Source organism: Enterococcus caccae ATCC BAA-1240, assembly GCF_000407145.1.
Taxonomy (GTDB): Bacteria; Bacillota; Bacilli; order Lactobacillales; family Enterococcaceae; genus Enterococcus_L; species Enterococcus_L caccae.
Window position 1 is genome coordinate 115,343 of record NZ_KE136475.1, and the last position, 115,343, is coordinate 230,685.

93 protein-coding genes and 1 pseudogene (2 of these 94 running past the window's edge) are annotated in these 115,343 nt (G+C 36.0%); 65 read left to right on the forward strand and 29 right to left on the reverse strand.

What is annotated here, in order from left to right:
* From I580_RS13380 to I580_RS16825, 3 genes and pseudogenes are all read left to right on the forward strand, one after another.
* A pseudogene (locus I580_RS13380) lies at positions 1–214 on the forward strand (recombinase family protein); it begins 347 nt to the left of the window's first position.
* A gap of 226 nt (positions 215–440) precedes the next feature.
* On the forward strand, positions 441–1,040 hold the full coding sequence (locus I580_RS16525) for a membrane lipoprotein lipid attachment site-containing protein (RefSeq protein ID WP_010772047.1): 600 nt from the start codon (positions 441–443) through the stop codon (positions 1,038–1,040).
* A gap of 151 nt (positions 1,041–1,191) precedes the next feature.
* The gene (locus tag I580_RS16825; protein WP_010772048.1) at positions 1,192–1,347 is read left to right on the forward strand and encodes a putative holin-like toxin; all 156 of its coding nucleotides are present in this window, start codon (positions 1,192–1,194) and stop codon (positions 1,345–1,347) included.
* A gap of 500 nt (positions 1,348–1,847) precedes the next feature.
* On the opposite strand, the gene I580_RS13390 is transcribed toward I580_RS16825, so the two are convergent.
* On the reverse strand, positions 1,848–2,045 hold the full coding sequence (locus tag I580_RS13390) for a helix-turn-helix transcriptional regulator (RefSeq protein ID WP_010772049.1): 198 nt from the start codon (positions 2,043–2,045) through the stop codon (positions 1,848–1,850).
* 818 nt (positions 2,046–2,863) lie between these two features.
* On the opposite strand from I580_RS13390, the gene I580_RS13395 reads away from it, so the two are divergent.
* From I580_RS13395 to I580_RS13490, 20 genes are all read left to right on the forward strand, one after another.
* Complete coding sequence (locus tag I580_RS13395) at positions 2,864–3,661, forward strand: TIGR00282 family metallophosphoesterase (protein WP_010772050.1); 798 nt, start codon at positions 2,864–2,866, stop codon at positions 3,659–3,661.
* A 175-nt stretch (positions 3,662–3,836) separates the two neighbouring features.
* Positions 3,837–5,342 carry a helix-turn-helix domain-containing protein gene (locus I580_RS13400; RefSeq protein WP_010772051.1) on the forward strand — a complete coding sequence of 502 codons (1,506 nt, stop codon included), beginning with the start codon at positions 3,837–3,839 and terminating at the stop codon, positions 5,340–5,342.
* 292 nt (positions 5,343–5,634) lie between these two features.
* Entirely contained in the window at positions 5,635–8,040 is a 2,406-nt protein-coding gene (locus I580_RS13405) for a MucBP domain-containing protein (protein ID WP_010772052.1), read from the forward strand.
* Between the two features lie 13 nt (positions 8,041–8,053).
* Positions 8,054–8,329, forward strand: coding sequence for a hypothetical protein (locus tag I580_RS13410; RefSeq protein ID WP_143141691.1), 276 nt, complete (start codon positions 8,054–8,056; stop codon positions 8,327–8,329).
* Complete coding sequence (locus tag I580_RS13415; protein ID WP_010772053.1) at positions 8,330–8,914, forward strand: WxL domain-containing protein; 585 nt, start codon at positions 8,330–8,332, stop codon at positions 8,912–8,914.
* Positions 8,915–8,999: 85 nt separating this feature from the next.
* On the forward strand, positions 9,000–10,064 hold the full coding sequence (locus I580_RS13420) for a WxLIP family cell surface protein (protein WP_010772054.1): 1,065 nt from the start codon (positions 9,000–9,002) through the stop codon (positions 10,062–10,064).
* A 207-nt stretch (positions 10,065–10,271) separates the two neighbouring features.
* The gene (locus tag I580_RS13425; RefSeq protein WP_010772055.1) at positions 10,272–10,640 is read left to right on the forward strand and encodes a YlbF/YmcA family competence regulator; all 369 of its coding nucleotides are present in this window, start codon (positions 10,272–10,274) and stop codon (positions 10,638–10,640) included.
* Positions 10,641–10,642: 2 nt separating this feature from the next.
* The gene (gene mutS / locus I580_RS13430; protein ID WP_010772056.1) at positions 10,643–13,210 is read left to right on the forward strand and encodes a DNA mismatch repair protein MutS; all 2,568 of its coding nucleotides are present in this window, start codon (positions 10,643–10,645) and stop codon (positions 13,208–13,210) included.
* Between the two features lie 39 nt (positions 13,211–13,249).
* Positions 13,250–15,331 (forward strand): DNA mismatch repair endonuclease MutL, encoded by a 2,082-nt coding sequence (gene mutL, locus I580_RS13435; RefSeq protein ID WP_010772057.1) that lies wholly within the window; start codon positions 13,250–13,252, stop codon positions 15,329–15,331.
* Between the two features lie 26 nt (positions 15,332–15,357).
* Positions 15,358–15,912 (forward strand): Maf family protein, encoded by a 555-nt coding sequence (locus tag I580_RS13440; protein WP_010772058.1) that lies wholly within the window; start codon positions 15,358–15,360, stop codon positions 15,910–15,912.
* A gap of 30 nt (positions 15,913–15,942) precedes the next feature.
* A complete protein-coding gene (locus tag I580_RS13445; protein WP_010772059.1) occupies positions 15,943–16,440 on the forward strand; it encodes an acyl-CoA thioesterase in 498 nt (165 codons plus the stop codon).
* Between the two features lie 97 nt (positions 16,441–16,537).
* Positions 16,538–16,975, forward strand: a complete 438-nt coding sequence (gene msrB, locus I580_RS13450) for a peptide-methionine (R)-S-oxide reductase MsrB (protein ID WP_010772060.1) — start codon at positions 16,538–16,540, stop codon at positions 16,973–16,975.
* 186 nt (positions 16,976–17,161) lie between these two features.
* On the forward strand, positions 17,162–18,835 hold the full coding sequence (locus I580_RS13455; protein WP_010772061.1) for a peptide ABC transporter substrate-binding protein: 1,674 nt from the start codon (positions 17,162–17,164) through the stop codon (positions 18,833–18,835).
* A gap of 157 nt (positions 18,836–18,992) precedes the next feature.
* On the forward strand, positions 18,993–19,604 hold the full coding sequence (gene ruvA / locus I580_RS13460; protein ID WP_010772062.1) for a Holliday junction branch migration protein RuvA: 612 nt from the start codon (positions 18,993–18,995) through the stop codon (positions 19,602–19,604).
* A 12-nt stretch (positions 19,605–19,616) separates the two neighbouring features.
* The gene (gene ruvB, locus I580_RS13465) at positions 19,617–20,627 is read left to right on the forward strand and encodes a Holliday junction branch migration DNA helicase RuvB (protein WP_010772063.1); all 1,011 of its coding nucleotides are present in this window, start codon (positions 19,617–19,619) and stop codon (positions 20,625–20,627) included.
* A gap of 305 nt (positions 20,628–20,932) precedes the next feature.
* Positions 20,933–21,991 (forward strand): TIGR04086 family membrane protein, encoded by a 1,059-nt coding sequence (locus I580_RS13470; RefSeq protein WP_010772064.1) that lies wholly within the window; start codon positions 20,933–20,935, stop codon positions 21,989–21,991.
* A 164-nt stretch (positions 21,992–22,155) separates the two neighbouring features.
* Positions 22,156–24,681 (forward strand): leucine-rich repeat domain-containing protein, encoded by a 2,526-nt coding sequence (locus I580_RS16530; RefSeq protein ID WP_010772065.1) that lies wholly within the window; start codon positions 22,156–22,158, stop codon positions 24,679–24,681.
* 86 nt (positions 24,682–24,767) lie between these two features.
* On the forward strand, positions 24,768–25,343 hold the full coding sequence (locus I580_RS13480; protein ID WP_010772066.1) for a TetR/AcrR family transcriptional regulator: 576 nt from the start codon (positions 24,768–24,770) through the stop codon (positions 25,341–25,343).
* Between the two features lie 108 nt (positions 25,344–25,451).
* A complete protein-coding gene (locus I580_RS13485) occupies positions 25,452–27,146 on the forward strand; it encodes an oleate hydratase (RefSeq protein ID WP_010772067.1) in 1,695 nt (564 codons plus the stop codon).
* Positions 27,147–27,569: 423 nt separating this feature from the next.
* Entirely contained in the window at positions 27,570–27,791 is a 222-nt protein-coding gene (locus I580_RS13490) for a hypothetical protein (RefSeq protein ID WP_010772068.1), read from the forward strand.
* Between the two features lie 60 nt (positions 27,792–27,851).
* Here I580_RS13490 and I580_RS13495 read toward each other — a convergent pair whose 3' ends face one another.
* Positions 27,852–28,589 (reverse strand): class A sortase, encoded by a 738-nt coding sequence (locus I580_RS13495; RefSeq protein ID WP_010772069.1) that lies wholly within the window; start codon positions 28,587–28,589, stop codon positions 27,852–27,854.
* A 1,598-nt stretch (positions 28,590–30,187) separates the two neighbouring features.
* On the opposite strand from I580_RS13495, the gene I580_RS13500 reads away from it, so the two are divergent.
* Positions 30,188–31,093 (forward strand): ATP-binding cassette domain-containing protein, encoded by a 906-nt coding sequence (locus tag I580_RS13500; RefSeq protein WP_010772070.1) that lies wholly within the window; start codon positions 30,188–30,190, stop codon positions 31,091–31,093.
* Positions 31,094–32,826: 1,733 nt separating this feature from the next.
* Positions 32,827–33,609, forward strand: a complete 783-nt coding sequence (locus I580_RS13510; RefSeq protein ID WP_034860317.1) for a hypothetical protein — start codon at positions 32,827–32,829, stop codon at positions 33,607–33,609.
* 61 nt (positions 33,610–33,670) lie between these two features.
* Here I580_RS13510 and I580_RS13515 read toward each other — a convergent pair whose 3' ends face one another.
* A complete protein-coding gene (locus I580_RS13515; protein ID WP_010772073.1) occupies positions 33,671–34,438 on the reverse strand; it encodes a MurR/RpiR family transcriptional regulator in 768 nt (255 codons plus the stop codon).
* A 199-nt stretch (positions 34,439–34,637) separates the two neighbouring features.
* On the opposite strand from I580_RS13515, the gene I580_RS13520 reads away from it, so the two are divergent.
* From I580_RS13520 to I580_RS13530, 3 genes are read left to right on the forward strand one after another with little or no spacing between them, the layout of a single operon-like run.
* The gene (locus I580_RS13520; RefSeq protein WP_010772074.1) at positions 34,638–36,020 is read left to right on the forward strand and encodes a glycoside hydrolase family 1 protein; all 1,383 of its coding nucleotides are present in this window, start codon (positions 34,638–34,640) and stop codon (positions 36,018–36,020) included.
* A 23-nt stretch (positions 36,021–36,043) separates the two neighbouring features.
* Positions 36,044–37,369, forward strand: a complete 1,326-nt coding sequence (locus I580_RS13525) for a PTS sugar transporter subunit IIC (protein ID WP_034860318.1) — start codon at positions 36,044–36,046, stop codon at positions 37,367–37,369.
* A gap of 23 nt (positions 37,370–37,392) precedes the next feature.
* Positions 37,393–37,635 (forward strand): hypothetical protein, encoded by a 243-nt coding sequence (locus tag I580_RS13530; RefSeq protein WP_010772076.1) that lies wholly within the window; start codon positions 37,393–37,395, stop codon positions 37,633–37,635.
* Between the two features lie 211 nt (positions 37,636–37,846).
* Here the strand turns inward: I580_RS13530 and I580_RS13535 are convergent, their stop codons facing one another.
* The 6 genes from I580_RS13535 to I580_RS13560 form a co-directional block, all read right to left on the reverse strand.
* Positions 37,847–38,245, reverse strand: coding sequence for a DUF1622 domain-containing protein (locus I580_RS13535; protein WP_010772077.1), 399 nt, complete (start codon positions 38,243–38,245; stop codon positions 37,847–37,849).
* A gap of 41 nt (positions 38,246–38,286) precedes the next feature.
* A complete protein-coding gene (locus I580_RS13540) occupies positions 38,287–39,021 on the reverse strand; it encodes a class I SAM-dependent methyltransferase (protein WP_010772078.1) in 735 nt (244 codons plus the stop codon).
* Positions 39,022–39,116: 95 nt separating this feature from the next.
* Positions 39,117–39,500 carry an ACT domain-containing protein gene (locus I580_RS13545; protein ID WP_010772079.1) on the reverse strand — a complete coding sequence of 128 codons (384 nt, stop codon included), beginning with the start codon at positions 39,498–39,500 and terminating at the stop codon, positions 39,117–39,119.
* Complete coding sequence (locus tag I580_RS13550) at positions 39,491–39,991, reverse strand: GNAT family N-acetyltransferase (protein ID WP_010772080.1); 501 nt, start codon at positions 39,989–39,991, stop codon at positions 39,491–39,493. The genes I580_RS13545 and I580_RS13550 overlap by 10 nt, the downstream gene beginning before the upstream one ends.
* Positions 39,992–40,098: 107 nt before the next feature.
* Positions 40,099–40,575: a GNAT family N-acetyltransferase gene (locus I580_RS13555; RefSeq protein WP_010772081.1), complete on the reverse strand. Its 477-nt coding sequence runs from the start codon at positions 40,573–40,575 to the stop codon at positions 40,099–40,101.
* 105 nt (positions 40,576–40,680) lie between these two features.
* On the reverse strand, positions 40,681–41,046 hold the full coding sequence (locus I580_RS13560) for a hypothetical protein (RefSeq protein WP_010772082.1): 366 nt from the start codon (positions 41,044–41,046) through the stop codon (positions 40,681–40,683).
* 241 nt (positions 41,047–41,287) lie between these two features.
* Between I580_RS13560 and I580_RS13565 the strand changes: the two genes are divergently transcribed.
* The 3 genes from I580_RS13565 to I580_RS13575 all read left to right on the forward strand — a co-directional run bounded on the left by I580_RS13565 (position 41,288) and on the right by I580_RS13575 (position 43,623).
* Entirely contained in the window at positions 41,288–42,052 is a 765-nt protein-coding gene (locus tag I580_RS13565; protein WP_010772083.1) for a C39 family peptidase, read from the forward strand.
* A 158-nt stretch (positions 42,053–42,210) separates the two neighbouring features.
* Positions 42,211–42,909: a glucosamine-6-phosphate deaminase gene (locus I580_RS13570; RefSeq protein WP_010772084.1), complete on the forward strand. Its 699-nt coding sequence runs from the start codon at positions 42,211–42,213 to the stop codon at positions 42,907–42,909.
* 153 nt (positions 42,910–43,062) lie between these two features.
* Entirely contained in the window at positions 43,063–43,623 is a 561-nt protein-coding gene (locus tag I580_RS13575; RefSeq protein ID WP_010772085.1) for a DNA-3-methyladenine glycosylase I, read from the forward strand.
* A gap of 38 nt (positions 43,624–43,661) precedes the next feature.
* On the opposite strand, the gene I580_RS13580 is transcribed toward I580_RS13575, so the two are convergent.
* Positions 43,662–44,234 carry a DUF4865 family protein gene (locus I580_RS13580; protein WP_010772086.1) on the reverse strand — a complete coding sequence of 191 codons (573 nt, stop codon included), beginning with the start codon at positions 44,232–44,234 and terminating at the stop codon, positions 43,662–43,664.
* 115 nt (positions 44,235–44,349) lie between these two features.
* Between I580_RS13580 and I580_RS13585 the strand changes: the two genes are divergently transcribed.
* Together I580_RS13585 and I580_RS13590 are read left to right on the forward strand one after the other, a co-directional pair.
* Positions 44,350–45,108: a LysR family transcriptional regulator gene (locus I580_RS13585; protein ID WP_143141694.1), complete on the forward strand. Its 759-nt coding sequence runs from the start codon at positions 44,350–44,352 to the stop codon at positions 45,106–45,108.
* A gap of 34 nt (positions 45,109–45,142) precedes the next feature.
* Positions 45,143–45,898, forward strand: a complete 756-nt coding sequence (locus I580_RS13590) for a MurR/RpiR family transcriptional regulator (RefSeq protein ID WP_010772088.1) — start codon at positions 45,143–45,145, stop codon at positions 45,896–45,898.
* 266 nt (positions 45,899–46,164) lie between these two features.
* Here I580_RS13590 and I580_RS13595 read toward each other — a convergent pair whose 3' ends face one another.
* Positions 46,165–47,625, reverse strand: a complete 1,461-nt coding sequence (locus I580_RS13595; protein ID WP_010772089.1) for an AcpB/EbpR/MafR family transcriptional regulator — start codon at positions 47,623–47,625, stop codon at positions 46,165–46,167.
* Positions 47,626–48,015: 390 nt separating this feature from the next.
* On the opposite strand from I580_RS13595, the gene I580_RS13600 reads away from it, so the two are divergent.
* Positions 48,016–49,494 carry a lytic polysaccharide monooxygenase gene (locus I580_RS13600; RefSeq protein WP_010772090.1) on the forward strand — a complete coding sequence of 493 codons (1,479 nt, stop codon included), beginning with the start codon at positions 48,016–48,018 and terminating at the stop codon, positions 49,492–49,494.
* Between the two features lie 198 nt (positions 49,495–49,692).
* Here I580_RS13600 and I580_RS13605 read toward each other — a convergent pair whose 3' ends face one another.
* On the reverse strand, positions 49,693–50,043 hold the full coding sequence (locus tag I580_RS13605; protein WP_010772091.1) for a DUF4260 domain-containing protein: 351 nt from the start codon (positions 50,041–50,043) through the stop codon (positions 49,693–49,695).
* 2 nt (positions 50,044–50,045) lie between these two features.
* A complete protein-coding gene (locus tag I580_RS13610) occupies positions 50,046–50,468 on the reverse strand; it encodes a MerR family transcriptional regulator (protein ID WP_010772092.1) in 423 nt (140 codons plus the stop codon).
* A gap of 141 nt (positions 50,469–50,609) precedes the next feature.
* On the opposite strand from I580_RS13610, the gene I580_RS13615 reads away from it, so the two are divergent.
* Positions 50,610–51,230: a GyrI-like domain-containing protein gene (locus tag I580_RS13615; protein WP_010772093.1), complete on the forward strand. Its 621-nt coding sequence runs from the start codon at positions 50,610–50,612 to the stop codon at positions 51,228–51,230.
* Between the two features lie 78 nt (positions 51,231–51,308).
* On the opposite strand, the gene I580_RS13620 is transcribed toward I580_RS13615, so the two are convergent.
* The 3 genes from I580_RS13620 to I580_RS13630 form a co-directional block, all read right to left on the reverse strand.
* On the reverse strand, positions 51,309–52,982 hold the full coding sequence (locus tag I580_RS13620) for an alpha-glucosidase (protein ID WP_010772094.1): 1,674 nt from the start codon (positions 52,980–52,982) through the stop codon (positions 51,309–51,311).
* A gap of 67 nt (positions 52,983–53,049) precedes the next feature.
* Positions 53,050–54,702 (reverse strand): glycoside hydrolase family 13 protein, encoded by a 1,653-nt coding sequence (locus tag I580_RS13625; protein WP_034860295.1) that lies wholly within the window; start codon positions 54,700–54,702, stop codon positions 53,050–53,052.
* Complete coding sequence (locus tag I580_RS13630; protein WP_010772096.1) at positions 54,623–56,488, reverse strand: glycoside hydrolase family 13 protein; 1,866 nt, start codon at positions 56,486–56,488, stop codon at positions 54,623–54,625. The genes I580_RS13625 and I580_RS13630 overlap by 80 nt, the downstream gene beginning before the upstream one ends.
* A 373-nt stretch (positions 56,489–56,861) precedes the next feature.
* Between I580_RS13630 and I580_RS13635 the strand changes: the two genes are divergently transcribed.
* From I580_RS13635 to I580_RS13645, 3 genes are all read left to right on the forward strand, one after another.
* Positions 56,862–58,097 carry an extracellular solute-binding protein gene (locus tag I580_RS13635; protein ID WP_010772097.1) on the forward strand — a complete coding sequence of 412 codons (1,236 nt, stop codon included), beginning with the start codon at positions 56,862–56,864 and terminating at the stop codon, positions 58,095–58,097.
* A gap of 112 nt (positions 58,098–58,209) precedes the next feature.
* The gene (locus tag I580_RS13640) at positions 58,210–59,565 is read left to right on the forward strand and encodes a carbohydrate ABC transporter permease (protein ID WP_010772098.1); all 1,356 of its coding nucleotides are present in this window, start codon (positions 58,210–58,212) and stop codon (positions 59,563–59,565) included.
* A gap of 8 nt (positions 59,566–59,573) precedes the next feature.
* Complete coding sequence (locus I580_RS13645) at positions 59,574–60,413, forward strand: sugar ABC transporter permease (protein ID WP_010772099.1); 840 nt, start codon at positions 59,574–59,576, stop codon at positions 60,411–60,413.
* Positions 60,414–60,446: 33 nt separating this feature from the next.
* Here the strand turns inward: I580_RS13645 and I580_RS13650 are convergent, their stop codons facing one another.
* Together I580_RS13650 and I580_RS13655 are read right to left on the reverse strand one after the other, a co-directional pair.
* On the reverse strand, positions 60,447–61,082 hold the full coding sequence (locus tag I580_RS13650; protein ID WP_010772100.1) for an NAD(P)H-binding protein: 636 nt from the start codon (positions 61,080–61,082) through the stop codon (positions 60,447–60,449).
* Between the two features lie 581 nt (positions 61,083–61,663).
* Complete coding sequence (locus I580_RS13655) at positions 61,664–62,512, reverse strand: helix-turn-helix domain-containing protein (protein ID WP_010772101.1); 849 nt, start codon at positions 62,510–62,512, stop codon at positions 61,664–61,666.
* 328 nt (positions 62,513–62,840) lie between these two features.
* Between I580_RS13655 and wgkB the strand changes: the two genes are divergently transcribed.
* From wgkB to wgkD, 3 genes are read left to right on the forward strand one after another with little or no spacing between them, the layout of a single operon-like run.
* Positions 62,841–63,956, forward strand: coding sequence for a radical SAM/SPASM peptide maturase WgkB (gene wgkB / locus I580_RS13660; protein WP_010772102.1), 1,116 nt, complete (start codon positions 62,841–62,843; stop codon positions 63,954–63,956).
* The gene (wgkC, locus tag I580_RS13665; protein ID WP_034860296.1) at positions 63,950–64,282 is read left to right on the forward strand and encodes a PqqD family peptide maturation chaperone WgkC; all 333 of its coding nucleotides are present in this window, start codon (positions 63,950–63,952) and stop codon (positions 64,280–64,282) included. The genes wgkB and wgkC overlap by 7 nt, the downstream gene beginning before the upstream one ends.
* 1 nt (position 64,283) lies before the next feature.
* Positions 64,284–65,585, forward strand: a complete 1,302-nt coding sequence (gene wgkD / locus I580_RS13670; protein WP_010772104.1) for a tryglysin-associated MATE efflux transporter WgkD — start codon at positions 64,284–64,286, stop codon at positions 65,583–65,585.
* 280 nt (positions 65,586–65,865) lie between these two features.
* Here wgkD and I580_RS13675 read toward each other — a convergent pair whose 3' ends face one another.
* Positions 65,866–66,687: an endonuclease/exonuclease/phosphatase family protein gene (locus tag I580_RS13675; protein ID WP_010772105.1), complete on the reverse strand. Its 822-nt coding sequence runs from the start codon at positions 66,685–66,687 to the stop codon at positions 65,866–65,868.
* Between the two features lie 85 nt (positions 66,688–66,772).
* A complete protein-coding gene (locus I580_RS13680; protein WP_010772106.1) occupies positions 66,773–68,950 on the reverse strand; it encodes a PTS transporter subunit IIBC in 2,178 nt (725 codons plus the stop codon).
* Positions 68,951–69,193: 243 nt separating this feature from the next.
* Here I580_RS13680 and I580_RS13685 point away from each other — a divergent pair, with 243 nt between their 5' ends.
* From I580_RS13685 to I580_RS13700, 4 genes are all read left to right on the forward strand, one after another.
* Positions 69,194–71,473, forward strand: coding sequence for a glycoside hydrolase family 65 protein (locus I580_RS13685; RefSeq protein WP_010772107.1), 2,280 nt, complete (start codon positions 69,194–69,196; stop codon positions 71,471–71,473).
* Positions 71,466–72,140 (forward strand): beta-phosphoglucomutase, encoded by a 675-nt coding sequence (gene pgmB, locus I580_RS13690; RefSeq protein ID WP_010772108.1) that lies wholly within the window; start codon positions 71,466–71,468, stop codon positions 72,138–72,140. The genes I580_RS13685 and pgmB overlap by 8 nt, the downstream gene beginning before the upstream one ends.
* A gap of 134 nt (positions 72,141–72,274) precedes the next feature.
* On the forward strand, positions 72,275–73,285 hold the full coding sequence (locus I580_RS13695; protein WP_010772109.1) for a LacI family DNA-binding transcriptional regulator: 1,011 nt from the start codon (positions 72,275–72,277) through the stop codon (positions 73,283–73,285).
* A 202-nt stretch (positions 73,286–73,487) separates the two neighbouring features.
* Positions 73,488–75,953, forward strand: coding sequence for a heavy metal translocating P-type ATPase (locus I580_RS13700; RefSeq protein ID WP_010772110.1), 2,466 nt, complete (start codon positions 73,488–73,490; stop codon positions 75,951–75,953).
* Between the two features lie 108 nt (positions 75,954–76,061).
* Here I580_RS13700 and I580_RS13705 read toward each other — a convergent pair whose 3' ends face one another.
* The 3 genes from I580_RS13705 to I580_RS13715 all read right to left on the reverse strand — a co-directional run bounded on the left by I580_RS13705 (position 76,062) and on the right by I580_RS13715 (position 78,248).
* Positions 76,062–76,733: an NAD(P)H-dependent oxidoreductase gene (locus I580_RS13705; RefSeq protein WP_010772111.1), complete on the reverse strand. Its 672-nt coding sequence runs from the start codon at positions 76,731–76,733 to the stop codon at positions 76,062–76,064.
* 104 nt (positions 76,734–76,837) lie between these two features.
* The gene (locus I580_RS13710; RefSeq protein WP_010772112.1) at positions 76,838–77,197 is read right to left on the reverse strand and encodes a winged helix-turn-helix transcriptional regulator; all 360 of its coding nucleotides are present in this window, start codon (positions 77,195–77,197) and stop codon (positions 76,838–76,840) included.
* A 43-nt stretch (positions 77,198–77,240) separates the two neighbouring features.
* Complete coding sequence (locus I580_RS13715; RefSeq protein ID WP_010772113.1) at positions 77,241–78,248, reverse strand: serine hydrolase domain-containing protein; 1,008 nt, start codon at positions 78,246–78,248, stop codon at positions 77,241–77,243.
* 305 nt (positions 78,249–78,553) lie between these two features.
* Between I580_RS13715 and I580_RS13720 the strand changes: the two genes are divergently transcribed.
* Together I580_RS13720 and I580_RS13725 are read left to right on the forward strand one after the other, a co-directional pair.
* Positions 78,554–79,747, forward strand: a complete 1,194-nt coding sequence (locus I580_RS13720; RefSeq protein ID WP_010772114.1) for a multidrug effflux MFS transporter — start codon at positions 78,554–78,556, stop codon at positions 79,745–79,747.
* Between the two features lie 312 nt (positions 79,748–80,059).
* The gene (locus tag I580_RS13725) at positions 80,060–80,968 is read left to right on the forward strand and encodes an AEC family transporter (RefSeq protein WP_010772115.1); all 909 of its coding nucleotides are present in this window, start codon (positions 80,060–80,062) and stop codon (positions 80,966–80,968) included.
* Positions 80,969–81,145: 177 nt separating this feature from the next.
* Here I580_RS13725 and I580_RS13730 read toward each other — a convergent pair whose 3' ends face one another.
* A complete protein-coding gene (locus I580_RS13730) occupies positions 81,146–82,663 on the reverse strand; it encodes a UDP-N-acetylmuramoyl-L-alanyl-D-glutamate--L-lysine ligase (protein WP_010772116.1) in 1,518 nt (505 codons plus the stop codon).
* A 457-nt stretch (positions 82,664–83,120) separates the two neighbouring features.
* Here I580_RS13730 and I580_RS13735 point away from each other — a divergent pair, with 457 nt between their 5' ends.
* The 5 genes from I580_RS13735 (at position 83,121) to I580_RS13755 (ending at position 88,231) form a co-directional block, all read left to right on the forward strand.
* A complete protein-coding gene (locus I580_RS13735; protein WP_010772117.1) occupies positions 83,121–84,770 on the forward strand; it encodes a putative polysaccharide biosynthesis protein in 1,650 nt (549 codons plus the stop codon).
* A gap of 247 nt (positions 84,771–85,017) precedes the next feature.
* On the forward strand, positions 85,018–85,740 hold the full coding sequence (locus I580_RS13740; protein ID WP_010772118.1) for a pseudouridine synthase: 723 nt from the start codon (positions 85,018–85,020) through the stop codon (positions 85,738–85,740).
* 135 nt (positions 85,741–85,875) lie between these two features.
* Entirely contained in the window at positions 85,876–86,763 is an 888-nt protein-coding gene (locus I580_RS13745) for an ABC transporter ATP-binding protein (protein ID WP_010772119.1), read from the forward strand.
* The gene (locus I580_RS13750) at positions 86,760–87,581 is read left to right on the forward strand and encodes an ABC transporter permease subunit (RefSeq protein WP_010772120.1); all 822 of its coding nucleotides are present in this window, start codon (positions 86,760–86,762) and stop codon (positions 87,579–87,581) included. Before I580_RS13745 ends, I580_RS13750 begins: the two co-directional genes overlap by 4 nt.
* Positions 87,581–88,231, forward strand: a complete 651-nt coding sequence (locus tag I580_RS13755) for a TetR/AcrR family transcriptional regulator (RefSeq protein WP_010772121.1) — start codon at positions 87,581–87,583, stop codon at positions 88,229–88,231. The genes I580_RS13750 and I580_RS13755 overlap by 1 nt, the downstream gene beginning before the upstream one ends.
* A gap of 3 nt (positions 88,232–88,234) precedes the next feature.
* Here I580_RS13755 and I580_RS13760 read toward each other — a convergent pair whose 3' ends face one another.
* Positions 88,235–89,086 (reverse strand): NAD(P)H-hydrate dehydratase, encoded by an 852-nt coding sequence (locus I580_RS13760; protein ID WP_010772122.1) that lies wholly within the window; start codon positions 89,084–89,086, stop codon positions 88,235–88,237.
* A 151-nt stretch (positions 89,087–89,237) separates the two neighbouring features.
* Here I580_RS13760 and pepV point away from each other — a divergent pair, with 151 nt between their 5' ends.
* A complete protein-coding gene (pepV, locus tag I580_RS13765) occupies positions 89,238–90,653 on the forward strand; it encodes a dipeptidase PepV (protein WP_010772123.1) in 1,416 nt (471 codons plus the stop codon).
* A 406-nt stretch (positions 90,654–91,059) separates the two neighbouring features.
* Complete coding sequence (locus tag I580_RS13770) at positions 91,060–95,280, forward strand: WxL domain-containing protein (protein WP_010772124.1); 4,221 nt, start codon at positions 91,060–91,062, stop codon at positions 95,278–95,280.
* A 304-nt stretch (positions 95,281–95,584) separates the two neighbouring features.
* Here I580_RS13770 and I580_RS13775 read toward each other — a convergent pair whose 3' ends face one another.
* Complete coding sequence (locus tag I580_RS13775) at positions 95,585–97,093, reverse strand: helix-turn-helix domain-containing protein (RefSeq protein ID WP_010772125.1); 1,509 nt, start codon at positions 97,091–97,093, stop codon at positions 95,585–95,587.
* Positions 97,094–97,402: 309 nt separating this feature from the next.
* On the opposite strand from I580_RS13775, the gene I580_RS13780 reads away from it, so the two are divergent.
* The 8 genes from I580_RS13780 (at position 97,403) to I580_RS13815 (ending at position 107,188) form a co-directional block, all read left to right on the forward strand.
* Positions 97,403–100,546 carry a hypothetical protein gene (locus I580_RS13780; RefSeq protein WP_010772126.1) on the forward strand — a complete coding sequence of 1,048 codons (3,144 nt, stop codon included), beginning with the start codon at positions 97,403–97,405 and terminating at the stop codon, positions 100,544–100,546.
* A 108-nt stretch (positions 100,547–100,654) separates the two neighbouring features.
* Positions 100,655–101,335: a WxL domain-containing protein gene (locus I580_RS13785; protein ID WP_010772127.1), complete on the forward strand. Its 681-nt coding sequence runs from the start codon at positions 100,655–100,657 to the stop codon at positions 101,333–101,335.
* A gap of 25 nt (positions 101,336–101,360) precedes the next feature.
* A complete protein-coding gene (locus I580_RS13790; protein WP_010772128.1) occupies positions 101,361–102,029 on the forward strand; it encodes a WxL domain-containing protein in 669 nt (222 codons plus the stop codon).
* Positions 102,030–102,054: 25 nt separating this feature from the next.
* Entirely contained in the window at positions 102,055–102,765 is a 711-nt protein-coding gene (locus I580_RS13795) for a WxL domain-containing protein (RefSeq protein WP_010772129.1), read from the forward strand.
* A 187-nt stretch (positions 102,766–102,952) separates the two neighbouring features.
* Positions 102,953–104,029 (forward strand): WxLIP family cell surface protein, encoded by a 1,077-nt coding sequence (locus I580_RS13800; protein WP_010772130.1) that lies wholly within the window; start codon positions 102,953–102,955, stop codon positions 104,027–104,029.
* A gap of 21 nt (positions 104,030–104,050) precedes the next feature.
* Positions 104,051–104,392 (forward strand): EF2685/EF0750 family sortase-dependent surface protein, encoded by a 342-nt coding sequence (locus I580_RS13805; protein ID WP_010772131.1) that lies wholly within the window; start codon positions 104,051–104,053, stop codon positions 104,390–104,392.
* A gap of 323 nt (positions 104,393–104,715) precedes the next feature.
* Positions 104,716–105,669: an ABC transporter ATP-binding protein gene (locus I580_RS13810; RefSeq protein WP_010772132.1), complete on the forward strand. Its 954-nt coding sequence runs from the start codon at positions 104,716–104,718 to the stop codon at positions 105,667–105,669.
* A gap of 1 nt (position 105,670) precedes the next feature.
* A complete protein-coding gene (locus tag I580_RS13815) occupies positions 105,671–107,188 on the forward strand; it encodes an ABC transporter permease/substrate-binding protein (RefSeq protein WP_010772133.1) in 1,518 nt (505 codons plus the stop codon).
* Positions 107,189–107,256: 68 nt separating this feature from the next.
* On the opposite strand, the gene I580_RS13820 is transcribed toward I580_RS13815, so the two are convergent.
* A complete protein-coding gene (locus I580_RS13820; protein ID WP_010772134.1) occupies positions 107,257–107,541 on the reverse strand; it encodes a hypothetical protein in 285 nt (94 codons plus the stop codon).
* A gap of 1,337 nt (positions 107,542–108,878) precedes the next feature.
* On the opposite strand from I580_RS13820, the gene I580_RS13825 reads away from it, so the two are divergent.
* Positions 108,879–109,829, forward strand: a complete 951-nt coding sequence (locus I580_RS13825) for a hypothetical protein (protein WP_034860297.1) — start codon at positions 108,879–108,881, stop codon at positions 109,827–109,829.
* Positions 109,830–110,012: 183 nt separating this feature from the next.
* On the opposite strand, the gene I580_RS13835 is transcribed toward I580_RS13825, so the two are convergent.
* Positions 110,013–110,996 (reverse strand): LacI family DNA-binding transcriptional regulator, encoded by a 984-nt coding sequence (locus tag I580_RS13835; RefSeq protein WP_010772136.1) that lies wholly within the window; start codon positions 110,994–110,996, stop codon positions 110,013–110,015.
* 13 nt (positions 110,997–111,009) lie between these two features.
* Positions 111,010–112,491, reverse strand: a complete 1,482-nt coding sequence (locus I580_RS13840) for a sucrose-6-phosphate hydrolase (protein ID WP_010772137.1) — start codon at positions 112,489–112,491, stop codon at positions 111,010–111,012.
* 248 nt (positions 112,492–112,739) lie between these two features.
* On the opposite strand from I580_RS13840, the gene I580_RS13845 reads away from it, so the two are divergent.
* Both I580_RS13845 and I580_RS13850 read left to right on the forward strand, forming a co-directional pair.
* Entirely contained in the window at positions 112,740–114,701 is a 1,962-nt protein-coding gene (locus I580_RS13845; protein WP_010772138.1) for a sucrose-specific PTS transporter subunit IIBC, read from the forward strand.
* A protein-coding gene (locus tag I580_RS13850) for a glycoside hydrolase family 13 protein (protein WP_010772139.1) crosses the window boundary here: on the forward strand, positions 114,691–115,343 show its 5' end (the start). It continues 961 nt past the right edge of the window; the window shows 653 of its 1,614 coding nt (coding positions 1–653); its start codon is at positions 114,691–114,693; the stop codon falls past the right edge of the window. Before I580_RS13845 ends, I580_RS13850 begins: the two co-directional genes overlap by 11 nt.

Genomic DNA, 115,343 nt, shown 5'->3' on the forward strand with positions numbered 1-115,343 from the left:
GGGATTTAATAGTTGAACGTACTAGAGAAGGTCTTAAAAGTGCAAGAGCAAGAGGACGTGTTGGTGGTCGTCCTAAAGTGTTAGAGAAAAAAATTCAGCAAGCTATTAGTCTATAGATATAAAACAGTATTCAGGAAAAGAAATATATGAAATGACAGGGATTTCTTCTTCAACGTTTTATAGATACCTCGAAAAAAGAAATTACAATGACTAGAGAATCATTCTAATTTAATGTGGATGTCTATATATTGTAGATTAGACGACTAGTTTTAACAAAAAAATAACACGGAATAAGGACAGAATTGAAAGCCTAACTAAAGTAGATCAACATCTTTTTAAAAGTGAAATTGAAGAACATAAGGAAGAAAACAAGCTTCTACAGTCAGAACTAGAAGTTTTTATATAGTAATATCAAAAATAATCAGTAAGGGTGAAGAAATATGAAAAAATTTTTTTTAGTTTTAGTTTCAGCTGTACTATTAGCAAGCTGTGCTAGTAATCAATCAACCAGGTCTGTAGATTCAACTAATCATTCGGTTACTAATAACACCACTCATAAAAAAGAAGAAACCTCATTATCAAGTTCGAAAAAAAAAGAATCAATAGAAACTACTCAAAGTTCACTAGCAACTACAAATTCTGCGGAAGCCAAATATCCTAAAATTACAAAGATGTTGCTTAATGGAAAATCTTGGTATGAAGGAAATTCTACTGGTGTAGAGAACCAACCAAGACAAGGTTTTACTGAAGATAAGCTTCATGATCTGTTCGGGAATAAATTGGAGTATGAAATTATTATTGATGATAATGAACAAACATATAGAGTTCTTGATTATAGAAAAAATGAACTTGTCGATATTAAACTTAAAACAAAAATTAAAGTGAACAAGCCAACGGTTGATGGCACCTATAGAGACGTATTCTACTATTTATATTATAAATATGACGGAACATTGATGATTGCACGAGAAGGAGCTCCGTCAGAAGACAGTGATTTAACAAGTTATCCTTTAGAGGAAATAAATATTTGGGAAAATTAGAGTGAATGAAAAATTGATTTATTCCCAAAAGTGACAGTTATAATATAATCAAACATTTATCAAAAATGATTAGAATAAAATGGATTAAACTGTCTCGAGTTAATCAATGTAGAAAAGTTATGAAGGTGACACTCTTTAGGAGGAGGTGCATATGATTGTATGTACTGAATCTAACGAAAGGAGAAGTCTTTTGGCTGCATTAGAAACAATTCAATTGATTCTAAGCTTTGGTATGTTTACCATTGCGTTCGTTAAATTGATTGTAGATATGCTTAAGAACGACAAAAAAATAACCGTCAAAATATAGTGACTCCAAAAAGTCTAACTTTGTGGGGTCACTACATTTCATACCTTATACACCTTTTACAAGAAAAAAGAACTACAAGTCATCGCTGAAATTACGTTTAACTACGCATACTCAGCCAATCATAGAAGATTATTTACCTGTGATCTCGAATGCCAGTAGGTTAAAATCAGGACAAGAATTTTTGAAAGAACTTGCTGTGTCGCATGATCAAAACGGGATATTCAGAGAATTCTATACAGAGATTTCCGATCAGAGATAATGGAAGTTTTGAAGTTTTCAGAAATAAGCTAAAATCCATAAAAAACATTGCGTGAAAATAATTAGGCTAACGATCGATTATCGTATTGAGTACTTGAAGGTGCTCGTGAATAAATCCGATTAGCAATTATCCAAGATAGCGTAGACATTTGAAGTTAGATCAGATTCTAGTTGAGATTGAATCTGATCTTTTTTGAATGTTCTGTCAATTTAACTTAAAAAAGTTTTTAAAACTTAGCAATCTAAGAAAAAATATCTGTAACTTCTTTATTGAGTGAGCGAGCAATGTTAAAAGCTAACGAGTCAGAAGGTTTATATTTCCCTTTTTCAATACTTTGGATCGTTTGAATCGATACATCGACTTGGTTAGCAAGATCTTCTTGTGTCATGTTGGTATTACTACGTATTTCTTGTAAATTGTTTTTGATTGGTTTTTTCATAGTTGATCGCCTCTTTCTTGATTGATTATAGTAGTAAGGAAATAACGCACGAATCATTGATTAGCACATTTAGTTCAAAAAAGCATATACTAATTCGATCTTAGTGTGTTATATTTAATACGTAGTGGCGAACTACAGATAAATGAGAGCGTCTTTTTATCTAGGGCTTCTAGCATGAATAACTTCCCCAAGTTTTATGATTGCTAGGAGTTTTTTTAGATAAGAAATAAAAAAAACAACATATGTTGGTCTAATTCCTTCTAACTTTAAATTGTAGTAGAGTAACAAATACACTCACAATCATAATAATATCAGATATTAAACTCTTTATAAACTTATTATTGAACTAATTGTTTAAAAAATGTAATAATGTGAATTTTGTCTTGAAATAAGCATTTTATGCTGAAATAACATTTGGAAGGATAGAATTTAAAAGAAATTTTAACAGATATAGCTCTTTCTCTGTATTCTAGAATCGAGAATGAGAAACAGGAACACGAAATAACAAATTTTAAAAATAATTAACACTTCATCACTTTATGTTGGATGAAGTTTTTTTCTTACCCTATTAGATGTAGAACAACAGGTATTTAAAATGGATGTTCTTAGTGTGCTCAAAACCTATAAGATAAGCGCGAAAAATAGGGAGAATTGACTATTATATTGAGCGTTCTACTTATCGTTACAAGAAATAACTAAGTATAATTAAAAGGTTGTTTCTATTAAATAGATCAACAGTGACAAAATTCTCCCCCCTTCCCTTCCAACCTGAAAACCTCTATAATAAAAACAGAAATCAAAAGAGAAGAGGAAAATTTTTGCGTATATTATTTATAGGAGACGTAGTAGGATCATTAGGTCGTGATACAGTCACCACGTACTTACCCAAATTAAAGAAAAAGTATCGCCCTCAGGTAACGATTCTTAATGGCGAAAATGCAGCAGCAGGTAGAGGGATCACGGGCAAGATTTATAAGAAGTTTTTACAAGACGGGGTAGATGTCGTTACATTAGGCAATCATACTTGGGATAATAAAGACATCTTTGAGTTTATCGATGACGCCAAAAAAATGATCCGACCAGCTAATTTTCCACAAGGCACTCCAGGTCAAGGGATGGTTTTTGTGAAAGTCAATCAGTTGGAATTAGCTGTGATCAATATACAGGCTCGTGTTTTTATGGCAGATATTGATGATCCATTTCGTAAAGTAGAAGAATTGATTGCTGAAGCACGCAAGCGGACATCGCTTATTTTTGTTGATTTTCATGGAGAAACAACGAGTGAGAAACAAGCGATGGGTTGGTTTTTAGATGGAAAAGTTAGTGCGGTCGTAGGAACACATACGCATGTTCAAACCAATGATGCCCGGATTTTGCCGGCAGGGACAGCCTTTTTAAGTGATGTTGGTATGACGGGACCGTATGATGGTATCTTAGGGATGAAGCGGGGACCCATCATCGAGAAATTTGTCACTGCTTTGCCAAAACGTTTTGAGGTTGTCGAAGAAGGCCGAAGTTTGCTATCTGCTTGTGTTATCGATATTGATGATCAAACAGGGCAAGCCAAAAAAATAGAACCGATCCAAATTAGTGAAGATCGCCCGTTTGAAGAATAAACAATGGAATGTTACAATAAAAAAGAGCCAGTAGCTAGCTTCAAGTATAAAGAGGAGCAGTATCTGACTCTTTTTATTTTTATCGGAAGTGAGCTTGAGCGTTTGTGAACAGGAGAGCAATTAATTGTTCTATAATAGTAACTGAATCAAAACAGCAGATTATAAGGAGGCGTCTATGCGAAATTCTTTTATGGGAAAAATAGAGCGAGTAAAGTTTGAATTGTTTAAATCGATTGTTTTCTCAAAAAATGGGTTGAGCTTTAACGAATTGATGCAAAAGCATGGACTTACGAAAAGTACATTAAGCAGATATATTAATGATTTGGTGCAAGAAGTAGAAATGACATTTGGGGAGAAAGTACACTTAATTCAAAATACTCAGACTGGAACCTATCAGATTCAAACGACGGAAACCTATAGTATTGGTTACTTGATTGATTACAGTCATTTGTTTTACGTTCAAAAAAGTGGTGTTTTTTTCATTCTGGATACGCTATTAAAAAATCATTACAGTTCAATTGACGCAATGGCACTTGATTTACATATGAGCAGTTCGTCAGTGTATAAACAAGTACGAGCACTTAAAGAGATGCTAGTGCCTTTTGGTGGTAAAATTTCATTTGATCAGCTTGCAAGTCCTCTAACAGGTAACGAAGTGGGGATTCGTCTGTTTGCTTTTTATTCTTATTGGTCTGTTTTTAAATCAACAGAATACGATAATAGAAGTTATCCTGAATCATGGTGGGAAGTCAAAGAGCTGGAAGAATATTTTGATCATATGGCTTCATTATCAGAATCGCAACGGGCAAAATTACGTTTTATTCAGTTGATTACGTTGAAAAGAGCGCTTTGGCAAAAAAATTATATAGAGATTTCTGATAGCTTTTTAGCAGATACAGCCTACTTTGATACTAAAGATACGGAATTACTGCCTTTGTTAAGACAACGCTTATCAAACACACTATACCGGAAAGAACGTGCTTTGTTACTATATGCAACACGAGGACTAGTGTATAATTTAGATTCATTAGAAACAAAAAAGAAAATTGTTCAAGATTACAAACAATCATCTCTGGAAATTGCAGCATACACAACTAAGCTGATGGCAGAGGTTCAAAAGGAATTTGATATAGATTATACTGAAGAGGGGTATACAAACTTTTACTTTTATCTGATCATCTTATTGATTTATATCAAGCATATCAATATTGATATCTCTGGCTACTATAAAAACGAACTTTCATTTCATTCAATGATCGACTATGATGAAGCGAATGTGAAAATCTTCCGAAAAATCACCAAGATCATTGAACAACAAGAATTTTATCCCAAAATAAATAAGAAGTCGTTGAAAGGTGTTATGTCGATTCTTTCTTTAACGATTTATTCAGGGATTTATTTAAACAAAAAAGCAGGAAGTATGTCGATTTGTGTCATTTTTAATAATAATTTGATTTTAGCAGAGGGGATCAAAAAAATTATTTTAGATGTTTATAATCAAGAGCGAATCATCTTTACTAATGATGTATCGAATGCTAATTTAGTTATCTCGGACTCTTATGAAGCAGTCAATTCAGACGCTGCACATTTTTATTTCGATGAACAGTTGAATCCTGAACAGTGGGGAAAAATGATTGATGCAATCAATGATATTTTTTATAAAACAATTTTTTTAGCTTGATAGAAAAGTAAAAACAGTCATGTTCAACTATGAAAATATTGATCATATCACTAAACTATAACTTAATTTTATCTTTTATAAGGTTGAGGCAAAACAATTACTTGTTTTGTTTCAACCTTTTTTCATGGTGTTAGAGCGTTTTTTAAATAAAAAAATGTTGTTTTTTTAAATTTGAAACAGATTGTTTCAGAAATATATAATTATTTTCTGAAAAAAATTGTATTATTTCATAGTAGTAAAAAGTTGCTTGTACAAGTCTCGATTGATGAAACGAGCAGATAGGAGACCTCAGATGAAAAAGAACCATGTTACTTTACTCATTTTGTTTTTCTGTCTTTTACATATGATCGGTTCAATAGACGAAGTTTTTGCTGAGGATGTTTTACCACCTACCAGCTACCCACTCGGGGTTTCAACGAAAACGAACTTAACTGCTGGAGGTACCTTATATTTTAATACCGATCAATTACAGGAAAAGCAACTTGTTGGTCAGTTTTTAGCAAAAAACATAACGTCTAATGGCTCTTCAGGTTTGTCAAAAGGCGGTTTTCAAAATTATCAAAATTCAAATCGCCAGTGGGATTTAGAACAAATCGATCCCGCTGTAGTTTCTGAAACAATTACAGGGAGTGATATCATCCGTTGGTACGCAAATTCGACAAGTTTTAAGTATCTGGATGGTGAAGACCTTCATTACTATTTAGGCAATTTGCCAACGGAAAAAGAAATGAATGAGGCCTTGCAGCATTATCCTGCGTTGAAGGAGAAATTTTCTGAAAGGCGTAACAATGACTCACTCACTTCGTTTCCTTCCTTTGTCGATAATGGTATTACTGATTTTTCTCAGGTGACAGGAAATATTCAATCGATCAGTGATTATTACGCAACATTGACGGGTAGCGATCAAACTGTAGTGTATAATTCAGCAGTTCAAACAGCGGAAATCAACACAGAACACAAAGTAGTAAACCCAAATGACTGGGGTGGACAATCTTCGATCCAGATCAATATTGCATTGAAAAAAAACGTTACGGAGCAGGCCGTTGTCATTATCGATGTTGATGGACAAATCGATCATTTTAAAAATGCTCAGGATATTTCGATCAATTATACCAACTATGATCCAGATACGATGTTGCCGCCATATGTATTTATTAATTACAAACACTTTCCATCATTTAACTTTAGTGGTAGTACATTTTTCCATGCTACGGCATATCCTAGCTTGCCTGGAGATGAAGAGTATCGTTTTGAAGGAAATCAAGGAGTCTTTTTTGAAGGAAAGTATGCAAGCAAAGCAGTTCCGTTAATAAAATCTGATAGTCATACCATTTCTGATGAGTTAAAGGACAAAACCTACAAAACAGCAACACATCTTGTGCATAACTTTAATGATGAGGAAAACGAGATTCAATTTAGAAGTAACGCTTCATTATTCATTGGTACAGTTTTAGCACCACGAACTTCTGTGACATTAGATGATACACAAGGACGAGTGTTAGGTAGTGTGATTTCTGGTTATGATATTCATACAAACATGCCAATTAGCATGGAAGAAAGTACAGCAATGTTTGACTATGATGATTTCCCGGGATTAGGGGATATAACAGGTGGTGAAGAAGTAGAGGAGCCGAGTAAAGTCGGAGCAAAGTTTGATTACGCTGGACTTGAAAAGAGAGAACTATATACGATCACTCAAAAAATTCCTGCCTATTCTTCACGTTTTCCGATCCAAAATTTGAAAATTACAGATACATTAGCTGAAACTATAGCCGTTGCTGTAGAAGATGTAGTAATTAAGGATGAAACAGGGAGTGCTGCTGATGAATATTTTGCTATTAGCCAACATGCAGAGAATGAACTAACAGTTGAAGCAAAACCAGAAAGTTTAATAACTGAATCGTTTTATGGGAAAGTCTATACGATTGCACTAAATGGCAATGTAAAGCTAAGTCAAGAAGCGCTAATAGATCCTAACATTAATCAAATCCAAATTCCAAATACAGCAGTTACAACAGTCAACGATGAAACAAAGATAAGTAATGAAGCATTGCTGACAGTTGATTTTGTTCAAGGAAAACCAGTCGTTGTAAACTATCTAAACGAAGACGGACAAGAGATTGCACCACCAGAAATTTTATCAGGAAAAGTTGGACAAAACTACTTGGCTAATGCCAAATCAATTTCAGGCTATACGCTAACAGCAGTGTCGGGAAATGAATCAGGAATTTTTTCGAATGAAGAACAAACGGTGACCTATATGTACCAAGGGTATTTAGCTTTTTCGGCTGTTCCTACGCAAATTAGTTTTGGTACACACCCTTTATCTAACAAAGAGGAAGAATATAAAATTGAGTCGAAAGATCAAGATATTGTTGTAAAAGATACACGTACTTTAGGCTCTAATTGGCAATTACGTGCAACACTCAGTCGGCCCTTAACAGGAAATAAGACCCATCATGTACTTAGCGATGCCTTATTTTATGTCAAAGATGGTCGCTCAGTACCACTTCGAGTGAATTCATCTGCTATCATCGAATCGGCAGTAACGACGACTCATGATGACTATAATGTAACCCACGATTGGACAACTTTCGATGATGGGTTAAATGTGGTTGTAAAATCTGGGGATGCTTTAGCTGATCAGTATTCAGGTGAAATCAGCTGGGAATTATACGATGTTGTATCTAATGATTGAAAGGTGCAAAACCGTGAAAAATAAAAAAAGAAAATGGCTCCAAATCGTCATAATCATCACTTGTCTTGTTTATTTCTTTGAGATGAAGTCAAGTTATGCTGCAGAAGATAGCAAGGCAACAGTTGGTTTTTACGAAATAGAAAAAAAAGAGCAACATGAAACGAAGACTTTGCCAGATACAGGAGAGGCTTCAACAAGCAAGGTTTTATCACTAAGAGGAATATCCATTCTGTTATTTATAACTGGAATGATATCATATAGAATTTTAAAGAACGAGGAGAGAATGTAAATGAAAGCAAACAAAATTTTAGTAGGAATTGCGGCACTATCAATGATTTTTAGTACAAGTATGGTCGGGCATGCAGAAGAAGTAGAGAACCATGAGTCAACAAGTGACATCGGCTTTACTACACCTACAGAAGGTGCATTAACATTAGTGAATGTTGCTGATTTTGATTTTGGTTCTAATCCAATTTCCGCTAAAGACGAAGTCTATAAAAATCAAACAGAAACAACGACAACTGTTCAAGATATCCGCGGAACAGAAGCTGGTTGGACAGTTCAAGTAGCACAAAATGGTCAATTCAAAGCAGACAAAAAAGAATTAACAAGCGCTCAAATGACATTGAAGACACCAACGATTTCAGACCAATCAACAGGTTCAGCAACTGTCAAAACAGACGTTGTTTTAAATACAGATGGGTCAAGCACAACTATTTTAGATGCAGGTACAGGTTTTGGTAATGGCGTGACAATTGAAAGTTTTGCTAAAGAGGCAGCAACATTATCTGTTCCAGGCGAAACAGCAAAAGTTGCAAAACAATACGAAACAACATTGACTTGGATCTTATTAGATCAACCAGCAAATAGTTAATAGTAAATAGGAGATGGAGCGGTAGTGAAATAAGAATTTTTACCGCTCCGTAAACATACATAGCAAAAAAAATGGAGGGATCAACATGTTGAAACGAACACTTAAAGTTATAGTGCCAATGGTGTTTTTTGTATTTGGATGTCTGGTGGCAACGTCAAATAGTTGGGCACAAGATGCGGACTATGAAGTCAAGGCCATTCCATCAATCAAACAAGTAGATAAAACAAAAACATATTTTGACTTACGATTGAATCCAGAAGAAAAGCACACGGTACAGGTCAAAGTAACTAATCGATCTAATCAAGAACGAACGATCAACACGAAAATCAAAACCGCAACGACTAATACCAATGGAGTAGTAGAATATATCAATAGCGATCAAAACCAATCAGTCGACTTACCCCATGATATAAGTCAGCTAATCAAAACCGATACACCAAAAATCACCCTAGCTCCTCATGAATCAAAAAACGTAGAGTACAATATTATAATGCCAAAAACTGATTTTTCTGGTATCCTGTCGGGTGGAATTACTTTTACAAGTGAAAACGCAGAAAAAAATAAAGAATCCTCAGCCGATGTGGCGGTAAAAAACCAGTTTGGTTATGTAATTGCACTAGTGTTGCATGGAGAAAAAGAAGTCAAACCTGACTTGGACTTAAGCAAAGTCAGCTTAGGACAAGTCAATAACAGAAATACAGTTTTTGCTCATTTAGTAAATTCAAAAGCAGCGTACCTAAACCGATTGAATGTTAATGTCAAAATCAGAAAGAAAAATACGGATACAGTTCTTTACGAAACCCAAAAAAGTGAGTTGCAGATGGCACCCAACTCCGTGCTAAACTATCCTGTAAGCTTACAGGAAACGAAATTTAAGCCAGGCAACTATCTTTTAACTGTTCATGCAGAATCTAAAGGTCAAGTCTGGGATTTTGAAAAAGAGTTTGAAATCAAAGCTAAAGAAGCCGAAAAACTGAATAATCAGGCCTATATCCATAAAGATAAGCAACATTATCTACTTTATATCGTTCTATTTTTACTATTCTTATTGCTAGTTCTTGTAGTATATCTCTACAAAAAAAGACAACAAAAAATCAACGCATTAGAAAAACAAGTAGCAGAATTAACGAAAAATGAAGAGCAAGGCTAAGCTTACAGTACAAGCTAGCTTTTAGAAAAAAGAGGGACCCTAGAAAAAAGGGCCCTCTTTTTTCCTATAATTTCTAATTTTTTACGTATATTATAGTAGAAGAACAACTGTTTTATTTTCCACGAACTGTTGATTTTGCTGGAATTATGTTAAAATAAGTAGACTCAAATTCCAACAAAATCTAACCTAGAATAAAGGTGTGAAATCATGGAGCCATCCATTACAGATAAAAAAACCAACGAAGAATTAACAAAATTATTAGCGCTGATCGGGGAAGATGAATTGATTCAGCGTTATAAAGAACTAGAAGCAAAAGTCCAAAAAAATGAAAAGCTCGCTGATTTAGTGGAGCGAATTAAAGCAGCCCAAAAAGATGCCGTTCAATTTGCACATTATGATAAACCAGAAGCTGAAAAAGCTGCAATCAAGCGAGCAGATGAGCTAACAAAAGAATTTGATGAACATCCTTTAGTTGTAGCCTACAGAGAACAACTCAGGGAAGCCAATGATTTGCTGCAACATGTCACGGACATGATCCAATATCGAATCAACGAAGAACTAGAGAAGGAAGGGTAATAATGCCTCAAAAAACCAAAAACACACCAATGATGGAACAATACTTAGCAATTAAGGACCAATATCAAGATGCTTTTCTGTTTTACAGATTAGGGGACTTTTATGAAATGTTTTATGAAGATGCAGTCAACGCATCACAGTTGTTAGAGTTAACATTAACTAGTCGTAATCGCAATGCAGATGATCCGATCCCAATGTGTGGAATTCCTCATCATGCGGCTCAAGGCTATATTGATACTTTGATCGAAAAAGGTTATAAAGTAGCAATTTGTGAACAAGTAGAAGATCCAAAAACAACCAAAGGAATGGTTAAACGAGAAGTTGTTCAACTGATTACACCAGGAACGGTCATGACTAGTAAAGGCTTAGACGCGAAAGACAATAACTATTTGACTGCTATCGTCGAAGAAAACGGCAGTTTTGGCTTAGCGTACGTTGATTTAAGTACAGGAGAGTTAAAGACTGCTGTATTAAGCGACGAAGATGGTGTGATCAATGAAGCATCAGCATTGCAAACAAAAGAAATCGTGCTAGGCAGTACCCTATCAGAAACGTTACAGCAAACGTTGAAAAGTCGCTTGAACATTATTTTTTCCGAACAAAATCAAGCAGAAGAAAATGCTGAATTTAGCTTTTTAACTAGTGAACTGACTCATCCGCTAGAAGTCGAAGTAACTGGGAAATTATTGACATACCTAACGGTGACTCAAAAACGTGGCTTAGCTCATATTCAAAAAGCTGTGGAATATCAACCAGACCATTTCTTAAAAATGGATCATTATTCTAAATTCAACTTAGAATTGACCCAATCAATCCGGACAGGCTTGAAAAAAGGAACATTATTATGGTTGTTAGATGAAACAAAAACTGCAATGGGTGGCCGTTTGTTAAAACAATGGTTAGATCGACCTTTAATCCAAGAAAAACAAATCCAAAGCCGGCAAGAAATGGTTCAATCGTTATTGAATGCTTATTTTGAACGGGTCGATCTACAAGCAACACTAACGAAAGTCTATGATTTAGAACGCTTAGCAGGTCGTGTAGCTTTCGGTAATGTGAATGGTCGTGACTTGATTCAACTAAAGACATCATTAGAACAAGTGCCTTTGGTTCGTGAGCTGATCGTCGGTATTAACCAAGGTGAGTGGAACGATTTATTATTAGATTTAAATCCAGCTGAGGATGTTGTTGAGCTGATCAATCAAGCAATCAATGAAGAAGCACCTCTTGCAATTACAGAAGGAAACATCATTAAAGACAATTACAATGAGAAATTAGATGAATACCGCAATGCGATGCGTAACGGGAAACAATGGTTAGCAGAATTAGAAGCAAAAGAACGGCAAGAAACAGGGATCAAAACCCTAAAAGTCGGTTTTAACCGAGTATTTGGGTACTACATTGAAGTGACAAAATCTAACTTAGCCAACCTAGCAGAAGGCAAATATGAACGCAAACAAACCTTAGCGAATGCCGAACGGTTTATCACGCCAGAACTAAAAGAGATGGAAACGTTGATTCTAGAAGCAGAAGAAAAATCTGTAGACTTAGAATATCAATTGTTTCTAGAAGTGCGTGAGCAAGTCAAAGCCAATATCGAGCGATTACAAAAATTAGCGAAAACAATCAGTGCAGTTGACGTTTTACAAGCGTTTGCCACAGTGAGTGAACGATATCAATATGTTCGGCCAACTCTGAAAAGCAATAGTAAAGAGCTACACATCGTTGAAGGACGTCATCCTGTTGTGGAAAAGGTTTTAGGACATCAAGAGTACATTCCCAACAGTGTGCATATGAGTAAAGAAGACATCATTCTCCTAATCACAGGGCCGAATATGTCGGGGAAAAGTACGTACATGCGCCAATTAGCATTAACTGTCGTGATGGCTCAAATCGGTTGTTTCGTGCCAGCAGAATCGGCTGAGCTTCCGATTTTTGACCAAATATTTACAAGAATCGGTGCGTCAGATGATTTGATCGCAGGCCAAAGTACGTTTATGGTAGAAATGATGGAAGCTAATCAAGCCTTACGTCATGCTACACCGAATAGTTTGATTTTATTCGATGAATTAGGCCGAGGAACCGCTACTTATGATGGAATGGCATTAGCTCAAGCAATCATCGAGTATATCCATCGCGAAGTCAAGGCCAAAACTTTATTCTCCACGCATTACCATGAATTAACGGTACTGGATGAAAACTTATCTGGATTGAAAAACATTCATGTTGGTGCAGTCGAAAAAAATGGCGAAGTTGTTTTTTTGCATAAAATGATGGAAGGTCCAGCTGATAAGAGTTATGGGATTCACGTTGCTAAAATCGCTGGCTTGCCAAGTGTATTACTAGAGCGTGCAGCAACGATTCTTTCTGCATTAGAATCAGAAGAACAACCATTAAAACAAGTTGAATACAAAGACGAAATCAAAGAAGATACAGAACAATTGTCGCTATTTAAAGAAGTATCCACTGATGAACTAGGTGTGATCGATACTTTGAAGAAAATCAATCTATTAGAAATGACCCCAATGGATGCGTTGAATAAATTACATGAACTACAAAAAAGAATCTAAACTTTAGAGTGGAAAAACGGAACAAGGAGATGATCCTAAATGGGAAAAATCCAAGAACTATCGGAACAGCTTGCCAATCAAATTGCTGCTGGTGAAGTAGTAGAGCGCCCTGCATCAGTTGTAAAAGAGCTTGTTGAAAATGCAATCGATGCAGGAAGTACACAAATCGATATTTTTATTGAGGAAGCAGGTCTGAAGACGATCCAAGTGATTGATAATGGTGAAGGAATCGCAAAAGAGGACATCTTAAACGCATTTAAACGACACGCAACGAGTAAAATTCATACGCGTGACGATTTATTTCGGATTCGTAGTTTAGGTTTTCGCGGTGAAGCCCTGCCCAGTATTGCTTCTGTATCAGAAATCATGGTTGAAACGGCCGTTGTCGCCGAAGAAGAAGGCAGCCTCGTTAAAATGAAAGGTGGAGCAATCGAAGAGCACCGCCCTGCCGCCTTAAGAAAAGGTACGAAAATCACTGTTTCAAACCTATTTTTCAATACGCCTGCGCGCCTAAAATATGTAAAGACGATCCAAACAGAATTAGCCAATGTGGGCGATATCGTCAATCGTTTAGCATTAAGCCATCCCAAGGTTGCATTTCGTTTGGTCCATGATGGAAATAAGATGATGAATACAGCTGGAAATGGTGATTTGAAGCAAACGATTGCGGGCATCTACGGCATCGGGACAGCGAAAAAAATGCTGAAAATCGAATCAGAAGATTTAGACTTTAAATTAACGGGTTATGTGTCATTACCAGAAGTGACTAGAGCGAGTCGCAATTACTTATCAACGATCATCAATGGTCGCTATATCAAAAATTTTGCGCTGAATAAAGCAATTGTGGATGGTTACGGTTCTAAACTGATGGTAGGCCGTTTCCCACTTGCAGTGTTAGAGATTGAGATGGATCCGCTGTTAGTCGATGTCAATGTTCATCCAACCAAGCAAGAAGTACGCTTAAGTAAAGAAAAAGAGTTGATGACCTTGATCAGTGATGCGATTCGCGAAGTGTTGAGTCATGAGCAACTGATTCCAAATGCGGCAGATAATTTGCGGTTTAAAAAGAAAGTTGAACAGCAACCTAAAGTCGAACAGATGGAGATTCCATTAACTGAACAAGAAGAAACTGCCAAACCTATTCGTAAACCTGGCAGTTTAGGCTATGACTCAACGAGTGGGAATTTCTTTGTTAAAGAGACAACAGCGGAATTTTCGACTCAAAAACCCGTAGATAACTGGTCACAAGCACCTGAATCACAGACAAAAGAAGACCTTGATAGAGAAGCCTTACTGGCGCATGCTTTTAGTTCGCCAGAAGAAGAATCTTCAGTTTCTGATAATGAGCAAGCAGAGACAACGCCTAAATTAGCGGAAGTTTTTACACCGAACAAAGAAGCTGAGTCTGTGGATGAACAAGTCTATGAAGAAGAGTTGAGTCATCATCCTGAGTTTGATTTTTCGGCAACGGGTTCGAAACATGAGTTAAATAAAGCTTTGGATAAGCTATCTGACGAACGGCCGAAAGAGCGTTTTCCAGAATTAGACTATTTTGGTCAGATGCATGGGACATATCTGTTTGCTCAAAGTAAAGAGGGGCTTTATATTATCGATCAACATGCTGCTCAAGAGCGAATCAAATATGAATATTTTAGAGAAAAAATAGGCGAAGTAACAAATGATTTACAAGAGTTGCTTGTCCCTATCGTAATAGATTATCCAAATAGTGATGCACTGAAAATCAAAGAACATAAAGAGACTTTGGCAGAAGTTGGAATCCATTTAGAAGATTTCGGGCAAAATAGCTTTATCATTCGGTCTCATCCAACATGGTATCCACAAGGGGAAGAAGAGTCCATCATTCGAGAAATGATTGATATGTTTTTAACTACAGGATCGGTTAGCGTGAAGAAATTCCGTGAAGCTACAGCTATCATGATGAGCTGTAAACGATCGATCAAAGCAAATCATTATTTGGATGAACAACAAGCTCGTGTTCTATTAAAAGATTTAGAAACGTGTGAAAATCCTTTTAATTGTCCACACGGACGTCCAGTTTTGATTCACTTTACCAATTCAGATATGGAAAAAATGTTTAAACGAATCCAAGATCCGCACTAAAAAATAGGGAAGAAGGTTTTATCCTAATGGCAGTTATCCTTGCCTCTCAATCACCGCGTAGACGTGAACTGCTAAGTCGGATCATATCTGACTTTGAAGTAGTCCCGGCTGATATTGATGAAGACGTAAAAAGTTATTTTACCCCAATGGATTATGTTTTAACGATGGCAGCGCAAAAAGCAATGCACATTGCAAAACAATATCCAAATGATCTTGTGATCGGTTCCGACACAATTGTCACGATCGATAATGAAATATTAGGCAAACCCACTTCCAGAGAAGACGGATTTCGAATGTTGAGACAACTGAGTGGTAGAACGCATAAAGTATACACCAGTGTAGTGTTGATGAAAGATGATCAGGAATCTTCAGCAACGGTTCCTGCTACAGTTGAATTTTATGATTTGACGGACGAAGAAATCAATCGTTACTTAGATACAAAAGAGTATGAAGATAAAGCAGGAGCTTACGGAATTCAAGAACAAGGAGCGTTACTTGTAAAGAGTATCCAAGGAGATTATTATTCGATTATGGGGCTTCCAATCGCTACTTTGTATCGTATGCTGCCGTCTTTTGAGTAGAGCTAGAACACGGAAAGAAGGAAAGAACCAATGAAATGTTCACAAACCAGGGCGATCCAAACACATATGATCACCTATCCTCATTTAAATTTTCATAAAACCTTATTTGGTGGTCAATTAATGGCATGGCTGGATGAAACTGCTGGTATTGCAGCTGTTCGAGTATCAAGAGCTGCGATCGTAACGGCTTCTGTGGATCACTTAGACTTTCTGGCGCCTTTGAAAGCTAGCCACTCTGTCTGTATCGATGCCTATGTATCTGGTGTCGGCACACGATCAATGGAGATATTTGCCAAAGTGATTGGTGAAGACTTATTTACTGGTGAACGCTATCTGGCTGGTACTTGTTTTATGACATTTGTCGTGCCTAAAGGAGCGAGTTTACCTGAACGTATCGAACCTGAGACAAAAGAAGAACAATTTATCTGCCAAGGCTATAAGGCAAGAAAACAAGCCAGACAAGCAAAACGACAAGAAAGTATCGATTTAGCTAAAAATGTCGATTTGGATATCCCTTGGAACGAATGAAAAGACTGAAACACTCACTTTCTAAACAGAAAAGGAGTGTTTTTTTCTCAACAATGCTATGATAAGACTAACAAAAAAAGTAAGGGTGTGATTTGTCATGGAAAAGCCATCAAAAAAAGAGTTGAAAGAAAAGTTATCTGACATTGAATATGCAGTAACCCAAGAAAATGCAACTGAACGACCTTTTACTGGTAAGTATGACGATTTTTATCAAGAAGGTATTTATGTGGATATCGTCAGTGGTGAACCACTCTTTAGTTCAAAAGATAAATACGATGCAGGATGTGGTTGGCCATCATTTACGAAACCAATTGAAAAACAAGACATCGTAGAAAATAGTGATTTTTCTTTAGGAATGCGAAGAGTCGAAGTTCGGAGCAAAGAAGCAGATTCTCACTTAGGACACGTTTTTACCGATGGACCGCAAGAGATGGGCGGTTTACGTTATTGTATTAATGCAGCAGCTTTACGCTTTATTCCGGTGGCAGAGTTGGAAAAAGAAGGATATGGGGAATATAAATCCTTATTTGAATAATGATTAGACCTATTTCGACAGGTGAAATCTGTTGAGATAGGTTTTTTATTGTGATCTTAAAAATTAAACCAAACGTTATTTTTAGATTGTCAAAAAAACTTGCTTTTTACATGTGCATCTAGTATTATAAAAATATTCAAAAATTAAAATTTGGAAAGAAAATTATTGTTTATTGAGGAGAAAGAAATGAAAAATAAAAGTGTGAAGAAATTAATCAGTGTCATGATGCTATCTACTTTAGTATTAGCAGCCTGCGGAGGCGGTGGTAAGACTGATTCTACAGATAGCAGTAACGACAGCAAAAAAGCGAGTGGGGAACAGCTTTTTCGATTAGTCGTCCAACAAGAGATGCCGACAGCAGATTTATCATTAGGAACAAATACGATCAGTTTTTCAGCCTTTAATAATATTTATGAAGGACTATATCGACTAGACGAGAAAAGTAAACCACACGCTGCAGGTGCAGCGGATATGGCGAAAAAGAGTGAGGATGGTTTGACGTATACATTTAAGCTAAGAGAAGATGCTAAATGGTCAAACGGCGATCCTGTTGTAGCGGCAGATTATGTTTATGGTTGGCAACGGACTGCAGATCCTAAAACAGCAGCTGAATATGCCTATATGTTTGAATTGGTGAAAAACGGAGCAGATGTTTCGAATGGGAAAAAACCACTTGATGAATTAGGGATCAAAGCAATCAGTGATTACGAATTGGAAGTAACATTGGAGAAAGAAACACCTTATTTTGATTACCTATTAGCGTTTCCATCATTTTTCCCTCAAAATAAGAAAATCGTAGATGAGAAGGGCAAAGATTATGCGACAACAAGTGAAGCTTCTGTCTACAATGGTCCGTTTACATTGACTGATTTTGATGGTGCAGGAACGGATACTGAATGGTCGTATACAAAAAATGACCAATATTGGGATAAAGAGGCTGTTCAGTTAGATAAGATTGAAGTAAAAGTAGTCAAAGAAGCACCAACATCGTTGAATCTTTTCCAAGATGGACAAGTAGATGATGTCATTTTAAGTGGTGAGCTAGCAAAACAAATGGCAGATGATCCAGAACTTGTAATCGAAAAAGATGCGCGTACTTCTTATCTTGAGTTCAACCAACGAGATGAGAAATCACCGTATCATAATGCAAATTTAAGAAAAGCTATTTCTTATTCCATTGATCGTGATGCTGTTGTTGAACGTATCTTAGGAGACGGGTCAGTGGCATCTACAGGACTTGTTCCAGAAGGTATGTCTTATTCACCAAAAGACAACAAAGACTTTGCAGATGAGAATAAAGAGTTATTGAAATATGACAAAGAAAAAGCTAAAAAATATTGGGAAGCAGCCAAAAAAGAATTAGGAATCAGTACATTCAAATTCGACATTGTGGGAGATGATACAGATTCTACGAAAAAAATCTTAGAATATATCCAAGGCGCAGTCAAAGAAACATTAGATGGTGTGGACGTTACAGTGACAAACGTACCGTTTGCTGTCCGTCTAGACCGTGGTAAAAATGGTGACTTTGAAGTACTCATGGGCGGTTGGGGAGCTGACTATGCAGACCCAAGTAGTTTCACTGATTTATTCCTAACAGGTGGTTCTTATAATAGAGGGCGCTACTCAAATGAAAAATATGATGCATTAGTCAAAGCGTCAGGTAGCAAAGATGCTTCTGATCCAGAAAAACGCTGGACAGATATGGTAGATGCTGAAAAACTACTGATGGATGATATGGGTGTTGCGCCTGTGTATCAAAAAGCAGAAGCACACATGCGTAGTAAAAAAGTCAAAGGGGTCATCGCTCATGGAGCTGGTGCACGATATGACTATAAATGGACGTATATTACTGAATAATAAAAACGGCCAGTACGAATGTAATCTAAATTCGTATTGGCTTTTTTTATTTAAAATGAGTATTCTTTATCAAGCTACTGATTTTCTTAAATTTGTGCTAAAATAGAAACGTATGTGCGTGTAATGAAAAAGCGACGCTAGCAAGAAAGGTGAAATTATGTACGAGTATATCATTGGTAAAGTTACATTTATCAGCCCTTATTATATTGTAGTAGAAACAAATGGCATTGGGTATCAAATATCAGTAGGTAATCCCTATCGTTATTCAGGTAAAACCGATCAACAAATCAAAATCTATGTTCATCAAGTTATTCGTGAAGATGCTCATTCGTTATATGGATTTGGTGATTTAGATGAAAAACAGCTATTCTTAAAATTAATCAGTGTTTCTGGAATCGGTCCTAAAAGTGGTCTAGCGATCATGGCATCAGAAGATCACGGTGGTTTGATCAATGCGATTGAAAGTGAAGATGCAGCTTATTTAACTAAATTCCCTGGTGTGGGTAAAAAAACAGCACAGCAAATGGTTCTTGATTTAAAAGGAAAATTAGGTGAGCTTGAAACATCCGAAGTAGCGGTTGAAGCAATGGCGAAAACACCATCAAACCAAGCCGCAAATCAATCACTAACGGAGGCCTTAGAAGCATTGAGTGCGTTAGGTTACAGTGATAAGGAGATCAAACGTATCACGCCGAAACTAGAAGAATTAGGCGGCCAGCAAACAGATGAATATTTACGTAATGCATTGAAATTCATGATGAAACGCTAAGGAGGAAAGACTATGACAGAAGAGGAAAGACTGCTTTCCGCTAAAACAAGTGAAGGGGAAGAGTCATTGGACAAATCGCTACGTCCCCAATTTCTTGAACAATATATCGGGCAAGATAAAGTCAAACAGGAGTTAACGATCTATATCGAAGCTGCCCGTAATCGGGAAGAAGCGTTAGACCACACTCTTTTGTATGGTCCTCCTGGGCTGGGTAAGACGACGATGGCAATGGTGATTGCTAATGAAATGCATGTCAATATCCGTACCACTAGTGGACCTGCAATCGAGCGTGCAGGTGATTTGGTTGCTATTTTAAACGAACTAGAGCCAGGAGATGTTTTATTTATCGATGAAATTCATCGCTTGCCTCGTGTAGTAGAAGAAATGCTCTACTCTGCAATGGAGGATTTTTACGTAGATATTATGGTGGGACAAGGAACAACGGCTCACCCAGTTCATTTTCCCTTACCGCCATTCACGCTGATTGGTGCAACGACTAGAGCTGGGATGTTATCTGCGCCACTTCGGGACCGTTTTGGGATTATTTCTCATATGGAATATTATGAAACAGAAGATCTAAAAGAAATTGTGTTACGGTCTGCTGCTATTTTCCAAACTGAAATTGTAGAAGAGGGGGCGTTTGAAATTGCTCGCCGTTCTCGTGGCACACCGCGAATCGCCAATCGTTTACTAAAACGTGTGCGTGACTTTGCACAAGTTCAGTCAAATGGGACAATTGATCGAGGGATTGCGGATCAGGCGCTGACCTTACTACAAGTTGATCATCAAGGCTTAGATTATGTTGACCAAAAGTTGTTGAAAACAATGATTGAATTATATGGCGGTGGTCCCGTAGGTTTAAGCACGTTAGCTGTTAATATCAGCGAAGAGACTGAGACAGTAGAGGACATGTATGAACCTTATTTAATTCAGAAAGGTTTTATCAAACGAACGCCAAGAGGACGGATTGCAACGGCTATGGCATATGAACATTTTGGTTATGAATCTTATTATCAAGAATAATGCAATAAACACTCAAATCATTCATTCTCCAATAAATGATTTGAGTGTTTTTATTGTCTGTAAAAACTACTAAGTTGATGAAATATTTGTTGCGAAGGTAGCAAGTATCTTAAAGAAAAGCACTTTAAGAACATGAATCAGATGCATGAATGGTTTAGTCGACGAGTAAAAAGAGTGTTAGAGATTTTTTAGAAGAAGTGAGTATTTGATTAGAAAAAAATCGTATCATTTGCACTAAATATTTTACGCTTTTATAGTTGATAGTGTACTAATTAGTAAAAAAAACAAACGAAAGGATGGAAATTATGGAAAAAAATACGAGAAAAAAAGGATTTGTATCGTACTTAACAACGCAAGATGAAGCAGGTGTAAATATCTCTTGGGGGGCAATTATAGCAGGATTAGTTTCCTTCTTTGCGATTTTCTTTACCTTAAGTTTAATTGGTTCAGCAATTGGTTTTGGGATGGTTAAACCTACATCAGACAATCCGTTAGATGGTGTGGGAATGGGACTTATTATTTGGACAGTGGTGACATTTGTTCTTTCATTATTTTGTAGTGGATTTATTGCAGGGGTAGCAGCACGTAGAGTCGGGTTAGTACATGGATTTTTAACATGGGCAACAAGCGTTTTAGTGTTGATTGCGATTCTTTCTTATACAGCAATCGGTGCGTTTTCAGCGATTGGTTCTTTATTTGGCAATATTGCCTCAGCGACAGGTAGTACTGTGGAAACCGTAGCTTCTGGCACATCTGATGCCATCAGCAAAGGATTCGATAAAGTCACAGACGGCGTTCAATCAGTGGATACAACAGAACTTCAAGGACAAGTAAAAAAAGTTTTGTCTGATACGGATGTGAAAGAATTACAACCTGATTATTTGAAGGATCAAATGAAAGAAGCAACGGATGAAATCACAGATGCGGGAAAAGAAATCCTTAAAAACCCAGATAACTCAGATAAAATCTTCAAAGATACTGCAGATTCTTTAGAAACCAAAGCGAAAAAAATCGGAGATTCAATTGATCGTCCTGCAATTGCAAATGCAGTGGCAAAAAATACCGATCTATCGCAAGAAGAAGCAGAACAAGCAACAGATAATATCTACAATGAACTACAAAAAGCCTCGAAAGAAACGCAAACACAAATCGAAAATGCCAAAACAAGTCTTGAAGATGCCAAAGAAGACTTGGATAAAAATATCAAAGAAGCGAGACAAACAGCTGAAGATACGTCAAATACAGTTTCTAAAGCTTCCATTTGGGGATTTGTGGCAATGGTCCTTGGGATGATCATCACTTCTGCAGCAGGTTTGTGGGGTGCTAATTTAGTTAAAGATCCTGTGACTGAAAGTAAGTTGTAAAATAATAAAAGATTTGATATAAGTTTGGACAACGGTGTAGCTTAGGCTATACCGTTTTTTTAGTAGCTATCAAAAGCGAGTAAGTATAATTTTTAGTAATTTTTTTAATTCATATGGGACGAAAAATGTTATGATGATTGTAGATGAAATAGGAGGGATGAGAAATGGAAAGTAAAAAAGGTATTGTATTATTTAGTTGTTTGGTTATGCTAAGTTTGTTTGCCAGCAATTTTCCGCTAAATGCAATTGCAGAAAATCAAGTAACAGAGCAAATCGAACTGAAAGTGCTCAAAAATGAATGGATCATTGCTGACTCATATAGAGTAGGGCAAGATAGTTATGTTACAGGTGAAGTCTTGTCGACAGCTATCAAAAAGATTGAGATGCATGTGAATGGGAAAGTTATAAGAGGTGGAATAATCTATGCAGATAATTCATATGAAATTGAAGCAGAAGATACAATTCGTAGTTTGGAAGATAAAGTTGAAGTTGTAGGTTTGGATCGAAAGGGTAAAGAACTAAGTCGCCAAATAGTTGCTTTGGAAAAAGCAGAAATCACCCTAAGTGCTGCAGATTATACGATGTTCGATGAAGAAATCACAGGAGTCGCAGGTAACAAGATGGACGAGGTTTCATTATTGATTGAAGGAGAAATCATAGATACAGTCAAAGTAAATGGAGATCAAACATTTGTTATTTCAGTTGAACCAAGAGAAATTACTTCAATTAAAGATCATGTGGAAATCGTCGGATCAGTGGCTGGGAGAGAATTGGGAAGAATCGCAGTTACCTTAAATCCATTTGGTTTAGATGCAGAACTTCCAAACTATGTTCTAGGGAAAAATCAAAAAGTCACCGGAAAACTGACAGGTAAAGACTTAACAAAAGCACAAAAAGTTCGTTTGTTCGTCAATCGTAAACGTTATACAACGGTAGATATCAAGCCTGATGGAACATTTGAGATTGATTCGGCAGTCTTTATTACGGATATCAAAGATAATGTGCAGATTTCTGTGTTGAATGAAAAAGGCAATGAAATTGGTCGATATCAAATAATTGTAACTTCGGAAGGTAAAACATTTAGTGAATGGTTTCCAGATCCGCATTTTGCATCATTAGTTGCAGAAACAATGAAAAAAAATGTTGAGCAAAAGGTTAGTGAAGAAGAATTTCTAAGCATTGTTAAATTTGAAATGGATAATAATGATACTGTTTCTTTAGAAGGAATACAATATTTAAAAAATTTAGAACATCTACGTTTTTTTGGTGTTGAAGATATTGATGTTAATAATATTAGTAAAATAAGTGATATAACACAATTAAGCAACTTAACCAATCTTAAATATCTTGCTATGGGACATAATCAAGTTAGTGATATAAGTGCTCTCAGGAATTTAGTCAATCTTAAAACGCTTATAATAAGTAGCGAACAAGTCAAAGACTTCAGTATACTAAGTAATTTAACTAATCTTGAAGATATTCATGTATTTAATAATCATCTATGTGATCTAAGTTTTTTAAGAAACCTTATCAAACTGAAGTCTTTGGCCATCTATTGTAATCAAGTTGATGATATCAGTTCATTAGCGAATTTACAAAACCTTGAAAAACTTACTATTGGGCCTGGTTCCCTAAGTGATATTAGCTCGTTAAACAATTTAACTAATCTTAAACAACTTGAACTTAGTAATAATGAGATTAGTGACATTGATTCATTAAATAATTTAGAAAAACTTGAACAGCTTTTTCTTACAAGTAATCAAATAAATGATATAAGTGCATTGAAAAAAATGATAAATCTCAAAAAACTTCAAATTGGAGATAATAAGATCGAAGATATTAGTGCGTTAAATGATATGACTCAGCTTGAGCAACTATTTCTTTATAGAAATCAAATAAAGAATATTATTCCATTGAAAAGATTAATAAATCTTAAAGATCTTCGAATTAATAATAATGACATAAAGGACATCAGTCCATTAAATGATAAAGAAGCGCTTGAAATCCTTGAATTTGGAGAGAATCAAGTGAATGATATCAGTCCGTTGGGGAATTTACACCAACTAAGTACTCTTTCAGTAGCTCGTAATGAAATTAGTAATATAGATTCGTTAAAGAACTTAATGAATCTTAAGTCCCTTAATTTAAATCATAATAACATTAGCGATATAAGTGTACTAGAGAAAATGCATTTACTTGAAACTTTTTCTATTGATAGAAATAAGGTCAGTGATCTTAGTTCATTAGCAAATCTAGTAAACCTTAGGTATATTTCTATAGAAAGCAATCAAATTAATGATATTAGTTCGTTAGCTAATCTAACTCTTCAAAATTTTAATGCATCTAATAACCAAATAAAAGATATTACTCCGCTTTCTTATCATCGATATTTTATTGAGTGTGATATAAGTGATCAAAACATTGTTTTTGAGCAGCAACTAATATCAAATGATAAAAGGCTAACAATCTCAAATCCGATTATGGGATTAAAAGATAATTGGATATTTGATGTAGATTATATTAGCAATAATGGAGTTTATTCTAAAATGGAGAATCTTCTTATTTGGGAAGGATTAAGTGATGCAGGGGAAGTGGATTTTAAATTTAACCTTGAACCAGAAATGTTAGCAGAGTGGTGGCATAAATTCCAATATAGTGGAACTGTAACGATTTCTTATGAGAAACGATAGAATTACTTAAAAATCTCTCAAAACCTTATATTTCCCCCAACTTTTTTGGTATGATGAACCTATCTAAAAAAAGTGAGGAAAAAAATATGAGCGAATCACAAATAACAAAAAAAGCAATCTCAGCTGCATTGATTGAATTATGTGATCATAAATTGTTCAGTAAAATCAGTGTTCAGGATATTACCAAAGAAGTAGGGTTAAATCGCCAGACCTTCTATTATCACTTTACCGACAAACAAGATCTTTTGCGCTGGATTTACACGCATGATGCGTTGATCTATTTAGACTCACCAGAAGTCAGTATCGATAATTGGGAAGAGCAAGCGTTAAAAATGCTTAAAGCAATCCAATCAAAAAGTGATTTCTATTATAATACAGTCAGTTCAGATTCGGATATTTTAAGAACGTGTTTTTCTACGATTACAAATAAATTGTTTATTAATTTATTCGATCAAGTAGATAAAGAAAATCAGCTGCTTCCAGAAGACAAGATATTCTACGCTCGTTTCTTTTCATATGGCTGTAGCGGTGTTTTGATTGATTGGATTTTAAACAGCTATAAGGAGTCTCCGTTAGAAATCGCTACACAATTATTCCGTTTGGCTAAAGATACTGAATTCTTCTCTTATCGCTTGTATGCTCAAGAAAATGAACTGTTGTGACAAATTGTCCATTGTGTCTAAAAAGAAGACAGAATGGAAAGGCTATCACAAGACATTTTCATAGAATCATTGTACGCTAGGTTCATCAATTGAATCGGAGGGATTCTCATGAAAAAAAGACATATTGGGTTAGCTGCAGCAGGTGCATTAGGTGCGGCGTTCCTTGCAAAAAAAGTATCCGCTGAAAAGAAAGTAGAAAAAGCTGCTGAGGTAGAAGAAGAAATCAACAGCCGCTATTATGGAGACAAACAAGTTTACCTAATCGGTGGTGGAATTGCGACTATGGCAGCAGCTGCTTACTTGATTCGTGATGCGAACTTCAATGGGAAGAATATCCATGTGATCGAAGGCATGAAAATTCTCGGCGGAAGCAATGACGGGATTGGGACCAATGAAAAAGGTTTTGTCGCTCGTGGTGGGCGGATGTTAAATGAAGAAACGTACGAAAACTTCTGGGAATTATTCAGTAGTATTCCTTCACTTGAATGGCCTAATCACAGTGTAACAGATGAAATTTTAAATTTTGATCACTTACATCCAACACATGCTCAGGCACGTTTAGTTACAAAAAACCAAGAAATCCTTGATGCCCATACGATGGGTTTTGATAATGAAGACCGTTTAGCGATGACTAAATTATTAGGAGCGTCAGAAGAAAGTTTAGATGGTGTGACGATTGAAGAATGGTTTGGACCACATTTCTTTGAAACGAATTTCTGGTATATGTGGCAAACAACTTTTGCTTTCCAAAAATGGAGCAGTGCCTTTGAATTACGTCGCTATATGAATCGAATGATTTTAGAATTTTCTCGTATCGATACATTAGAAGGCGTCACACGTACACCATTGAATCAATACGATAGCGTGATTTTACCCTTAAAAGCGTTTCTAGAAAAACATGGGGTAGACTTTACTTTAAATGAAGATGTGATTGATTTAGAATTTAAACCAGGATCTGAAATCACTGTGACCGCTTTGAAACTTGGTAATGGCGAAACAATTGAGCTAAATGAAGAAGATGTTGTGATCATGACCAACGGAACGATGACAGATAGTTCAACAGAAGGTGATTGGAGCACACCAGCACCAGAAGTTACAGAAGAATCTCGTTCGGCACGACTATGGCGCAATATTGCCAAGAAAAAAGCTGGATTAGGCAATCCTGAACCATTCTTTGGCAACGAAGCTGAGACCAACTGGGAAAGCTTTACTGTCACTTGTCGTGGTGATAAATTATTAAAACGAATCGAAGAATTTTCTGGCAATATTCCTGGATCTGGGGCTTTGATGACCTTGAAAGATTCAAGTTGGTTGATGAGTACCGTTGTGGCGGCGCAACCTCATTTTAAAAATCAAGATCCTGATACCACGATTTTCTGGGGATATGGCATTTATACAGATAAAGTCGGCGATTATGTGAAAAAACCAATGCGTGATTGCACGGGTGAAGAAATTTTATACGAATGGATTTGTCAAATGGGTTGGCAAGCGGATTGGGATGAAATCATCAAAGATGTTGTGAATGTGATTCCGGCCTATATGCCATATATCGATGCCCAGTTCCAACCACGTAAAATGACGGATCGTCCTCAAGTTGTTCCTGAAAATAGCACAAACTTTGCAATGGTCAGTCAATTTGTGGAAATTCCAAAAGATATGGTCTTTACAGAAGAGTATTCAGTCCGTGCGGCAAGAATTGCTGTGTATACCTTATTTGATATTAATAAGGAAATTATTCCAGTAACACCTTACAATCGTGATCCTAAAGTGTTGGCAAAAGCCGCACAAACAATGTTTAGATAATAAAGTTTGAGGTTGGGACAGAAGTGTTTCATTCCGAGAACCACATAGATACTGTTCTACATCAACTCGTGCTTCGTCGTGTGTCACAGCAATTTCAGCCTATTTCCGAAGGGATTGCTTTGGCCCTCTATCGATTATCTAGATTCCACGTGAGTGGGAAATAACTCGAAGCGTTATTTCCCAGCTTTTTTTGTGGAGAAAATCCCAAAAGAATAGTTACCCACGAAAAATGCTAGTCACAAGACGAGTACAACGAAACGCAATCAAAACAAGTCGCTTTAAATGATACAGAATCATTTGCCTAGAAAAATCTCAGCCTTTAGATGGATGTATCTCTCAAGAAAAAAACGTACAATAGAAAAGTAGAGAAATGACCAAGAGAAAAATATTAGATAAAGTGAAACGAGATTGGGGATATGAATCATGAAGCGTTTATTTAAAACAGTTGTATTTGAGATGAGTTTGTATTATGGGGTACTAGCGATTGTTTTACCTTTGATTTATGCAGTGACTTATCATGTAGGCATTGTATCTGTTTTTAACGTAGAATGGTTTGCTGTGACAGTGTTTATGTATCCTGCTGTACTTGTTTTGTCAGCGATTCGTTATGGTTATTGTCGCATGAGAAAAACTAGTCATTTGTAAATAAAATTGAAATAAGCTAGGGCAGAAGTTAGTACTTCCAGCCTAGCTTATTTTAGAATTTTATAAGGTTAATTGTTCCATATTAAATGCATCTGTCATAGCTTGAGTTGCTTGTTTCATTGGTGTAACAGATTCTAATTCACCTTGAACTGCAATTCGTGTCGTTGCATACATGTCACCACATGTAATCAATGTAATCATCTTCTTATCTGGGACGTCATCGATCAACTCCACTCTAGAAGGATCGATTTTTTCAACATAAGTGATTTTATATGTATACACATTGTTTAAATCAGTCGTATAAATCAATTCTCCTGGTTTTGAATATTCCAACGGTGAAAACAGAGAAATCATATCCTGCACACGGTGACTAGCAAGAGCATAATTACCTTTACCCATTTCTTGATCAGGTTTCATTGTTCCAGCACCAGTTAGCAAAACAACATTATCCAACCCTCTAAAAATAGGTAAGTTGATTTTCACATCTGGAAGAGCAACTGCACCAACAACGGGTAAGTTTTTATTTGCAAGCTGAGCTTTTAAGACAGCTTCTGTGCTAAGAGATTCAACTGCTGCAAAATCAAAAGAAGTATCCGTTTGATTATTCTTTTCAATAATTTCAGGAGTTAGTTTTTCTATTGCATACTCTTTTCCATTTTGTTGGATCAGCCAATTTCTGATTTGGGTATTGAAAACCAGAGCTAAACCAACAATCAATAATAGGAATAGGAAGATATTGATCAGCCAATTTTTTTTTCTTGATTTTTTCTTTTTAGGGCGTTCTTTTCTTGAGGCCATAAGCTTCCTCCTTTTTTATATAAGTGTATCATAAATTAAAATGAAACCCTAGTTTAAAATCTTTATTTTTTTATAAATATGATTGTTTAAAAGGATGATTTTTTGTGAGTAGTGATTTTTATATTTAAGGTTGGTGGCCATTATGTTCCGGAAAATAAATTTATAAATTAATAGAAGTAGCAACAAGTAAACGACCTAGATTATAGAAGCAAAAGGCCCTGATAGATAAATAAGTTCTTCAGTTGTTTGTAGATACTGAAGAGTTGTCCTGTGATAAAGAAGTAACGGAAGCCAAAATAGCATTGTTTGAGCATGTTGAAAAAATCAATAGCTATTAAAATGCGATTTTTTAAGTGAACAAAAAATAAGATTATCTTAGTTTTTGTTCTTTAATATCTCATATACGTACTTGCAAAATAACTCCATTTGAAGCTATTTCTTTAATTAAGGGCAATGGACCTTGTAGCTCATATTTAATTTGTGATTCTATACTGTTTTCACCCCTTTAACTATAATAGAGCATTTGTGCAGCAAAAGTTATGCAAAATTAGAGTATATTCAAAAGTGATCTTGTACTATTTAAAAAGAAAATTTACAATAAGGAATGTTAGGAACACGAACAAGGATTGCCTTATTTCCTTTGATTGAATGGTACAAACAACCAACCAATTTAACATTTTGAGTGGCAATATGGGACGGAAAAAGACCGATTATATTAAAATAGGTAAGTTGTGGTTTTTATTGTGGGAGGAGAATTGCGTGTTGAAAAATAAAATTTTGTAAGTATGGTAATATTTGGAGAACAAATTTTCAATTGTATGATAAACAAATGACGCACAAATACCAAACGCAGGGGCATGTTCGCAAATAGAAGAAATGGACTCTATTATTTAGAGTTAGTAAATAGAACACGTAGGAAATAGATTAAAATAACGAAGAGTGAAATGTTTAGAATGTAAAAGGGAGTGTTTTCAGTTTTTCAGTAGGTATAAAAACAGACCAAGTTAAATTCACAAAGAGAGCACCTTTATCGGTTGATAAGGGTGCTGCTTTGGTTAAACGAGAATTTGTCTACTGTAGGATTAAATAACATGTTTTATTTATAAATATTTTTAGTCAGAATTAATATAATTAACTTTTACCTGCAAAAGCATATCCATTTGAAGTGCCACCATCGAATAGCCATCACATATAGTTTATAGCAAACATCCCCTTCTCATATTAGAACTCCTTAAAAAATTGTAATTTTACATGATTCCACATATTAACCACCAATACCAAGGCTTTCTTTCCACTGCGTTTCCTCCTTTCTTTTGTAAAATAGATATCTGTTTGCTTACTTATATAGATAGGATATATTAATAAAAACGTAATTTTTTTTATTGAAATTCAAAGAATAAATATTTTACATTTCTAATTCTTATATTTTTAACATAGTATTTTAATAAATAGACTTTAATTTTGGTTAGAATAAATACTATCGATTAATTAGCAAATTCCTAAAAGTGTCATTAAATCTAGCTTATTTTTTTAAGTATAGTTATTACGAAAATAACGTTGACTTTTAGAGATGTATTATATATATTATAGATAATAGAATGGTGATATATCGATTAGATAATGATGAGTCTAAACCTCCGGGAATGATTTTGTCGTCATCTATTTCACTTTTTCAAACGTATTCGAGTCTAGGTGTTATAAAAGTTTCGTTAGAACGAATTTCAGATATTTTTGATGAACATTCAGAAAATATTTTAAGTACACAGGAGAATACCCTAAAAAGTAGTTTTGAAGAAATTTCTTTTTCAAATGTGAGCTTTAAGTATTCAGTTAACTCAAAAAATGTTCTTCAAAATATAAACTTGAATATTTTGAGAGGAGAGACTATTTCTTTTGTAGGCTCTACGGGATGTGGTAAAAGTACGTTAGTAAAACTATTAGTTGGACTATATGAGCCTACTGATGGTAATATCCAAGTTGATGGTTTTCGAATAGAAGCTATTAAACATCTAATAAGTATTGTCCCTCAAGAAAATATGTTATCAAATAAAACAATTAAAGAAAATTTATTGGTTGGAACTACGGATATTGATGATCAAGCAATAATATCAGCTTGTAAAAGAGCAGAAATATATGATGAAATTATGAAAATGCCGCTGCAGTTTAATAGTATAATTTCTGAGATAGGAGATAACATTTCTGGGGGACAGAAGCAGAGAATATCGATAGCTAGATCGCTACTGCATAATCCTAAGATATTAATTTTAGATGAAGCTACTAGTTCATTAGACAACATAACAGAAGCAAAAATAGAAAATAATTTAAAAGGTATGAACTGTACAATAATAAAAATAGCTCACCGATTAGAAACAGTTATTAATTCAAACTGTATATACTATTTGGAGTCTGGAAAAATTGTAGAGCAAGGTTCTCATAATGAGTTGATTTCAAAAAAAGGAAGATATTATAATTTATACAAGAACAAGACAGAAAGGAGATCATAATGAAAAAATTATTAGCAGTTTTAAAAAGCCCATTAGTATACATTTTTATTTTGTGGTTTTGTTATCTTTCAATAACTCAAAAAAGTCTAAATCAAAAATTTATGGTTATAATTTTAGTGATATACACAATATTACTTTTAATAAGTTTCTATAGAGAATATAAAGAGAAGTAATATACCAAGGGCGATTAAAAATGAAAAACAGTTGTAATTTTTCCTTTTAAAGTGCATTCTAAAGAGGTAAAAAAATCGAATAATTGCCCAAAAATGACATAAATAAAAATTGTTAGCTTAAAGTTGGACTGGGAAACCGTCTTTAAGAACTTTAATTGATAAACTAAGCTATCGTCTTAAACTGGCTACATGAGCTTGGGACGTAAGTAAAATCCAGATACCAGTCAACTTGATTGGCATCTGGATTATTTTTTTGTATAAAATAAGAACACAAATCAAGGCGGTCTTCTTCTAGATTTTAGTTTTCAGTTGAAAAAAATGATCTTACGTTTTTCGTTGACCAATCAGTTGAAAGTATTCCTGAGGAACGTTCTCTTCCTTCCGACCATCAAGTGGGTCCATCTTTCTATCATCCAAAAATGATGATGATGATGATTTTGCGTGCCTACACACAATTTGTGTTTTCTGGTCGAAAGATTGAAGCTAACGCAAATAAATATACCTTTGTTCGGAGAAAATCCATTGATAATTTTGATAAAAGGCTTACTGAAAAATCAAATTTTTTTATGATGAACTAGTGAAAATACAATTATTTCTGAAATTAAGTAGGAGTCTGTAAGGAGTTCACTGTAGCCGAATCAGGTCAGATTGAAGAAAAATTACACAAGTGGTAAACAAGTTTACAGAAAAATCGAACAGGTAGAAGGCGGTAACATGAGAAAAAATACTCATTCGAAGCGAAAAGTCCCGAAAAAATTAGAAAGTTATTTCATAACTTTAAAGAAAACTCGCTTGTTAAAAACATAAACAGGTTCTAGGGCAACGAAAAAGCTATTCTAGAACAGATCCAGATGCCATTTTTATGCGCTGAAAGACGATCATATGAAAAATGGTCAGTTAAAAGTGATGTTTGATTATAGCTGAGCTAGTAGTATTGTCGTTGTAATAGAATTAGACAGCTTAGGAAGAAATAACAAGAATATAACAGAGATTATGGAGAGAATTCTGCAAAAACGAACAACGTTAGAGGGAACGGCAAGCGCAAGGCATAGAGATTGCTAAAAAGAAAGGTAAGTTTATGGGGTGGAAATTTAAGTTTTCACCTGACGATAAGCAGCTAGCGCACGCCTTAAAATTATCAAAACAGAGCTTGAATGATTCAGACGAGGACAACTGGTATCGATTGGATAACCTTCAGATGATATCGGCTGAAATATGATACAGAACAAGTGATAAGATCAAGAGCAGTATTCAGCTAGAGATGTGCTGATTTGGTAGCTATACATGAACAGATATCAATGGAAATATTAAAATATCTTGATATTTCTCTTTAAGATGATATTATAGCGTTTATTATTTTGATGTTATTTGTTGGTTTTTTAATGGTTCTATCAAAAATGGCTTAAAAATATATCTCTTGCATATTTTTTGTATATCCACTATAGAAAGTGGGCACTTTTTAACTCTTTGTAACTGAATCTTAAAATAAAAGACACAAGCTTTTCTTTACGAAATATTGTAGAATGTAAGAGAAGGCAATTGACGGGGGTGATGGAACAAATGTTGGAATTGATTTATGTACATATTGATATGACGAGTAATGCAGTATTGTCAAAAGGGATCACACATACGGATTTTACGCGTTCCATTGTTCATCACCCTAAGAACCTGCTGTTACTAAACCCTTCAGCTGAAGAAGGTGAGTATGATATGCACAGCGGATTAAAGATCATTCGTGGTCAAGAGAATGTCGATCAATACTTTTCTACGGTTCATCGCCGTAAAATGAACGAAGAAATCAAATGGATCGATTTTTCGGATGTTACGATGCTTAAAGAATTAACGCCGATGGAAATTTCAGAGTTGCTTTATTTTGGTCATATGAAAACAAGCCTGCATTCACCGTTCTTTTACAAATTACAAAACGATTTCGTCTTTTTTGAATTTGTCGATCATATGACGCGAGTCTATTATCGTTATATCGATGAGTTTTATCGGATTTTGGCAGATAAGATCACTCGAGTGATTTTGGAGAAAGTCAACGATCGGAAGACATTCTTTAAGCGAGGCGTTTCAGTTGAGAAGTTGGATAGTGAACTATTGAAAGAAATGAAGCCGATTTTACAAGAAGGTGTTGTGTTCTGTTTCGATCAAATGGATGTTAAAGGAAAAGAATATCATATTCCAATTCATGTGGTAGAAGATTCTTTGTGGAAAACCAAAAATTTTGCCTATCAAAAAGAGCCAGTCATTGCAATTTTGATTTATAACACGGCAAAACGAACTTGGCGCTTGATGCAAGAAGATGAATTTGGTTTTACTGAGTTACCAAGACAAGCTTAATAAAATAAAAACAAACAAGCAGAAGCGTAAAAAACTTTTGCTTGTTTTTTTTTGAGCCTGTTTAGATGTTTTTTTGTAGTCTCAAGCGTTTAGCGATTTTTTCAATGAGAAAAAGAGCTGGTAGCTGAGAGGTTAGTTCAATTGTTTTGTCATGATTGTCGCTGGTTTTATAAATAGTCTCTCGATTTATGGTATAAGGAATGTTCAAATCAGACATTCTACTGATAGTTGAGCTATCGCTGTTTGTGATCGAAATAATCGAACATTTTTTTGTATTTAAGCGTTTAATATAATGAATAATTTCTTTTGTTTCTCCGGTAACAGATAATGCAATCACACAAGTTTGTGCCAGTATATTATCTGGAAACCACTCGATCGGATAGTTAGACGGATCTTCAATACGCAGTGCAGTCTGTGATAAATTCGTAAAATAAAGTGAACCGTAAGCGGCAATTGGTTCAGAAGAACCAGAACCTAAGAACAGCACTAAGCCCTTATCAGCCAACAAGGATACAGCTTGTCCAATCTTTTGATCAAGAAAGGGTTCATTCACACGTTCTAAAAAATGAATATGTTGTGTTTCATCAACATCGGCGATTTGGGCTTGGTTGATCGATTCGTAGTATAATTGTAGTTTTACTTTGAATTCAGAAAATCCGTTGCATTCAAACTTATGACAAAATCGTAAAATGCTAGCTGTGCTCGTATGAGTTTCATCGGCTAAGTCTCTAATACGCATGTACGTAACAGTCTTTAAGTTATTAGCGATATAATGATAAATTTCGTACTCTAAAGGATTCAAATCAGGAATATAATCTAAAAAAAGCATAATGTCCTCCTTATGGTTACAGACTGTGTCAAAATTGTGAAAAATGACAAAAGATGTCACTTATCACAAAGGAATGAAAGCGTATAACAAACATTATAATCAATGCTATACTCCAATTATAGGTTGTGAAAGCGCAATCTGCAAGTGAATTAAAATGATTTAATAATCCAACGTAAAATAAAATTGGAGGAGAGCGCAAATGAAGATAGAATTTCCAAAACCATTTTTTTGGGGAGCTGCATCAAGTGCTACACAATCAGAAGGAAGACAATTAACAGACGGAAAAGGAGAAAATATTTGGGATTATGCTTCCAAAGAGTACAACCATCGTTTTTATGAAGGTGTTACGACCGAAGATACCTCCTATTTTTATCGCGACTATCAACAGGATATTCAAAAAATGCAGGATATTTCTTTTAACTCATTCCGCACATCCATTTCGTGGTCACGTTTGATACCTAATGGAACGGGGGCCGTTAATCCTGAAGCGGTAATATTTTATAATAATATAATTAATGAAATGATTGCCAAAGGGGTAGAACCATTTATTAATTTGTATCATTTTGATATGCCGATGCCGCTTCAAAAAAAAGGCGGGTTTGAGAACAAAGAAGTGATTGAGGCGTATAAGCAATATGCTAAAACTTGTTTTGAACTATTTGGTGATCGAGTGACGTATTGGTTTACTTTCAATGAACCGATGATTCCAGCAGAAGCTGGTTATCTGCATGATCGTCATTATCCGTATGTGGTCGATTTTAAACGAGCTGCAATGGTTTTACACAATATCATTTTAGCGCATTGTGAAGCTGTCAAGGTATATCGTGAAATGAAACTAGCAGGAAAAATCGGAATCATTATGGATGTAATACCAGTTTATCCTCGCAGTCAAAATCCAGCAGATTTAGATGCGGCTGAAATGGCGGATTTATTTTATACAAAGAGTGTCAATGATGCGATTTTGAAGGGAAAATACCCAACTCGTTTAAAGGAAGTTTTAGAAGAATATGATCAATTACCAGAAGTAACAGTAGCAGACTTAGCGTTGATTGCTGCTACAAAGATTGATCTACTAGGTATTAATTATTATCGTCCTCGTAGAGTAAAAGCGAAAGAAGGTGTGCCGAATCCCAAGGGTGTATTCTCTCCAGAATGGTTCTTTGATGAGTATGTTATGCCAGGTAGACGAATGAATACATCTCGTGGAATTGAGATTTATCCTAGAGGTATTTATGATATTGCGAAAAAGATTCAGGTAGAATATGACAATATCGATTGGTTTGTTTCTGAGAATGGCATTGGGATCGAAGGAGAAGAGGCCTTCATCGAAGAAGGAATAGTGCAAGATGATTATCGAATCGATTTTTTGAAAGAGCATCTAACGTATTTAAATCAAGCGATGAAAGAAGGGAGTAATTGTTTAGGGTATCATATGTGGACATTTGTGGATTGTTGGTCTTGGGGCAATGCTTATAAAAATCGTTATGGTTTTTATAGATTGGATCTTGCAACTGGGGAAAAGACAGTCAAGAAATCTGGTTTATGGTTTAAAGAGACGGTTGAAAATAACGGGTTTGATTAAAGAAAGGAAAAGTGATTCTTATGATGAAAACGCTCGATAGTTTAGCGATGAAACTATTACCGATCGCAAATGCGATCGGCAATCAGCGACATTTACAAGCAATCAGAAATGGGTTGATTTCGATTTTACCATTGACGATTGTCGGCTCATTTTTTACAATTCTGCTAAATTTACCGATTCCTGGGTACTCTGAGATGATCGCGCCATACTTAGCCGCATTAGATGTTCCGTTTCGGTTTACTGTCGGATTGATGTCGCTATATGCTGCTTTTACAATTGGCTCGTTTCTCGGTAATACGTATAAATTAGATAAAATTACCAGTGGTTTTCTTTCGATGCTAGCAACGCTTTTGATGGTTATGCCGATCAATCTTCAAGAAGGTATGGATACTGCAGGAAATGCAGTGGCAAGTGGTCGCTATATTCCAATCACGCCACTTGGGTCACAAGGCTTGTTTGGTGCAATCGTAGCCGCGTTGATTTCAGTTGAGATTTATCGTTTTACAAAAGAGAAAAAGTTGGAAATCAAAATGCCAGAAGGCGTTCCGCCTGTTGTAGGGGAATCATTTGCTGCGTTATTGCCGACATTGTTAGTGATCTTGGTTTTCTGGATTCCTCGTCACTTCTTTAATTTCAATTTAAATGATTTATTAAGCTTGGCTATTTCCCCTTTGAAGGTATTTTTAACAGGAAATAATATTTTTGGTGGTATTATTACCCAATTCATGATTTGTTTGTTCTGGGCTTTGGGGATTCATGGACATGCTGTTTTAGGACCCATCATTCGTCCATTTTGGGATCAGGCGATTATAGAAAATGCGGAATTGTTTCAAAATGGAACGAGCGCATTTCAGTTGCCCAATATTTTTACAGAACAATTTTATCAATGGTATGCCCAAATGGGGGGGACTGGCGCAACGTTAGCACTTGTTTTCTTATTTTTATTTTCTAAATCAAAATATTTGAAGCAGTTAGGGAAATTATCGATTTTGCCAGGGATTTTCAATATTAATGAGCCTGTTATTTTTGGAACCCCGATCGTAATGAATCCGTTACTTGCGATCCCATTTATCACTGTTCCGATCGTTAATACAATTTTAGTTTACATTGTAACAACCTTAGGCTGGATGCCTAAAATGATGGTTAAGCCGCCATTTTCGATTCCAGCCCCATTAGGAGCGTTGATTACCTCGAATTGGAATTGGGTGGCTTGTGTAATGGTTTTTGTTTGTTTTGCCGTGTCATTAGCAATTTATTATCCATTCTTTAAAATGTTTGAAAAAATCCAAGTAGAGCAGGAACAACAGGCTGAACAAGAAGACTCTGCTGCGGTAAGTGAGGGGATTTAAAGGGAGCAAAGGAGGAGTCAGAAATGGTTTATGTCGTGAGTGGATGTGTTATTTTCGGTACGCATTATTTGCTGAAAGAAAATCAATGGTTGCTTCAAAAGAAGCTTTGGCAATTGATGTTGAGCGCTATCTTGATTGTTGGTGTTACGGTGATATTCAGCACGTGGGTCGGTTCATTATTCCCAGTTATTGGGGCAACGTTGATGTGTGCAACGATTTTACAAATTAAGTATACACATCAATTAGCTGTTCAAAGGTTAGGATAAAAAGAGAGGAGAGCAAGGGGTGTGGAACAAAAGTAAAAATCACTTTTGTTTCACACCCTAAATGCGAATAAACGGTGGAAGCAGTAGCAATCCTCCCCGCTCTCTCAATACGAATAAACAGTGAGAAAAAGGAGATCCTTTGGAAATAAGCTAAACACTTCTGTCCTAAGCTCGTTTGTTTAGTCAATTGCTTGGGTCTAAACGACTGTTGTCAAAGTTTCTTTTTTTCTTCGGTTTCATTTTCTTTGTCTTTTAAAGCATCTTCAATTTCTTTATGCAAGAAGTAAGAAATCACGGTTCGGATGACCACTAGGATTGCTAATTTTAAAATGTCTTGGAAAGTTGGTTTGATGATCGATTCAATAATATCTGCAGCAATCAGTATTTCTAAACTAAGTAGAATGTAGCTGCCTAGAAAACTTTTTATAAAATTGTTTTGGCGTGCCATCACGACCCGATTTCGATCTGTTCGTTCACTTTTTAGAAAATCAATACCTGCCATGATCACGCCCCAGATTAAGACTACGATTGAAAAAATATTTAATGCTAAAATAAATAAATCAAAAAACGGAATCAAATTATTCATGATATTTTGAGCTAAATCGTGCATCTATATTCCACCTTTTTCAGCATTTAAGAAAAGTTCTTACCCTATTTATTTTTTTTAGCAGAAACCAATAACATCATAGGCCTCCGTAACTCATCACGCATTTGAGCACTTGCTTCGAGCATTTCAGGAGCAGGCATGGGTTCAACTAAACGAGTGATTTGAAAGCCGTTTGTTAATAGTCCATCTAAATAAGTGGTCAGTGTTTTGTGATATTTCAATACCGTTTCGCCTAAAAAAGTTGTTTCACGAATACTTTCATCAAAATAATGATCGACAGGCCAATAAAGTGGGTGTCCTTCTGTATCATAAACCCAGTCTTCTGTTCCTTGCGCTGTAAAAATCGGATGTTCTGCAGAAAAGACAAAAGCGCCGTCAGGATTCAGGCGATGATTGACTTTTTTAGCCATTTCATCAAATGAAGGAACATAGTGGAGTGCTAAAGAACTAATCACGATATCAAATGTTTCCTCTAACTTATCAATGTCATTCATTCCCATTAAATGATAAGTGATTTTTGAAGAATCTGTCATTTCTTTGGCTTTTTCGATCATTCGCTCAGAAAGATCAATTCCGATTACTTTTTTTGCGCCATGTTCAACTGCATAACGGCAATGCCAACCATAGCCGCAGCCGAGATCCAGAACGGTTTTTCCAGTGAAATCAGGGAGTAGTTTTTTCAATTCATGCCATTCACCAGCACCGTCTAGTCCTTTTTTTGAACGATCCATTTGACTGTAGGCTTCAAAAAAATTAGGGTTATCATATTCGTTTTTCATGATAGGCTCCTTTTAATAAACGTGTTCTTATTTAATTAATTGTACCAGATTGTTCAGATAATACCCATAAAAGAGGTTTTTAGTGGGGATTTCTTTTATTCGAAAGTATGACCATGTTTTTTTAACACTTGAATAGCTTTTTCTTTGTTTGTATTTTTGATTAAAAGGTAATCAGTGTTGTAAGTGGATAAAGCGAAAATCGAAATCTGATTTTCGGCTAATGGATTGGCTAATTGTGTCAAAATACCAACCAAAGAAAAATCTAGTTCACCGATGATTTGAATAATGAACCAGTCTCCATCGACAGATAGGGCATGTTCGGTATCAAGAACACCAGAAGGGACGACCATCGAGCATTCATCTTGTGTGTAAGTAACGCTTTTGAATGACTTGATTTCTTGAAATAGAGTGGGGATAGGTGTTTCAATAGGAAATTTTATGATGGCGTAGTTTAGGGTATCTAATAGTTTTAACTGCATTGATTTTCCTCCGAGTCGCTTTTTTTAATTGGGATTTCTAAAAAGACTTGGGAACCATAAACAGATGGGAGACAATTACCGGTATCTTTGAAACCTGCTTGCCGACATAATGATTGGGTAATGACATTGTCTTCATTAACGACGATGATAAGTTGATCGATAGCTGGAAAATGTTGATGAATGAATGCAGGTAATAAATAAGTTGCTTGTTTAGCGTACCCTTTCCCTAAATGTCGGTAATCAGTGGAAAAGTCCTGCACTAAGATACTGTTTTCATTAGTAGAAAAAGGGCTGCTGCCTTTTGCTTCATAAAGAGTTAAAAAGGCAACGAGTTGATTGTTTTCAAAAACGAGAACAGCGTGGCGTTGTGGATCTTTCTTGGTTAGAGCAATAGCAATCTTAGGTTCACGGACATAACGGAGTTTCTTTTCTGATAAGCAGTAATTATGAATAAGCGTTTGGTCTAGCTCCTCATACATTTTCAGGTACATGATTTTTTCCTCCTGCTTCGCGTAATGTGCTTATTTTAGCCGATAGGAAAATAGCAATTCCTTTATAACTATAGTATAACTTGTTTGGGAGGTCTTGTGCAGTTGATTTACAGTATTTTTTTCATTGGTGTAAAAATAATCCCATCAATGACATGCTGATTGTCTGTTGGGACAAATCCAAGATGTTTATACACATCAAGTGCGTAAGGGGAAGAATTCAAGGTTACCTGGGTAGCGTTGTGAACAGTTTGACAATAAGTAAAGGCGGTTTCCAAAAGCTGACGAGCAATCCCTTGTTTGTGAAATCGCTTGTCGACAAAAAGCAACGATATGTGATTTGGTAAGCGTAACGCAATCATCCCTGTTATTTTGGTACCATTGGCGAAATAGGCCCAGACGATTAGATCCTGAGCGACTATTTGCTGTTTGATTGTATCAAAAGAGATATACTGCTTAAAATGTTCGATCCCTTCATTAGAGTAGTCTGGTGCTTCAAACTCGTGAAAAACATCTTGAACAAGTGTAAGTGCCTCTTTGAGTTCACCTTCATTTTCTGTTGAAAGTTGTTTGATCAAGTGATACATGATGTCCTCCAATTTCTTTTCTATTCATTTTATCATGGATGGAGTTGTATTTTTATAAAAAAGCAGTCAGAGAGAAATAGTATCGTTTCTCTCTGACTGCTGCGCTTATTTAATGAGGCGTTTGTCATTTTTAGACAAAGTGCTTACTTTTTTTATATGTTCAACTGTAATCATTCGAATTTGTTGATTATCTTCTTGTAGTCGTAACATGATTGAATCGCCTATATTTTTAGTAAGAATCCATCCGGATACTGTTTCAAATTTTTGAGAAGTCGGCACTTCTTTTAATTGTAGAACAACTAGACTTTTTTGAGCAGAAGCAACTTGTAATTTCTTAAAAATTTCTTCACGCTCTTTATTTTTACTCTGCTTATCTTTAGAGTCATCTAAAAATGCCGAAAAGAAACTTTGGGAAGATTGGCTGATCAATTTTGAAATGCTTTTCATTGTTGATTTGTGGTTGTTATCCATTCTTCTACCTCCTTCACGAATTTACTGTTACTGTCAGACTCTGAATAATCAGATACTACTATTCTACCTAATAAAGGGGAATAATTCAAGAAAATATGTTCGTAATCAAATTGTATATAATTATTCTTACTTGCTTTTTTCGTTAGTTTCAGTAATATTAGAAGTACCGATTACGTGTATGTAATTCGTTTGAAAGTGAAACGTTCGACTAATACTTTCAACTCAAAAGAGGGAGATAATAATGAAGCAAAAACAGAAAAAAAACTCAAACCTTTATATAATAGTATTACTAGTAAGTACAGCTTTTGCGGGTGCTCTTTTAGCTAAAATAGCGCCAATGGAAGCTGGTCATGGTTTTTCAGCTGTATTCGATGACGGAAAAGCTAATGAAGTAAAAGTGACTGAGACAAGTGAAAGTTCAAAAGAGCCAGAAAAAGTCAAAGAGCTAACCTATACTGAAAAAATCAATGAAGCATTAAGTCAAAATCAATTTGCGAATCGGATGCCAATCAATTTACTATTACAAACAGACGATAAATGGAAGGCCACGCCTTATGGCATGGGCAATCCTGAGGGGAATACCTTAGAAATCAATGGTTGTGCAATTCTTTCTTTGGCGATGGTATCTTCGTATCTGGATAATAAACAGTATACCCCCCAAGACATTCTTAACTGGTCAAAAAATGATTATTTTGTAGAAGGGGAAGGGACAGCTTGGTCAATCTTCTCAGATTTCGCGATGGAAAAAGGGTATCAATTTGAGGATCTTGTAACGGATATTACAGCCGTAGAAGAACACTTAAAGCAAAAACATCCTGTGATTATTTCTGTTAAACCAGGCTTGTTTACTGAAACAGGTCATATCATGGTGCTGAGTGGAACCAATAACGGGAAATTTTGGGTGAATGACCCTAACGATTCTGAAACAAAAGGACATTCAAAAAAAGAATTTACAGCAGATGAGTTATTGAATGAAGCGATGAATTTCTGGGCTGTATATAAGTAGCAACTTAAACTTTAGATAAGTAAAAGTCAACCTGTATTTGTGGTTGGCTTTTTTTGTTTCTTAAAAGAAAACGGTTTACTTTTTTTGTGGAAGCCATTGACATGGGATGGTTCCCACATTATACAATTGAGTTATAAAAAGGAAATGGAGTGAACCAAATGAAAATTATCATCGAAAAAAACTTTGAAGCAATGAGTGAAACAACTAAAAATATTTTATTAGGCCACATGAGCCAAGATAAACGTGTCAACTTATCTATTACAGCAGGGAATACTCCTGTTGGTGTGTATAAAAAAATGGTAGAGATTGTCAAAGATTCACCTAATTACGCAAATGTTCATTATTATAATTTTGATGAAATTCCAGTGCCGAATCAAGCAGAAGGAATTACGATCACTGACTTGCGTAAATTGTACTTGAATCCGGCTAATATAAATGAAGCCAATATACATCCTTTAACCATAGAAAACTATGCAGAGCAAGATCAACGCTTAGCGTTGGATGGTGGATTAGATGCAATGCTGATTGGATTAGGCGGAGATGGGCACTTTTGTGGCAATATGCCGACAACGACAAGCTTTGAGAATTTAACTTACAAAGTAAAGGTGTCAGGAGACGAACCATGGTTTGTACCAGGTGAAATGGAAAAAGGAATGGAATTTGTAACAATGGGACCTGTTAGTGTGATGCGAGTAAAACAGTTGATTTTGATTGTTAATGGTGAGAAAAAGGCTGAAATGGTCAGAAATGTATTGCAAGGGCCTGTTACAGAAGAATTTCCAGCATCTGTCTTACAGTTACACCCCAATTTAACGGTTGTTTTAGACGAAGAAGCAGCAAGTGAGTTGAATAAATAAAATCAAAGGGATTGAGATATAACTGGAACAGTTGTGTCTCGGTCCCTTTTAAGATACAGAACGTTCCTAGATGCAACCTCATTTGGTAATCCCGTTTACAAACGTACGTTCTCGTGTTATTCTTGAGTAAACTGAAAAAGGATGGAGACGACAATGGAGAAAACACGGTGTGATTGGGCTAATGGCAATGAATTAGAAGCGAAATACCATGATGAAGAGTGGGGGATTGCAGAACATAAAGATCAAAAACTTTTTGAAATGTTGGTGTTAGAAAGTATGCAAGCCGGTTTAAGTTGGTCGACGATTCTTAAAAAGCGAGATACATTGACTAGTGCATATGATCAGTTTGATTATGAAAAAATAGCTGCCTATACACAAGAAAAAATCGATTCTTTGCTCGAAGACCCAGGAATCATTAGAAATAAACTGAAAATCAATGCAACCATTAATAATGCGAAAATATTTATGGAGATCCAAGAAGAATACGGAAGTTTTGACAAATTTATTTGGGCCTATGTAGATGGAAAACCAATTAGAAATTATTGGAAAGAAATCAAAGAAGTTCCTGCATCAACAGATCTGTCGGATATAATCAGTAAAGATTTGAAGAAAAAAGGATTCAAGTTCCTGGGAACAACGACAGTTTATGCTTTCCTGCAGGCAACAGGCATAGTAGATGATCACGTACAATATTGTTTCAAGTGTCAAAAGTAAGATATAGAAAATTTAGAAAACATACGTGATACGGAATGTTAATGAGGTGGTTCTTTGCCCCCTTTTAACGCTTCATTAGAAGAAATATGAAGTATTTCATAGAGAGCGGCATCACGTTTGACTGGTTTCTTCTCATAAAAACTAAAAATTATTGCTTGCCATTTGTCTGGATTGTAGATGATAAGTTTTCCTAAGCTATTTTTGGGAAAAGTTTTTTGGATGTTCAATAATGTTTGTGGCACATCAGTCAAAGAGAGTTGTTGATTGATCAAAATGGTTTGCTCCAAGAGATAGGCAGAATCAGCAAAATTAGTTGATAAATCTACCGTTAAAGGAACACCGATTTTGCTATTTTGCCAGCCAAAGTCGCGGATGATGTTATCGTAAAATCCTCCAAAAATAAATTGATTCATCCCTTTAGAATCTTTCCATACATATAAAGGCGAATACGAATTGGAGACAGCGCCTGCTGTTTTAACGGAAATAAGATAAGCTTTAAATAGTAAGCCCTCAAAGTTATCTGTTTTTGTACCTTTTTCTTCTACACGCTCCCTAATTAGTGACATATCGTAATCATTTGGTAAAATTATTTTGTATTGCATTGCATTCATTTAAATCAGCTCCTAGTCTTGATAAATCCAGTATATTCTTTTTAAAAAGTATTGCATAATACGAAAAAATGATATATGTTATCAGTAATTGTGATAGCAAGAAATGGGTGGTAAGGTGGAATTGAATGATTTAGCAATCTTTCAATGTGTAGCTACTGTAGGTTCGATGTCAAAAGCCGCAAGGATAATGGGCTATGCTCAGTCTAATGTGACTGAACGGATCAGACTGTTGGAACAAGAGCTGACAGTTAGACTTTTTAAACGTACGAATCGAGGCGTTATACTGCTTCCGGAAGGGGAGAGATTAGTAGAGTATGCAACTGTAATTTTGACCCAAGTTGATGAAATTCAAAAACATTTTAAGAAATTACCGATAAAAATTGGTTGTACACAAACAATAGCTTCCAGTTATTTTAATTTAACTGCTGTCATCAATCATCAGCCAGAAATTGAGCTGCTGATTGATAGTGCAGTTAAATTAGAAGCAATGTATAGAAGTAATGAACTGGATGTGTTGATTACGAATAAAATGACTTCCCTTACTAATGATATCTTATTCAATGAAGATATTGGTTGGCTATCTGCTTTAGGTTCCCAGGAGGTTTACCTGATTAGCCGAGATAAGGAATGTCCGTATAGAAAGATGATGCTATCTTTAATCAATCCGCTGACATGTAAAATTGTCGAAGTTGACTCTATTTACTTGATGATCGACCTAATAAAAAAAGGAGCAGGTCGATCTCTATTACCTGAATGTGTTTTTCAGGAGAGACAGAATCAATCGTTGCTTTTCACTATAATTGAACGACAGGTTCCGATATATATCGCTGGAAATGCTATATACACGAAACAAGTTCGTTCATTTTTAGAGTAAAACAGCGGCTGATATAGAGAGGATTTGATTTGTTATGAGTGATATTTATAAAAATATCAATTCAAACTATGAGCGAATGTCAGAAGCCGAACGGGAAGTTGTTGATTTCATTTTAAAATTTAAAGATATTGAACGGTTAAAATTAAAGGATATTAAAGATGTTTTATACGTATCAAATGCTACGGTCATTAGAGCTTGTAAAAAACTGAATTATGCAACATTTAGTGAAATGAAAGCGGCGTTTGTTCGTGGAAGAGAAATCAATCGAGGCGATTGTCCAGAAGAATCTGATTTTGTTCGCGTTGTAGAGGACATAAAAAAGGATACGTTAACGACTTTGGAATTAGCTGACGAACAAACTATCGATCAAATATGTAATTGTCTGATTAACGCAAGAAGGATTTTTTGTGTTGGGACAGGTCCAAGTTTTCAAGTAGCGTTCGACTTTAAGCGCAAACTAACATTGAATGATCTTTGGGTCAATGTTTATTCAGATGACTATACAATTGAACGTATTCCTGAAATCTGTAAGGAGCGAGATGTAATCATCATTTTTTCTTCTGTTGACCAAGTAGATGAAATTAATGAGGCTATCATCAAGGCAAAGGGAAACGGTACAAAGATTATTGCTGTTACAAGCATGTCCGCAAATAAATTAAAATCGATTAGTACATATTCTCTGCTGACTGCTAGCCCTAGTAGTCAGAAACAAATGTATTCTGAATTGATGCTCCACCTGATGAGTACGCTTATTTATGAAAAAATTTTGACCAGAGTACCTAGTTCCTAGTGGATGTTAAGAATTAATGGACAGTAAAATCGGATCAAGAAGAAGAGGATGGGTTAAAAGCCACCAGCGTTTAGAACCAAGTAGGTATTGTACAACTTATTCGCACTCTAAAACGTAATAAACGGTGACCAAAAGTTAGGTTCTTCGGCAATTTTGCAAAAATCGAGCAATACGAATAGCGTATTGCTCGATTTTTACTCCAATTCCTCGAACCTAATCGATTTTGTCTCAGCATCCTTCTTTCTGTTCAGAGACTGTAAAACGTATTATTTACCAAAGTGATCTTCATAAACCAACATCAATTTATCAAAACTTTTAGCATCAGGAATCAGTGGAATAACGATGATTGGAATACTCTTGATATAAATTTCAGGAATATTGGTGATGATGCAATCATATTCAGAGGCTGCTTTTTCCAATTCCTCTAAAGAAGTAACATGCAGAGGTGTACAAGAAAAACGTCCTCGTAAGTAATAGGTGATCCGTTCAGAAAGCATATTCATATAGTCTAATCCAGAATTAAATAAAAGACAGGCGTTCATCGTGGGCGTTGAATCCTCTAAACGATCTAGCAAGTGTGGCCAATTTGTGAATAGAATTGAAATAGACTCATAGACCATATAGTCTTTATACGGACTTGAATAAAAAATAGCTTGTAAAGAGTGGATCAGTTCCATCGGGAAATGCCCGTATAAGTTTTTTATACTGGAAAGAAATTCTTTGTTTTTATCATGCAAAATATAAGTTCGTCCATGAATCTGGCATTCTAAATTATAAAGACGTATGAAAATATCGTCAAAATTAGCACATTTAGAACCCATTTTTTTTTCGATTTCTAATAGAAGAGCCTCGATTTTTTGATATTTTAAATAGGCATTACGGTCTGTTTTTATTCGTTCGCGTAAGGTGTCCAGAGAAGCTATATATTGATCGCTAAAAAATAAATAGAAAAACATATTTAGATTCGCTGAGTTTAAGGGCAACTTAAATTGACTGTAAAATTCATCACAGGCGTAGGGATCATTAAGGATGCTAGATTCTTTTTCTGGAATATCATGAAGGTGATTTTCACTATTATGTTTTAAAAGGTTGATTACAGTATATGTATAAAAACGTAATCGATTCAAGAGCGAAAAGTCTAAATTATAATCGGATGCATCGGGAATCGCTTGTTTAACAATCTGAAGACCGATTTGATCCAAAATAACCAATTGTGACGGCGTCAAAATACTTTCAGCTACGCCATACTTTTCATAAAAGTAATGTTGCATAAAATTACAAATACTATGTGGATCGCCAATGAGCTGCATTTTTTTTAAATTGATAGTAAAACCTTCTATCTGAAGAAGTTGGTTAACACGAAGAACGATTCGTTTGATTGTAGAGACACTAGTATAAAGGTCATCGGCTAGGTCAATGATTGTGGAAAAATTATGTAAGAAAATCTTTTCGATGAGCTGAAATTCAACACTATTCTTGATGAATTTTTGATAAATACTCGTTTTACAAAAGTCGAAATTTGCTGTGAGTCGAATACCGTATTTTTTTGAAGACTCAATCGTAGTAGGCGCGAGCAAGGCTTCTAGTTCGATAATGTCTGATTTTAGTGTTTTTACGGGTACTTTCAATGTTTCAGAGGCTGCAGAAAATGTGATCCAATCGTTATCGGCTAACAGTTCCATTAGCTCTAATTGGCGTTTGGATCGTGAGGAGAGGATTTCTTTCATGATATCACTACTTTCTTTTTTTATGTTATTTTTTATATTTGTTCATATTATAATGAAATAAATTTCAATCTATCTCTTATTTTAACTTGAAACAAGTTATTTTGTCTATATATCAATAGATAATAATGTGTGTTTTTTTAAAATGATTTAAAAAACATAGTCCAAAAATTTCTTTTTAGTAGAAAAATGTGACCTTTTAACGGTGGTTTTTTGGATAACATTTGTAATGTTTATATATAAATGTTTAAAAAATGTTTATATTTATATAAAATAGTTAGATTTGATCAAGTATGATCTTTTTCCGTCCATAAATGACCCTTTTTTTTCTTACATAAGGTTTAAACTAATGTTAAGCCAGTTAAAGGCAAAAACAATCAATGGAGGAGAATTATGAAGAAAAAGTTATTAGGATTAGCGTTGATGTCAACAATTATTTTAGGTGGATCAGGACTGTTAAGTGCAGAAGAAGCAAGTGCACATGGTTATGTAGAAAAACCAGCAGCGCGTGGTTACCAAGGTTCATTAGATAAAAATACTATTGGCTGGTCAGCAGCGATGGAAAAATATGGAATGGTTATCACAAATCCGCAATCACTTGAATTTGATAAAGGTTTTCCGCAAGCGGGACCAGCTGATGGACAGATTGCATCTGCTCAAGGTGGTAAAGGACAAATTACTGATTCCGTAATGGATAGTACTGGTTTAAACCGTTGGACTAAACAAGATATCAATACGGGAGTTAATACGTTTACTTGGCATTATACGGCACCTCACAGTACGACTAAATGGCACTACTACATGACAAAAGTTGGATGGAACCCAGATAAGCCATTATCAAGAGCTGATTTTGATTTTCTTGGGGAAGTAAAGCATGATGGTTCAGCTGCTTCAAATAATAAATCTCATCAAATCACTGTTCCAGAAAATCGTTCAGGTTACCACGTGATCTTAGCTGTTTGGGATGTAGCGGATACAACGAATGCATTTTACAACGTGATTGATGTGAATGTAAAAGGTGGCGGAGAAATTACGCCTCCAGTCGAGGAAACACCTGCAAAACCAGCAAATGTTAAAGCATCAGATGTTACAACATCTTCACTTAAATTAACGTGGAATACTGTTGCGAACGCAAAAGAGTACAATGTATATCGTGGTGGTAAAAAAGTTGCCACAGTTGGTGGGACTCAGTTTAACGATGCAAACTTATCAGAAAACACAACATATTCATATCAAGTAGAAGCAGTCGGAACGAACGGTAAAGTTTCTGAAAAGAGTGCAACAGTAAACGTAACAACACAATCATCTGCTGTAGAAGATAATCAAAAACCATCTGCACCAACCAATGTTCATTCAATGGGAACTACTGAAAACACAGTAGACTTAATGTGGACAAAATCAACACATTTCTTAGGTGTTAAAAACTATGAAGTGTACCGTGATGGTAAAAAAGTTGCGACAACTGAAAAAACAAGCTTTAAAGATACTGGTTTAAAAGCTAACACAACTTACACATATACAGTAAAAGCAATTAGTGTTGGCGGAAATGTTTCAGAAACTAGCGCTGCATTTTCTGTGAAGACAAAGGAAGCACCAACTGGTCAAACAACATGGGATGCTGATAAAATTTACAACTATGGCGATAAAGTAATCTTCAATGATTTAGAATACGAAGCAAGATGGTGGACAAGAGGCGAACGTCCGGATCAATCAGACGTTTGGAAACTTCTTTCAAAAAAAGCCGTGAACTGGCAAACAAGTAAAGCATATAGCGGTGGTGACACAGTAACATTCCAAGGTGATACGTACAAAGCAAAATGGTGGACACAAGGCAACGAACCAACAACTTCAAGTGTTTGGGAATTAATTTAAGCACTATCACCTGTACGACATAGTAATAAGTAAAGAGTAACAATGACATAGAACAAAAAGAAGAGGCTGAGGCAATAGTCGATTAGGTTCGAGCAGTTTCGCCAAAATTGTCGAAGAACCTGGTTCTTGGCCACTGTTTATTACGTTTTAGAGTGCGATACAAAACTGATTTTTAGTTTTGTATCGCACTCTTCTTTTTTATAGATTCTGAATATGTGTATGTTTAAACGCGTCAGAGTATTTAAGTCCATACCCCATTGCTCGATCCATAAAAATATGAGCAGCCCAAATGAGAGAAACTGCTAATAAAAAAGAAGTGCTAGTAAAAAGGGAAATAAAAGTCAGTGCTACTGGAAGAACTAAAGTATGACCTAAATTATAGAGTTTAGCGCCAATTATTGGATCGTGTCTATAGCCAAGTATTGTGATATCTGGTAATAAGAGAAAAAGAAAGAAATAAAGAATTGGAAAGCCTAATTTAATATACAAGGTCAATGCTAAAAGAAAAAGAGCGCCATCTTCCAGTTGTAAGATTGTTTTATTTGTCATGGTTAGATCTCCTTTAAACCATAGTTAGATAGTTGATTGATCAAAGCGAATAATTCTGCTTGATTTTCTGTATAGTTGTTCTCTTCGATGGTGGTTCGCAGCTTGACTAATAATTTGTGAGACAGTTCGTAAAAAGCTATTTTTTGTTCGATGTAGTTGATTTTTTTGGTTAAAAAGTTGGTAGAATCGTTGTTGCATTGAGTGGAAGTTGGCTGCCTTTTTAGTTCCAATACATAATTGATTTCTTTTATTGAAAAATCCAACTCTTTCAATGCTAAAATGATTTTTAAATCTTGTTGATCAACTTCTGAAAATTCCCGGTAACCATTTGCTAGTCGTTTAGGCTTTAGTAAACCAGAACGCTCGTAAAAGCGAATTGCATCTGTTGATAGGTTGAATTGTTGCGCGAATATAGTGATTTTCATGGTGGTTTCCTCCTCTAGTGTTAGTCTAACATTAGACATAGCTCCAAGGTCAAATGAAATAGTAGGAGATTATTTTTCGTTTTTTGCCAAAGAAGAGTCGATAAAGTAAAATGATGTTAAAGAGAATCAGGAGGAAAAGTAATGAAATTTGAGTGGCGAAAACAAGAAAAGGAACTCTATTTACCTAAAAACAAACCGGCAGAATTAACTGTGCCAAAACAGAAATTTTATACGATTTCTGGAAAAGGTGATCCAAATAGAAAGGCCTTTGGTGAAGAAACGGCTGCGCTATATGCGATGTCGTATGGTATTCGCATGATGCCTAAAAATGGAGGTGCGCCAGATGGATACTTTGAGTATACGGTTTACCCGTTAGAAGGTATCTGGACATTGTCAGATGAGGCGGTGGCTGAGAGAAGGAAGTTTGATAAAGCAGATTTGGTGTATAAAATTATGATTCGTCAGCCTGATTTTCTAACGGAGGAATTGGCGTCGGCTAATTTAGAAAGAGTTGCGCAAAAGAAACCCAACCCAAATAATCAAAACGTGAAGTTTGAAACGATCGAGGATGGTCAATGTGTACAGATGTTGCATCTAGGATCATATGATGATGAATACAAGACATTCGAGGTGATGGCACAATATTGTAAGGAACATCAGTTGAATAGGACGACATTTGCACATAGAGAAATCTATCTTTCTGATCCCAGAAAAGTAGCGCCAGAAAAGAGGAAGACCGTATTACGATACTTTGTTGAGTAGTGAATAAAAAGGAGGCGAGACATCACTCTACAAGTCACATCTACGCCTCCTATGATCCGAATAAATACTGATGTCTATTTAACTTGTGATTTTACGATAAACATGAGCTTCATAATCAGAAAGAATCATTTGTTCTGTTAGTGGTTGCTTTTCAGTCGTTGTTAGGATTTCTTTCCAATCAGAATAATCCCAAGAATTTGGAAACGAAATGGTTGTCTGTTCACGATCTAGTTGGACTAAAATCAGCCAAGTCTCTGTCGTAGTTGTACGTGTATAACAAAAAATAGTTGGGTGTTCAGGTAGCAGCAATTCGAATCTACCATAAATAAGGGCGTCAGTTTGTTTTCTTAAACGAATTAAAGCTTGATAATAATGGTAAATACTGCTGCTTTCAAGATCTTTTTGGGCTGCGTTGATCATGCGATAATTGTCGTTGACCTTCAGCCAAGGTTCGGCTGTCGAAAAGCCACCGTGTAAAGTGTTTTCCCATTGAAATGGTGTTCGACTATGATCTCTCGACCAGTTTGTGGCGATAGCTAGAGCGTCTTTACTGATCGTCCCTTGCTCCAGTAAAGTATGGTAAAAATGAATGGTATCTGTTGCGTCGATTTCTCCGATGGAACCAAATGGATAATTTGTCATACCAACTTCTTGCCCTTGGTAAATGAAAGGTGTTCCTTTCAGTAACAAAAGAACTGTCGCTAAAGCTTTGGAAGCTTCAGGAGAATCATCGCCATAAACGGAAACACTTCGAGGGGTATCGTGATTTTCCAAGTACAGAGCATTCCAACCATTATCAGCTAGACTTGTTTGCCATTGGTTTAAAGTGTATTTCAAGTGTGGAACAGATCCTTTTTGATGACCGAGATCTCCAATGCGTTCACAGTGTTCTAACTCAAAAATCATATTGAAGTAACCTGTGTCACCTGTCCAAGCGGCTGCTTCGTGGTGCGGAACACCGCTCGCTTCACCGACAGTCATAACATTGTATTCGTTAAAGATCGCTTTTAATTCCTGTAAGTAGGTTTCAATACCAGAGACATTCATGAAAGGCGCCCATTGATTATCTGTAATGTTAAAATCCCAAGGTTCTTTTTGGATATGGCTGATTGCATCTACTCGGAAACCGTCAATACCAAGATCCAACCACCAGCGAATCATCTGATAAATTTCATGGCGGACTTTTGGATTTGTCCAGTTAAGATCGGGCTGTTCTTTGGCAAAAACGTGAAAGTAAGATTGACCTGTTGTTTCATCATATGTCCAAGTTGAGCCGCCGAAAAAAGATTGCCAGTTGTTAGGAGGTAGGTCCTTTGTTGCATCTGCCCAATGATAATAGTCTCGATAAGGGTTCTGTAAAGATTTTTTTGATTCTAAGAACCATGGATGTTGATCGCTTGTATGGTTGACTACGAGATCCATAATGATTTTCAAATCTAAGGCATGAGCTTCGTTAAGTAAGGCTTGAAAGTCTTCCATTGTGCCGAAGTCTTCGTGAATTGCTTGATAATCAGAAATATCGTAGCCGTTATCGATATTTGGTGATGCGTAAATTGGATTGATCCAAATGAAGTCGATTCCTAGCTCTTTTAAGTAGGACAACTTTTCGCGAATACCATTGAGATCACCAATTCCATCATGATTACTGTCTTTAAAACTGCGTGGATAAATTTGATATCCTACAGCATTTTCCCACCAATTTTGTTGTGCTGTTGTATTCACTTCTTTTGTTTGAATAGCTGAGTTAGGCATATTTTTTCCTCCTAAATTTAAGCGCATAGCTAGAGAGTGTTAAAAACTGAAAGGTTAACGCTTGAATCTAGCTTGGATAATTAGATACATCAACAACAAAAGCTTCGTAAGGCTCTAACGTTCTGTCAAAAAGCTCCGTATAGTCTTTTTCAGTATTTGTAATAATCGTTTCTACTGCGAATTTATCTAGCGAAAAAATTTGCTCTTGATCAGAAAAATTACAAACAATTAGCCAGCTTTGTTCTCGATAGTGGCGATAATAAGCAAAAACATCCGTTGCAGTATCTTCGATTAATTCAAAACTGCCCCAAACGATCAATGGACAATTTTTGCGGAGTTTAATCAGCTTTTGATACGTATAAAAGACAGAGTTTGTATCTGCTAATGCTTGTTTAGCGTTGATTTCATGATAGTTTTCGTTAACGGTAAGCCAAGGTGTTCCAGTTGTGAAACCGGCATTTTCAGTATCATCCCATTGCATAGGTGTGCGAGCGTTATCGCGACCTTTGGCGTTGATAGATACTAGAATATCTTCTTTTGCATACCCTTTTTGGATTCGATCGGCATACATATTTTTACTTTCAATATCTTCAACTTCTGTGATATCGTGGATCACACGATTGGTCATCCCGATTTCTTCACCTTGATAAATATAAGGTGTCCCTTTTAACATGTGAAGTGAAATTGCCAACATTTTAGCGCTTTGTACACGGTAAGCACTATCGTTACCCCATCTTGAAACGATTCGGGGCAAATCATGATTGTTCCAGAATAAAGAATTCCAACCCTGATCACCAAGTTCTGTTTGCCATTTTGAAAAAACTTCTTTTAGTTCAGTTATTTGCAAAGGGCGTAGATCCCATTTGCTCTTTCCAGGTTCCTCATCTAATCCAATGTGTTCAAATTGAAAGACCATTGAAAGTTCGTTTCTTTCTGGATTAGAGTACAGCTTAGCGATTTCAGGTGTGGCTCCCCACGTTTCCCCAACGGTTAATAAATCTTTTCCTCCAAATGTTTGGGCGTTCATTTCTTGTAGATAGTCATGCAATTTTGGGCCATTTCCGGTTATTTTTTGATCGGGTATTTTCCCAACAAGATCGATCACATCCATACGAAAACCGCCAATTCCTTTATCGATCCAAAAGTTCATCATGTTGTAGATAGCTGTTCGCACATTTTGATTTTCCCAATTCAAATCCGGCTGTTTTTGACTAAATAGATGCAGATAATATTCACCAGAAAGCTCGTCTAATTGCCATGCAGAACCTAGAAAAGTTGATTCTAAGTCATTTGGGGCTCCTCCTCCAATGCTTTCCTGCCGCCAAACATAGAAATCGCGGTAGGGATTTTCTTTTGAGGAGCGGGATTCAATGAACCAGGGGTGTTCATCGCTAGTGTGATTGACCACGAGATCCATAATGATTTTTATCTCTCTTTGTTGGGCTTCTCGGATCAGTTGTTCCATATCGCTCATAGTGCCAAACTCGGCCATGATTTGCTCGTAATCGCTAATGTCATAACCGTTGTCGTCGTTTGGTGAACGGTAGACAGGGCTGAGCCAAATTGCACTGATTCCTAACTTTTTCAAATAATCCAACCGTTGAATGATTCCAGCTAAATCACCAATACCATCACCGTTACTATCTTGAAAACTCCGTGGATAAATTTGATAAACGACGGCTTCCTGCCACCAATGAGTGTTTGTTTCCTGATAGGTCATTTTTTTCAATCCTTTCTATGTTGTCTACTGATACAGCAAAACCGTATGGTGCAAGTTCAATAATATTTTTATCTAATGAGTGCATATTGGTCGAAAATAAAATCGTTTCTTTTTCAAGATAAATGGGGGTCTGGCCCGTGTTAAAAATACTGCGGATCATTTTTCCTTCGTGTTCATAGGCAAAGTCGATGAGCCCGGTTTGTTCATTGATTTCCTGCCAGCGTAGTTTTCCTTCTGATAAGAGTGGTTGATATTTTTTTCTAAAGGCAATCAAGGTCTTAACGAATTCATACATGTCTAAATCTTGTTGCTCTGATTCCCAAATCATACATTTACGACAATCAGGATCACCGGCTCCGTCCATAGCGTATTCATCTCCGTAGTATAGACAAGGCACCCCTTTTTGCAAGTAAGTAAATGCTAAAACTTGTTTCATCAGCTCTTTGTCATTTTGAGCGATTGTCAGCAAACGAGGGGTATCGTGAGAGTCAAGTACATTAAACATGATTTGATTGGTTTGTTCACGATAAAGCATTAACTGATGATTTAGTTCGGAAACGAGTTTGCTTAATGAGATCGTTTTATAGACAAAATAGGAAAGAATTGCATCAGTAAATGCGTAATTCATGACGCCGTGAAATTCATCGCCTTGAAGCCATGCTTGAGAAGAATGCCAAATTTCGCCGAGAATATAAATGTCTGGTTTAGCTTCTGTACAGACATCGTGGAATTTTCGCCAAAAACGATGATCTACTTCATTTGCTACATCTAATCGCCAAGCATCAATATCGAATTCTGCGATCCAGTAACGGGCAATCTCTAATAAATAATCTTGCACTTCCTTGTTTGCTGTATTTAATTTAGGCATATGTGGAGTGAAAGCGAATGTATCGTACGTAATATTATCGGAGAATTCAAAATTCGCTGTTGGTGTGTAAGTAACTGGGAATTTATGAATATGGAACCAGTTGGCATAAGCTGACTGTTCTCCATTTTTGATTACATCTTGCCACTGAGGTGAAAAGTCACCCATATGATTGAAAACAGCATCCAACATGACGCGGATACCGCGTTTGTGGCATTCTTGTACAAGTTTCTTAAAGAGAACCTTATCGCCAAAAGCGGAATCAATCTCAAAATAATCAATCGTATCATATTTGTGATTGCTAGCGGCTTGGAAGATTGGGCAGAAATAAATCCCGTTGATTCCAAGATCCACCAAGTGGTCCAAATGATCTAAAACACCTTGTAAATCACCACCAAAAAAGTCATTCCGATCAGGATGCGCTTTACTTCCCCAAGGTAAAGTCCCTGTTGGATCATTCGTTGGGTCGCCATTGGCAAAACGTTCAGGGAAAATTTGATACCAAATTGTTTCTTTTACCCACTGAGGTGCTTTGAAACGGTCTGCTTCATGGAAATACGGTAATTTAAAATAATTACTGGCGGTTTTTAACGTGGTTTCTTGATATGGGAAAAAACCGTGATCGCCATAAAACAGCATAGTCCCATCCATGCCTTCTATCTTAAAAGCGTAGCTTAGGCGTCTAAAAGGTGCAGAAGTTTCGACAGTCCAATAATCGTGAGTGGTAGTAGATAAGTATTTTTCCATTGGAATTGTTAAGTTGAACCACTCGCTGTGCTCAAGCTGGTATGGATCACCATTCAGTAGTTCGACACTTTTGATGTCCTCTCGTCCCGTTCTTAATCGAATGTGCATTTTGTCTGATGTATATAAATAAGCAAATTCACTTTCTGGTTGATGGTGGATTGCTGCAGTATTCATCTAATTTGTCCCCCTATAGTCGCCTTAGTATGTTTCTGGCCGTACGTTTCTAAAAACAACTCATATTATGCCATATAAGAAAAACGTTTTCAATGTATTTTTCGCAAACGATTGCATTTTATTTTGTTAGAACAATTATTTTTTCGAGTGTTGAAAGGAAATAGCTGGATAATAAGCCTTTTTTTATTTAAAAGACTTTATTTGGTGTATAATCACTGTTTTTATGTTTAGTCAGTAGATTGGTTTAATCATATCATTTGTAGTCTAGTAAAACATTTTTATGCTTTTTAAAGATTTCTCTTGACAATTTACGCAAACGATTGCACAATGTAGGAGAATAGAACAGCAAAATAATTCCTAGGAGGAACAAAAGATGAAAAGAAACATGAAAAAGCTTTTGACATTAGGGGTAACAATGACAGCGGCGGCATTTGCGCTTGCGGCTTGTGGCGGAGGTTCATCAGATAAAAAAGCTTCTGATGGAAATGAAAACGCTTCTATAAAATTGTGGGTGGATGTAGCGTTTGTAGATACGTATAAACCGTTAGTAGAACAATTTGAAAAAGAACACAAAGATTGGAAAGTTACGATCAAGCCAAGTGAGTCTGCCACAGCCCAAGAGAATCTAAAAAAAGATCCTAGTGCCGCAGCAGATGTTTTCATGATGCCTCATGATCAATTAGGTCAAATGGTGGATGCTGGAATTATTTATGCGAATACGAAATACGAAGATAGCGTTAAAGAGAATAGTACTGAAAGTGCTGTGGAAGCTGCAACTTATGATGGTAAATTATACGGTTACCCATATGGTGTTGAATCACAAATTTTATATTATAACAAAGAAAAGTTAGCTGAAGGCGATGTGAAGAGTTGGGAAACGTTGACGGCTAAAGGCAAATTAGGTGCGAACTTTGGAGAAGCTGGCGCAAACTATATTTTCACACCATTATTCATGTCAAATGGCGATGAATTATATGGTAAAAACGGTGAAGATATCAAAGGAACGAATTTTAACAATGATAAAGGTGTGCAAGTCTTAAAATGGATTCGTGCCCAAAAAGATAACGCTGGTGTCGTTCAATCGAATGCGGATGCACTTTCTAACTTAGGCAATGGTAAAATCGATGCTTTCTTATCTGGTCCGTGGTCTAAACTAGATGTAGAAAAAGCGTTAGGTGATAAGTTTGCAGTAGCGCCATACCCAACAGTTGATTTAGGCAATGGTGAAGTACAGCAAAAAGCATTTTTAGGCGTGAAATTATTCGGAGTGAATGCTTCAACTAAAAGTCCAGTAGCAGCAATGGCTTTGGCTGATTTCTTAACAAATAAGGAAAATCAATTAACTGTTTTTGAAAAAAATGGCACAGTGCCAGCAAATAAAGAGGCACAAGCAGATGGTAAAGTGACATCTGATAAAGTAGCAGAAGCGGTTATGACAATGAGTGATGCTGATCATTCGGTTGTAATGCCAAAACTTCCAGCGATGGTTTCTTTCTGGGGACCAGCTGATGCGGTAATCAATGATACCTATAATGGCAAAATCGCTGAAGATCAATACTTACCAAAATTGGATAAATTAGTTCAAGATACTAGTAAATCCGATAAATAATCGATAAATTGCAGCAAAAAATAGAGGCTGAGTAGTCAGGGAGAAACTGAAAAAGTTTTAACTTGGCTTCTCAGACCTCTTGATTTCAAAGAAGAACAGGAAGTGAAATGCTATGAAACTAAAAGCAAAAGCCGATGGGCCGATTTCTTTTAGAGAGTTGTTTAAAAAGGGAGATACCTCGATCAAGCTTTCTTATATTTTTATGGGAATGGCGAATATCTTGAACGGACAAATCATCAAAGGGCTGGCATTTTTAGCGTTGCAGATAGGATTTGTGGCGTGGTTAGTCGTAAATGGTTTTCATGCGTTGTCGATGCTGCAATCATTGGGGACGAAAGCTCAAGGTTGGGTCATGGATGAGTCGCTGGGAATCGAAGTGCAACAGCCAGGTGACAATTCGATGTTACTGTTGTTGTTTGGAATCGCTGCAATTATTCTTATTTTACTTTTTATTTTTATGTATATCGTGAACCTAAGAAGTGCGCGTAAAATTTTTACGTTAAAACAAGCTGGGCAGTCTCTACCGACATTGAAAGAAGATTTAAATAGTTTGTTGAATGAAAAATTTTATATCACACTGATGAGTATTCCGTTATTGGGTGTATTAGCGTTTACGATTTTGCCATTGCTGTATATGATTTCTATTGCATTTACTAGCTATGATCATAATCATTTACCGCCTAAAAATTTATTTCATTGGGTTGGTTTTGCTAATTTTAGCAATGTGATTACAGGTGATATTGCTGGAACTTTCTTCCCGGTGCTTACTTGGACGTTGATTTGGGCAGTTTTAGCGACCGCGACAACGTTTTTCTTCGGCATTCTATTAGCATTATTAATTAACGCTAAAGGGGTGAAAGGGAAAAAAGTTTGGCGGACGATTTTCGTCATCACGATGGCTGTTCCGCAATTTGTCAGTTTATTATTGATGGCTAACTTATTTAATGGTTCAGGACCCGTTAACGCGATGCTGCAAAATTGGGGACTGATTGATCAACCGATTCCTTTTTTAACAGATGCTCTACTTGCGAAAGTCACGGTTATCTTTGTTAATATGTGGGTTGGGATTCCTGTAACGATGTTGGTTGCAACGGGAATCATTACGAATCTACCGACAGATCAAATAGAAGCAGCGGAAATCGATGGTGCGAATAAATTTCAAATTTTTAGAAATATTACCTTCCCGCAGATTTTATTTGTAATGGCACCTAGTTTGATCCAACAGTTTATTGGAAATATCAATAACTTCAATGTGATTTTCTTGTTGACTGGCGGACAACCAGCGAATAGTAATTTTCACTCTGCAGGTGAGACGGACTTGTTGGTAACATGGTTGTATAAATTAACGGTAACTGCAGCTGATTATAATCTCGCATCTGTGATTGGGATCATTATCTTTGTTCTTTCAGCGGTCTTCTCGTTATTTGCTTATACGCGAAGCAGTTCATTTAAAACGGAAGGGGCGTAAACAAGCATATGAAATCGAAAAAAAGAAAGAATTTAGTTTTGCATTATACGTTATTGACGATTTTATCGATTGTCTGGATCTTTCCAATCGTTTGGATTGTTTTGACTAGTTTTAGAAGTGAGGGCGGAGCGTTTGTAACGTATTTTATTCCGAAACAGTTTACTTTTGAAAACTATAAAATGTTGTTGACAAGCTCCACGTATCCTTTTGTGCAATGGTTTTTAAATACGTTGTTTGTAGCAGTTTGCAGTTGTATTTTATCAACATTGATCACAATTGCGATGGCGTATTCTTTAAGTCGTTTGCGCTTTAGAGCACGTAAACCGTTTTTGAAATTAGCACTAGTGTTGAATATGTTTCCAGGCTTTATGAGTATGATCGCTGTGTATTACATTTTGAAGGCGATGAATTTAACAGGTAGTTTGTTGGCATTGATTTTAGTGTATTCATCTGGTGCAGCGTTAGGTTTTTATATTGCAAAGGGATTCTTTGATACGATCCCGATGGCGTTGGATGAATCTGCGATGATCGATGGGGCGAGTAAGTTTGAGATTTTCACGAAAATCACATTGCCGTTGAGTAAACCGATCATTGTGTATACAGCGTTGATGGCTTTTATGGCGCCATGGATGGATTTCATTTTTGCTAAAATCATTTTAGGCGATAATGTTAATAAATATACAGTGGCAATCGGTCTGTTCACAATGCAGACGAAAGATAAAATCGATCAATACTTTATGGCATTTACAGCAGGTTGTGTGCTGATTGCGGTTCCGATCACGTTATTGTTTATCTTTATGCAAAAGTACTATGTAGAAGGGATTACGAGTGGTTCAGTTAAAGGGTAAAAGAAAAAGCATTTCCTTAGCGGAGATGCTTTTTTATGTCTGCCTTTGAGTGTAGGCGGAGGTTTTTCCTTCAATCACGTTAGAAATTTCTATTGCTAGCTTTTCTCTGGAAATAGGATCATAGCTGCGGACAAGTTTTTTGATTCCAGGGATTCCTTTAAGTGAGCGGATCATTGCTGCGCTAATAACGGAAAAATACCGTTGTTTGTCTACAACTAGACTTGGGTAAATGATAACGTGATGTTGCGGATTTTCTTTGATGAGTTGTTCTGCCTGGAGCTTAGCATCCATGTATTTTCTTAAAGGAAATGGAGCGCTATTGGCTGATATAAACAAGAAATGAGCCGATGGATTGTGTGTGTTCAGATAATCTAAAATCAATTGAACAGGTGTCAAAATAAAGCGGTCATAGGTGATTTTTTTGCGTGGATGTTCAAAAAGAATACCTATTGTATCAATGACCCAATCAGATTTCTGGACAACTTGATGCCAGTATGTGTCGTTTAAGATATCGGAATGAAACCAGTGGACTTTTTCTGACCAAGAACTTGATAGGTCCGCAGGTTTTCCTTTTCGTGAAATGCTGGTTACATTATGCCCTCTGGTGACTAGTTCTTCGGCAAGCTTTTGTCCGATAAAGCCGCTTCCGCCAAAAATCGTTATTTGCATCTTTTCTTCCTGCTTTCTTGAAATTATTATGATAAATCCGTATGATAGCTAGTTTATCATTATCTATCGGAAAGTACGTTAAGGAATGCTTGAGGGAGAGAATGAAGAATTACTATCCGTTGTATTTAGTGTTTCTATTTTCTTAGTGGTTATTTTAGGAGCAGCCTGTTCTTTGCGATTGTTGGCATAGTTTTATTGACTTCAAAAATTGAGTTGTTGAATCGATCATTTTAGAGATCCCAAAAAAGACCGTTTTTGGAAGGTATTATTGAGCGAAAGGCATCTAAAAAAATCAAGGGAACGTTTATTGAAGAACTATTGCTGGGTGCAAAACTATTATAGGCTAAGTAATTTTAGCCTATAAATGAAACAATGAGTTAGATAGTGATGTGGGGTATTGTAACAATAGCATTTAGGGGTGGGAGGACCGCTCCCTTTTTTGCCTATCCCAAAACATTCTTTCTTAAGACAAACAAAAAACACCTACGAATTATAGATGTTTCTGTCTGTTTTCAATTAGCATTCAATAAACATTAAACTTGTTCTTAATTGGCATAAATCCCATTAAAAAGTTAGAAAAGTTAAATGACGAAAGTGTCTACTTCCTCTTTAACAACTTTATATAAAGACTCATCATTTAAAAGTTTTAATATGTTTAATCCATCATTAATTTTTCCTTTTTGATTAGACAGAAGGCCATACCTGATTAATGATATAGAAATATAATCAATTCTTTTACTCTGGAAGGATTTATCTAGTGCTTTTTTAGAAAAAAGCAGAGCAGATTTTTTATCATTTTGTAGTGAAAAAAGGAGTGTTAAATTTAGATATATAGATGTTTCTAATAATATAATATTAGAAAAATTTTTGTACTTATCTAACGATTTAATTAATTGTTTGCTTATAAGAGGATAGGTATTTGGATCAAAAAAGTGTAGACAGCAATTAATTATTTTTATATCTAAAATGGTCCAAGAATCAACTTTAGATAGTTCATTCCAAACATCTGCAGCGTATAGTTTAGATTGGCAATTTAATTTACTGTCGGTTGAATCTGCGATGTGTTTTAACATATACAATGTACTGCGGATACACTTAATTGACTTACTGAAATTGTCATCTAGGTAGTTATCACAAAGTGTAATTAAATTGTCAAGATATTTTAAGTCACTATTGGAGAAAATCTTATTAAAGAAATATATAATTTGTTCTTTATCCTTATAAGAGTATCCGTTTTCAATAAAATTAAACTCCTCAAATGAAACATCAATAGAATTAAGTAAATAATTAAAATTAGCCATAGACAACATTATTTTATTATTTTCAAACTTTGATAAAGTGGTCCTGGAAATTTTTTGTTTACAAATATCTTTTTGGGTTATCTTTCTTGACTGTCTAATATTTTTAAATGAACTTCCCTCATTAATCATAATGTAGCCTCCTTTTAAACATAAGATGTGATTATAGTTTACATCATAAGTTATGAGATTCACAATAGGGTATTCTTTGTAAGAAGGAGGATAAAAGATCATGAGAAAATTATTTAGAATTGTTTTATTTGCATCAATTTTTTGGATAGTTGGTGGTTAGTTTATCCTCTAAAAAAATAGTGGAGGTTTTTCTATGGAAAAGAAAAAAGAATTTAAAAAGATTCGTTTTGCTAATGTTGCTGCTTGGGGTAAACATTAATTTTTAGCAAAAAGAAAGATGAGAAGTTTGGATTTTCATCTTTCTTTTTTTTAAAAGGAGGAATAAAAAATGAGGGGATATTATTATAAACCTATACTAGTAGATGTATGTGTAACTAATAGATGTAATTTAAATTGTGATTATTGTTCAGCTGAATCTGGCCCATTTGCTAGTAAAAAAGGAGAATTAACAATACAAAAATTGTCTGAGTTATTCCAAGAAATGGATAAAATTAAAGTTCCAAGGGTTGCTTTAACAGGTGGAGAACCATTTATAAGAGAAGATATTATTGAAATTTTGTATGAATTCGATAAATACAATTTCACAAAAGTTTTGAACACTAACGGAAATTTAATTAGAGATAAACAGGCATTAGCGTTATCAAAGTTAAATCTGGATAGAATTTGTGTTACATTAGATGGAAGCAATCCCGAAGTACATGATAGCTCTAGAGGTAAAGGTTCATTTAAAAAAGCAATTGAAGGTATAAGACAATTACAAAAATATAATCTACCGGTATCAACGCTATTTACCCTAGGTAAACATAATGTTAATGATTTAATTAATACCATAAAATTAAATGATAAACTGAATATAAATTTTATGTCTGTCATGGTTATTTGTCCAACTGGTAGGGCTAATGATGGAAGTGTATTAGCAGACAAAGAAAATTGGTATCCTGTATTTTTAGAATTATCAGAAAGAATAAAAAATAAAGAATTTAAAGTTAATTTTAAAATAGTACCTCCAAATGAAAGTGATATATTTTGGACGCATTATTTTCCTTTGGAATACTATAATCGATTAGATTTATTGCAAGTTTGGGGTGTGGAACTAGAGTCATACAAAAATAGAGTAGATAGAGATATTTCTTGTCAAGCTGGAATCAAAGCATGTTCCATTTCTCATAAAGGAGATGTTTATGGATGTGATTTGATGAATGGGATTGATGAATTAGTTGCAGGAAATATAAATGAAAGTAATTTAATGGAGATATGGAATAACTCATCTGTATTTAGAAAATTTAGAGAAATGAATTTTAATGATTTATCTGGTAAATGTTCTATCTGTCCTCATACATGGTGTGGTGGTGGTTGCAGATGTAGTGCATTAGAGTTAGATGGTTCTTTATTAGGATCTGACTCATCATGCTTTTACAAGCCGATGGAGGAGATACAATGTTAGCTAAAAATTTTTATATTGATGGTAAGAAAAAACTGTATTTTGAAAAAGATGAAGAAATGAATTTCTTAACTTTTGATCCAATAAGATTATCCTATTTTGAAGTTAGCAATATTGGTGCAGAAATATTATATTGTATTTCTAAAAAAATGAAATTAGAACATATAGTAGCGTTAATAACAGATGAATATGATATTAGTAGAGAAGGTTGCATTTCTGAAGTGATAGAATTTTTAAATTATATACCTATTCAAGATATAATTTATACTAACTTGATTCAATCAGATGTGTATCTATATTTAGAACCTTTTAATAAGGAAGTTATATAATATGAGAAAAAGAATTTTTATAGATATTAATAAATTCTCATTACCATTAATATTTTCACAACTAATAACGACTATTATAGGGCAGAAAGCATTCTCTATAGCTGCGAGATTAGGAACTGATAATTTAATTGCTATGAATACAATTGATAACTTAATTTATTCTGTAACAGGAGTTTTAGGGGTCATTAGTGTAGCATTTAGTATGCTAAGTTCAAAATCTTTAGGAGAAAAAGATACAGATAAGTTCAAAAAATTAGTTAGTTCTGTAATGCATGCAAATGTAATCATAGGTTCGTTATTTTTTTTCATAATTCTATTTTTTTCAAAAATCTTTATTAGTGCAATATATAAATTTTCTGATGAACTACTGAGTGTGGCAACTACATATCTATATTCAATGAGCTTCTATGTTTTATTAACATTAATCACATTTACTCTTACGAATCTATTAAAAGTCGAAAAGAAAACGAATTATATATTAACGATATCTATAATATCTTCACTGATTCAAGTGCTTTTGAGTTATATATTTATTAATGGCATAGGAAATTTTTCAGGTTTAGGTGTGTTTGGTGCAGGGATAGCATTAAATATTACATTACTAATAACAATTTTGTGCTATCTGATAATTGTAAGAGCTACCTTTTTTTCATGTTTAAAGTTAAAGCCAATATATATAAAAGATATATTGATAAGGAGTATTCCTTTAGGGATTCAAGAATTACTAGAAGGAATAATATTTTTGATTTTTTTTGATGCAATGATTGCAAGACTAGATACAATGTCTTTGAGTGTGTATTCTATTATCAGTCAAGCATTAGTATATTTAAAATTACCAATGTTTATGTATGGTAATGCAGTGACAATATTTGCAAGTGAATACTTTGGAGAGAAGAATAAAAATAAAATCATAGTGGTAAAAAGAATATCTACATATATGTCTATCTTTTTTTATGTATTAATAGGAATAGGTATATACTTAATGATAGTTCCTTTTTCTAATTTATTCACTTTTGATGATAAGCTGATAAACGAAACAACTAAAATGATACTACCACTATTTTTTTTAGTTAGCCCAATAATACTATATGAAATAAATAAATATATATTACAGGTTATAGAAAACGGAAAATTTGTTGTGAAATGGACTCTTATAATAAATATAATTAGTATGGGAACTATATTGATGTTTCATTTTTACGGGTCTTTAGATTTGTATTATATATATATGGTGTATTTTGGTAATTACCTTATTTTATCTGCATTATTTGAATTGAAGTTTAAAAAAGTTTGTATTAGATAATGATTTTTAGTTATTAAACTCCTTAGTCAACATAATCCGAATATAAAAAAGTGCCTACCAGTTCATTGATTGGTAGGCACTTTTTTGTGAAATGGAATTGGTTTATTTTTAACCCTATGGAACTCATTCAATTTTGAACTTAAAAAAATTGTTAAAAATATGAAAAGTTGTTATATTTGATTCTGTTACGAAGTTTGATTTAAACTTCTTCAATTTCTCATGACTTTAGTCAGGAAAGGTTGAACAGATGAGCTGTTACTATAAAGATAACAAATTGATTTTATTGGATAATAGCTGATACGCCGAAATGATCACTAATTACAGGCGTACTTTTTCCATCGAAAACGATTTGATAGCTAGAAACGGATAACTCTTGTGAAGCAAAAATATAATCAATGCGCAATTTTTCCTGATTCTCCCCCCAGCCATCGATGGCTTTTTCAACGGTGTGTTCTCCGACTTTTTGATCTGCTGCTAAAAAGCTGTCTTGCAACTGCAATGAGCTAGTGAGAACAAGGTCGTAGCCAGTTTTAGCGACTGAAGCGGGATTGTTGAAATCGCCCATAAGCAATAGTGGTGAAGAGTGGTTTTGTAATGCTTGTTCCGTTTGCTTCCACTCGTAAGAAAAACCACCAGTTTCTAGCCACCAAGAGTAATGACAACAGACTGCCGTTATTGGTTTTCCCGCTAATTCTGTTTGGCCGATAAGTAAAACTCTAGTGCGGTAGTCATTTGGATTTTGTTCTTCGGAAACTACAACTGTTTTTGGGTGGATCGGCTGTTTTGAAAGAAGGGCAACGCCTTCGTGGTAGGTGGAGTAACCAATATGATTGTAAGCCCAACTCCAATGATAATCATGTCCTTGTTCTTTTAAAAGCTGAACCAAAAGGTATGCAAAATTATCTTCGTGGATCGGCAGTTGCTTTTCAGACGGGTGAAAGTTGTATGGTGAAACAACTGGTAAGCTATCAATGCGTTGATTAACTTCTTGTAGAGCAATCAGGGCATACTCTTCTTGGGTGATTTGGGTTGCCAATTGGTGTAATTTTTCTAAGGGTTCATTTTCTAACCAACTGTGAGTGTTCAATGTTAGTACCTTCATATTTATTCCTCCTGCAGTGATAAAAAATAGGGGAGTGATAAAACTCTGCGAGCTTTACACCGCCCCTATTTAGGATTTGTTCTGATTAAATATCTAAACGGCCAATAGCAGTTCCAGGATCTTGATTACCAACTTTATCTAAATGGAAGGCATTGATCTTTTCGCCATTTGTAAAGACGACGATCATGGTTGTTTGTTTACCGGCTGCTTTGATTTTTTCTAAGTCCGCTGTGGCGATTTTTTCACCTGCTGTTACTTTTTGTCCTTCTGTTACGAGGATCGTAAAGGCTGACTCTTTCATTTCGATTGTATCTAATCCCATGTGAACTAAGACTTCAATACCTTCTTCTGTTTGAATACCTAATGCATGTTTAGATGGGAAAATACTGCTGATCACACCATCGATTGGGGCGTAAATCGTTTCGTTTGTAGGATTAACGGCAAAGCCATCACCCATCATTTTTTGCGAAAAGACAGGATCATTGACTTGCTCGATAGCGATTACTTCACCATTGGCAACAGGCACGATCGTTTTTGTGAGACCAAGATAATCTGAGTTACTTGCTGTTATAGCGATCGTTTCGGTTTGCTTAGGCGTAGGAATGGCAGCGCCAGAATCTAGTAAGTCTTGAATATCTGATTTTAACACATCCGCTTTTGGTCCGTAAACGGCTTGAACCCCATTATCTTTTACGATCAATCCCATAGCACCAGCTTTTTTCCAAGCATCCTCTGTGCCGACTTTGCTCTTATCAGTGACGCTAACACGTAAGCGGGTCATGCACGCATCCACATCTACAATATTTTCTTTTCCGCCTAGCAGATGAATGATATCGATGATTTGAGGGTCGATTCCATCTGTATTTTGAGTGTTGCTTGTTGTTGCATTTGTTTGTGTTTCATTGTTATCGTAGTTGCCATTTCTACCTGGTGTCGCGAAGTTGAATTTTTTGATCATGAAATTGGCGATGAAATACGTCAAAACGCCAAATGCGATTGTACAAAGTACGAAATTCAGTAAATCACCACCTAAGCCAGCTTTTATGGCTAAAGGTGTTCGGGTCAGTAGTTCGATATTTCCAAATGAATGAACACGTAATGAAACGATATCCGCCATAGCAAATGCCGCACCTTGGATGATGGCATACACAACATACAATGGCACTGCTGCAAACATAAACATAAATTCTAAAGGTTCTGTAACCCCGGTTAGGAATACAGCTAAAGCGGCTGAAAGATACATTGATTTATAGTTTGAACGTTTATCAGGATCGACATTACGATACATCGCAAGTGTCATTCCCATCAAAATACCAGAAGCGCCGATCATTTGTCCAACTTTGAAACGAGCAGGCGTCCAGTTTGCCAAAACATAATTGTATTGAGAGGTATCACCAGCTCCTTTTAGGTTGACTAAATCAGTTGCCCAAGCTAACCATAATGGATCTTGACCGAATACTTGCGTTCCAGCTTGTGCGCCAGATAAGATTTCGTAAGTTCCGCCTAATTGTGTATAGTTGATCGGAATCGTCAACATATGATGTAAACCAAACGGTAACAGTAAACGTTCCAACGTTCCGTATAAAAATGGTGCTAGAATCGGTGCGGTATCTTGGGATTGAGCGATCCAAAGGCCAAAATTATTGATACCCGCTTGAATAGAAGGCCAAATAATAGCTAAAAGAATTGCAACGATTGTTGACCAAAGAATCACGACGAAGGGAACAAAACGTTTGCCGTTGAAAAACGAAAGAGCATCGGGTAATTTACGGTAATTATAGTATTTATTAAAAGCCATTGCGCCGACAAAACCAGCGATGATTCCAACAAAAACCCCCATATTTAATGCAGGTGCTTCTAACACACTAGTGAAGAAACCTTTAACCATGATTTTTGTACCAAATAAGGTGTGTGTAAAAGCTTTGTCATCCGCTAACATGTCACTAGTGACGCCGAAGATCGAACCGGTTATTCGGTTGATTAAAATAAAAGAAAGTCCGGCAGCAAATGCCCCGCCAGCACGCTCTTTCGCCCAACTTCCACCAATTGCAAGTGCGAACAAAATATGCAAGTTGCCGATGACGCCCCAACCAATATTTTCGATAACGCCACCAGTTGTCGTTAGTGCTGCCCAATCTGGATTGATCAGAGGAATCGTTTTACCGATACTGATCATTAATCCAGCAGCTGGCATAACGGCTATCACGACCATTAAGGCTTTACCGAACTTTTGCCAAAACTCGAAACTTAATAATTTTTTCATCTTTTTTCTCTCCTTTGCAATAATTGCGCAATCGTTTTCGTTGACTGTAGTATAAAGCAGTTTTTTATTTTTGTAAACCCTTAAATAAAATCAGCTCTTTTTTATTACTGATAAAACGATAGTATCATTATAGATAAAGAATTTTCAACTAATAAGTAGTGAGCAGCAAAGAAATGTTTGACAATGCAATCGGTTGCGTTTATTATGATGTTAAGAAGCAAAACATTTACAGGAGGAGAGAAAATGAATCATTTATTTGAAATAGACCCATGGAAAATTGCTACACATCAATTAGAACGTAACGAACGTCGTCTTCAAGAGTCGCTGACCTCAATGGGGAACGGATATATGGGAATGAGAGGGAATTTTGAAGAACACTATACAGGAGATCACCATCAAGGAACCTATTTAGCTGGTGTTTGGTATCCAGACAAAACGAGAGTCGGTTGGTGGAAAAATGGCTATCCTGAATACTTTGGAAAAGTTATCAATGCCGTGAATTTTATCGCGATGGATATTTTTGTGAATGGTGAAGTACTTGATTTAGGAATTCAAGAACCAAAAGATTTTTATTTAGAATTAGATATGCATAACGGATTGTTGACACGCACATTTATTCTTGAAAAAGAAGAGGCAAGAGTTAAATTCCGATTTGAACGTTTTTTAAGTATTGTGCAACAAGAACTAGCTGTGATTCGTGTGACAGCAGAAGTGCTTGAAGGAACTGCGGATATTCAAATTATTTCTAAAATCGATGGCGATGTTCGCAATGAAGATAGCAACTATGATGAAATGTTTTGGGAAGCACAACAATCTGGTTTTGAAGAAGCAATCGGCTTTTTAACAACTAAGACGATACCGAATCCGTTTGGCATTGAACAATTTAGTGTAACAGCTGCGATGAAACATGTCACAGAGGCCAAAGCAGGTGTGGCTGAAACGGAACCTTTGAAAGTACAACAATCGTTTCAAGCGAATCTACAAGCAAGTGAATCAATCACGCTAGAAAAACAAGTCATTGTTTTAACAAGCCGTGATATTCCAGAAGCGGAACAACAAGAAAAAGCAGTTCAACTATTAAATCAAACGACTAAAACGTTCGCTGAACTATTGAATGAGCAAAACGCCGCGTGGAGAAAGCGCTGGGAACTTGCCGATGTTGTAATCGAAGGAGACGATGCAGCGCAACAAGGTATTCGTTTTAATTTATTCCAATTATTTACAACTTATTACGGTGAAGATGAACGGTTGAACATTGGACCAAAAGGTTTTACAGGTGAAAAATATGGCGGTGCCACTTATTGGGATACAGAAGCTTACGCGGTTCCTTTGTATTTAGCGTTGGCCAAACCAGAAGTGACAAAAAATCTATTGAAATACCGCTATAACCAATTAGAACAAGCAAAACACAACGCTCGCCAACAAGGATTAGCAGGAGCGCTCTATCCAATGGTGACATTTACAGGAATTGAATGCCACAATGAATGGGAGATCACCTTTGAAGAAATCCACCGCAATGGTGCGATTGCGTATGCTATCTACAATTATGTGAACTATACTGGAGATAACGAGTATTTAAAAAATGAAGGATTACAAGTTCTCACTGAAATCGCACGTTTTTGGGCGGACCGCGTTCATTTTTCTAAACGTACTGGAAAATACATGATCCATGGCGTGACAGGACCAAATGAATATGAAAATAATATCAACAACAACTGGTATACAAACACGATCGCCACATGGGTATTGCAATATACCTTAGAAAATTACGACAAGTATCAAGCAGAAACACCAGTTAAAATTTCAAAAGAAGAGCAAGTACATTGGCAAGAAATCATTGAAAATATGTACTATCCATTTGATGAAGAGTTAGGCGTTTTTGTTCAGCATGATACCTTCTTAGATAAAGATTTAATGCCGAGAACAGCATTAACCTCAGCGGATTTACCTTTGAATCAGCATTGGTCTTGGGATCGTATTTTACGCTCTTGCTTTATTAAACAAGCGGATGTATTACAAGGTATTTACTTCTTTGGCGAACGTTTTTCACGAGCGGAAAAAGAACGTAATTTCTTATTTTATGAGCCGATGACGGTTCATGAATCTTCTTTATCACCAAGTGTTCACGCAGTTTTAGCGGCAGAATTAGGGATGGAAGAAAAGGCAGTAGAAATGTATCAACGGACAGCTCGTTTAGACTTAGATAATTACAACAATGATACCGAAGATGGGTTGCATATCACGTCAATGACAGGGAGTTGGCTTGCAATCGTGCAAGGATTTGCGCAAATGAAGACGGCTGACGAGCAATTAAGTTTTGCCCCATTCTTACCAAGCACGTGGACAAGCTATGCCTTTCATGTGAACTATCGTGATCGTTTGCTTTATGTGACGGTGGATCAAGACAATGTTCGATTACAACTTGTTTCAGGAGCAGAACTACCACTTACTTTATATGGAAATAAGCTGGTTTTAGCAGATGAATTAGTAATCGAGATGGAAAAGGTGAATCCTCATGTTTAAAGGTGTTTTATTTGATTTAGATGGTGTTTTAACGGATACAGCAGAGTATCATTATCAAGCGTGGCAACGGTTAGGAAAAGAAATCGGCATCACGATCGATCGTACGTTTAATGAAGAGTTGAAAGGGGTTAGTCGTGAAGACTCATTGACCTTATTACTCGCTCATGGCGGCAAAACAAATGACTTCACTTCAGCAGAATTTGCTGAACTAGCCAAGCGGAAAAATGAGTATTATGTAGAAATGATCCAACAAGTTAGCCCAAAAGATGTTTATCCAGGCATTCTGGATTTGTTAAAGAATTTAAAAAAACAAGGAATTAAAATTTCTTTAGCTTCTGCTAGTAAAAACGGTCCCTTTCTGTTAGAGAAAATGGCGTTGATGCCCTATTTTGATGGAATTGCTGACCCGAGCGCCGTTGCAAAAGGAAAACCAGACCCAGAGATTTTTCAATTAGCAGCTAAAAATGTTGGACTACAAGCAGCAGAATGTATCGGAATCGAAGATGCGAAAGCGGGGATTCAAGCCATTATTGCAAGCCATGCCTTACCGATCGGGGTAGGACGTTCAGAAGATCTGGGGGCAAATATCGCGCTTGTTTCTTCCACGAAAGAATTAACGTTTGAATTCTTGTTATCTGTCTGGCAAACAGCAAAAGCAGATAGTTGATTTCACTGTTTATTTAAACGACTATGCTTGAAAGAAAAAGACGATAGCAACAAAGCATCAATCTATGGTATTATTTTCTACGATGGAATGATTTATTAAAATTTGTACGATTAATCATGAAAGGAGGAGAATAGATGACAATTACTGTTAAAGATGTTGCTAAAAAAGCTGGTGTGGCTACTTCCACTGTTTCCAGAGTGATCAACGACCACTCAAGTATTTCAGATGCTACGAAGAAAAAAGTCTATAAAGTAATGGAAGAAATGGGATATGTCCCCAACATTGCGGCTAGAAATTTAGGCAAACGTTCATCAGGAGCAGTCGGTGTGATTTTACCGCCGTTAGATTCTCGTGAGCGGATGGGAAATCCATTTTATTTGGAAATCATTGAGTCGATCAATGATGAAGCCCGTAAACACAGTATGACAACGGCAATTGCCACGGCGCAATCTTTTGAGACGTTGTTAGAAAATGTTCAGCTGATGCATCGTCAAAAGCAAGTCGATGGATTCATCTTGCTTTACTCAGATAAAGAGGATCCAGTCATCGATTATTTATTCGAAAATCAAGTTCCCTTCTCATTGATCGGTCAGCCGTATACAAATGAAGATAAGGTCATTTACGTGGACAATGATAATCAATTACTGGGCAAACATGCCACTGATTACCTAATCGAAAATGGGCATAGAAATATTCTGTTTATTACGAATACCACCCATGAAAATGTTTATTATGAACGCTATTTTGGCTATCAAAAGGCGATGATGTTAGCGAATTTGCCAGTATTGCCTTCAGTGGATATGGAAAAGCCAGAAGATTATGTAGCATTTGAGCAACTTTTGAAAGAGACGAAGGCTACAGCTGCTGTTGTCATCGATGATATCTTCGCGATGCGAATGATTCAATTAGCACAAATGTATGGCTATCGTGTGCCAGATGATTTTTCGGTGATCAGTTTTAATAATTCGATTTACGCCACTCTCGTTCATCCTTATCTCACCAGTATCGATATTGATATTGCAGAGCTTGGTCGAATGGGCATGCAAAAACTGATTGAGTCACTGCAGGAAAAAGAAGCGACAGGGGTTCGGATGGTGATTCCGCATAAGTTGATTAAGCGGGAGACGGTACTGTCTTTGAAATAATAACGAATGAAATAGTTTTGAACATTCTACGGAAAGGATGTTCAAAACTATTTTTTTAGATTAGTTCATAAAATGACTAGATCTTTAGGTTGACAAATAGAATATTCTGCTTTAATATGAAGGAGAAATGATTCGACTACAAATATAGTCGATGTGGATATAAACATAAAAAATGATGCAAATAAAAAAGGAGATGGAAAAGATGGAAGCAAAAACATTTGATATAGAAGGGATGACCTGTGCTTCATGTGCGCAAACGGTAGAAAGGGCAACTGCCAAACTAACAGGTGTATCCAAAGCAACAGTTAACCTAGCAACTGAAAAGCTAAACGTTGAATATGATGAAAGCAAACTTTCAGAAAGTGACATCCAAAAAGCTGTAGCAGATGCAGGATACGAAGCATTAAGTAACGTCCAACAACGAACATTTGATATAGAAGGAATGACGTGTGCCTCATGTGCGCAAACAATTGAAAAAGCAACGGCTAAATTGAACGGTGTTACAAAAGCATCCGTCAACTTAGCAACAGAAAAAATGGTTGTTGATTTTGATCCGTCAGCAATAAACGTTTCTGATATTACCAAAGCTGTATCAGATGCTGGGTATGAAGCAATCGAGCAAGTGAATTCTACAGACACTGTAGACAAAGACCGTGAGAAAAAACAAAAACATATCAAAGACATGTGGCAACGTTTTTGGATGTCTGCAGTCTTCACTGTTCCATTATTATATGTAGCAATGGGGCATATGGTTGGCTTGCCATTGCCATCATTTGTAGATCCAATGATGCATCCAGAAACATTTGCTATGGTTCAGTTGATCTTGACGATCCCTGTATTATATTTAGGCAGAAGTTTCTTCACAGTGGGGTTTAAAGCCTTATTTAAAGGACATCCCAATATGGATTCACTAGTTGCTCTAGGAACGAGTGCTGCTGTAGCATACAGTTTGTACGGAACAGCGATGATTTTTGCTGGCGATCCACAATTCACAATGGCATTGTACTATGAATCTGCTGGTGTGATTTTAACATTGATCACGTTAGGTAAATATTTTGAAGCTGTTTCAAAAGGAAAAACGTCAGAAGCAATCAAAAAATTAATGGGCTTAGCACCGAAAAATGCCCGTGTTTTCCGTAATGGTCAAGAAATGGAAATCCCAGTAGATAGTGTTCAATTAGAGGATACGATCATTGTTCGCCCTGGTGAAAAAATTCCAGTAGATGGTGTTGTGATCGAAGGCTCATCTGCAATCGATGAATCGATGCTGACAGGTGAAAGTATGCCAGTCGAGAAAAAAGTTGGGGATAATGTCATTGGTGCAAGTATCAATAAAAATGGTAGTTTCCGTTTTAAAGCAACAAAAGTTGGGAAAGATACAGCATTGTCTCAAATCATTAAATTAGTTGAAGATGCACAAGGATCAAAAGCACCAATCGCTAAAATGGCAGATAAAATCTCTGGTGTTTTTGTACCAATCGTAATGGTGTTATCTGTTTTAGCAGGTTTAGCTTGGTATTTTTTAGGGCAAGAATCTTGGGTTTTCGCCTTAACGATCACAATTTCAGTACTAGTTATTGCATGTCCGTGTGCGCTAGGTTTAGCAACACCAACAGCAATAATGGTAGGAACTGGGAAAGGCGCTGAAAACGGCGTACTGATCAAAAGTGGTGATGCATTAGAAACAACCCATAAGATCCAAACAATCGTTTTCGATAAAACAGGAACGATCACAGAAGGAAAACCAAAAGTTACAGACGTTGTAACGGCAAATGGCATGGCACAAGATGAGTTACTCCGTTTAGCAGCATCTGCTGAAAAAGGCTCAGAACATCCTTTAGGAGAAGCAATCGTCAATGGTGCGGAAGAAAAAAATATTGCTTTTGCATCAACAGAAGCTTTTGAAGCAATTCCAGGTCTCGGAATCGAAGTAACAATCGAAGGTAGCCGTTTATTATTAGGGAATAAAAAATTAATGGATGACCGTACTATTTCTCTAGGTGATTTAGGCGATACGTCTGATCAATTAGCAGAACAAGGAAAAACACCGATGTATATTGCAAAAGATGGCGTGATTGCAGGAATTATCGCCGTTGCTGATACAATCAAACCCAACAGTATTCCAGCAATCAAAAAATTACATCAAATGGGAATCGAAGTGGCGATGATCACAGGTGATAACAAACGAACAGCCCAAGCAATCGCTAAACAAGTTGGAATCGACCGCGTTTTAAGTGAGGTCTTACCAGAAGATAAAGCAAATGAAGTCATGAAATTACAAAAAGAAGGTAAGAAAGTGGCGATGGTTGGTGATGGTATCAACGATGCACCAGCGCTAGCACAAGCAGATATCGGGATTGCGATTGGATCTGGAACAGACGTCGCGATGGAATCTGCGGATATTGTGTTGATGCGTAGTGATTTGATGGATGTACCGACTGCAGTTGAGTTGAGTAAAGCAACGATCAAGAATATCAAAGAAAACCTATTCTGGGCATTTGCTTATAATACGCTAGGAATTCCAGTTGCAATGGGTGTCTTGTATCTATTTGGTGGACCGTTATTGAATCCAATGATTGCAGGAGCTGCGATGAGTTTTAGTTCAGTTTCTGTATTGCTGAATGCCTTGCGATTAAAAGGGTTTAAGCCTTCAGCGTTGAAGAAGTAATTAGATGAAAAAATCGACTACTTTCTTAGTAATCAGTAAAAAATACTGATTTTAAGGCTGTTAGTCGATTTTTTTATGATTTAAATCAAGAGATAGAAAGTATTTATTTTATTCGATAACTGTCAAAATTTCATCCATTGATTGTCGTTTTTTCAGTGGTATTTCTTTTGTACGATAACCTAGTCCAAGCATATAAGAAACACCGAATTCATTTGTATCCAACAGTCCTTTTTTACTCAAGTAAGTTTCTACATCAGCTCGATTAAATCCTTCAATCGGACAACTATCAATTTCTAGTAAAGCGGCAGTTGTCATCATATTAGCTAAGGCTATATAGGTTTGCTTAGAAGCCCAATCAAACAATGAGCGTTCGCTGTTTAAATCAAAATCATTTACTTGAAATTGCTTGAACATTTGAGTTTGTGGAGCATCAGGTGAAAATGGTAGGCCGAATACATCTTCTACCATATGCTTAACATGTGAGCTTTCTGCAGTAACGTTTTTACGTGCTAACGCTATGATAAAATGACTGGCCCCATTTAAGCTGTTGATTGCGCCCCAAGCAAATTCTTTCAATTCTTCTTTTATTTGAGAATTTTCAATGAGTAAAAAAGACCATGGCTCATAGCCAAATGAGCTTGGAGACAAACGAGCTGCCTCCAAAATGGTTTCCCAATCTTCTGTTGGAATTTTTTTTGTTGGATCAAAGGATTTTGTAGCATGGCGATGTTCAAAAGCAGTTAGAATTTTTTGTCGTTTTTCTTGTGAATTGTTAGTCAATTTATTTTTCTCCATTTACTTGAAAGTTTATCGCGCTAAGCAATAAGTGACTTTAGTGTAAGGGACGGAAGCAGCGTTGTAAATCGGGGAATTTTTTTATACCATCAATTGAATGATTCCTGTATTTTTGACTGTTGTTTGTTAAATGAATTGCCCCAATGATACATTGACTCAATAACAGGAGCTAATGTTCGTCCATAATCAGTTACGGAATAACTCACAGCTATCGGTTTTTCTCGTATTACTCTTCGTTTAATGAGTTCATCTGATTCTAACTCTTTTAATTGTAGGCTCAACATTCGTTTAGTGATACCTGGAACAAAGCGTTGTAGTTCACTGTAACGATAAGCACCTTCAAAAATCAAATGGTATAAGAGTACAGACTTCCATTTACCCGAAATTAGTTGTAAGGTTGATTCTACCGAGCAGCCATCTAAACAATTATGTATTTTTCGCTTTTTCATTGCCTCGCGCCTTTCTTTTTACTTTCTTAATAGAGTAGGTCTTTTATAGCTGTATTTCATCATTTTTTTTAAGCAAAACTGCAGAGAATTCTTTGTGCAACGACCATACATCTTGTCCCAGGTTACTCATAATCGTAATGGTTTGATTCGTTGATCGATCATAGGAAGAAATAAATGAAATACCCGGATCTTGTCCTTGCATATAGGGAAAAGCACGCGCATTATTTTTAGCAATCCAAAAACCATAGCCGTAATAATCAGAAGCCTGCATTGTTTGCATTAATTCGACTGCTTGTTTTGTAATGATTTTTCCGCTAAACAATGTTTGCCAAAAATATTCGAGATCTTTTAACGTTGTAAAACATCCGCCAGCACCAGTTCCTTTAGCATCGATACTATAGATATTCGTGTAATATTCTGATGTTTTTTCATCATAGATATAAGCGTTCGCTACATTTGCTGGTAATCTGTCTAAGGCAAAATAGCCAGTCGAACTCATACCAGCAGGATCGAAAATTATTTGTTTTAAATAGCGATCAAACTCTTGGCGTGTCAGTTCTTCGATGATCGTTGCTAAAATAACATAGCCAGTATTGTTGTATTGAAATTTTTTTCCAGGAATATCCACCATTTTTTTATCAATGAATAAAGGCAAAAGATCACTGTTTTTACGTATTTTATAATTAGGAAAATCTATCCACAATTCAGCATAGTCATTGATGATTTCTTCATCATAATAATCACCTATCCCAGAAGTGTGATTTAGTAATTGATGGATCGTGACACTAGGATCGATGTTGGGGAGTTTCTTTGAAAGAATTTGATTGATTGGTTGATCGATCCCAATCTTCTTTTCTTCAATCAATTTCATGATTGCCACGGCAACAAAAGTTTTACTGCCGGATGCAGTGCCAAAAAGGGTATCTACATTGTTTTTTATTTTATTTGGTAAATCTCGATGACCATAAGCTTCAAATAATAGTGATTCAGCATTAGATGTGACACTAATAAAACCACTGAAGTCTGTCGGGACAAGTTGTTTTAAGTCCATGAGCAAAGCTCCTTTTTTTAGAATATGTAGCTATCATAATAATCTTATCATTAATTGATGGACAGATGTTTTATTTTTTTACTTTCTAGAAAAATGTTTGTGGTATTGAAATTGTAATGAGGTCTGTGCTACCATAAAAAAGATGTGAACTAAATTATAGTAAATAGAAAGGAAGTGATCAGCAGATGAATACGTATAAATTAATATTGATCATGCTCCCGCCGCTTCCCGGAGATAGATGTTTTTTTTCATAAACTACTTGGTTTTGCAGATCAAGCTGTAAAACCTTAAATGGAGGAATTACTTTGAAAAAAAGCATCGAAACTCGTGTACCATCTTTATTATTATTGATTGTTTTAGTTGGTTTTCCGCAAATTAGTGAAACCATTTTTACACCGTCGTTACCGGATATTGCGCATGATTTTCAAACATCCATGGCAACCGTTCAATTGACCTTGAGTATTTATTTTCTGGCTTTTGCGCTAGGTGTGTTTTTTTGGGGCTGGCTATCTGATTTTATCGGTCGACGCAAAGCTATGTTATATGGATTGTTATTTTACGGGATGGGTAGTTTTCTTTGTTTCCGTTCTGGAACGATTGAAATACTATTATTCGCCCGGTTTGTTCAAGCGTTTGGTGCAAGTACAGGATCAGTAGTCACTCAAACGATATTGCGTGAAAGTTATTCTGGTAATCAGCGTCATGCTTTATTTGCACAAATTTCTGCAGCACTTGCGTTTACTCCAGCGATAGGGCCTTTGATTGGTGGAATCGTGGATCAATATTGGGGCTTTAGAGCTGTGTTTTTTGTCTTGGTTGTAATGAGTGTATTGGTTTTTTGTTACGCATTTTTATGCTTACCAGAAACATTTGAGGTCGATAAACGCGTACCAGTAAAAGTAATACCGATCATCAAACGATTGTTAAAGAACCCTAAAGTGTTAACTTATGGTTTTTTGATAGGGGCGATCAATGGCGTATTGTTCAGCTATTATGCAGAAGCACCTTTTATCTTTATTGAACAATTTCATTTATCAACTGCTACGTATGGTTTTTTAGGTATAGGTGTAGCAGGAGCCTCAATTCTAGGCTCGTTATTGTCTAAACGTTTATTATCGATTTATCAGCCTGAAAAAATCATTTTGATTGGCATAAAAACAATGTTATTTGGCGTACTTTTTCTACTTTTGACAAGTATGGCAACTGTTCTTCCGGAATTAGGACAGTTTTGGTTGATGCTGCTGGGCATTTTTATTCTGCTGACGGGAACTGGAACTGCGTTGCCTAATTGTTTAAGTCTAGCATTGACAGATTTTCAGGATGTGATCGGAACTGCAGGAGCGATCTTTAGTTTAGGGTATTATTTGCTTGTCAGTTTGTTTACGTTTGGTATGAGCAAACTTCATAATGGGTGTTTGGTGACGATGCCCTTGTATTTTCTAGTTATCGGAAGTGTGATGCTTCTTTTAACGCGGAAGATTTTGTTGCCGAAGAAATAAGGATAAACAGGTTGAAAAAAGGTGTGAGACAAAAGTGCTAGTCACTTTTGTCTCACACCTTAAATTTGAATAAACGGTGGGAGCAAAAACAATCTCGACAGAAATAAGCTGACATTACTGTGACACACGACGAGGTACGAGTTGATGTAAAACCGTCCCGACCTGGACACAAAATGATGAAGCACAAATTCGTGAATTCCGGCTTATTTATCGAGGCTAAAGGTTCCAGTTCCAGTCGCTTTTGAAGTGGGTGGTTTCTTTTTTGCTATAATGGATGTAGTGTTGCAAGTAGATGAGTGAGGAGCGAGTTGGATGAAGGAAATTTTATTACAAGCGATTGGTTTTTGTTTTGTGATTTTTTTAGGCTATTTGATGAAACGAATTGGTTTATTGAGTAAGTCTGATGGCGGTACGTTGTCTGTTATTATCGTCAATATCACGTTGCCAGCAACAGTGATCGTTAGCTTGGCTAGTGTGGATGTTTCAGGAACGTTGGTTTTCTTATTGATCATGGGGATTATTTTGAATATTTTAGTGATTTTGATTGGTGGTCAAGTAAGTAAAAGACGCTCTGTTTTGGAGCGGAAATTTCAAATGTATTCTATGTCAGGGTATAATATTGGTAATTTTAGCTTGCCGTTTATTCAAGGATTTTATCCGTTAGCTGTGCCATTTCTTTTAATGTTTGATATTGGAAATAGTGTGATGTTGACGGGTGGTAGTACTCTGCTGATCGATAAAGTGGCCGGTTCTAAAGAAGAGACGACGTTAAAGCGGATTGTCGTATCCTTGTTTAAGTCAGCGCCATTTACAGCATATATGGTCATGTTAGTACTTAGAATCGTTCAAGTTCGATTGTCAGCCGATTTGCTAGGTATATTAGAAATGATTGCTAAAGCAAATGGTTTTTTATCGATGTTTATGATTGGGTTATATTTTGAGTTGAGATTGCCTAAAAAGACGATGCATTTAGTCAAAGAAGTGCTGACTTGGCGTTATTTGTGTGGAGCGATTTTTGCATTGATGTTTGCTTTTATGATTCCGTTAGATCCATTGTTACGAATTGTTTTAGTTGTATTGAGTGTAGCACCGATGCCGACTTTTTCAGTGATCAATAGTGTTAAAGCCGGAATGCCCGAAGAAACAGTTGGTTTTACATCATCTGCAAGTATTTTGATTAGTTTAGTATTGATGACAATCATTATGATGTTGATGGGATGAAGATGCAAAAAGAGCGGAGGGGAAATGAACATAACGTTTCGAGCTATATCCCACTTACGTGGAATCCGGATAGACGGTGGGAGCAGAAGCAATCCTTGCGGAAATAAGCTAAGAGCCCCAAAAATTTGAAGTATAATTTTTGGGGCTCTTAGCTTATTTTTATCGGTTTCTTTTCTTTTATTCTAAAATCAAGCGTTCTGCGATATAAAAATCACCTTCGTACGGTGTGTCTTCCCCGCCAACTTTTTGATATAAATCCGCACCTTTACCAGCTAAAACAACGGCATCTTCCGCTTGACTCATTGCTAAAGCTGCTTCGATCGCTTCACTACGATCAGCAATAATTTTAACAGGAATATCTGCTGTGATATGAGATTGGATCTCTTCGCAAATCGTGATTGGATTTTCATCAGCTGGGTCATCGGTAGTTAAAATAGCAATATCAGCCAGTTCAGATAAAACAGTGCCAAAATCTTTTCGTCTAGAAATGGCTTTGTTGCCCGTGCTGCCAATCACAACTAGCAGTCGACCGTTAGGGTGTTCTTCTTTGACAAAAGTCAAGAGGTTTTTTAAGCTATCATAATTGTGCGCATAATCTACATAGACTTTTGCGCCATTTTTATTTTGGAGTAATTCCATACGACCAGGTACAGTCGTTTCTTTGATTCCTTGTTGACAATCATTGTGTGTAGCCCCAACTAAGGTACTAGCAATAGCTGCACTTAATGCGTTTCCTTTATTGAAATCACCACCTAAGCGCAAGTGATATTCACCAGAAATAGCCAAGGAATCATTTTTTGCTTTGACGAAAAATGCAAGTGAGTCATCTGGAGTTGTCTGGTAGATATAATCTGTATCTTCTGATGACTGATTTCCATAAACGATGTAAGGTACATTATGAAGCTCGGCTGTTTCCTTCAATAAATGGAAATAATCAGATTCATGATTTAAAATCATGGTTTTAGAATGCTTGATCAACTGACGTTTACAATAAAAATAATCATCAAATGTTGGATGCTCAATCGGGCTGATATGATCTGGAGTGATGTTTAAAAAGATTCCAACATCGAAAAATAGACCATACACACGATTTGTTTTATAAGCTTGTGAAGATACTTCCATAATAAAGTGAGTCATATTATGTTGAACTGCTTCGGACATCATACGATAAAGATCAAGAGATTCAGGTGTAGTTAAATGTGATTTAAAAAAAGTCTGACCATCTAAAGTTGAGTTCATCGTAGATAACATCGCTGCTTTTTTACTGGTTGCTTGATCTAAAATAAATTTAGTGAAGTAAGCGGCAGTTGTTTTGCCCTTAGTACCAGTAAAGCCAATCAATTTTAATTTATTTTGCGGATAGTCATAAAAAGCCATACTTAAAACGGCCATTGCTTTTTTGATGTCTGTTACGATGATTCCTAGTGCGGCTGGGACATCATAGGGTTGTTCAGCGACATAAACAGCTAGTCCAGCTGTAATCGCTTTTTCTAAATATACAGATTTGAAATTCAGGCCCTTACAGAAAAAAAGTGTATCTGCATCTACTGTTCGAGAATCATATGAAAGGGCAGTAAATGTTTTATCGTACAACGAAGTAGGTATAGTCAAAGACCAATCGCTAGTTGAAATAAATTCTTTTAAAAGATGTTCTTTAAGTAAACATTCACGGATTTTTTCTAAAGAAATAGTCATCATTACGCCTCCAAGCGGTATCTAAAATCTGAATGTAAGGTTTTGCAGATAGAAACTTTAGAATTCATCATACAATTTAAACGACAAAACTTCAAGATGCTTGCTGACAGATGTAAAAAGTCTGAAGAAAATTTTTAATGAAGTAGAATTTTTTTTGTAATAAATATCTATTTAAAATAACAAGTGGATAATCAATGATTTTTGATGAAATTTTAAAAAAAACATAAATAACGTTTGGTATTTAACGTTTTGGATATCTAATATAAAATTAAAAGAAATAGATAAAAACGAAGTGTTTATTTGGTTTTTAGATAATTTAAAAATGATCGGCACTAATTTTTTACCAAATCTGTGAGGAAACTATAAATAAGTTAATTTATTCGAGAAAGTCGTTGCATATACTTGATTTAACAATTAAAATAAAGGAAGCATGTTCAAAGAAAGATGGAGGAGTTAAATGATAAATCAACCAAATCCTGCTGATCAACCGATCTTGACTAACCAAGAGAAAATGGTTAAAGGGTCTGCTTGGATGACAGCTAGTAATATAATTTCTCGTTTGTTGGGTGCGGTCTACATTATTCCATGGTATGCATGGATGGGAGAACACGCCAACGAAGCAAATAGTCTATCTTCAATGGGCTATACTGTGTATGCTCTCTTTTTATTAATATCTACAGCAGGTATTCCTGCTGCTATCGCTAAACAAACCTCGTACTATAATTCATTGAATGAATATAAGATTAGTCGCCAGCTATTTTTCAAAGCGCTTCAGTTGATGGCGATTTTAGGTGCGATTTTTGCGATTGTTATGTATCTAGCCTCTCCACTTTTAGCAAAGTGGTCCGGTGGTGGAGAAGAATTGATTCCGACGATGCGTTCGTTGAGTTTGGCAGTTCTGATTTTTCCATGTATGAGCGTGGTTCGTGGATATTTCCAAGGGAACCAAGATATGATGCCATATGCCTTATCACAAATCGTTGAACAGGTAGCACGTGTTTTTTATATGTTATTGACTGCATTTATCATCATGAAAATGCTAGATGGGAACTATGTCAGTGCCGTAACACAATCAACGTTGGCAGCATTTATAGGGATGTTGGCAAGCTTAGTCGTTTTATTTTATTATTTCCATAAACAAAAACCGATGTTTGACTATCTTGCGGCACACAGTGCAAATGAACATCAAGCTTCGACACGAGATTTACTGATCGAGACACTCAAAGAGGCACTTCCTTTTATTATCGTGGGTTCAGGTGTAACCGTGTTTAAATTAGTCGATCAATTTACGTTCTCTAATTTTATGAATACATTTACGGCGTATTCTGGTAGCCAGTTACGAACGCTGTTTGCGATTTTCAATGCAAATCCAGATAAATTGACAATGGTCGTGATTGCGTTAGCAACCTCTATTTCAGCTACAGGATTACCGTTGATCACTGAAGCCATTACATTAAAAAAATATCGTGATCTATCAAAACTGATTAGTAATAATTTGCAGTTATTTATGTTTGTGATGTTGCCTGCGACATTTGGTATGATCGTCTTGGCAAAACCACTTTATACGATGTTTTATGCACCAGATGATTTAGGTGTGTCTGTCCTGATCCAAGCATGTTTTGCGGGTTTATTTATGGGACTGTACATGTTGTCGTCGACGATGCTGATGGGAATGTATGAAAATAAAGCAGCAATCAAATATTTCGGTTTAGGTTTAGCACTGAAATTGATTGTTCAATACCCAAGTGTGCGACTTTTTGAAGTATATGGTCCATTGATCGCTACCATGATAGGATTCACACTTTCTTGTGTATTGATTATGAGAAAAATCAAAAAAGTCAGTCACTTTAATTTCGGTTTGACGTTGCGTCGTGGTTTGTTGATTTTCTTGATTACTTTAGTGATGATGATTGGAGCAATCATTATGAGACAGTTCTTGTACCTATTTTTAGATCCAACACGCAAATTCCAATCTTTTGTGATTATCATGATCGTAGCAACTTTTGGTGGAGCGATTTATGGGTATATCACATTAAAACTGCGTTTGGCCGATAAGCTAATAGGCGCCAGAGTGAGTAAAATTCGACATAAACTAAAAATAAAATAGAATCTATCAAATAGAGGTTGGACAGAAGTGTTTAACTTCGAGAACCAAGTAGGTACTGTGCAACATCAACTCATTCCTCGTTGTGTTTTACAGTAATGTCAGCTTATTTCCGAAGGGAGTGCTTTTGCTCCCATCGTTTATTCGGATTTCTTGAGGCTGAGATGTAACTCAAAGAGTTATGTCTCAGCCTCAATTTGCTTTGAAGCACAGTGAATGTTGTTACCTAAAATTTAAGGAGAGAGATCATATGCGTTTAGATAAATTTCTTGCAGAAACAGGTATGGGTAGTCGTAAAGAAGCCAAACAATTATTGAAAAAAAAACTAGTCACTGTAAATGATCAAGTCGTCAAAGATGGTAAAATTCAGATTGATGAAAAGAAAGATATCGTTAAGTTTGCAGGAGAAGAACTAACGTATCAAAAATATTATTACTACATGCTACATAAGCCGCAAGGGGTAATCTCAGCGACCGAGGATAAATGGGATCAGACAGTGGTAGATTTATTACGTGATGAGGATTATCGGGAAGATTTGTTTCCAGTCGGTCGCCTGGATAAAGATACAGAGGGCCTATTATTGTTGACAAACGATGGTCAATTAGCACATCAATTATTATCACCTAAAAAGCATGTAGATAAAGAATACGTTGCCACGGTTCAAGGGATTGTAACAGATCAAGATATTTTACAGTTTGCGGCTGGATTTGCATTGACCAACAAAGAGTTGGTCAAATCAAGTGAGCTAATGATTGACGCTATAAATGAGGAAGAGGAACAGTCAGAAATTCGTCTGATCATTCAAGAAGGAAAATTTCATCAAGTAAAACGGATGTTTGAAGCTGTAGATAAAAAAGTTATCTATCTGAAACGATTGAGGATGGGAAATTTATGGTTGGATGAAGAATTGGAGCTTGGAGAATACAGAGCGTTGACCGAAAAAGAAATTGAAGGCTTAAAAATGAATAGATAGAAGTTAGACAAAATACAAGCAAATGTGATTGCTTTACTTTAAGGCAATCACATTTGCTTGTATTTTCTTTGACTAGTTAGTCAATACAGGTATATACTTCAATTGACTAACTAGTCAATAAGGAGGAATAATAAAATGAATGCTGTTGAACTTAAAGGATTGACTAAATTATATAAAAAACAGCCAGCTATCGATCAAGTCGATTTATCTGTAGAAAAAGGAGAAATCTACGGTTTTATTGGTCCAAATGGAGCTGGGAAATCTACCACGATCAAAGCGATGCTGAATTTTATCTATCCAGATCAAGGAAAGGCTATGCTGCTTGGTTTGGATAGTATCAAAGATGCGAAAGAAATTCGCAAGCGAACAGGATATGTCTCCAGTGATGTTCGTTTTTATCCAAATATGACGACAATGGAAGTATTAAAATACGTAGCAGAGTTCCATCAACTGAAAAATAGCAAACAGCAAATTGATTATTTCATAGAACTATTCGATATCGATGCTAAGAAAAAAATGTCTGAATTATCATTAGGAAATAAAAAGAAAATCGCAATCACAGCAGGCATTTTACCGAATCCAGAATTATTGATATTGGATGAACCGACGAATGGATTAGATCCATTGATGCAACATCGTTTATTTGAAGAGTTAGAGAAGTACAATCAAAAAGGCATGACTATTTTTCTATCCAGCCATGATTTAAATGAAGTTCAACAACATGCACATCGGGCAGCTTTTATTCGTGAAGGAAAAATTATTACGGTACAAGATATTACTAAAGAAAAATCTCTAGGCAAAGTAATCACCTTGATTGGAGACCATATTCCATTATCGTTGTTTGAAAAAATTGGGGCTGCCATTTTAAAACATCAAGGCAATGAAACACGTTTATTTTACGAAGGGAACTTGCAGGAAGTGTTGCCATTATTAGCTGATGCGTCGATCCAAGATTTTACGATCACGAATCCAGAATTGGAAGATCAGTTTATGGCTTTGTATGAAGGGGGTGCGGTGAAATGATCACTGCTAAAATAGAAACTAAAGGACTTATTAAGGGATTGATCATCTGGTCAATATTATTTGCGGTGATTATTTTTGGCTTCAGCGCGGTTTATCCCCAAATGCATAGCTCTGCTATGGAAGAGCTTTTAGGAGCAAAACTGAATGGTCTATCTCCTGCGCTTTTAAAAACCTTTAATATCAGTGTGGATGGCCAAGCAAGCTTTTTAGTTTCTACAGGTTTCTTTGCTTATTATTTTCAATATATGTTTCTAGCCGCATTGATTTACGCGATGATGCTAGGCAGCCAAGCGTTGATCAAAGAAGAGACTGACGGTACCATTGAATTTTTATATGCTCAACCTGTGACACGTAGAGAAATTGTAACGAGCAAATTTGTAGCGAACTTGCTTATCTTGCTTATCTTCTGGCTGATTTCATTTGGTATATCTGTAGGTTCTACCTTAGTATATCGTCAATCAACCGATTCTGTTCAGACGATAGTTAGAGAAATCAGTAAAATATTTACACAAGAAAGTTTGATTTTGTTGTTCTTTTTAACACTTGGTTTTTTTGTTTCAACATTTTTAAAATCAAGCAAGCAAAGTACAAGTGTCTCCTTAGGGATTGTTTTCGGTTTTTATTTGATCGGGATTTTTTCTGATTTGAATGATTCATTTAGTTGGGCAAAGACGATTTCTCCAACCCATATGGGGATTCCAAGTAATTTATTGGACAAAGGTTTATCGGCAGCAAATGTAGCGTTATTGAGTATTTTAATTATTTTATTCCTAGGTGGAACATACATGGTTTACCAACGGAAGGATTTGAAAGTCTAGTGAAAGAAATCAACAGCGATCAACAAAAATATGATCGGATTCTAGCGGCGGCTTTAAAACATTTTTCAAAATATGGCTATCAAAAAGCCAACACAGATGAAATAGCAAAAGAGGCGGATGTGTCTAAAGGCTTGATTTTTCATTATTTTGGCAAAAAACAAGTGCTGTATGAACAGACAATCAGCGAAGTGATCGACTTTTTAAGTGAGCAGTCCAAAGAGTTATTCACAAAGAAGTATACAGACTTAGTAGACGTAGTGATTGTAGCAACTCGGCATAAAATAAAGTTAGAGCAAGAATATCCAGACCAAATTCGTTTATTGATCACAGCTTATGCACAAAAACAACATTTACCGACAGAAATCCAAGCAAAATTATCACAGTATATGGATGAAAATAGGGCGATCGCACAACAACTTTTGACGGGGCTCATTGAACAGCTACCGATTAAAAAGAAAATTGCAAAACAAGATGTCGTTCAGTTGGTATTAAGTGTATTTAATCAAATTTCTGTGGAAAGTCTACAATTTTTAAAGACCCACCCAGAAGTAACGGAAGTCAAGCAAATGCAGTTTTTGGCTGAACGAGCTGAAATTTATATGGCCATTTTACAGACAGGATTTCTAGCGAATAAAACAGAGGAAAAATGAGTATCATTTTTCCTCTGTTTTATTCTTTAAACGCTCAAATCGTTTCATATAGTGGGGCAGGTTTTTACTGATTTCCGTCGGCAATACAACGTAGTTTTCTTTCCCTAATTCTTCTCCAATCAAGCTATGAAGATAAACAGCCGCGCAAATGGCCCCTTCTTTGTCTTTAAATTGAGCCAAAAAACCAGTAATCATTCCTGCTAAAGTATCACCCATGCCGCCTGTTGCCATAGCAGGAGTTCCTAATGGATTCTTGTATTGGACATTTTGCATATAAAGCTCTGTTCGATGACTTTTTAAAATAATCGTTGCGCCCAATTGTTTTTGCATCGCTTGATTATTCTCAAAGGTTTGTTCGCCGATCTTTAGTCCGCTCAATCGTGTCCATTCCATTTGATGAGGTGTGAAAACAACTTGTTCTGGGTAAGGTAAAGCGTAATGATTTTGAGCAAACAAAGTAATAGCAGAACCGTCGAGCACGAGCCATTGTTCAGGTTTTTGCCTCTGTAAAACTGTTTCTAAAAGCTGCTCACTGTGAGCAGACAAACCCAACCCAGGTCCAATCAAAAGCACATCCGCTGTATCGACCAAATCATTGAATTCTTGCGTGAGTACCCAATCCAACACCATCGCCTCAGGTAAACGAGCATGGAGAGCTGCATGATTTTTCTCTGCCGTAATGACAGAAGTTAAACCAGACCCTGATTTGAGACAAGCTTCTGCACTCATGATGATTGCCCCGCCATAAGTCTCATTTCCACCAATTAAAACAGAGCGTCCGAAGGTTCCTTTATGAGAATGGTGCGGACGAGGTTGGATTACAGTAGTCAGGAATTCTTGTGAGAGTTCTTCCAACTAAGGCACCTCCTTTAGTGATTTAGCTTCAGTATAAATCTGTTTTGATTGAAGCGCAAAATATTACGGAAAAAACTGTTCCTGCCTTTTTCTTTTAAGTCAGTTAGTGGTATGATGGGAAGGTAGAATAATGAATTGGAGTGACTAAAAAATGACAATTGATTGGCAAAAAGAAGTAGACGCACGTAAAGATGCGCTATTAGAAGATTTACAAAATTTATTACGTATCAATAGTGAGCGTGATGACTCAAAAGTAACATCAGATGCACCCTTTGGACCAGGACCTGTAGCGGGCTTAAAACATATGTTAGCGTATGGCGAACGTGATGGTTTTGTCGTGAAAAATGTGGATAACTATGCTGGACATATCGAATATGGTGAAGGTGATGAAACCTTAGGGATTTTCGGGCATATGGACGTAGTACCTGCTGGTGACGGTTGGGATACAGATCCGTATGAACCTGTCATCAAGGATGGTAAAATCTTTGCACGTGGTTCAAGTGATGATAAAGGCCCAAGTATGGCCGCTTATTATGCATTAAGAATCATCAAAGATTTAGGAGTACCATTATCTAAAAAAGTTCGCTTTGTTGTTGGTAGTGACGAAGAAAGCGGCTGGGGAGATATGGATTATTACTTCAAACACGAAGAAAAACCTGACTTTGGCTTCTCACCAGATGCAGAATTTCCAATCATCAATGGTGAAAAAGGAAACGTAACAATCCGCTTGACTTTCAAAGGTGGAAACGGCGTGGACTATCAATTGATTAGCTTTAAATCTGGTTTACGTGAAAATATGGTTCCTGGAACTGCAACGGCAATCGTAACAGCTGCTTCAGCAGATGATGCAGCATCTTTAACAGCATCATTTGAAACATTTATTAAAGAAGAACAAAAAATTTCAGGACATGCGGAACTTTCAGATCAAACAGTTACATTCCATGTTGTTGGGAAAGGCGCACATGGTGCTAGTCCGCAATCAGGAATTAATGCTGCTACATTCTTAGCAACTTTCTTAAATAATTACAGCTTTGCTGAAGGGGCATATAGCTTCATCAATACATTAGCAGAATTCGTTCACGAAGATTTCTACGGTGAAAAATTAGGAACTGCATTCGAAGATGAAAAAATGGGCAAGTTAACAATGAATGCTGGTATTGTTAATTTTGATCCTGCCAATCCAGAAAATAGCTTAGTGACATTAAACTTCCGCTATCCAAAAGGAACTTCAGCCGAAGAATTACAAGAAAAAGTGCAAAAAACAGTGGGAGAAAATGTAACTGCCACACAAGGTGGACGCAACCAAGAACCACATTATGTGCCGGCGGATGATCCATTGGTTGAAACATTATTACAGGTTTACGAAGATCATACTGGTCAAAAAGGCCATGAACAAATCATTGGTGGCGGAACTTACGGACGTTTACTAAAACGTGGTGTCGCATATGGTGCGATGTTCCCAGGCTATACGGATACTATGCATCAAGCGAATGAGTTTATGGCATTGGATGATTTATTCCGTGCAACAGCAATTTACGCGGATGCGATTTATCGTTTGGCTAAATAGTAAACATCAAAGATTGTCTGGACTATTTTTCAGTTAATCTTTATAAATAAAATTGATTACATTAAAAATAAGGGAGAATATCACTAGTGATGTTCTCCCTTATTTTGGGTGTAAAGAACAAATATATTCAGTCAATGGCCTTTTTGGGGAGATTGTAGGTGAAAAAAATGCTAAAGCTATAATTACATAAAAATGTTAGAGATCACATACTTATATGTTTCTGGAAAGCGCTTACTTGTTGTTTTTTATATTTAGAAATCAAGGTATCATGAATAATGATATCTTGACTTACAGAAGTTGAGATGGTTAAAAATAAGAAACGTTTCTAAAAAGTCGTATGAGAGAATACTGGATTTCTTCTATCTCTCCACTAAATAGTTAAAAGAAAGAAGGATGTGCAAAATTAATGAAAAAATTTTTTCGAATTTTAAGTGTCTTCCTTGTAGGAATAGCGATGATAGGTTATTTTTATTTGAATAATACAAGTATCAAAGCTGAAAATGAACCTGAGCAGCAGACACAAGTACATAGAAGCACAGGAACAAGTAGAGCAACATTTGAAGGTGAAACTAGGCAAGTTTCTACTAGAGAGGCAATGAGAGATGCGATAAACAATGATAAGGTGTCACAAATCGAAATGCTAAATAATATAACTATGGATTACACTGTTAGACCTAAAGCCATAAGTAGAGATCTGGTTATTAGAGGAAATGGTTTTGCTTTGCAAATGACAGGAAGCGCTTCTTGGGAGGTAGGTTACGGGAAGCATACCTTTAGGTTGGAAAATATGAAACTAGGTTCTAATTCTAACGGGGCAATGTTTAAGTATCCTTCTTATTCTTCTTCTTTTTCTAAAAGCTATATGGAAATGGAAAATGTAAGTGAGACAGCAAACAACAAGGGAAATATCACTGATTTAGGTTCTTCACATGTTGTTTTTACTGGTGGAAAGAATGAATTTAAGTCTACCAGTGCTAAATCCTATTTATTTGCAATGACAAGTATGACACTTAAAGGTGGTGCAGAAGTTTATATAGAGCAGCCTGACATCACAATAATAAAAAAAAATGAAGGCATTAACGCATTGTCATACGATTTGAACATCACAGAAAATTCAAAGATGATTATCAATACAAAACAAAGTGGCACCCCTCAATCACCTCTAAGAGGGCTGAGATATATCAACGTAAAAACTGACTCCTCTTTAGAAGTCAATGCTTTAGCATCAGATACGTCAACTTCAGTGCCTGTTGTAGACTTTGATACTAATCCTATCGATTCCAGTGGTTTATTTGTGAGTGGCAACAGTAAAGTATCTATTTCTGGAACAGGTAGTCGTATGGGGATCAATCTTCCAGGAGAAATATATAGTACAAGCGTTAGTGCTACCAATAAGTCAACGTTGAATGTGAAAACGAACCTTGGGCCTAATGTTGTTGTAGGCAACGGAAAGGATACAATAATTAAGGCGACTGGAGGAAGTCAAATAGATTTTGAAGGGACAGGAGAAAAAGTAATAGATGTTACTGCATTGTCACCTCAAATTAATGTTTCACAGAATAGTAGAATCAATGTCCAACATAATACCAACACGGCAGGATCAAGTATCAACTTGTATGGAAAGGGGACTTTATCTATACATAAAACGGCAATTAATGTAACCAATTCTAGTGAGTTGAATATGCAACGTAATGGAGGGGACGCTGGATCAAATATTTATTTAGAAGGCACTCTTCCAATGGTTAATGTGACAACTGGGAGTAAGACTACTTTAAAAAATTCGGGTATAAGTTCTTTGTGGATGAAAGGAAGTAATACCCAGTTTACTGTATCTGAAAGTGAATTTAATCAGGAAAGTACCTCACAAACTGGGGGGATGGCAGCTGGCGGAATTTACATGGTTGGAAATGCACCAAATATGATGATAGAAAAGAATAGCACTGTGAAGTTGAATGGATTAACCTCTCCAACCATTCAACTGGATGGAACGGGTGCTAAATTATCAGTCACTGGCGGATCAAAAATGAACAGTAAAGTTGGCGATACAGATAGCATCCGCTTGCTTGGAAATCAACCACAGTTAACTGTTTCTGGAGTGGGAACATCGTTTGTGTCTGAAAGCAATCGTCAAAGATTCGTAGATGGGGCTGGCACGATTTACTTAGGAAATCTTGATGCTGAGAGACTATCTACAGGTGCAGCTATTACGGTAGAGGATCAGGCAGAAGTAAATTTGAAGTCTAATTTATCAAGTGCAATGGTCATGCAGTCAAGTTATGGCGTATTTAATCTATCCTCAGGTGCTAAGATAAACCTTACGTCAGGGCCAACGGATGGCTATGTTAACAATGCAAATGCAACCTTAAGATTTATGAGAAGTGGTTATGGAAGCAGTCAAAATGGCCATTATCTATTTAATATTGATAATGCGGAAATGAACATTGAAAAAAGCGGTGGAAGTGCTGCTGGGGTTAGATTGTTTGGTCATGGAAACCAAGTGAATGTAAAAAATAATGGGAAGTTCTCGATAAATAATCCTGGAAAAGGCACTCCTAATGATGGTGGAACAGCGGAAGGAAATCAAGGGGTTCACTATACGAAGGCCACGGATGTCACTGGAGATAGAAATGAATTTAATGTAACTGGACAAGGTTCAGAAGTAAGAATTGCTGCTAATTCAGGTCCAGCAATTGATATGCATGATCAACCAGGCTTAATTACTGCTTCAAATGGTGGTTACTTTGAAGCTAGAGGGAAGACCGCTACGACAAATACAGGGATTTTTAGAACATCAAATCGTTTAGATGTTGTATTTGATAAACCATTATTCATGGACTTTACGAATACTCGAGGAAATGGTGGGAATATCTTCACAGTGAATAGTAGCTCAACATTAACAGCTACTAAGAGTGACTTATCTTTATGGAAGAAAGGAACTGGAGTAGAGCAAGATCCAGACTTGAATTTTATTGATTTAAATTATGCGTTCAAAGGCTCTAACTTTGATACGCTTGGTACGACAAATAGACCAGGTGATTTCAATACCAATACGATTGGCACACAAGGATTAACGAACTATACTCGATTAAGTAGTAATAACGCACGTTGGGCGATTGCAGATACGCTTAGAGTACCAACGACTGCAGACAAAAAAATTCATGGTCGATTGAGTGTACCAGTAGGACTTAACCGTACACGGCCAGCCTGGGATAATGAAGTAGAAGCTACTGTAGAAGTACAGAGAGCAGATGGGGAAAAAGAAGTCTATGAAAAAGTGAAATCAGTAGGGGATAGTAAAGCGAAACCTGGTATCAGTATTTATGGAGAGAAACCTCAAGGAGGACTTTTTGAAATTGATACAGGGAAATACTTTGAAGTTGGAGATAAAGTCACTATTACAAAAGTAAACTTAACAAGTGGAGAACTAACGCCAGGATTTGATAATCAAATTTTAACAAAAACAGTCGAACCATTCCAAATCATACCTCCAAAGCCTGTTACGGTCGAAAGTAATGCGATTAACAATCAAGCCACAAGTATCAAAGGGCATGTGGAAGATAGAACGGTAGAAATTACGGCTACATTAAACGGACAACCTCTGGATACATCTAATGTAGTTGTTGATGAAATGGGGAACTTTGAGCTGTCTCTGGAAGCTATAACGTTAAAAAAAGGAGATGAGATTCAACTCTTTGCAAGAGACCATGAAGGGTCAGCATTAAAAGCAGGAGTAGTGAATCCACCGATAACGAACAATGATACAGGGAATAGTAACCCTAGCCAAAAATTGACTTTTCATGATACATCATTTGAAGCTGCACCTACAATTAATGTGAGTGAGCTCATGCCTTTAAGCGTTCTATTCCAAGATGAAAATGGCCGGGCGATCCATAAAACGTTGACAATGTTCAAGGAACCAAATGAATCGGTTGATTTAACGAAGGAAGAGCAGATTACAAGCGCGATTCAAACATTAAAAAAACAAGAATACAATCTATTAAAAAAACCGAAACCAGAAGTAATCATAATGAACGAGGGAAAAACTATCCTTTATCAATTTATGGGCCCGACAGAAGAGCTAATTTCAGACAAAGAACCGCAAACAGATGAATTTACGATTCGGGCCGTTTCTGACTTTAAATTCCCACATGTTCCAATCGGAACAACGCGAGCAATCAAGTTGGATAAATTAACACCTGAACCCTCAGAAGGTGCAAAAGGCTATAGTTCAGGAATTGAAGTGGCAGATATGTCCGGAACTGCCAAGGGGTGGAATGTGAAAGTAGCCATGACAACACCCTTGCAAACAACTGAGGGGAAAGAACTAAAAGGCTGGGAATTGTATATTCCAACTGAAAAAGTAAAATCTGGTGGAGTAGAAACCAAAGACGCGATTGGACATTCGGTGACCGTGACTAAAGAAGGCGCAACAGGATCAGTCTTTAGTGCAGCCCAAGGTAAAGGCAAAGGCCGATTTGCAGATATATTCGAATCCTATACAGAAGAAGCAACAACAGAAGAAGGACTTACTAGGAAAAAAGGTGTTCAACTGACTGTTCCAAGTGGTGCGTATAAAGGTGCCTATCAAGGGAAGCTGACTTGGACGCTGCAGAATGTACCAAATTAAATTAGTTAAGAGTGGGTCTTAAATAAGCGCATCATTAAATGAGCGATTAAACCAGAAATAGTTAGACATGAGAAATAAGCTGGACTTTAGGAAAATTATTTTCCAGAAGTTCAGCTTATTTTTTTAACTATAAAATCTTGATACTTTCGCCCTTAGAATTTGAGGTAACCGAACTGTACTTTAGCAGTTTTTTTGCCCAATCTTTTCAGTATCCTGATTTGCTATTAGATGTACAAAGAAAAACAACTAGCAGCTTATTCACGTCATTTATGTTTACAAAGATAAGGTTTGCTCGGTAAATTAGTTACTTATCAAATAATTGTTTGACTAGTAGCTGGTGAATCATCTCTACCAAAGATTGCCATTGTGCATAATCTCTTAGTGAATCTATAAAAAATACAGGCTGGTCATTTGACGAAGGCTCTAAGGTGTCAGAAATAACTAGATTAGCTGTTCGTATATCCGTGGTTATTGTGACGATTTCCGGGTTGAAAAGTATTGATAATTGCTGAGTAACATAAGGAATGTCTGTAAAATTTTTAGTTAATTGTAAATAAATTTGCAAATTTGGCGTTCTAGTCATTTGTACTAATGCATAGATTAAGCTACAAAAATAATGCTTGGTAGAAACCAGAGAAAATGTTTCATAGTAGTGAACAAACTTTTTTTGTGTAATCAAATCGCTATACAGATTCTGTATTTGTACTATAGTCTTAGTGCGACTATTAAGATTGTAAGATAAAGGTGGAAATTGTAAGTTTAAAAAATAGGGTGCTCGTATGTTAACTAATTGGAGAAATAAACAAAGCAAGGTGAAAAAATAAGTAAAAGTGGCTTGAATGTCACCAGTATAGTTGCCTTTAAATGTATATTTTAGACGTTTAAGTAACACTTTAGAAAAATTTGTAGGAAAAGAGTTATTTTGGATAAAGAGGTATCCCAGCTCTATTTTTTTATTCGGTTCGATAATATCAGGAATAAAGAGACTTGATAAAAAATTAAAATAAAGAATTTCATTTTTTTTTATGGTTGGTTTCATCTCTCCAAGAGAAAGGTGGTTAAAAATCCGAGCAACGTTTTTGCTTTTATAAATCATTTCAAAAAGGTGCTCTGTTTCTTCTGAAAGTGGTGGCAAGTGACAGTTATTTTGAGTGCGTAGAGTGATAATGGCGATGAAAAAATAAAAGAGCGTTTTTTTTGTTTCAGATTTTTTAGCTGACTCACGTAGCACATCATCTGTAAGGGACTGTTTAATTTGTTTTTTTGAAATATGTTGGAAAGGCCACTCCAAGTTTTGATAAGAATCAGATAATAAAAGAAAACTAAATAATCTAACAGATAACTCATTTCCAGTTAAAAAAAGTTGTTTGTCAGATAAGGTGATTTGAATTGAAAATTTTGCTAATTGTTGATTGATTGTTTGAATTAGTTTTTTTAAATAAGAATGTGAAATAAACAACATATCGAGGATTTCGTATTCAGAATATCGATATGTTGTAGTCAGTAGCAATAACAAAGAAAAGGCTACGGACTCTTTAAGATAAATTAGTTTCAAACGATGAAATAGAGTAATGGATTCAGCTTCAAATTCAGGGTTAACGTAATAGTCCCCGCTAACACTAGCTTGGACAAAATCAGCTATGTGAAAGTGTAGTTCAATAGACTGATTCATTTTTTTTAAGTATTTTTTTATTGTCGAAGAAGGAATATCTAGATCTTTAGACAATTTTTTTAGAGAAGACCGTCGGCGAATCAGCGCGTATAATACAATCAATTCGCTTTGTTTTGATTTGGGAAGTAATTTTGAATACATTGAAAAACTCCTTGTGATATACCCTTCAAAGGTCTAGGGGTAGACCAAAAAAGTGTAGTTATTTTTAAATTATTAAATGTTATTATAAATAAAAATAAAAAATAATCAATTTTATTTATTTCTTGAATCATAAAAATCTATAATTTGAAAAATAAAACAGGGATGCTATTTAAGAAAAAATAGTACGATAAATGAAAATAAATGGTGGCGTATTTTAAGTAGAAGAGAGGAAAAGGTGTTCAGTGAGAGGGGTATTTATAACGATATGCAATCAAATGAGCAAAATTTTAGAATAGGAGGATCTTCCAAGTGAATGATTATTTGAAAATGAGTCGTGTGTTCCTTTTTCTAGTTGGGATAGCGACTCTACTATTCGGGAGTCAGACAAGTTTTGCCAGCGATAATAAGCTACATCTGACACAGAAAAAAATGTCTAACTCTCAAAGTTTTTTAATTGATTTGTCAGTGCAAGAACAACAAGAGAATGTAAATATTCAGTTGTCTAAGAATTTAAAAGTAGATAAGGAAAAGATGATTCTTGAAAATCTGGACACAATAGAAAAAATTCAAGAACAGCCATCAGGCGTAAATATTACGTTATTAACAAAAGGCAATAAAGAGAATCCGATTCATCTATACCTTCAAAATATAGGAGGGGCTCAGCCAGGAGAAGTACAAGCATATGCTGAGGATGGCAGTCAATCAAATAAACTTCAAGTTCAAAATCTGAGTGAAGGAATAACGAAAGGTCTTGAGCTAAACACTTCCATCATACGATCACCTATTTGGAGTGATATTAAAAATCTTCAAATAACACCAGATCAAAGCTTTCGATTTGTCTATAATAAACAAATTACAGCGACAGAGTTAAAAAATGTTACGAGCAAGGATAAAAAAGTAATAATCAGTGAAGGAGAAACTGGGGAACAATCATTTATGCTAACTCATGCAGGGATGTATGGACCAGTGGATGTCAATTTAAAAGTTACTATCTCAGCAATTAAAGGATCAGCAACATTGGATTTTGGCTCGGAGCAATTTATGAGATGGACTTTAGGAGGTAAAGCGAACCTAGATATTCAATATGAATTTTTCGATCAGAATCACAAACCCTTGAAAGTAAGTGGCTACACTTATTTTAGAGGGATAAACACAGCCAAAACAGTTGCTTTCAAAAAAGAGCAAATAGATAAAATATTCAGTCCTGCCAAAACCAATATTCAGTATGATGACACTTTTTCAAGTGAGTATACTTATTACGGTTCTTACATGGGTGGTTGGACAAGTAAACAAGAGTTAGGAGCCATGTTTTCTGATGCTAAGCAACTTAACTGGAGAGGTATCAATAATGACCCAGATGAATCAAGTTTTGATTACGGACAGGTGGAGATCACAACGAAAGAATTTAATAGTTTAACCGATTTTCCTAACTGGAAGGAAAGCGTTGTTGAAAATATACCTAAGGAAAACTATTTCACTTTTTTATACAGTAACAAAATAGAAGTAGACGCAATTGATGGAAATCCCAAGATTAGTAAGCATAATGATGGATTTGTTGTAGATTTTGATGAAAAAGGGACCATTCTTATTAAAAATGTCGGATATTATGAAGGGCAATGGATATCTTTATATGTGAAGAGTAATATGAAAACATTTGAAGATATAGGGCTATCCAGCGAATTGACCATCAAAAAAAATCTTTTTTTACGTTGGGTGTTACATGGGAAAATTAGCAATAATATCAGCTATGAATTTGTAGATGAACAGCTAAATCCGATAGAAGTTAGTGGTTATATGACCTTTGTGGGGTTAAATGTTTCAAAAAACCTAGGATTAAACGCCTCAACAATCAAGAACCTTTATTCGACAAAGCCTTCCGATATAAAATACTGGCAATTTGGAGATGTTGTGTATTTAAAATCTAACACAAGTGGATTTGATGACAAACATGAATTTACCATGACTTATAAAAAAACGAATAAGTTAGATTTTTTCTTAGAAAATAATGATACTGATTACTCTTCTTTGGATTATAAACAAAATACGAAATCCATTGTTGATATACCAGATCCTAAAGCTGTAAGGAAAACATTTGAGAAAATAGAAGAACAAACGAATTTATACAACCAATTTAATCAAATTATTCCGTACGAACCTCCTATTGGTAGGAAAAGTAAACTGGAATGGGTCATTCACTTATCCAATAAAGAGCTACTTTATTTTGATCAACTGAAAATAACAGATGAGGATGATCAGGAGCAGAGTGACCTGTTTGACATTGTAAAAGAAGAAAAGCTTATACGTATTACACCTAAAGCAGACACATTGACTAGCGAAGATTTCTATAATCACCTCTACCAATTTCGTATTGATTACAAAATTGATTATGAGAAAGAAATCAAGTTATCAGAATTAGACAAAGAAGGCTACTATCTGAATGAAAATTTAGTTCAATTTACGTTAGATAATCAACAACCCATTCAAATAGAGACCAGAACGCCCATCAACTTTAAGAGTAAAACGCAGCTCATTTATCAAGATGAACAAGGAAATGTCTTGTTGAAAAAAGAGCATGACACCTATATCACACAAACAAACGATTTAACAAAAGAATATATCGATAATGTCAAAGTGAAACAACATGAATTTGTTTCATCTGAAAGTTCCCTTTCTGATTATCAAAATAAATATACAAAAGAGACGATCCAGTTAAATTATAGAAAATATAAGCTGCCAGAATTGTCTATCAATGGACATCCGGAAGAAATAATGGTTCAAGCGAAAGATGGTAAATTGAAGCTAGATGGAAAGATTTTATTAGATGCCGATACTTCATTTAATGTCCATATGAAATTTTTAGATAGAGATGAAATTATTGGTAAGTCAGACAAAATAAGCGCAGGTTTAGTTGATTGGCTAGTAGATAAAGACTACCGCTTAAAAGGGTTAGAACCAGGGAAAACCACACCTGTAGAGATCTATGCTATAGATGAAACAGGTAGCGAAACGAATCATATCCCTCTAAATATTTATTATGCTGGAGATCTATCGTTTAAACAAACGCCGACAAATATAGAATTTGGTTTAGAAAAAATACCTAGCGCTATTAAGCAAGTTCAAAATAAAGAACCTTATAAAATTGAAGTTAGCGATTTGAGAGGTTCAAATCGTAAATATAATCTTTATTTAACAATGACGCAATCATTATCTGGAAATGGAAAAACCTATGAAGATAGCTTGAGTTTTGTCAATAGTAAACAAGGGAAACAGCCGTTAATAGAAGGCGAAGCAATTGTTGTCGGAAAAGGAGACACTGGGAAAGATAACACCAAGCAAACATCTGAATATCTTTTCCCAGTTGGTCAAGGTATTCAACTGACTGTCTATCCAGATATGAAAAAAGGAACCTACAACGCTGATGTTGAGTGGTTGCTGGTCGACGCTCCCTCCTAAATAAAACCAATGTGTTTAACATTTGTTTGTAATACAAGAATAAAGGATAAACGCGTTACTTTGCTCTTGTTTTGCATATATATATTTTTTTAGAAAGAAGGAAACGAAATGAAAAAAACGACTTTAAGTTTATTGTTAATAACAGGTCTTTTTGCAGGTGCTGCGCAAGCTTTTGCAGAAACTGGTCCTTGGGAAGAAGTGACAGGAACAGAGGACGGAAAAGGGGCAAAATCACAAGCTCATATGACGTTAACGCCTGGCGATAATCCGACAGATCCAACAACGCCTCTTGACCCAAGTGAGCCAGACGGATCTACTGGAAATATCGGTGCATTAACGATTGATAATGTAACACCATTAGAGTTTGGCGAACACCAATTAGAAGGGGGCGAGACCATCTATACAACGACAAGTATCGACCCTAACGTCCAAGTAACGGATAATCGTGGTGAAGGGAAAGGGTGGTCCTTGCAAGTCACATCCTCCCAATTTACCGATGTAACTGATAATAAAAAAACACTGAAAGGTGCGGTCTTAACCTTGCCAGTTGGAGAAATGAAAACAACTGCGGGAAATGTCTCCTCAAATCCAGATCCAAGAGAGATTCAATTGGCTACAGATAAAGCCTCAACAGAAATTGTCATGGATGCCAAAGCAAAAGCAGGTATGGGGACATGGGAAGAGTTGTTTGATGCGTCTAAATTAACAGTAAAAGTACCAGCAGGGAATTTTGCTGGAGAATACGTTTCAACATTAACGTGGACTATGCTAGATGCGCCAAAAGCATAACCTAAAAAGAGAGGGAAGATAAAAAATGAAAAAATTAAGTATTCTATCATTACTAGCAATTATTAGTTTAAATGTTGTAGGAACTGCTACTGCCTTTGCAGAAGGTGAAGTAGAAGTCGAAGAAAAAAAGGCAAGTTCGCACATTAAAGTTGGAATTGAACCAGGGGATGACAGTGAGTCAACGAATCCGATTGATCCAGAAGATCCAGAAAATCCAGGTGAGGGCGGTACAGGACAGACCGGGTCTCTAACAATTGATACAGTAACAGATCTAGATTTCGGAACATTCAAACTGACTTCTAATGAAAAGATTTTAACTGCAAATAAAGAGAAAAAGAAAAATCCAACAGCTCAGGTTACGGATAAACGAGGAACAGGTGCAGGTTGGACTTTACAAGTAGCTATTTCAGATTTCAGTAGTACCGAAAAACATGTTTTAAAAGGAGCGCAATTGAGCATTCCTAAAGGGGAAATCAAAACAAATAACATTGATAATTCAGTAGCGCCAGAAACATTTTCCTTAAATGTAAATAAAGATCCTCAAACAATCATGTTAGCGGCAAAAGACAAAGGACTAGGAACCTGGGCAGATAGCTACGATAAAAAGGATACACAATTAATGATACCAGCAGGGAACTTTGCAGGTGAATATGGAGCTACTCTGACTTGGACTTTAAGTAACGCACCAAAATAAGTAATCATAAAGGAAGAAAAAAACAATGAAAAACAAAACATTATTGAGCATAGCAGCACTATTTAGTATCGTTTCACTAACAGGTTTAACAGCTTTTGCAGCGGAAGCGCCAGCAACAGCACAAGGAACTGTATCAAAAAATCATATTACGTTTCAAGCAAACAATAATCCAACAAAACCAGTGAATCCAGTAGATCCAGAAGTACCATTGGATCCAACCTTACCAATTGATTCAGAAGATCCTGAAAACCCTGGAACAGGGAATGAAGGGGCGCTAACAATTGATTATATTTCTAATATTCAATTTGGTGAAAAAGATATTGAGTCAGGTGATACAGTGTATAATGCTTCAAATGAGAGTCCTTTTTTTCAAGTCACTGATAAACGAGGAACAGGTGCAGGCTGGGCATTATCAGCTCAAACACAAGGGTTTAAAACAACGGCAGGCAAGCAATTAAAAGGTGCAGAATTAAGTTTTAAAAATGGCGAAATCAAAACTCGCTCAGGAAACGTTTCTGCTAAACCACTCACTAAAGATGTCGTATTTAACAACAATGATGCAAAAGTCATTATGTCAGCTAAAAAAGATGCTGGTCGTGGAACATGGTTAGATGTTTTTACTGGTGAAGAAGGTAATAATGAAAAAATCCAATTAAAAGTGTTAGAAGGTTCAGCAGATGCAAATGTTGAATATACAGCTGAAATTAACTGGACATTGTCAAACGCACCAAAATAAGCAACAAATAAAAAAGAGAAATTAAGAGAAAATGCTGTAACGATGACTACTAGCTAAAAAAATTACGATTGCGTGATACAAATTATTTATAGAGGTAGCATCTTTTCACACCGTTTATTCGGGTTTAGCGGGAGGAAAAAACGAACACTGGGTTTATCCTCCCTCTCTTTATAATCGGAGGAATATTATGAAAAAACGTTCTTTAGTCTTTCTATTCTTAAGTTTTTTTGCTGTTATGCTTCTCAGTCAAACAACAGTGTTTGCTGATGATATGAACTTTTCGGTTGAAGCAAATATTCCAGAAAATCAGATAGATAAGTCACAGACTTATTTTGATTTACGGATGAAGCCTGATCAAAAACAAGAGATCAGCATCACCCTAAAAAATGGTTCAGATGTTCCAGCGACTATAGCAGTGATACCGCACACGGCGGTTACAAACCAAAATGGCGTGATTGATTACAGCAAAGAGCTGACAAAGGACTCTTCATTAAAACATGAATTTACTGATTTAATAAGTGGCGAAACAGAATATAAGTTAGGACCGAAGGAAACCAAAAAAGCTGTTTTTTATTTAAAAATGCCAAAGGAACCTTTTCAAGGAACTATTTTAGGTGGATTTCGTATTCAAAAGGTTCAAAAAGAAGATGAACAAAACAAAAATCAAAGCGTGCAGATTAAAAATCAGTATGCGTATGTAATCGGTACGAAGCTAACGGAAACAGATGATACGGTTACACCAGAATTGAAATTAAATGACATTACGCCAACTTTGCAAAATTATCATACAGCAGTTTCAGCGAATCTTCAAAATACCCAACCTGTCATTATCAGTGGATTAGAAGTGAATGCTCAAATTTCCAAGAAAAAAGGGCAGGAAGTGTTACATGAAACAAATAAAAGTGATATGAGTATGGCTCCAAATTCCAACTTTGATTATACAGTTGATTGGGATGACCAAGAATTGAAAGCAGGAGCGTACCATCTTTCTATAACCGCTAAAGATAATCATAAACATGAGTGGAAATTTGAAAAAGATTTTGAAATTAAAGCAAAGGATGTAAAACCATTAAATAAAGAAGCGATTGAGTTGTCAAGAGATTATACATTGTGGATTGGTTTAGGTATCTGTTTCATTGTATTTGGTGTTAGTTCACTCATTCTGTTTTTTAAACGCCGTAAAAAAAGAATCGAAAAAGAAAAAAAGCGGATCAAAGCAATGAAAATTCGTCAGAAAAAAAATAAGAAGAAAAAAGTTGAGTAACATGCTTTAGGAGTGAAAACGATGAATACAAGAATGAAATGGGTGGGATTAATTTTTATCTTGTTGCTAACAATTAGTGATGCTTCATCTGTTGTACAAGCAGATGAAGGGAATCAAGGTACCTCTAAAGCAGGGATAAAATTTGGAGATTCTTTACCGCCAAAAGAATCTCAAGCCAAATCAGAAAATGAAATAACAACACAGCAAGAGAATATAAATAAAGAAGATTTGCCGATGACAAACGAAAAAAAGGAAACATATTTATTTATCCTAGGACTGTGCTTACTTATCCTGTTTATCTCAATCAACATAAGAAAAATTTTTGAGAGGAAAAGAAAAAGCGATATGGTAGAAAAAAATTAATGATCATTGCCTGTATATAAGTGTAGCAAACTTTAAGAATTACTTGAAAAAGTGAAGGTAGTGGCTACATAGAAACAACAAAATAATCCTTAATAAGAGAAGATGTTTCTTCTTTATTAAAAGAGCGTAGAAAGTAAAGGTTCCTTCTTTAGATTTTTTTGGTAAAACCTGACAGACAGTTGTCAGGTTTTTTTCTGTACAATAGAAACAAGTCGTTAGATACAATTAACGTTTTCAAGTATACTTATAAACATACTTAAAAATAGTGAAAGATTATCTAAAGATAAATAGTGTACGCATACAAGAAAAAATGAGGTGAATAGATGATTAATTTTCAAAACGTATCTAAAAAATACAATGATCAATTAGTTTTGGAAGACTTTGATATCTCAATTGAAGATGGTGAATTTTTTGTACTGGTAGGTCCAAGTGGAAGTGGTAAAACGACCACTTTAAAAATGATCAATCGGTTAATCGAACCAACGGATGGTGATATCTATTTTAATGATCGCAGACTAATTGATTATAATCTAAAAGAATTACGCCTAACGACTGGTTACGTCCTACAGCAAATTGCGCTTTTCCCAAATTTAACCGTTGCTGAAAACATCGAATTGATTCCAGAGATGAAGCACTGGAACAAAACGAAAAGACGGGAAAGAACCGAAGAATTACTAAGAAAAGTCAGCTTACCACCAGAAGAATATCTACACCGAAAACCTGCTGAATTATCTGGTGGAGAGCAACAACGTATCGGCATCTTACGAGCGATTGCAGCTAAACCTGATATTATTTTAATGGATGAACCATTCAGCGCATTAGATCCGATTTCTAAAGGACAGTTACAACAATTGATCAAAGAGTTGCATAAAGAATTAGCTAGCACCGTTGTTTTTGTAACCCATGATATGAATGAGGCATTGTTTTTAGGGGATCGAATCTGTGTCATGAAAGAGGGGAAAATCGTACAAACAGATACGCCAGAACAAATCAGAAGCAATCCCGCTAACGATTTTGTAGCACAATTTTTCCAACAAGATCATTCTAATCTAGAAAATTATTGTGCAGCTGATTTGTTAGCATTAGAGCTTGTGGAAGATGGACAAGTCAACAGCGAAACAATTGTCGACCTAGACACGACATTACCTAAAGTGATTCGTTTACTTATAGATGGGAAAACCGTTGTACTAGCAGATGAGAAAGGACCTATCGGTGAAATCACAGATCGCGCGATTTTACGCTTCTTAGAGACAAAGATAGAAAAAGGTGATCAATAATATGGGAAAACTGATCGAAACATTCGTTGCTCGTAAAGAAGACTTTATTCAAGCGGTTGTCGAGCATATTCAACTCTCGTTACTATCATTACTGATTGCCATTCTTTTAGCGATCCCGCTTGCGATTCTACTGACGAATTATAAAAAAGCGGCTGAATTTGTGCTGCAAATCACTGGGATTTTCCAAACGATTCCGTCACTTGCTTTGCTAGGGTTATTGATCCCGATTATCGGTATCGGCAGTCCACCAGCAATTGTTGCGTTAGTGATTTATGCACTATTTCCGATTTTGCAAAATACTTATACAGGTTTGACCGAAATTGATCCTTCATTGGAAGAAGCAGCTGAAGCATTTGGGATGACCAAGCGAGAAAAACTAGTCAAGTTTGAATTGCAGTTAGCTTTGCCTTATATTATTTCAGGTATTCGCACAGCAACCGTTATGATCATTGGAACAGCAACACTTGCGGCTTTGATTGGTGCGGGAGGCCTTGGAACGTTCATCTTACTAGGAATCGACCGAAACAACGTGTATCTAATCTTGATCGGCGCAATTTCCTCCGCTGTCTTGGCAGTCTTGTTTAACTTTGGGATTCATTTGTTGGAAAAAGCCACAGTGAAACGCATCGTAGCAGCCTTTATGGTCTTACTCGCTTTGTTAGTGGGATCGTTTGTCTACACCCACCAAGAAGCAGAGCAAAAAGAAATCACAGTAGCAGGAAAATTAGGTGCAGAGCCAGATATCTTGATTAACATGTATAAAGAATTGATCGAAGCAAACAGCGATATCCACGTAAACCTAAAATCAAACTTTGGGAAAACCAGTTTCCTATTTAATGCACTAAAATCTGGTGAAATCGATGTCTATCCTGAATTTACTGGAACCGTTCTTGAAACCTTTTTGAAGGACAATAAGAACACTTCTAATGATCCAAGAGAAGTATACGAATATGCACGAGAACAAATCAAAAAACAAGAAAATATGGATTATCTAGAACCAATGCGTTATGAAAATACGTATGCTGTTGCTGTTAAACGATCATTTGCAGAAGAAAATGGATTGAAAACAATCGAAGATTTGAAAAAAGTTGAAAGTCAGCTAAAAGCTGGTTTTACGCTAGAATTTATCGATCGTGAGGACGGCTATAAAGGATTACAAAAACTGTATAATTTGAATTTCGATGTGAAGTCGATGGAGCCATCATTACGTTACCAAGCAATCAATAATAGGGATGTCAATGTGGTGGATGCTTATTCGACAGATAGTGAATTGAAGCAGTATGATTTGGTGATTTTAAAAGACAATAAACGACTATTTCCACCGTATCAAGGAGCACCATTGCTGAAAGCTGAGACGCTTGAGAAATATCCAGAATTAAAAGAACTATTGCAGCCTTTGGTTGGTAAGATCACGGAAGAAGAAATGAGTGAGATGAATTACCTGGTCAATGTGGAGCAAAAAGATCCAGCGACGGTTGCGCATGATTATTTAGTGGAGCATAAGATGTTGGAAAAATAGCAATTGATAAATGAACAGATACAACGAGGGAGATGAATCGCTATCTTCCTTGTTGTATCTATATATAATTAATTATAGAGCAAATTATATAAGGCGACAATTAGAATAATTGTTCCCGCTATAAGTGCCAAAATTCCAGATAGTATATTAATATTTGTTCCTGTTTCGCTTGTTGGTGTAGATATTGGAATTGAAAGTAAACTAGTTTGTTTCTTTACTAGTAATAGATACGATGTGAAAAGTAGAAAAGCAGCGATTAGCATAAGTTGTATGGAATTTGGTAGTGAAAAGGCAAGTAAAATTAAAAGCAGAACAGCTGCAACTGAAAGATAAATAAGTTTGTGTGTATTCATTTCAATCCTCCTCTTATACTTAATAGTATAACAAAAATTGTACCGATAGTGTATTAAATATTTTACAAAAATCAGTATGCTAAGTTGCTTTTCAGAGACATTATAAGGTATAATTAAAGAGAAGGTAATCGATAATCATTACGATTACAAAAAAGCCAGTGCGGATAACACTGACTCTTTAGTTGAATAGTGACTAAAGCTCGATAAGACGAATTGCCACTATCTTACTTTAGCGTGGAAGATAGTGGTCTTTTTTTACCCAAAAATCAAAGTGATAAAAAGTTTAATCCCTTCGACAATATAGTATGCCACAAGCGTGACGACTATTTTCGAAGCGATATCTTTTAACAAATCTTTCAAGGACCGCTTTTCCAATGCATTAAAGCAGGACAAAAGCGATAAAGACATATCTTTATGGCATCAACTCCTTTTTCAGAGCTTCAGCCGTTATTCAACTAGTTATAGTATATCAAAGATTGTATCGATAGTGTATTAAATATTTTACAAAATAGTAACGAGCACACAGTCAGCCGTGGAGAATGTTCTTCTGATCGAATGCTACGGATTCTGGTAGATAGCATTCTTTCTTAACTATACGCATTATTGACCTAGGCAACTTGATTTATCAGTTTGTGCTGATTGTTTTTGGCTTCAAAATACTAAGTGACCGCTTAATATCTTGAGGTGTCGGCTGTTTCCTCGTTAGTATCATGGCTGCAATGATCTGTCATAAAAAAGGCCTGCTCCGTCAAAAGTTAGCACAAAATCGACAGATCATTACAGCAGGTGATGCATGGTGAGAGAAGTTAGATTTGCGGTAACTTCCTCGAAAACGATTGTTCAAATCTAAAAAAAGAGTTGCGCAACCGTAAAATAGAACGAAAAAAAACGGTATTGGACACCTGCCAATACCGCGCTAAGTACAATTAAGAAGCATTGACCTGTTTTTGTCGTTAAACTCAGAACATCAGAAAAAACACTAGTAATTTCATGAAATATTGAGTAAAATAAAAACAGTCAATGAAAATTGACTAAGGGCAACTTGTACATTCAGTCCGTCTGATTGTATAAGGCTCTGTGGGATGACGACCAATCTTCCTGCAGAGTGCCTTTTTATTTTGTCTAGCTGAACGAAGTTCGTTTAGCTAGATTTTTTTCGTTCTATCTCATTCCATTTTAATTTAAGTGGAGTGGAGAGTCAATGGGGGAATGTAAGTTTGTGTGAATATTTTTATTTAAAGACTTTATAAATATATGTTTAGGTAATAATGTATAACTTTTTGTTTATTTTTGGTATAATAAGAAAAGATTTTATCAAAAAAAAGGGGAGTTATAAATTGAGCACTTTTTTAGTCGTTTTTTTAGGAATTATATTACTTTTGATTTTTATTTCAATGTTCTTATTTTGGAGATTAAACACAAGAAAGAAAAATCAGCACGAACAAACTAAATCAGATCTAATAAAGGAATTTTCACCGTTAATTGTGGCATATGTTGGTATTTTTATTACTGCACTACCGTATTTAGTTCCAGAAGAAAAAGTACCTGTTTTTTTTCCAGAATATGAGGATAAAATATCAGAAATCGACAAATTGAAAAAAGATAATAACGAATTAAAATCGACAATAGCTAACCAGACCCAAGAACAAACTAAACTTTCTAAGAAAAATAAGGTTTTAGAAGAGAAAAATTATGCTGAGTTAACTAAGGTGTCTTTAGTAGTGGATGGATTGGCAATGGAAGCTGGAAACAATGTAGTTGCGGACGTTAACGATATATTATACTTTAATGAGGATGTATTGAAAAATTTTGTTGAACAAGAAATAAGTTACAATGAGGAAGATAAGACTATTTACATCGGGAAAAAGTCTGATCAGAAGATTACAAAACAAAAGATATCTGAACAGTACAGTATTTTATATGGTGGAGAAAATTATACATCACTTAAAGATGTGGATGAAGAGTATCATGTTGGAGGAGAAACGATCGCAGATGGCTTTATATTTAAGGAATATAGTTGGAGCGAACGTATTGCCTTATTAAATACAAATAACAAATTTACGAAAGTCGAGTTTGATGTCGGTCGAATTGATGAATCCACTAGTTCTTTAGAAAATGGTAAAATGAAAATTGAATTCAATGGAGAGAAAAAACATCAAGAAAATATCCGTGCGGATATCACTTCACAACACTATGAATACGACATCACTAATGTAAAGACTTTAAAACTATCATTGGCTGACAGTGGTTCTTCATTCGGGTTTTATAATATAGTTTTTACTAAATAGTAGTATGAAATTAAGGGGAGTACCCTTCAGGTGAAGTAGAAAATTGAGACGGTGATAGGGATTGAAATGAAAGTATACAAAAAGAGCATCAAGTCTGTTAATAGAAAAACAGACTTGATGCTCTTTAATTTTATTAAAAACCTTATCAAAACACATAAAAGAAACCCCCTTCAACCCAAACCATCAAGTTGTCTGCCCCTGAATTAATTTTACAGGCAACAGATAATGTTTCTCCAATTTTTTTTCAGGATTTTGTATCCTCTGCAATAAAAGATCAACTAAAATATCCGCATAATCAGCCATCGGTTGAGCAATCGTCGATAATTGGGGAAAATAGTTCTGAACAAATTTTGTCCCATCATAGCCAATGATCTTGAGCTGTTCAGGAACATTTATCTTTAATTGCTGGCATTGATTATAGGCAAGGATAGCAGTTAGATCATCTGTACAAAATAAACTGTCAATGTCTTCAGTCTCCAAAATATGCTTGATCTCTAAGTTTTTTAGCGTTGTTGAGCGAGCCGTCGTTTGAATATGAAAAATTTTAGGGGTCAATTCATGTTCTTCTAAAAAGTTTAAATACCCGTTTAAACGAAAATTTGTTGGGGAGTTCGACTCGTGTGAACCTGTCAGGATCGCAATTTTTCTGGCTCCTCTAACGTATAAGGTCTCAGTCGCTAAATACCCGCCTTGGAAATTATCACTGCCGATAATAGGAATAGTATTCCCTAAAAAGCGGTCAAAAGAAACAATTGGAAGTTCAACATCCTCATATTCTGTGATCCCTAAGTTGTGCGCACCAGCAATAATACCATCAACTTTATTTGCAGCAAGCATATTTATATAATGACGTTCTTTTTCCTTATTATTGGCACTATCACACAAAATGACGCGATACCCCAAATCAAAGAGTTTTTGTTCGATTCTTTCCACCAACTCTCCAAAAAATGGATTCGCAACAGTTGGGAAAATAAGCCCGATTAATTGTGTGTGTTTTCCTTGCAGCGAACGAGCTAACGAGTTTGGTTGATAATTAAGCTCTTTCATCGCCTGATTTACCTTATCGATTGTTTTTTTGCTTAATGAGCCGTAATTATTAATAACACGGGAAACAGTCGTAGGAGAGACACCAGCTTTTTTTGCTACATCTGTTAATTTGACGACCATACAATTCCATCCTTTATTGGTTAGTTTTCCGCAGTTGCCAAAATTGTCCTTGATAATCTCCGTCACATGTTAAATGAAATCCTGTGTGACCTGTTTCTGGGAATGCTCGCATGGTTGCTACTTTTTCACCATCGTTGATGAAGAGTTCAACAACAGAAGAATCGACAAATATTTGTACATTCAATGGTTTTTGTTCGATAGAAAATGATCGTACAACGCCATAATCTTCTCCAAAAGGAACACCAGCATGACTGCGGTCTATTGTCATTTTACCACGTTGGGAATCAAAATGAATCGTTAATCCTTGATTCTGTTCTTTATCTGCATATAAGGTAAGGGTTCCGGTGGCAAGAGAATCAAATGATAGAGCTAATTCATAATGATTTGTTGCAGTCTCATGAAAAGAATCCTTGCTGTTATCAAAATGTATTCCTTCGTCTATACGTAGTTGTTTCATCTCTGCAACAGGACGTTGATATAATTTTTTATCCTCTACAATCAATTCCTTCACGATGCTCAAACAATGTGCCCATTCTTCTTGGTCAGTGGGATAATCAATTTCCGGCAATCCAATCCAGCTGATCGATAATAAGCGCTCGTCGGGTGCTTTAAATGCTTGTGTAGCGTAAACGTCAAAACCTTCATCTAAGTTTTTCAAGCTAGAAGGGTTTGTTAAGCGGTTTGATTCAAGCTGATAAGAGTCGCCAATGACATACATATTTGGATAGATATTTTGATAAGGGCAAACATCAGAATCTAACCCTTGTGGACAAAAAATAAGCAGAGCGAATTCATCCGTTAAAAGTAAATTGGGGCATTCGATCATAAATCCCATGTCCTTATCAGTAAACCCTAGTTCACCTACACATTGCCAAGAAAGTAAGTCAGAACTTTGATAGGTTAGAATTTTGCCTTTTTCTGCTTCATCTTGCGCTCCGATCGTCATTAGATAGCCAGATTTATAACGAAAGACTTGAGGGTCTCTGAATTCAGACGTATAACCAGCTGGAGGTGCAGCGATCAGCGGCTCTTCGATTTTTTTTATGCTACCTGATTGATCCATCCAGGCACCTAATTGATACGAATGGCGAGTCCAATCACTATCACGAACGTTACCTGTATAAGCAAGAAATAACTGATCAGACATCGGCAGAGCAGTTCCTGAATAAACGCCATGGCTGTCGTATAAGCTATCTGGGAATACTTTTGTTCCCTCTTCTTTCCAATCAATCAAATTATCAGAGGTCATGTGATACCAAGATTTTATACCGTGAACGGGGCCCATCGGATAAGATTGATAAAAAACATGCCACTGATTATTGAAAAAAGAAAAACCATTTGGGTCGTTTAATAAACCTGTAGCAGGTTGAATATGATAGCCTAAACGCCAGATTGACGTGTCTATTTTCTGTTTTAGTGAGGCAAGATATTCTGGTTCCCATTTTTCATAGGGCTGATAACGTTCTTCTCTAGACCAAACTTTTTTTTCGGACATATATATTCTCCTCGTAAGCGTATTCTCACATATAGTGTAACTATTTAGTGTTTAAATGTCAAACGTATAACAATGTATTCGTTTGTTAATATAAGTCTCTTTTAGTCTGTTTGTTTAATTTGATAAACGTTTGACAATCCATTGGAATCGTGGCATACTTTGTATGTGAAAAAGCGATTACATTTTTGAAACACAAGATAGTTTCTTCTATTTCAGTAGCGCTTAAATGACAATTAGGGGGAAAGAAGATGGATTACAAAAAAGTAGCAAAGGAAATCAATGAAGCACTCGGGAAAGACAATATTCAGGCTGCCGCACATTGCGCAACACGTTTAAGGCTTGTTCTAAAGGATTCAAGTAAAGTGGATCAGAAAGCTTTAGATAATAACGACGCTGTGAAAGGAACGTTTGAAGCCAACGACCAATTCCAAATTATCATAGGTGCTGGCGATGTAAATAATGTATACGATGAACTTATAAAAATCACCAATGTGAAAGAAGCGTCTACCGCTGACCTAAAAGCTGTTGCATCAAATGGTAAAAAAAATAATCCTATTATGGCATTTATTAAGGTATTATCTGATATTTTTGTTCCGATTGTCCCGGCATTAGTCGCGGGTGGACTATTAATGGCATTAAACAATGTCTTGACTGCTCAGGATTTATTTGGTCCTCAATCGGTCGTAGAACTATTTCCGAATGTAAAAGACTTTGCGAGTATCATCAATCTACTCGCTTCCGCACCATTCGCTTTCCTACCTATCTTGGTCGGCTTTTCTGCTACGAAGCGCTTTGGTGGAAATCCTTATTTGGGTGCTGCAATGGCGATGGCGATGGTGATGCCTGATTTAGTTAATGGCTATGGTGTGGCAAATGCGATCGCAGATGGAAGTATGCCTTATTGGCATATTTTCGGAATGGATGTTGCGCAAGCCGGCTATCAAGGTTCTGTACTGCCTGTATTAGCGGTTTCGTGGATTTTAGCGTCTTTAGAAAAATTTTTCCACAAACGTATTCCCAACGCGTTTGATTTTACATTTACACCAATGCTAGCCATTATTATTACTGGTTTTTTAACATTTATTGTTGTGGGTCCAATGATGAGAATTGTATCAGATGGTCTGACGAATGGGCTTGTTTGGTTGTATGATACAACAGGAGCAGTCGGCTTAGGTGTCTTCGGTCTATTTTACTCACCGATAGTTATCACGGGATTGCATCAAAGTTTCCCAGCCATTGAAACGACACTGTTAGCAGACGTAGCACGAACTGGCGGATCATTTATTTTTCCAGTCGCTTCTATGGCCAATGTAGGGCAAGGGGCAGCAACGCTTGCCATCATGTTATTAACGAAAAATAAAAAACAAAAAAGCTTAGCAACGTCAGCAAGTATTTCTGCTATGTTAGGTATTACTGAACCAGCGATTTTCGGAGTCAATTTAAAACTTAAATTTCCATTTATTTGTGGCATGATTGCCTCAGCTGTAGCCTGTTTATTTATCGGTGCTTTCCATGTACTTTCAGTAGCGATGGGACCAGCAAGTGTGATCGGATTTATTTCAATCGCACCAAAATCAATTTCCTATTTCATGATCGGTATCGTTATCAGTATCTGTGTAGGATTCGTGACAACGTATGCATACGGAAAACGTCATATGGAGGTTTTTGTAGGTGATGATGAAGCAGCTGGAGAAGTTGCCGTTGAAATCAATGAAGATCCTGAAGCAGGTGTAGCGGCTGTTCAAGATGAGGTATTAGCATCGCCCGTAAGTGGTACCCCTATTTCACTAAAAAAATTAAATGATCCTGTATTTGCACAAGAAATGATGGGAAAAGGGATTGCAGTGATTCCAGAAGAAGGTACTATTTATGCACCTGCTGCTGGAGAATTAACCGTTGTATATGATTCGAAACATGCGTATGGACTTAGAACAACGAATGGTGCAGAGGTATTGATCCATATCGGAATCGACACAGTTGGATTAAAAGGCGAAGGCTTTGAAACCACTAGAAAATACGGTGAATTAGTAAAAAAAGGAGATATTTTAGGGGCAGTTGATTTAGAGAAGCTTAAACAAGCTGGTTTAGATAGCACCGTAATGATGATTATTACAAATACGGATGCCTATGCGGCTGTCGAAGCAATCAATCTACAAAAAGTGGATGGAGGCCAAGATCTATTGGCGGTAAGTGCACATTATGAAAACTAATTGGTGGAAGAAAGCCACGATCTATCAAATTTATCCACGCAGTTTTCAAGATACAAACGCTGATGGTATTGGGGACATAAAAGGGATTATCCAGCGTTTAGATTATCTGGCCTTACTAGGAATAGAGGCGATTTGGCTCAGTCCTGTTTATCAATCACCCAATGAAGATAATGGCTACGATATCAGTGATTATGAAGCAATTGGCTCAGAGTATGGCACCATGGAAGATATGGATAATCTGATTGCTGAAGCACAAAAAAGAAATATCAAGATTATTATGGATCTGGTCGTGAATCATACGTCATCAGAACATCCGTGGTTTCAGTCCGCACTGCAAAATCCTGCAAGTGAATATCATGATTTTTATATCTGGAGAAAAGGAAACGAAAGTGAAAAACCAAATGAACTTCAATCAAATTTTGGTGGTTCTGCGTGGACTTTTGTCCCGACGCTCGGGGAATATTATTTTCATTTACATGCGAAAGAACAGCCTGATTTGAATTGGGAAAATCCTGTGATGCGTCAAGAAATTTATCGTATGATGAATTATTGGATTGAAAAAGGCGTTGGCGGTTTTCGTTTAGACGTTATTGATTTGATAGGAAAAGAACCAGATCAGTTGATTACTAAAAACGGACCAAA

Bases quoted from the DNA above. Each gene is read 5' to 3' on its own strand.
- I580_RS13530 (WP_010772076.1), top strand. From the start codon at position 37,393: ATGGTTTATGTCGTGAGTGGATGTGTTATTTTCGGTACGCATTATTTG.
- I580_RS13805 (WP_010772131.1), top strand. From the start codon at position 104,051: ATGAATACAAGAATGAAATGGGTGGGATTAATTTTTATCTTGTTGCTA.
- I580_RS16825 (WP_010772048.1), top strand. From the start codon at position 1,192: ATGATTGTATGTACTGAATCTAACGAAAGGAGAAGTCTTTTGGCTGCA.
- I580_RS13405 (WP_010772052.1), top strand. From the start codon at position 5,635: ATGAAAAAGAACCATGTTACTTTACTCATTTTGTTTTTCTGTCTTTTA.
- I580_RS13820 (WP_010772134.1), bottom strand. From the start codon at position 107,541: ATGAATACACACAAACTTATTTATCTTTCAGTTGCAGCTGTTCTGCTT.
- I580_RS13420 (WP_010772054.1), top strand. From the start codon at position 9,000: ATGTTGAAACGAACACTTAAAGTTATAGTGCCAATGGTGTTTTTTGTA.
- I580_RS13570 (WP_010772084.1), top strand. From the start codon at position 42,211: ATGAAAATTATCATCGAAAAAAACTTTGAAGCAATGAGTGAAACAACT.
- I580_RS13695 (WP_010772109.1), top strand. From the start codon at position 72,275: ATGACAATTACTGTTAAAGATGTTGCTAAAAAAGCTGGTGTGGCTACT.
- I580_RS13775 (WP_010772125.1), bottom strand. From the start codon at position 97,093: ATGTATTCAAAATTACTTCCCAAATCAAAACAAAGCGAATTGATTGTA.
- I580_RS13635 (WP_010772097.1), top strand. From the start codon at position 56,862: ATGAAAAGAAACATGAAAAAGCTTTTGACATTAGGGGTAACAATGACA.
- I580_RS13565 (WP_010772083.1), top strand. From the start codon at position 41,288: ATGAAGCAAAAACAGAAAAAAAACTCAAACCTTTATATAATAGTATTA.
- wgkD (WP_010772104.1), top strand. From the start codon at position 64,284: ATGAGAAAAAGAATTTTTATAGATATTAATAAATTCTCATTACCATTA.
- I580_RS13770 (WP_010772124.1), top strand. From the start codon at position 91,060: ATGAAAAAATTTTTTCGAATTTTAAGTGTCTTCCTTGTAGGAATAGCG.
- I580_RS13520 (WP_010772074.1), top strand. From the start codon at position 34,638: ATGAAGATAGAATTTCCAAAACCATTTTTTTGGGGAGCTGCATCAAGT.
- I580_RS13540 (WP_010772078.1), bottom strand. From the start codon at position 39,021: ATGAAAAACGAATATGATAACCCTAATTTTTTTGAAGCCTACAGTCAA.
- I580_RS13495 (WP_010772069.1), bottom strand. From the start codon at position 28,589: ATGGCCTCAAGAAAAGAACGCCCTAAAAAGAAAAAATCAAGAAAAAAA.
- msrB (WP_010772060.1), top strand. From the start codon at position 16,538: ATGGAAAAGCCATCAAAAAAAGAGTTGAAAGAAAAGTTATCTGACATT.
- I580_RS13675 (WP_010772105.1), bottom strand. From the start codon at position 66,687: ATGAAGGTACTAACATTGAACACTCACAGTTGGTTAGAAAATGAACCC.
- pepV (WP_010772123.1), top strand. From the start codon at position 89,238: ATGACAATTGATTGGCAAAAAGAAGTAGACGCACGTAAAGATGCGCTA.
- I580_RS13730 (WP_010772116.1), bottom strand. From the start codon at position 82,663: ATGACTATTTCTTTAGAAAAAATCCGTGAATGTTTACTTAAAGAACAT.
- I580_RS13745 (WP_010772119.1), top strand. From the start codon at position 85,876: ATGAATGCTGTTGAACTTAAAGGATTGACTAAATTATATAAAAAACAG.
- I580_RS13595 (WP_010772089.1), bottom strand. From the start codon at position 47,625: ATGAAAGAAATCCTCTCCTCACGATCCAAACGCCAATTAGAGCTAATG.
- I580_RS13510 (WP_034860317.1), top strand. From the start codon at position 32,827: ATGTTGGAATTGATTTATGTACATATTGATATGACGAGTAATGCAGTA.
- I580_RS13685 (WP_010772107.1), top strand. From the start codon at position 69,194: ATGAATCATTTATTTGAAATAGACCCATGGAAAATTGCTACACATCAA.
- I580_RS13815 (WP_010772133.1), top strand. From the start codon at position 105,671: ATGGGAAAACTGATCGAAACATTCGTTGCTCGTAAAGAAGACTTTATT.
- I580_RS13810 (WP_010772132.1), top strand. From the start codon at position 104,716: ATGATTAATTTTCAAAACGTATCTAAAAAATACAATGATCAATTAGTT.
- I580_RS13455 (WP_010772061.1), top strand. From the start codon at position 17,162: ATGAAAAATAAAAGTGTGAAGAAATTAATCAGTGTCATGATGCTATCT.
- mutS (WP_010772056.1), top strand. From the start codon at position 10,643: ATGCCTCAAAAAACCAAAAACACACCAATGATGGAACAATACTTAGCA.
- I580_RS13610 (WP_010772092.1), bottom strand. From the start codon at position 50,468: ATGAAAATCACTATATTCGCGCAACAATTCAACCTATCAACAGATGCA.
- I580_RS13535 (WP_010772077.1), bottom strand. From the start codon at position 38,245: ATGCACGATTTAGCTCAAAATATCATGAATAATTTGATTCCGTTTTTT.
- I580_RS13625 (WP_034860295.1), bottom strand. From the start codon at position 54,702: ATGACCTATCAGGAAACAAACACTCATTGGTGGCAGGAAGCCGTCGTT.
- I580_RS13645 (WP_010772099.1), top strand. From the start codon at position 59,574: ATGAAATCGAAAAAAAGAAAGAATTTAGTTTTGCATTATACGTTATTG.
- I580_RS13800 (WP_010772130.1), top strand. From the start codon at position 102,953: ATGAAAAAACGTTCTTTAGTCTTTCTATTCTTAAGTTTTTTTGCTGTT.
- I580_RS13615 (WP_010772093.1), top strand. From the start codon at position 50,610: ATGAAATTTGAGTGGCGAAAACAAGAAAAGGAACTCTATTTACCTAAA.
- I580_RS13390 (WP_010772049.1), bottom strand. From the start codon at position 2,045: ATGAAAAAACCAATCAAAAACAATTTACAAGAAATACGTAGTAATACC.
- I580_RS13525 (WP_034860318.1), top strand. From the start codon at position 36,044: ATGAAAACGCTCGATAGTTTAGCGATGAAACTATTACCGATCGCAAAT.
- I580_RS13710 (WP_010772112.1), bottom strand. From the start codon at position 77,197: ATGAAAAAGCGAAAAATACATAATTGTTTAGATGGCTGCTCGGTAGAA.
- I580_RS13620 (WP_010772094.1), bottom strand. From the start codon at position 52,982: ATGCCTAACTCAGCTATTCAAACAAAAGAAGTGAATACAACAGCACAA.
- I580_RS13415 (WP_010772053.1), top strand. From the start codon at position 8,330: ATGAAAGCAAACAAAATTTTAGTAGGAATTGCGGCACTATCAATGATT.
- I580_RS13555 (WP_010772081.1), bottom strand. From the start codon at position 40,575: ATGTATCACTTGATCAAACAACTTTCAACAGAAAATGAAGGTGAACTC.
- I580_RS13500 (WP_010772070.1), top strand. From the start codon at position 30,188: ATGGTGATATATCGATTAGATAATGATGAGTCTAAACCTCCGGGAATG.
- I580_RS13740 (WP_010772118.1), top strand. From the start codon at position 85,018: ATGCGTTTAGATAAATTTCTTGCAGAAACAGGTATGGGTAGTCGTAAA.
- ruvA (WP_010772062.1), top strand. From the start codon at position 18,993: ATGTACGAGTATATCATTGGTAAAGTTACATTTATCAGCCCTTATTAT.
- I580_RS13440 (WP_010772058.1), top strand. From the start codon at position 15,358: ATGGCAGTTATCCTTGCCTCTCAATCACCGCGTAGACGTGAACTGCTA.
- wgkB (WP_010772102.1), top strand. From the start codon at position 62,841: ATGAGGGGATATTATTATAAACCTATACTAGTAGATGTATGTGTAACT.
- I580_RS13630 (WP_010772096.1), bottom strand. From the start codon at position 56,488: ATGAATACTGCAGCAATCCACCATCAACCAGAAAGTGAATTTGCTTAT.
- I580_RS13680 (WP_010772106.1), bottom strand. From the start codon at position 68,950: ATGAAAAAATTATTAAGTTTCGAGTTTTGGCAAAAGTTCGGTAAAGCC.
- I580_RS13650 (WP_010772100.1), bottom strand. From the start codon at position 61,082: ATGCAAATAACGATTTTTGGCGGAAGCGGCTTTATCGGACAAAAGCTT.
- I580_RS13700 (WP_010772110.1), top strand. From the start codon at position 73,488: ATGGAAGCAAAAACATTTGATATAGAAGGGATGACCTGTGCTTCATGT.
- I580_RS13790 (WP_010772128.1), top strand. From the start codon at position 101,361: ATGAAAAAATTAAGTATTCTATCATTACTAGCAATTATTAGTTTAAAT.
- I580_RS13845 (WP_010772138.1), top strand. From the start codon at position 112,740: ATGGATTACAAAAAAGTAGCAAAGGAAATCAATGAAGCACTCGGGAAA.
- I580_RS13840 (WP_010772137.1), bottom strand. From the start codon at position 112,491: ATGTCCGAAAAAAAAGTTTGGTCTAGAGAAGAACGTTATCAGCCCTAT.
- I580_RS13480 (WP_010772066.1), top strand. From the start codon at position 24,768: ATGAGCGAATCACAAATAACAAAAAAAGCAATCTCAGCTGCATTGATT.
- I580_RS13735 (WP_010772117.1), top strand. From the start codon at position 83,121: ATGATAAATCAACCAAATCCTGCTGATCAACCGATCTTGACTAACCAA.
- I580_RS13750 (WP_010772120.1), top strand. From the start codon at position 86,760: ATGATCACTGCTAAAATAGAAACTAAAGGACTTATTAAGGGATTGATC.
- pgmB (WP_010772108.1), top strand. From the start codon at position 71,466: ATGTTTAAAGGTGTTTTATTTGATTTAGATGGTGTTTTAACGGATACA.
- I580_RS13490 (WP_010772068.1), top strand. From the start codon at position 27,570: ATGAAGCGTTTATTTAAAACAGTTGTATTTGAGATGAGTTTGTATTAT.
- ruvB (WP_010772063.1), top strand. From the start codon at position 19,617: ATGACAGAAGAGGAAAGACTGCTTTCCGCTAAAACAAGTGAAGGGGAA.
- I580_RS13560 (WP_010772082.1), bottom strand. From the start codon at position 41,046: ATGGATAACAACCACAAATCAACAATGAAAAGCATTTCAAAATTGATC.
- I580_RS13545 (WP_010772079.1), bottom strand. From the start codon at position 39,500: ATGCAGTTAAAACTATTAGATACCCTAAACTACGCCATCATAAAATTT.
- I580_RS13470 (WP_010772064.1), top strand. From the start codon at position 20,933: ATGGAAAAAAATACGAGAAAAAAAGGATTTGTATCGTACTTAACAACG.
- I580_RS13600 (WP_010772090.1), top strand. From the start codon at position 48,016: ATGAAGAAAAAGTTATTAGGATTAGCGTTGATGTCAACAATTATTTTA.
- I580_RS16530 (WP_010772065.1), top strand. From the start codon at position 22,156: ATGGAAAGTAAAAAAGGTATTGTATTATTTAGTTGTTTGGTTATGCTA.
- I580_RS13515 (WP_010772073.1), bottom strand. From the start codon at position 34,438: ATGCTTTTTTTAGATTATATTCCTGATTTGAATCCTTTAGAGTACGAA.
- I580_RS13425 (WP_010772055.1), top strand. From the start codon at position 10,272: ATGGAGCCATCCATTACAGATAAAAAAACCAACGAAGAATTAACAAAA.
- wgkC (WP_034860296.1), top strand. From the start codon at position 63,950: ATGTTAGCTAAAAATTTTTATATTGATGGTAAGAAAAAACTGTATTTT.
- I580_RS13550 (WP_010772080.1), bottom strand. From the start codon at position 39,991: ATGTACCTGAAAATGTATGAGGAGCTAGACCAAACGCTTATTCATAAT.
- I580_RS13640 (WP_010772098.1), top strand. From the start codon at position 58,210: ATGAAACTAAAAGCAAAAGCCGATGGGCCGATTTCTTTTAGAGAGTTG.
- I580_RS13655 (WP_010772101.1), bottom strand. From the start codon at position 62,512: ATGATTAATGAGGGAAGTTCATTTAAAAATATTAGACAGTCAAGAAAG.
- I580_RS13715 (WP_010772113.1), bottom strand. From the start codon at position 78,248: ATGGACTTAAAACAACTTGTCCCGACAGACTTCAGTGGTTTTATTAGT.
- I580_RS13575 (WP_010772085.1), top strand. From the start codon at position 43,063: ATGGAGAAAACACGGTGTGATTGGGCTAATGGCAATGAATTAGAAGCG.
- I580_RS13835 (WP_010772136.1), bottom strand. From the start codon at position 110,996: ATGGTCGTCAAATTAACAGATGTAGCAAAAAAAGCTGGTGTCTCTCCT.
- I580_RS13605 (WP_010772091.1), bottom strand. From the start codon at position 50,043: ATGACAAATAAAACAATCTTACAACTGGAAGATGGCGCTCTTTTTCTT.
- I580_RS16525 (WP_010772047.1), top strand. From the start codon at position 441: ATGAAAAAATTTTTTTTAGTTTTAGTTTCAGCTGTACTATTAGCAAGC.
- I580_RS13725 (WP_010772115.1), top strand. From the start codon at position 80,060: ATGAAGGAAATTTTATTACAAGCGATTGGTTTTTGTTTTGTGATTTTT.
- I580_RS13785 (WP_010772127.1), top strand. From the start codon at position 100,655: ATGAAAAAAACGACTTTAAGTTTATTGTTAATAACAGGTCTTTTTGCA.
- I580_RS13445 (WP_010772059.1), top strand. From the start codon at position 15,943: ATGAAATGTTCACAAACCAGGGCGATCCAAACACATATGATCACCTAT.
- I580_RS13400 (WP_010772051.1), top strand. From the start codon at position 3,837: ATGCGAAATTCTTTTATGGGAAAAATAGAGCGAGTAAAGTTTGAATTG.
- I580_RS13795 (WP_010772129.1), top strand. From the start codon at position 102,055: ATGAAAAACAAAACATTATTGAGCATAGCAGCACTATTTAGTATCGTT.
- I580_RS13590 (WP_010772088.1), top strand. From the start codon at position 45,143: ATGAGTGATATTTATAAAAATATCAATTCAAACTATGAGCGAATGTCA.
- I580_RS13485 (WP_010772067.1), top strand. From the start codon at position 25,452: ATGAAAAAAAGACATATTGGGTTAGCTGCAGCAGGTGCATTAGGTGCG.
- mutL (WP_010772057.1), top strand. From the start codon at position 13,250: ATGGGAAAAATCCAAGAACTATCGGAACAGCTTGCCAATCAAATTGCT.
- I580_RS13580 (WP_010772086.1), bottom strand. From the start codon at position 44,234: ATGAATGCAATGCAATACAAAATAATTTTACCAAATGATTACGATATG.